This is a genomic window from uncultured Sphingomonas sp., assembly GCF_937871615.1.
Lineage (GTDB): Bacteria > Pseudomonadota > Alphaproteobacteria > Sphingomonadales > Sphingomonadaceae > Sphingomonas.
In genome coordinates, this window is the sequence record NZ_CALMPA010000070.1 from 1 (window position 1) to 115,343 (window position 115,343).

At 67.7% G+C, this 115,343-nt stretch carries 92 protein-coding genes and 2 tRNA genes (1 of these 94 running past the window's edge); 46 read left to right on the plus strand and 48 right to left on the minus strand.

Annotation, left to right across the window (positions count from 1 at the left end; translation table 11 throughout):
• Nucleotide 1: 1 nt before the first annotated feature.
• Nucleotides 2–88 (minus strand) — tRNA-Leu (locus Q0316_RS18090).
• Between the two features lie 104 nt (nt 89–192).
• On the opposite strand from Q0316_RS18090, the gene Q0316_RS18095 reads away from it, so the two are divergent.
• The 7 genes from Q0316_RS18095 to Q0316_RS18125 all read left to right on the plus strand — a co-directional run bounded on the left by Q0316_RS18095 (nt 193) and on the right by Q0316_RS18125 (nt 9,851).
• Nucleotides 193–1,128 carry a complex I NDUFA9 subunit family protein gene (locus Q0316_RS18095; protein ID WP_298674953.1) on the plus strand — a complete coding sequence of 312 codons (936 nt, stop codon included), beginning with the start codon at nt 193–195 and terminating at the stop codon, nt 1,126–1,128.
• A 38-nt stretch (nt 1,129–1,166) separates the two neighbouring features.
• Entirely contained in the window at nt 1,167–1,976 is an 810-nt protein-coding gene (locus tag Q0316_RS18100) for an undecaprenyl-diphosphate phosphatase (RefSeq protein WP_298674956.1), read from the plus strand.
• A gap of 133 nt (nt 1,977–2,109) precedes the next feature.
• The gene (locus Q0316_RS18105) at nt 2,110–3,552 is read left to right on the plus strand and encodes an NAD(P)-dependent oxidoreductase (protein ID WP_298674959.1); all 1,443 of its coding nucleotides are present in this window, start codon (nt 2,110–2,112) and stop codon (nt 3,550–3,552) included.
• Nucleotides 3,552–4,133: a DUF2059 domain-containing protein gene (locus Q0316_RS18110; protein ID WP_298674963.1), complete on the plus strand. Its 582-nt coding sequence runs from the start codon at nt 3,552–3,554 to the stop codon at nt 4,131–4,133. Before Q0316_RS18105 ends, Q0316_RS18110 begins: the two co-directional genes overlap by 1 nt.
• A complete protein-coding gene (gltB, locus tag Q0316_RS18115; protein WP_298674966.1) occupies nt 4,130–8,659 on the plus strand; it encodes a glutamate synthase large subunit in 4,530 nt (1,509 codons plus the stop codon). The genes Q0316_RS18110 and gltB overlap by 4 nt, the downstream gene beginning before the upstream one ends.
• 149 nt (nt 8,660–8,808) lie before the next feature.
• Nucleotides 8,809–9,480 (plus strand): glutathione S-transferase family protein, encoded by a 672-nt coding sequence (locus Q0316_RS18120; RefSeq protein WP_298674969.1) that lies wholly within the window; start codon nt 8,809–8,811, stop codon nt 9,478–9,480.
• The gene (locus Q0316_RS18125) at nt 9,480–9,851 is read left to right on the plus strand and encodes a tRNA-binding protein (protein WP_298674971.1); all 372 of its coding nucleotides are present in this window, start codon (nt 9,480–9,482) and stop codon (nt 9,849–9,851) included. The genes Q0316_RS18120 and Q0316_RS18125 overlap by 1 nt, the downstream gene beginning before the upstream one ends.
• Before the next feature lie 125 nt (nt 9,852–9,976).
• Here the strand turns inward: Q0316_RS18125 and pepN are convergent, their stop codons facing one another.
• Complete coding sequence (gene pepN, locus Q0316_RS18130) at nt 9,977–12,568, minus strand: aminopeptidase N (RefSeq protein WP_298674974.1); 2,592 nt, start codon at nt 12,566–12,568, stop codon at nt 9,977–9,979.
• 80 nt (nt 12,569–12,648) lie between these two features.
• Between pepN and Q0316_RS18135 the strand changes: the two genes are divergently transcribed.
• Together Q0316_RS18135 and Q0316_RS18140 are read left to right on the plus strand one after the other, a co-directional pair.
• Nucleotides 12,649–14,310, plus strand: a complete 1,662-nt coding sequence (locus tag Q0316_RS18135) for a M28 family peptidase (RefSeq protein WP_298674977.1) — start codon at nt 12,649–12,651, stop codon at nt 14,308–14,310.
• Between the two features lie 28 nt (nt 14,311–14,338).
• Nucleotides 14,339–15,163: an NAD(P)-dependent oxidoreductase gene (locus Q0316_RS18140; protein ID WP_298674979.1), complete on the plus strand. Its 825-nt coding sequence runs from the start codon at nt 14,339–14,341 to the stop codon at nt 15,161–15,163.
• Here the strand turns inward: Q0316_RS18140 and Q0316_RS18145 are convergent.
• Entirely contained in the window at nt 15,073–15,990 is a 918-nt protein-coding gene (locus Q0316_RS18145) for an EamA family transporter (protein WP_298674982.1), read from the minus strand. The two genes, Q0316_RS18140 and Q0316_RS18145, sit on opposite strands and share 91 nt — an antisense overlap.
• Before the next feature lie 111 nt (nt 15,991–16,101).
• Nucleotides 16,102–18,258: a transglycosylase domain-containing protein gene (locus tag Q0316_RS18150; RefSeq protein ID WP_298674985.1), complete on the minus strand. Its 2,157-nt coding sequence runs from the start codon at nt 18,256–18,258 to the stop codon at nt 16,102–16,104.
• Between the two features lie 63 nt (nt 18,259–18,321).
• Between Q0316_RS18150 and Q0316_RS18155 the strand changes: the two genes are divergently transcribed.
• The 12 genes from Q0316_RS18155 to Q0316_RS18210 all read left to right on the plus strand — a co-directional run bounded on the left by Q0316_RS18155 (nt 18,322) and on the right by Q0316_RS18210 (nt 31,415).
• Nucleotides 18,322–18,921 (plus strand): NADPH-dependent FMN reductase, encoded by a 600-nt coding sequence (locus tag Q0316_RS18155; RefSeq protein ID WP_298674988.1) that lies wholly within the window; start codon nt 18,322–18,324, stop codon nt 18,919–18,921.
• 70 nt (nt 18,922–18,991) lie between these two features.
• Entirely contained in the window at nt 18,992–20,755 is a 1,764-nt protein-coding gene (locus tag Q0316_RS18160; RefSeq protein ID WP_298674990.1) for an amidohydrolase family protein, read from the plus strand.
• 91 nt (nt 20,756–20,846) lie between these two features.
• Nucleotides 20,847–21,962: a hypothetical protein gene (locus tag Q0316_RS18165; protein WP_298674993.1), complete on the plus strand. Its 1,116-nt coding sequence runs from the start codon at nt 20,847–20,849 to the stop codon at nt 21,960–21,962.
• Nucleotides 21,959–23,356 (plus strand): phosphotransferase, encoded by a 1,398-nt coding sequence (locus Q0316_RS18170; protein WP_298674996.1) that lies wholly within the window; start codon nt 21,959–21,961, stop codon nt 23,354–23,356. The genes Q0316_RS18165 and Q0316_RS18170 overlap by 4 nt, the downstream gene beginning before the upstream one ends.
• Nucleotides 23,344–25,635, plus strand: coding sequence for a CoA transferase (locus tag Q0316_RS18175; RefSeq protein WP_298674999.1), 2,292 nt, complete (start codon nt 23,344–23,346; stop codon nt 25,633–25,635). The genes Q0316_RS18170 and Q0316_RS18175 overlap by 13 nt, the downstream gene beginning before the upstream one ends.
• 10 nt (nt 25,636–25,645) lie before the next feature.
• On the plus strand, nt 25,646–26,449 hold the full coding sequence (locus tag Q0316_RS18180) for a crotonase/enoyl-CoA hydratase family protein (protein ID WP_298675002.1): 804 nt from the start codon (nt 25,646–25,648) through the stop codon (nt 26,447–26,449).
• 7 nt (nt 26,450–26,456) lie between these two features.
• Complete coding sequence (locus Q0316_RS18185) at nt 26,457–27,956, plus strand: acetyl-CoA acetyltransferase (RefSeq protein ID WP_298675333.1); 1,500 nt, start codon at nt 26,457–26,459, stop codon at nt 27,954–27,956.
• 103 nt (nt 27,957–28,059) lie between these two features.
• Complete coding sequence (gene rpiB, locus Q0316_RS18190) at nt 28,060–28,530, plus strand: ribose 5-phosphate isomerase B (protein ID WP_298675004.1); 471 nt, start codon at nt 28,060–28,062, stop codon at nt 28,528–28,530.
• The gene (gene glyA / locus Q0316_RS18195) at nt 28,527–29,834 is read left to right on the plus strand and encodes a serine hydroxymethyltransferase (protein ID WP_298675007.1); all 1,308 of its coding nucleotides are present in this window, start codon (nt 28,527–28,529) and stop codon (nt 29,832–29,834) included. Before rpiB ends, glyA begins: the two co-directional genes overlap by 4 nt.
• 8 nt (nt 29,835–29,842) lie before the next feature.
• The gene (locus Q0316_RS18200) at nt 29,843–30,019 is read left to right on the plus strand and encodes a hypothetical protein (protein ID WP_298675011.1); all 177 of its coding nucleotides are present in this window, start codon (nt 29,843–29,845) and stop codon (nt 30,017–30,019) included.
• A 209-nt stretch (nt 30,020–30,228) separates the two neighbouring features.
• A complete protein-coding gene (gene nrdR, locus Q0316_RS18205) occupies nt 30,229–30,690 on the plus strand; it encodes a transcriptional regulator NrdR (RefSeq protein WP_298675014.1) in 462 nt (153 codons plus the stop codon).
• Between the two features lie 2 nt (nt 30,691–30,692).
• The gene (locus Q0316_RS18210; RefSeq protein ID WP_298675017.1) at nt 30,693–31,415 is read left to right on the plus strand and encodes an RNA methyltransferase; all 723 of its coding nucleotides are present in this window, start codon (nt 30,693–30,695) and stop codon (nt 31,413–31,415) included.
• Between the two features lie 205 nt (nt 31,416–31,620).
• Here the strand turns inward: Q0316_RS18210 and Q0316_RS18215 are convergent.
• From Q0316_RS18215 to thiL, 7 genes are all read right to left on the minus strand, one after another.
• Nucleotides 31,621–31,696 (minus strand) — tRNA-Phe (locus Q0316_RS18215).
• Nucleotides 31,697–31,725: 29 nt separating this feature from the next.
• Complete coding sequence (locus tag Q0316_RS18220) at nt 31,726–31,902, minus strand: DNA gyrase inhibitor YacG (RefSeq protein ID WP_298675020.1); 177 nt, start codon at nt 31,900–31,902, stop codon at nt 31,726–31,728.
• Entirely contained in the window at nt 31,899–32,816 is a 918-nt protein-coding gene (locus tag Q0316_RS18225) for a ribonuclease (RefSeq protein ID WP_298675023.1), read from the minus strand. Before Q0316_RS18225 ends, Q0316_RS18220 begins: the two co-directional genes overlap by 4 nt.
• Entirely contained in the window at nt 32,809–33,396 is a 588-nt protein-coding gene (locus Q0316_RS18230; protein WP_298675025.1) for a nucleoside triphosphate pyrophosphatase, read from the minus strand. The genes Q0316_RS18225 and Q0316_RS18230 overlap by 8 nt, the downstream gene beginning before the upstream one ends.
• 15 nt (nt 33,397–33,411) lie before the next feature.
• Nucleotides 33,412–33,657, minus strand: coding sequence for a translation initiation factor IF-1 (gene infA / locus Q0316_RS18235; RefSeq protein WP_026325702.1), 246 nt, complete (start codon nt 33,655–33,657; stop codon nt 33,412–33,414).
• Between the two features lie 188 nt (nt 33,658–33,845).
• Nucleotides 33,846–36,020 (minus strand): sodium-translocating pyrophosphatase, encoded by a 2,175-nt coding sequence (locus Q0316_RS18240; protein ID WP_298675029.1) that lies wholly within the window; start codon nt 36,018–36,020, stop codon nt 33,846–33,848.
• Nucleotides 36,021–36,131: 111 nt separating this feature from the next.
• Nucleotides 36,132–37,019, minus strand: coding sequence for a thiamine-phosphate kinase (gene thiL / locus Q0316_RS18245; RefSeq protein ID WP_298675031.1), 888 nt, complete (start codon nt 37,017–37,019; stop codon nt 36,132–36,134).
• 170 nt (nt 37,020–37,189) lie between these two features.
• Here thiL and nadB point away from each other — a divergent pair, with 170 nt between their 5' ends.
• The 4 genes from nadB (at nt 37,190) to Q0316_RS18265 (ending at nt 44,557) form a co-directional block, all read left to right on the plus strand.
• Complete coding sequence (nadB, locus tag Q0316_RS18250; protein WP_298675034.1) at nt 37,190–38,782, plus strand: L-aspartate oxidase; 1,593 nt, start codon at nt 37,190–37,192, stop codon at nt 38,780–38,782.
• 252 nt (nt 38,783–39,034) lie between these two features.
• Nucleotides 39,035–40,159, plus strand: coding sequence for a serine hydrolase (locus tag Q0316_RS18255; protein WP_298675038.1), 1,125 nt, complete (start codon nt 39,035–39,037; stop codon nt 40,157–40,159).
• Nucleotides 40,160–40,251: 92 nt separating this feature from the next.
• Nucleotides 40,252–43,011, plus strand: a complete 2,760-nt coding sequence (polA, locus tag Q0316_RS18260; protein WP_298675336.1) for a DNA polymerase I — start codon at nt 40,252–40,254, stop codon at nt 43,009–43,011.
• Nucleotides 43,012–43,039: 28 nt separating this feature from the next.
• Nucleotides 43,040–44,557 carry an oligosaccharide flippase family protein gene (locus tag Q0316_RS18265; protein ID WP_298675041.1) on the plus strand — a complete coding sequence of 506 codons (1,518 nt, stop codon included), beginning with the start codon at nt 43,040–43,042 and terminating at the stop codon, nt 44,555–44,557.
• A gap of 122 nt (nt 44,558–44,679) precedes the next feature.
• Here Q0316_RS18265 and purH read toward each other — a convergent pair whose 3' ends face one another.
• From purH to Q0316_RS18285, 4 genes are all read right to left on the minus strand, one after another.
• Nucleotides 44,680–46,251, minus strand: a complete 1,572-nt coding sequence (purH, locus tag Q0316_RS18270) for a bifunctional phosphoribosylaminoimidazolecarboxamide formyltransferase/IMP cyclohydrolase (protein ID WP_298675043.1) — start codon at nt 46,249–46,251, stop codon at nt 44,680–44,682.
• 78 nt (nt 46,252–46,329) lie between these two features.
• Nucleotides 46,330–48,063 carry a heparinase II/III family protein gene (locus tag Q0316_RS18275; RefSeq protein WP_298675046.1) on the minus strand — a complete coding sequence of 578 codons (1,734 nt, stop codon included), beginning with the start codon at nt 48,061–48,063 and terminating at the stop codon, nt 46,330–46,332.
• Entirely contained in the window at nt 48,060–48,722 is a 663-nt protein-coding gene (gene rpe / locus Q0316_RS18280) for a ribulose-phosphate 3-epimerase (protein ID WP_298675048.1), read from the minus strand. The genes Q0316_RS18275 and rpe overlap by 4 nt, the downstream gene beginning before the upstream one ends.
• Nucleotides 48,723–48,791: 69 nt before the next feature.
• The gene (locus Q0316_RS18285; protein WP_298675051.1) at nt 48,792–50,093 is read right to left on the minus strand and encodes a transcription antitermination factor NusB; all 1,302 of its coding nucleotides are present in this window, start codon (nt 50,091–50,093) and stop codon (nt 48,792–48,794) included.
• 31 nt (nt 50,094–50,124) lie between these two features.
• Here Q0316_RS18285 and Q0316_RS18290 point away from each other — a divergent pair, with 31 nt between their 5' ends.
• Entirely contained in the window at nt 50,125–50,277 is a 153-nt protein-coding gene (locus Q0316_RS18290) for a DUF1674 domain-containing protein (RefSeq protein WP_298675054.1), read from the plus strand.
• A gap of 11 nt (nt 50,278–50,288) precedes the next feature.
• On the opposite strand, the gene Q0316_RS18295 is transcribed toward Q0316_RS18290, so the two are convergent.
• The 3 genes from Q0316_RS18295 to tsaD are packed head-to-tail and all read right to left on the minus strand — an operon-like array spanning nt 50,289 to nt 52,815.
• Nucleotides 50,289–50,819, minus strand: coding sequence for a DUF1697 domain-containing protein (locus Q0316_RS18295; RefSeq protein WP_298675057.1), 531 nt, complete (start codon nt 50,817–50,819; stop codon nt 50,289–50,291).
• A 2-nt stretch (nt 50,820–50,821) separates the two neighbouring features.
• Nucleotides 50,822–51,793: an NAD(P)H-dependent glycerol-3-phosphate dehydrogenase gene (locus Q0316_RS18300; protein WP_298675059.1), complete on the minus strand. Its 972-nt coding sequence runs from the start codon at nt 51,791–51,793 to the stop codon at nt 50,822–50,824.
• Nucleotides 51,790–52,815 carry a tRNA (adenosine(37)-N6)-threonylcarbamoyltransferase complex transferase subunit TsaD gene (gene tsaD / locus Q0316_RS18305; RefSeq protein WP_298675061.1) on the minus strand — a complete coding sequence of 342 codons (1,026 nt, stop codon included), beginning with the start codon at nt 52,813–52,815 and terminating at the stop codon, nt 51,790–51,792. The genes Q0316_RS18300 and tsaD overlap by 4 nt, the downstream gene beginning before the upstream one ends.
• Nucleotides 52,816–52,880: 65 nt before the next feature.
• Between tsaD and hemC the strand changes: the two genes are divergently transcribed.
• The 3 genes from hemC to Q0316_RS18320 are packed head-to-tail and all read left to right on the plus strand — an operon-like array spanning nt 52,881 to nt 55,387.
• Nucleotides 52,881–53,780, plus strand: a complete 900-nt coding sequence (gene hemC, locus Q0316_RS18310; protein ID WP_298675063.1) for a hydroxymethylbilane synthase — start codon at nt 52,881–52,883, stop codon at nt 53,778–53,780.
• Nucleotides 53,777–54,445: a uroporphyrinogen-III synthase gene (locus Q0316_RS18315; RefSeq protein WP_298675066.1), complete on the plus strand. Its 669-nt coding sequence runs from the start codon at nt 53,777–53,779 to the stop codon at nt 54,443–54,445. Before hemC ends, Q0316_RS18315 begins: the two co-directional genes overlap by 4 nt.
• A 24-nt stretch (nt 54,446–54,469) precedes the next feature.
• The gene (locus Q0316_RS18320; RefSeq protein WP_298675069.1) at nt 54,470–55,387 is read left to right on the plus strand and encodes a hypothetical protein; all 918 of its coding nucleotides are present in this window, start codon (nt 54,470–54,472) and stop codon (nt 55,385–55,387) included.
• Here the strand turns inward: Q0316_RS18320 and Q0316_RS18325 are convergent.
• The 8 genes from Q0316_RS18325 to argH all read right to left on the minus strand — a co-directional run bounded on the left by Q0316_RS18325 (nt 55,380) and on the right by argH (nt 69,197).
• Nucleotides 55,380–56,177, minus strand: coding sequence for a DUF72 domain-containing protein (locus Q0316_RS18325; RefSeq protein ID WP_298675071.1), 798 nt, complete (start codon nt 56,175–56,177; stop codon nt 55,380–55,382). The two genes, Q0316_RS18320 and Q0316_RS18325, sit on opposite strands and share 8 nt — an antisense overlap.
• Before the next feature lie 429 nt (nt 56,178–56,606).
• Nucleotides 56,607–58,694, minus strand: coding sequence for a penicillin-binding protein 1C (gene pbpC, locus Q0316_RS18330; protein WP_298675339.1), 2,088 nt, complete (start codon nt 58,692–58,694; stop codon nt 56,607–56,609).
• Nucleotides 58,695–58,747: 53 nt separating this feature from the next.
• A complete protein-coding gene (locus Q0316_RS18335; protein WP_298675074.1) occupies nt 58,748–64,537 on the minus strand; it encodes an MG2 domain-containing protein in 5,790 nt (1,929 codons plus the stop codon).
• A gap of 89 nt (nt 64,538–64,626) precedes the next feature.
• Nucleotides 64,627–65,580, minus strand: coding sequence for a CorA family divalent cation transporter (locus Q0316_RS18340; RefSeq protein WP_298675077.1), 954 nt, complete (start codon nt 65,578–65,580; stop codon nt 64,627–64,629).
• Complete coding sequence (locus tag Q0316_RS18345) at nt 65,577–66,329, minus strand: NAD(P)-dependent oxidoreductase (protein WP_298675080.1); 753 nt, start codon at nt 66,327–66,329, stop codon at nt 65,577–65,579. The genes Q0316_RS18340 and Q0316_RS18345 overlap by 4 nt, the downstream gene beginning before the upstream one ends.
• Nucleotides 66,326–67,582 (minus strand): diaminopimelate decarboxylase, encoded by a 1,257-nt coding sequence (gene lysA, locus Q0316_RS18350; RefSeq protein WP_298675084.1) that lies wholly within the window; start codon nt 67,580–67,582, stop codon nt 66,326–66,328. Before lysA ends, Q0316_RS18345 begins: the two co-directional genes overlap by 4 nt.
• The gene (locus Q0316_RS18355; RefSeq protein WP_298675086.1) at nt 67,582–67,833 is read right to left on the minus strand and encodes a hypothetical protein; all 252 of its coding nucleotides are present in this window, start codon (nt 67,831–67,833) and stop codon (nt 67,582–67,584) included. The genes lysA and Q0316_RS18355 overlap by 1 nt, the downstream gene beginning before the upstream one ends.
• Nucleotides 67,834–67,835: 2 nt before the next feature.
• Nucleotides 67,836–69,197, minus strand: a complete 1,362-nt coding sequence (gene argH / locus Q0316_RS18360) for an argininosuccinate lyase (RefSeq protein WP_298675342.1) — start codon at nt 69,195–69,197, stop codon at nt 67,836–67,838.
• A 142-nt stretch (nt 69,198–69,339) separates the two neighbouring features.
• Between argH and Q0316_RS18365 the strand changes: the two genes are divergently transcribed.
• The 5 genes from Q0316_RS18365 (at nt 69,340) to Q0316_RS18385 (ending at nt 73,826) form a co-directional block, all read left to right on the plus strand.
• Nucleotides 69,340–69,807: a TlpA disulfide reductase family protein gene (locus Q0316_RS18365; RefSeq protein ID WP_298675089.1), complete on the plus strand. Its 468-nt coding sequence runs from the start codon at nt 69,340–69,342 to the stop codon at nt 69,805–69,807.
• Nucleotides 69,808–69,882: 75 nt separating this feature from the next.
• Complete coding sequence (locus Q0316_RS18370) at nt 69,883–70,368, plus strand: methylated-DNA--[protein]-cysteine S-methyltransferase (RefSeq protein WP_298675092.1); 486 nt, start codon at nt 69,883–69,885, stop codon at nt 70,366–70,368.
• Between the two features lie 445 nt (nt 70,369–70,813).
• Nucleotides 70,814–71,938, plus strand: coding sequence for an 8-amino-7-oxononanoate synthase (locus Q0316_RS18375; protein WP_298675095.1), 1,125 nt, complete (start codon nt 70,814–70,816; stop codon nt 71,936–71,938).
• Nucleotides 71,935–72,564 (plus strand): dethiobiotin synthase, encoded by a 630-nt coding sequence (gene bioD, locus Q0316_RS18380; RefSeq protein WP_298675098.1) that lies wholly within the window; start codon nt 71,935–71,937, stop codon nt 72,562–72,564. Before Q0316_RS18375 ends, bioD begins: the two co-directional genes overlap by 4 nt.
• A complete protein-coding gene (locus Q0316_RS18385) occupies nt 72,561–73,826 on the plus strand; it encodes an adenosylmethionine--8-amino-7-oxononanoate transaminase (protein WP_298675101.1) in 1,266 nt (421 codons plus the stop codon). Before bioD ends, Q0316_RS18385 begins: the two co-directional genes overlap by 4 nt.
• A 9-nt stretch (nt 73,827–73,835) precedes the next feature.
• Here the strand turns inward: Q0316_RS18385 and Q0316_RS18390 are convergent, their stop codons facing one another.
• The 4 genes from Q0316_RS18390 to Q0316_RS18405 form a co-directional block, all read right to left on the minus strand.
• Nucleotides 73,836–74,762 carry a formylglycine-generating enzyme family protein gene (locus tag Q0316_RS18390; protein ID WP_298675345.1) on the minus strand — a complete coding sequence of 309 codons (927 nt, stop codon included), beginning with the start codon at nt 74,760–74,762 and terminating at the stop codon, nt 73,836–73,838.
• A 78-nt stretch (nt 74,763–74,840) separates the two neighbouring features.
• Nucleotides 74,841–75,719, minus strand: a complete 879-nt coding sequence (locus tag Q0316_RS18395) for an SGNH/GDSL hydrolase family protein (RefSeq protein WP_298675103.1) — start codon at nt 75,717–75,719, stop codon at nt 74,841–74,843.
• The gene (locus tag Q0316_RS18400; RefSeq protein ID WP_298675347.1) at nt 75,716–76,630 is read right to left on the minus strand and encodes a sugar phosphate isomerase/epimerase; all 915 of its coding nucleotides are present in this window, start codon (nt 76,628–76,630) and stop codon (nt 75,716–75,718) included. Before Q0316_RS18400 ends, Q0316_RS18395 begins: the two co-directional genes overlap by 4 nt.
• A gap of 87 nt (nt 76,631–76,717) precedes the next feature.
• The gene (locus tag Q0316_RS18405; RefSeq protein ID WP_298675106.1) at nt 76,718–78,994 is read right to left on the minus strand and encodes a TonB-dependent receptor; all 2,277 of its coding nucleotides are present in this window, start codon (nt 78,992–78,994) and stop codon (nt 76,718–76,720) included.
• A 217-nt stretch (nt 78,995–79,211) separates the two neighbouring features.
• Between Q0316_RS18405 and Q0316_RS18410 the strand changes: the two genes are divergently transcribed.
• The 4 genes from Q0316_RS18410 (at nt 79,212) to Q0316_RS18425 (ending at nt 85,917) form a co-directional block, all read left to right on the plus strand.
• Entirely contained in the window at nt 79,212–79,886 is a 675-nt protein-coding gene (locus Q0316_RS18410) for a TetR/AcrR family transcriptional regulator (protein WP_298675109.1), read from the plus strand.
• A complete protein-coding gene (locus tag Q0316_RS18415; RefSeq protein WP_298675111.1) occupies nt 79,883–82,129 on the plus strand; it encodes a beta-glucosidase in 2,247 nt (748 codons plus the stop codon). Before Q0316_RS18410 ends, Q0316_RS18415 begins: the two co-directional genes overlap by 4 nt.
• A gap of 22 nt (nt 82,130–82,151) precedes the next feature.
• Nucleotides 82,152–83,711, plus strand: a complete 1,560-nt coding sequence (locus Q0316_RS18420; protein ID WP_298675114.1) for a carboxylesterase family protein — start codon at nt 82,152–82,154, stop codon at nt 83,709–83,711.
• Nucleotides 83,712–83,778: 67 nt separating this feature from the next.
• On the plus strand, nt 83,779–85,917 hold the full coding sequence (locus Q0316_RS18425) for a family 20 glycosylhydrolase (RefSeq protein ID WP_298675117.1): 2,139 nt from the start codon (nt 83,779–83,781) through the stop codon (nt 85,915–85,917).
• A gap of 24 nt (nt 85,918–85,941) precedes the next feature.
• On the opposite strand, the gene Q0316_RS18430 is transcribed toward Q0316_RS18425, so the two are convergent.
• The gene (locus Q0316_RS18430) at nt 85,942–87,243 is read right to left on the minus strand and encodes a glycoside hydrolase family 1 protein (RefSeq protein ID WP_298675119.1); all 1,302 of its coding nucleotides are present in this window, start codon (nt 87,241–87,243) and stop codon (nt 85,942–85,944) included.
• A 288-nt stretch (nt 87,244–87,531) separates the two neighbouring features.
• Between Q0316_RS18430 and Q0316_RS18435 the strand changes: the two genes are divergently transcribed.
• Both Q0316_RS18435 and Q0316_RS18440 read left to right on the plus strand, forming a co-directional pair.
• Nucleotides 87,532–89,943, plus strand: coding sequence for a TonB-dependent receptor (locus tag Q0316_RS18435; protein WP_298675122.1), 2,412 nt, complete (start codon nt 87,532–87,534; stop codon nt 89,941–89,943).
• Between the two features lie 88 nt (nt 89,944–90,031).
• Nucleotides 90,032–91,285, plus strand: a complete 1,254-nt coding sequence (locus Q0316_RS18440; protein WP_298675124.1) for an MFS transporter — start codon at nt 90,032–90,034, stop codon at nt 91,283–91,285.
• A 145-nt stretch (nt 91,286–91,430) separates the two neighbouring features.
• Here the strand turns inward: Q0316_RS18440 and Q0316_RS18445 are convergent, their stop codons facing one another.
• From Q0316_RS18445 to manD, 3 genes are read right to left on the minus strand one after another with little or no spacing between them, the layout of a single operon-like run.
• Entirely contained in the window at nt 91,431–92,315 is an 885-nt protein-coding gene (locus Q0316_RS18445) for a sugar kinase (RefSeq protein WP_298675126.1), read from the minus strand.
• 6 nt (nt 92,316–92,321) lie between these two features.
• The gene (locus Q0316_RS18450) at nt 92,322–93,839 is read right to left on the minus strand and encodes a hypothetical protein (RefSeq protein WP_298675128.1); all 1,518 of its coding nucleotides are present in this window, start codon (nt 93,837–93,839) and stop codon (nt 92,322–92,324) included.
• 13 nt (nt 93,840–93,852) lie between these two features.
• Nucleotides 93,853–95,061 carry a D-mannonate dehydratase ManD gene (gene manD, locus Q0316_RS18455; protein ID WP_298675131.1) on the minus strand — a complete coding sequence of 403 codons (1,209 nt, stop codon included), beginning with the start codon at nt 95,059–95,061 and terminating at the stop codon, nt 93,853–93,855.
• 99 nt (nt 95,062–95,160) lie between these two features.
• On the opposite strand from manD, the gene Q0316_RS18460 reads away from it, so the two are divergent.
• The 4 genes from Q0316_RS18460 to Q0316_RS18475 are packed head-to-tail and all read left to right on the plus strand — an operon-like array spanning nt 95,161 to nt 99,657.
• Nucleotides 95,161–95,916, plus strand: a complete 756-nt coding sequence (locus tag Q0316_RS18460) for a FadR/GntR family transcriptional regulator (RefSeq protein ID WP_298675134.1) — start codon at nt 95,161–95,163, stop codon at nt 95,914–95,916.
• Entirely contained in the window at nt 95,916–96,893 is a 978-nt protein-coding gene (locus Q0316_RS18465) for an alpha/beta hydrolase (RefSeq protein ID WP_298675350.1), read from the plus strand. The genes Q0316_RS18460 and Q0316_RS18465 overlap by 1 nt, the downstream gene beginning before the upstream one ends.
• Nucleotides 96,890–98,290 (plus strand): glucuronate isomerase, encoded by a 1,401-nt coding sequence (uxaC, locus tag Q0316_RS18470; protein ID WP_298675135.1) that lies wholly within the window; start codon nt 96,890–96,892, stop codon nt 98,288–98,290. The genes Q0316_RS18465 and uxaC overlap by 4 nt, the downstream gene beginning before the upstream one ends.
• Complete coding sequence (locus Q0316_RS18475; protein WP_298675138.1) at nt 98,287–99,657, plus strand: mannitol dehydrogenase family protein; 1,371 nt, start codon at nt 98,287–98,289, stop codon at nt 99,655–99,657. Before uxaC ends, Q0316_RS18475 begins: the two co-directional genes overlap by 4 nt.
• Nucleotides 99,658–99,760: 103 nt before the next feature.
• Here the strand turns inward: Q0316_RS18475 and Q0316_RS18480 are convergent, their stop codons facing one another.
• Nucleotides 99,761–100,651: a DUF1838 family protein gene (locus tag Q0316_RS18480; RefSeq protein WP_298675141.1), complete on the minus strand. Its 891-nt coding sequence runs from the start codon at nt 100,649–100,651 to the stop codon at nt 99,761–99,763.
• Between the two features lie 31 nt (nt 100,652–100,682).
• The gene (locus Q0316_RS18485; RefSeq protein ID WP_298675144.1) at nt 100,683–101,405 is read right to left on the minus strand and encodes a hypothetical protein; all 723 of its coding nucleotides are present in this window, start codon (nt 101,403–101,405) and stop codon (nt 100,683–100,685) included.
• 114 nt (nt 101,406–101,519) lie between these two features.
• On the opposite strand from Q0316_RS18485, the gene Q0316_RS18490 reads away from it, so the two are divergent.
• A complete protein-coding gene (locus Q0316_RS18490; protein WP_298675147.1) occupies nt 101,520–102,497 on the plus strand; it encodes a quinone oxidoreductase in 978 nt (325 codons plus the stop codon).
• Nucleotides 102,498–102,503: 6 nt separating this feature from the next.
• Here the strand turns inward: Q0316_RS18490 and Q0316_RS18495 are convergent, their stop codons facing one another.
• Genes Q0316_RS18495 through Q0316_RS18535 form a run of 9 tightly spaced genes read right to left on the minus strand, consistent with a single transcriptional unit; the run spans nt 102,504 to nt 111,380 of the window.
• Complete coding sequence (locus Q0316_RS18495; protein ID WP_298675149.1) at nt 102,504–103,403, minus strand: VOC family protein; 900 nt, start codon at nt 103,401–103,403, stop codon at nt 102,504–102,506.
• Between the two features lie 12 nt (nt 103,404–103,415).
• Nucleotides 103,416–104,192 (minus strand): enoyl-CoA hydratase-related protein, encoded by a 777-nt coding sequence (locus Q0316_RS18500; RefSeq protein ID WP_298675152.1) that lies wholly within the window; start codon nt 104,190–104,192, stop codon nt 103,416–103,418.
• The gene (locus Q0316_RS18505) at nt 104,189–105,055 is read right to left on the minus strand and encodes a polysaccharide deacetylase family protein (RefSeq protein WP_298675155.1); all 867 of its coding nucleotides are present in this window, start codon (nt 105,053–105,055) and stop codon (nt 104,189–104,191) included. The genes Q0316_RS18500 and Q0316_RS18505 overlap by 4 nt, the downstream gene beginning before the upstream one ends.
• A complete protein-coding gene (locus Q0316_RS18510; protein ID WP_298675158.1) occupies nt 105,055–105,888 on the minus strand; it encodes an SDR family NAD(P)-dependent oxidoreductase in 834 nt (277 codons plus the stop codon). The genes Q0316_RS18505 and Q0316_RS18510 overlap by 1 nt, the downstream gene beginning before the upstream one ends.
• Nucleotides 105,888–106,193, minus strand: coding sequence for an REDY-like protein HapK (locus Q0316_RS18515; RefSeq protein ID WP_298675161.1), 306 nt, complete (start codon nt 106,191–106,193; stop codon nt 105,888–105,890). The genes Q0316_RS18510 and Q0316_RS18515 overlap by 1 nt, the downstream gene beginning before the upstream one ends.
• A 12-nt stretch (nt 106,194–106,205) precedes the next feature.
• Entirely contained in the window at nt 106,206–107,459 is a 1,254-nt protein-coding gene (locus Q0316_RS18520; protein ID WP_298675164.1) for an amidase, read from the minus strand.
• Nucleotides 107,456–108,826, minus strand: coding sequence for a phenylacetate--CoA ligase family protein (locus tag Q0316_RS18525; RefSeq protein WP_298675167.1), 1,371 nt, complete (start codon nt 108,824–108,826; stop codon nt 107,456–107,458). The genes Q0316_RS18520 and Q0316_RS18525 overlap by 4 nt, the downstream gene beginning before the upstream one ends.
• Nucleotides 108,823–110,124 (minus strand): MmgE/PrpD family protein, encoded by a 1,302-nt coding sequence (locus Q0316_RS18530; protein ID WP_298675169.1) that lies wholly within the window; start codon nt 110,122–110,124, stop codon nt 108,823–108,825. The genes Q0316_RS18525 and Q0316_RS18530 overlap by 4 nt, the downstream gene beginning before the upstream one ends.
• A complete protein-coding gene (locus Q0316_RS18535; RefSeq protein WP_298675172.1) occupies nt 110,121–111,380 on the minus strand; it encodes an MmgE/PrpD family protein in 1,260 nt (419 codons plus the stop codon). The genes Q0316_RS18530 and Q0316_RS18535 overlap by 4 nt, the downstream gene beginning before the upstream one ends.
• A gap of 43 nt (nt 111,381–111,423) precedes the next feature.
• On the opposite strand from Q0316_RS18535, the gene Q0316_RS18540 reads away from it, so the two are divergent.
• Entirely contained in the window at nt 111,424–112,170 is a 747-nt protein-coding gene (locus tag Q0316_RS18540; RefSeq protein ID WP_298675175.1) for a GntR family transcriptional regulator, read from the plus strand.
• 6 nt (nt 112,171–112,176) lie between these two features.
• Here the strand turns inward: Q0316_RS18540 and Q0316_RS18545 are convergent, their stop codons facing one another.
• The 3 genes in view from Q0316_RS18545 to Q0316_RS18555 are tightly spaced (at most 5 nt apart) and all read right to left on the minus strand, a layout consistent with a single transcriptional unit that may run on beyond the window.
• Nucleotides 112,177–113,265: a CoA transferase gene (locus Q0316_RS18545; protein WP_298675178.1), complete on the minus strand. Its 1,089-nt coding sequence runs from the start codon at nt 113,263–113,265 to the stop codon at nt 112,177–112,179.
• Between the two features lie 5 nt (nt 113,266–113,270).
• Complete coding sequence (locus Q0316_RS18550) at nt 113,271–114,461, minus strand: CoA transferase (RefSeq protein ID WP_298675181.1); 1,191 nt, start codon at nt 114,459–114,461, stop codon at nt 113,271–113,273.
• Nucleotides 114,458–115,343, minus strand: the 3' portion of a protein-coding gene (locus Q0316_RS18555) for an acyl-CoA dehydrogenase family protein (RefSeq protein WP_298675184.1). It continues 293 nt past the right edge of the window; the window shows 886 of its 1,179 coding nt (coding positions 294–1,179); the start codon falls outside the window, past its right edge; the stop codon is at nt 114,458–114,460. Before Q0316_RS18555 ends, Q0316_RS18550 begins: the two co-directional genes overlap by 4 nt.

Consider the following 115,343-nt stretch of genomic DNA (forward strand, 5'->3'; position numbering starts at 1 on the left):
ATGGTGCCCAGAAGAGGACTCGAACCTCCACGCCCTTGCGAGCGCCAGCACCTGAAGCTGGTGCGTCTACCAATTCCGCCATCTGGGCACGGGGTAGGCCGGCGCCTCTAGTGGACGCGGCGTGGCCTTGTCAACAGGGCTGCGAGAGGGGTAGGCGCGCGGCATCGAACAATTCGGATGGACGGCTCGCGCATGAAGGACAGGTTGGTCACGCTCGTCGGCGGAGGCGGCTTTATTGGCCGCTACGTGGCGCAGGCGCTGTTGGCGGCGGGCGCGCGGGTGCGCGTGGCGGAGCGTGATCCGCGCGACGCGTGGTTCCTGAAGCCGCTTGGCGGGCTGGGGCAGACGCAATTCGTCGCCGCGGACGTGACGCGACCGGAGACGATCGCGCGTGCGGTGGCCGGCGCGGACATGGTGGTGAACCTGGCCGGCAGCTTCACCGGCGATCTGCGGCGCATCCATGTGGATGGCGCGCGATCGGTGGCCGAAGCGGCGGCGCGCAGCGGCGTCGAGGCGCTGGTGCATGTTTCGGCGATCGGCGCGGATGCCGATTCGCCGTCCGTTTATGCCAGCACGAAGGGGGCGGGCGAGGTCGCGGTGCGCGCCGCTTTCCCGAATGCGACGATCGTGCGCCCGGCAACGGTGTTCGGGCGGGAGGACCAGTTCATCAACCGTTTCGCGGGGATGATCGCGCGGTTCCCGGTCGTGCCGGTGTTGCGCGCGCGCGCGCGGTTTCAGCCGGTTTTCGTGGGCGACGTCGCGGCGGCGATCGTCGCGGCGCTCGGCGCGCCGGCCCGATCCGGCGGCCATGTCTATGAGCTTGGCGGGCCTGACGTGCTGACCATGGAGGAATTGCATCGCTGGATCGCGCAGGCGATCGGGCGCGATCCCGCAATGCCCGCGCTGCCCGATATCGCGGGGCGGGCGATCGCCGCGCTGGGCTTCCTGCCGGGCGCGCCGATCACCGCGGATCAATGGAAGCTGCTCCAGCGCGATACGGTCGTAGCGCCGGGCGCCGAGGGGCTGGCCGCGCTTGGCGTCACGCCGACGCCGCTCGCGGCGGTCGCGCCCGGCTGGCTGGTGCGCTATCGGCGCGCCGGTCGCTTCGCCGTTGCCGTCAAAGGCTGATCCCCGCGCGCCCGCATGGGCGCCAAACGAGGTATTTCATGACCGACCTGCTGATCGTGATCCTGCTTGGGATCGTCGAGGGTGTAACCGAGTTTCTGCCCGTCTCCTCTACCGGGCATCTGATCCTTGCCGGTGCGCTGCTCGGGCTGCCGGAGGCGGATGCGACGTTCGATATCGTGATCCAGCTTGGCGCGATTCTCGCGGTGGTGGTGCTGTTCTGGCGCCGCTTCGTCAACGTCGGGCATGGGTTGATGCGGCGCGATCCGGAGGCGATCGCCTTTACCCGCAACGTCCTGCTGGGGTTCCTGCCGGCGGCACTCGTCGGCGCGGTGGCCTATAAGGCGATCAAGGCGGTGCTGGAGGCGCCGGTGATCGCGCCGGTGGTGGTGGCGATCGCGCTGATCGTTGGCGGCATCGCGATCCTGTTCATCGAGCGCGTTGCGCCGCCCGAACATGCTGATCGGGTGGAGGGGATTTCATGGCGCACGGCGCTTGGCATCGGCGCGCTCCAGTGCCTTGCGATGATTCCGGGGGTCAGCCGCTCGGGCGCGACGATCATGGGCGCGCGCGCGATGGGCATCAGCCGCGAGACGGCGGCGGAATACAGCTTCTTCCTCGCGATCCCGACGATGCTGGGCGCGACGGTGCTGACCCTGTGGAAAGCGCGGCATGAATTGAGCGCCGCGCATCTCAATTCGATCGCGATCGGGTTCGTCATTTCCTTCGTCGTCGCGCTTGTCGTGGTCCGCTGGTTCCTGTCGTTCGTCACCAAACACGGGTTTCAGCCGTTCGCCTGGTATCGGATCATCGCCGGAATCGTCGCGCTGGTGGCGCTGTCGTTCAGATAAGTCCGAATCGGCCATTAAATATGAGTAATATACCGCCCGCGCCGACTGGATAAGCCCGAACCAAGCCATATAGGTCAGTATAGCTGACTTGTTGTTCCGCGCCGCCTGTGAGAACGCGGGCGGCGGAGGGCTTATGGCTGTGGAAAAGATGCTTCGATTCGTCGCGAAGGCGCAATCCTACCCGGACAAGCGCGACGCGGCGCAGCGCGCGCAGGACTTTCGCGAGATCGCCGATCGTTATGCGATGCCGGTGGCCGAGGAACAGTCCTCGCGCTGCTCGCAATGCGGCGTGCCCTATTGCTCGGTGCATTGCCCGCTCCACAATCACATCCCGGACTGGCTGCGGCTGACCGCCGAAGGCCGGCTCAAGGAAGCCTTTGAGCTGAGCAACAGCACCTCGACCATGCCCGAGATCTGCGGCCGCATCTGCCCGCAGGACCGGCTGTGCGAGGGCAATTGCGTGATCGAATTCTCCGGCCACGGCGCGGTGACGATCGGCTCGGTCGAGAAATTCATCACCGATACGGCGTGGGAGGAAGGCTGGGTCGAACCGCTCAAGCCCGGCCCGGCGCGTGGCCAGTCGATCGGCGTGATCGGCGCGGGGCCGGCGGGGCTGGCGGCGGCGGAATATCTGCGCGGCCACGGCTATGAGGTGCACGTCTACGACCGCCACGATCGTGCGGGCGGGCTGCTGACCTATGGCATCCCCGGTTTCAAGCTGGAGAAGCCGGTGGTGATGCGCCGCGTCGAGCGGCTGCGCGAGGGCGGCATCGTTTTCCACGAAGGGTTCGAGGTCGGTCGCGACGCCACGCTCGATGAGCTGCGCCGCCGGCATGATTCGATCCTGATTGCGACCGGCGTGTACCGCGCGCGCGCGATCGACGTGCCGGGCAATGCGGCAAGCGGCGTGATCGAGGCGCTGGATTATCTCACCGCATCGAACCGCAAGAGCTTCGGTGATGCGGTGCCGGCATTCGACGACGGCAGCCTGAACGCGGCTGGCAAGCACGTCGTGGTGGTCGGCGGCGGCGACACCGCGATGGATTGCGTGCGCACCGCGATCCGGCAGGGCGCGAAAAGCGTGAAGTGCCTCTATCGCCGGGATCGCGCCAATATGCCCGGCAGCCAGCGCGAAGTGGCCAATGCGGAAGAAGAAGGCGTCGAGTTCGTCTGGCTCTCCGCCCCGCTCGCGTTCGATGGCGAGAAGGTGTCGAGCGTCCGCGCAAGCCGGATGCGGCTCGGCGCGGCGGATGCCAGCGGACGGCGCGCGCCGGAGGTCGATCCGGGCAATGAGATGTCGTTCCCGGCGGATATGGTAATCAAGGCATTGGGCTTCGATGCGGAGGAACTGCCGCGCCTGTGGGGCGCGCCCGAGCTTGGCGTGACGCGCTGGGGCACATTGCTGGTCGATGGCAAGACGCTGATGACCAGCCTCGACGGGGTGTTCGCCGCCGGTGATATCGTGCGCGGCGCGAGCCTCGTCGTTTGGGCGATCCGCGATGGCACCGATGTCGCGGGGCATATGCACAAGTGGCTGAAGGCGAAGGCGAAGGTGCGCGAGAGGGAGGCGGCGTGATGCGGCGCGCTTTTCTCGCGCTGTTGCTGGCGGGAGCGCCATTTCCCGCACTCGCACAGGCCGCACAAACGCCCCCGGCGCAGCCCGTCGCCGATGCGGCGACTATCGCGGCGGCGGAGCGATTGATCGCGCAGATGAACGTGACGGCGACACTCGATCGCGTTTTCGTGCAGCTTTCCCCGGTGTTCGCGCAGGCGGTTCTCGGTCAATTGGGGAGCGAACCCAAGACCAAGGCGATGATCGACACGATCAACGCCAGGGCGCCCGAAAATCACGACCGGATGGTCGCGATCCTGTCGCAGGAATTCATGACCGCGATCAAGCGCCAGTATCCGGCTTATCTGAAGCAGGTGGCGGCCCAATATGCCGCTGCCTTCACCGCCGACGAACTCAATGCAATCGCGGGTTTCTATACGACCGGCCCCGGCGCCAAGGCGCTCAGGCTGCTGCCGGAGCTTCAGGCGAAGATGAGCGCCGACGGCCGCGAACTTGGCAGTGTCGCCGGCAGGGAAGCCGGCATCCGCGCCTTCGAGCGCATCATACAGGAAATGTTGCCCGAGAACGGGAGCAGGAAATCATGACCGATACCTTCGACGCTCAGCGCAACCATCTCGCCACCCACGGCATGTATCGCCCCGAATTCGAGGGCGACGCCTGTGGCGTCGGCCTTGTCGCGGCGACCGATGGCAAGCCGTCGCGCCGCGTCGTCCAGTGCGCGGTCGATGCGCTGAAGGCGGTGTGGCATCGCGGCGCGGTCGATGCCGATGGCAAGACCGGCGATGGCGCGGGCGTGCATGTCGATCTGCCGATCCGCTTCTTCGACGATGCGATCGCAGCCGGCGGGCATCGCGTGCAGCCGAACCGGCTGGCGGTGGGCATGATCTTCCTGCCGCGCACCGATCTTGGCGCGCAGGAAACGTGCCGCACGATCGTCGAAAGCGCGATCATCGAGGCGGGCTATACGATCTATGGCTGGCGGCAGGTGCCGGTCGATGTGTCGGTGATCGGCCAGAAGGCGCAGGCGACGCGCCCCGAGATCGAGCAGATCATGATCGCCGGCCCGATGCCGGATGAGGTGGACGCCGCCGAATTCGAGAAGAACCTCTATCTCGTCCGCCGCCGGATCGAGAAGCGCGTGATCGCGGCGCAGATCCAGGGCTTCTATATCTGCTCGCTGTCGTGCCGTTCGATCATCTACAAGGGCCTGTTTCTCGCCGAGAGCCTGTCGGTTTTCTATCCGGACCTCACCGATCAGCGGTTCGAGAGCCGGGTCGCGATCTTCCACCAGCGTTATTCCACCAACACCTTCCCGCAATGGTGGCTGGCGCAGCCGTTCCGCTGCCTTGCGCACAATGGCGAGATCAACACGATCCGCGGCAACAAGAACTGGATGCTCAGCCATGAGATCCGCATGGCCTCGATCGCGTTCGGCGAGCATTCGGAGGATATCAAGCCGGTGATCCCGGCGGGTGCGAGCGATACCGCCGCGCTCGATGCGACGTTCGAGGCGATCTGTCGCTCCGGGCGCGACGCGCCGACTGCCAAGTTGATGCTCGTGCCCGAGGCGTGGCGTGGCAGCGGCGATGAGGATGTGCCCGCCGCCCATGCCGCGATGTATCAATATCTCGCGAGCGTGATGGAGCCGTGGGACGGCCCCGCCGCGCTGGCGATGACCGATGGCCGCTGGGCGGTGGCGGGCATGGACCGCAACGCGCTGCGCCCGCTGCGCTATACGCAGACGGTCGACGGGTTGCTGATCGTCGGTTCGGAAAGCGGGATGGTGGTGGTTCCTGAATCCACCGTGGTCGCCAAGGGCCGGCTCGGGCCGGGGCAGATGATCGCGGTCGACCTGGCCGAGGGGCGCGTGTTCAACGATCGCGAGATCAAGGATCGCATCTCGGGCGAGCAGGATTATGCCGCGATGATCGGCAATTTCGCGACGCTTGACGATCTGCCGCCCGCGCCGGCGGATAGCGTGCCGCGTTATGATCGCGCCGAACTTGCGCGCCGCCAGATCGCCGCCGGGCAGACGCTGGAGGATATGGAACTGATCCTCGCGCCGATGGTGGAGACGGGGAAGGAAGCGATCGGCTCGATGGGCGATGATACGCCGCTCGCGGTGATCTCGGACAAGCCGCGCCTCATCAGTCATTTCTTCCGGCAGAATTTCTCGCAGGTGACGAACCCGCCGATCGACAGCTTGCGCGAACGCTATGTGATGTCGCTCAAGACGCGGTTCGGCAATCTCGCCAACATCCTCGATACCGAGGATCGGCGCGAGCGCGTGCTGGTGATGGATTCGCCGGTGTTGACCTCCGCCATGTGGGGCCGGCTCAAGGCCTATTTCGGCGGCGCGGCGGCGGAAATCGACTGCACGTTCGAGGCGAATGGCGGAACGGATCGGCTGCGCGCCGCGATCCAGCGCATCCGCAATCAGGCCGAGCAGGCGGTGCGCGAGGGGCGCAGCGAAATCTTCCTGACCGACGAGCATATCGGCCCCGATCATGTCGCCATCCCCGGCGTTCTGGCGGCGGCGGCGGTGCACACGCATCTCGTGCGGCGGGGCCTTCGCTCTTATGCGTCGATCAACATCCGTACCGCCGAATGCCTCGACACGCATTATTATGCGGTGCTGATCGGTGTCGGCGCGACGACGGTGAACGCCTATCTCGCGGAAGCGGCGATCGCCGATCGCCATGCGCGCGGGCTGTTCGGCGAAATGGCGCTGGAGCAATGCCTGGAGCGGCATCGCGTCGCGATCGAGGAGGGGTTGCTCAAGATCCTGTCGAAGATGGGGATCGCGGTGATCTCCAGCTATCGCGGCGGCTATAATTTCGAGGCGGTGGGCCTAAGCCGCGCGCTCGTCAACGATCTGTTTCCCGGTATGCCGGCGAAAATCTCGGGCGAAGGCTATGCCTCGCTACATGTGAACGCGACCGAGCGACACGAGGCGGCGTTCGACAGCGCGGTGGTCCATCTGCCGATCGGCGGCTTCTATCGTCACCGCAACACCGGCGAGCCGCATGCTTATTCGGCGCAACTCATGCACCTGTTGCAGACGGCGGTGGCGACCGACAGCTATTCGACCTATCTGCAATTCTCGCGCGGGGTTTCCGATCTGCCCGCGATCTACCTGCGCGATCTGTTGCAGTTCAACTTTCCGTCGGAAGGGCTGCCGGTCGATCAGGTCGAGCCGATCACCGAAATCCGCAAGCGTTTCGTAACGCCCGGCATGTCGCTCGGCGCGCTCAGCCCCGAAGCGCATGAGACGCTGGCGATCGCGATGAACCGCATCGGCGCCAAGGCGGTGTCGGGCGAGGGCGGCGAGGACAAGGCGCGTTACAAGCCATATGCCAATGGCGATAACGCGAACTCCACGATCAAGCAGATCGCGAGCGGGCGGTTCGGCGTGACGGCGGAGTATCTCAACGCCTGCGAGGAGATAGAGATCAAGGTGGCGCAGGGCGCCAAGCCCGGCGAGGGCGGCCAGCTTCCCGGTTTCAAGGTGACCGAGTTCATCGCGAAGTTGCGCCACGCAACTCCGGGCGTGACGCTGATCTCCCCGCCGCCGCACCACGATATCTATTCGATCGAGGATCTGGCGCAGCTCATCTACGATCTGAAGCAGATCAATCCGCGCGCGCGGGTGTGCGTGAAGCTCGTTTCCTCCGCCGGGATCGGCACGGTCGCGGCGGGCGTCGCCAAGGCGCACGCGGACGTGATCCTCGTCTCCGGCCATGTCGGCGGCACGGGCGCGTCCCCGCAGACCAGCATCAAATATGCCGGGACGCCGTGGGAGATGGGGCTTTCCGAGGTCAATCAGGTGCTTACCCTGAATGGCCTGCGCGGTCGCGTGAAGCTGCGCACCGATGGCGGGCTGAAGACCGGGCGCGATATCGTGATCGCCGCGATCCTCGGCGCGGAGGAGTTCGGGATCGGCACGCTCAGCCTCGTCGCGATGGGCTGCATCATGGTGCGGCAATGCCATTCGAACACCTGCCCGGTCGGCGTCTGCACGCAGGACGAGAAGCTGCGCGGCAAGTTCGTCGGCACGCCGGAAAAGGTCATCAACCTGATGACCTTCATCGCCGAGGAGGTGCGCGACATCCTCGCCCGCCTGGGCGTGCGCAGCCTCGACGAGGTGATCGGGCGCACCGAATTGCTGCGGCAGGTGAACCGGGGTGCCGAGCACCTCGACGATCTCGATCTCAATCCGATCCTCGCCAAGGTCGATGCGGCGGATGACGAGCGCCGCTTCAGCCTCAAGACCTTCCGCAACGAAGTGCCCGACAGCCTTGATGCGCAGATCATCAAGGATGCGGCGGCGGTGTTCTCGCGCGGCGAGAAGATGCAGCTCACCTATTCGGTGCGCAACACGCATCGCGCGGTCGGCACGCGGCTGTCGAGCGAGATCACCGCGCGTTTCGGGATGGATACGCTCAACGACAATCACGTCACGATCCGGCTGCGCGGCTCGGCGGGGCAGAGCCTCGGCGCGTTCCTCGTCAAGGGCGTGACGCTGGAAGTGTTCGGCGACGCCAATGATTATGTCGGCAAGGGGCTTTCGGGCGGGGTGATCGTGGTGCGCCCGGCGGTGTCGTCGCCGCTCGCCAGCCAGGACAATACGATCATCGGCAATACCGTGCTTTATGGCGCGACCGCCGGCCGCCTTTACGCTGCGGGCCAGGCGGGCGAGCGGTTCGCGGTGCGCAATTCGGGCGCGACCGTCGTGGTCGAGGGCTGTGGCGCGAACGGCTGCGAATATATGACCGGCGGCACCGCGGTGGTGCTGGGCGCGGTCGGCGCGAACTTCGGCGCGGGCATGACGGGCGGAATGGCGTTCGTCTACGATCCCGATGGCACGTTCGCGCGGCGCGCCAACCCGGAGAACATCATGTGGCAGCGGCTCGCCTCGCTCCACTGGACGAGCGTGCTCCACAATCTGATCCGCGAACATGCCGATGCGACCGACAGCAAATGGTCGCGCAGCATCCTTGAGGATTGGGATCGCGCCGCCGGCGATTTCTGGCAGGTGGTGCCGAGGGAAATGCTGACGCGGTTGTCGCACCCGCTCGATGACAGCGAGGTGCTCGAAGCGGCGGAGTGAATGGCCCCCGGCTGTTTGCGCCGGTGTCGATGGACACAGGCTAAATGGCCGGGCGCCGTTCGCCCGAGGGGAGCCGCCGAGGCCATCGGCTGAATTTCCGCGTCGAGCGGCGTTGCCGCGCCGCCGTCGCTCGGCTTATGGGTGGCGGCATGTGGCAGCTTTACCAATTCGCCTTGTGCCCCTTCACCCGCAAGGTTCGCGCGCTGCTCAATGAAAAGGACGTCGGCTATGAGCTGGTGTCCGAGGAGCCATGGGCGCGCCGCGACGAATTCGTCGATATGAACCCCGCCGGGCAGACCCCGGTGATGGCCGATCCGACGCGCAATATCCTGCTGCTCGATTCGGTGGCGATCTGCGAATATTTCGAGGAAACGGTCGACAAGGTGCAGATGATAAACGGCACCGCCGCGAACCGCGCCGAGATTCGCCGGCTGGTGACGTGGTTCGACGGCCATTTCTATCGGGATGTTACCGGCCCGCTGCTGCAGGAGCGGATGATAAAGCGGATCGTCCACCGCGCCTCGCCCGATGCCTCGCGGCTGCGCGAGGCGATGAAGTCCGCGATCGGCCATCTCGATTACATTGATTTCCTGCTCGATCACCGCAAATGGATGGCAGGCGCCACGATCAGCCTCGCCGATCTCGCCGCCGCCGCGCAGATATCGGTTGCGGATTATCTCGGCGGGATCGACTGGAGCGGGCACACCCATGCCAAGGCGTGGTATTCCGCGTTCAAGAGCCGCCGCAGCTTCCGCCCGCTGCTCGCCGAACGGATGCGCGGGATCGAGCCGCCATCCTATTACGAGAATCCGGATTTCTGATGCACATGAAGCATGATCCGGCGGCCCAGGCCGCCGATCCAATCGGTTTCGACGATTTCCTGAAGGTCGATATTCGTATCGGCACGATCACTGCCGTCGATCCCTTTCCCGAGGCGCGCAAGCCCGCGTTCAAGCTGACGATAGATTTCGGGCCGACGCTGGGCGTGAAGAAATCGTCGGCGCAGATCACCGAACATTATACCCCGGATCAGCTCGTCGGGCGGCAGGTGGCGGCGGTGGTCAACTTCCCGCCGCGCCAGATCGGGCCGATGATGAGCGAGGTGCTGACGCTCGGCTTCCCTGATGCGGATGGCAAGGTCGTGCTGATCGGGCCGAGCGCGCCGGTGCCGGACGGGGGACGATTGTTCTGACCCGGAAAAGCCCCTGCCCTTTAGGGGAGGGGTTGGGGTGGGGCAGTGAGAAGCGGCAGGCGGTCGGTCTCGGTGAGACATCCCCCACCCCCATCCCCTCCCCTGAAGGGGAGGGGTGAGCTTCTTTACCCCTCCAGGCTTTTCGATGCCTGTTCGAACAGATCCTTCGACAGCCCCGGCGTCGCGACGATCCGCTCAAGCTCGGCCTTCATCAGCGCGGCGCGGCCAGCATCGAAGCGGCGCCAGCGGCCAAGCGGCGGCAGCAGCTTGGCCGCTGTTTGCGGGTTGAGCCGGTCCAGCGCGATCAACTGATCGGCGACGAAGCGATACCCCCGCCCGTCGGCGGCGTTGAACGTGCGCTGGTTGACGCTGAACGCGCCGATCAGGCTGCGCGCGCGATTGGGGTTGGCGAGCGTGAAATCGGGGTGTTCGGCCAGTTGCGCCACCGCCGCCGGCGTGTCGGCACGGGTTGATAGCGCCTGCGTCTGAAACCATTTGTCCAGCACCAGCGGATTATCGGCATAACGATTGTAGAAGATGTCGAGCGCGGCCTCGCGCTCGTCCCAGTCGCCGTTGACCAAGGTGGTGAGCGCCGCCTGCCGATCGGTCATGTTGTCGGCCGCCTCGAACTGGCCGAACGCGATCTGCGCGACATCGCTCGCCCCGCTCGCCGCGATATAGCTGAGCGCCACATTGCGCAGCCGCCGCAACCCTTTGGCATGGGGATTATATTGATAGGGCGTGGTGCCGTTTGCATCATAGGCCGCGCGCCACTGCCCGGCGAGCGCCGTGCCGAGATCGCGGCGCAATGCCTCACGCGCGGCGAAGATCGCGTCGGGATCGACCGTCGCGAGCTGATCGCCGATAAAGCCTTCGGACGGCAGCAGCACCGCCTCCGCGATGAATGCCCGGTCGAGCGATCCGTTGGCGAGCGTATTGGCGACCGCGCGGATCACCGCCTGATGATCGGCGCGCCCCTCCACCGTGGCGGCGACGAGCGTATCGAGCATCAATTGCTGCATCGCCTCATATCGCGCGAAGGGATCGTCATCATGCGCCGAGAGGAAGGCGAGATCGGCCGCGCTGCGATCGCTTTCGATCACCACGGGGGCCGAGAAACCACGATTGATCGAGAGCGCGGGGCGTTCGGCGATGCCATCGAACACGATCGTCTCCACCGTCGAATCGAACAGCACGAGTTGTTCCTCGGTCAGCGGGCGCCCGGTTTCCGTGCCGAACAGACGCAGCTTGAGCGGGAGGACCATCGGCAGCTTTTCCGCCTGGCCCGGTGTCGGCTGGACATGCTGGGCGAGCCGCAAGGTCGCGCGGCCACCATCATGCGTGACGCTCGCCGAAACGCGCGGCGTGCCGGCCTGCGAATACCACAAGCGGAAGCGCGAGAGATCGACCTCGCTCGCTTCTTCCATGCACGCCACGAAATCCTCGCACGTCGCCGCGGTGCCGTCGAAACGATCGAAATACAGATCGGTCGCGACGCGGAACCGCGCCGGGCCGAGGATCGTCGCCATCATGCGGATCAGCTCGGCGCCCTTGTTGTAGATCGTCGCGGTGTAGAAGTTCGAAATCTCGATATAGCTTTCCGGGCGCACCGGATGCGCGAGCGGCCCGGCATCCTCCGGGAACTGGCTGGCGCGCAGCCCGCGCACATCCTCGATCCGCTTGACGGCGGCAGAGCCCTGATCGGCGGAGAAGCTTTGATCGCGATAGACGGTGAAGCCCTCTTTCAGCGAGAGCTGAAACCAGTCCCGGCAGGTGACGCGGTTGCCGGACCAGTTGTGGAAATATTCGTGCGCCACCACGGCGGCGATGGCATCATAATCATAATCGGTCGCGGTATCGGCATCGGCGAGGATGTAGCGGCTGTTGAAGATGTTCAGCCCCTTGTTCTCCATCGCGCCGAAATTGAAATCGTCCACCGCGACGATGTTGAACACATCGAGATCATATTCGCGGCCATAGACGCGCTCGTCCCAGGCCATCGCCGTCCTGAGCGCGTCGAGCGCATGATCGGTGCGCGGCAGATCGGCCGCGCGCACCCAGATGCCGAGCGTCACCTCGCGCCCCGATTGCGTGATGAAGGTATCGCGATTGACCGCGAGATCGCCCGCCACCAGCGCGAACAGATAGGTGGGTTTGGGGAAGGGATCGTGCCATTCCGCCCAGTGCCGCCCATCCGGCAGATCGCCCGAGGCGACGGGATCACCGTTCGCCAGCAGCACCGGGAAGCGCGCCTTCTCCGCGGTCATCCGCACGCGATAGGTGGCGAGCACGTCGGGCCGGTCGGGGAAATAGGTGATGCGGCGAAAGCCTTGCGCCTCGCACTGCGTGCACAGATTTCCGCCCGACGCGTAAAGCCCCATCAGTTGCGTGTTGCGATCGGGCGCGATCGCCACTTCGGTTTCGATTTCATGCGTGGCGCCGGCCAGCGGGATAATCAGATCGTCGCCGTCCTGCCGCCAGTTGTTCACCGCCACCCCGTCGACCAGCACGGCGAGCGGGGCCTGCCCCGCGCCATCGAGCCTGAGCGGCGCGGAATGCGCGCCATTGCGGGCAACGCGGAAGCGCGCCTTCACCGATGTGCGTTCGGGCGCGAGATCGAAATCGAGCGCCACCTCGGGCACCAGCCATGCGGGCGGGCGATAATCCTCGCGCCGGGTGATGGCGGGAAGCGCGGCGGCGGTCTGAACGTCGATCATGGGGGAAATATACTTCGCGCGCGCGGTGGTTCCATCGAAACCTTGCGCGCGGGGCGCGGGGTGATAGGCAATCGCCCGATATGAAAGCCATTCACCTGCTGGCCCGCGCGGGCCTGATCGCGCTTTTCCCGCTCGCCATGCCGCTTTTCGCGCAGGAAAAGACGCCTGCCGAGGTGAACGCGCTGGTCAACGCGCCGCTGCCTGCCGATCAGGCCGCGCTCAAGGCGCATGTCATGTTCCTCGCATCCGACGCGATGAAGGGGCGCGAGGCGGGGAGCGGCGAATATGACATCGCCGCGCAATATGTCGCGTCGCGCTTCTATGCTGCGGGGTTGCGGCCCGGTGGCGACGCGGGGGGCTATCTTCAGGCGGTGCCGCTGGTCAGCTATCGCCCCGATGGCGGCGGGCGCGTGGTGCGGACCATGGGCGGGAAAGCGGAAACGCTGGTGGCGGGAACGGATTATGCCGCGCTCGCCGATCCGCATCGCGCGAAAGTGTCGCTAAGCGGGGAAATCGTCTTCGTCGGCTTCGGCGTCTCCGCGCCCGATCGCGGGCGGGATGATTATGCGGGCGTGGATGTGAAAGGGAAGATCGTCGCGGTCCTCCCCGGCGCGCCACGCGATATGAACGCCGAGGAGCGCGCCTATCTCGGCGGCGGCGATGCCAAGGCGAAGGCGGCGGCGGCGCATGGCGCGATCGGCGTGATCCTGCTCGCGACGCCCGGCAGTGCTGAAAAGGCGCCGTTCGAGCGCACCGCCGAGCGCACCGCCAAACCGCGCATGACCTATGCCGAAGCGGACGGGACGGGGCATGGCGACGCGCCGATCCCGACGGTCGCGACGTTCAGCGAGGCGGGCGCGGCAAAGCTGTTCGCGGGCGCGCGCACGCCCTGGGCCGCGCTGGTGAAGGAAGCGAAGAAGAAACTGCCGCGCTATACCGCCGAGGCGCTGCCCGGCGTGGTGGAGCTTGAGAGCGCGAGCAGCTATGGCAAGGCGGCGTCATCCAATGTGATCGGCGTGATTCCGGGGCGCGATCCGGCGCTGGCGAAAGAGGTGCTGGTGCTCTCCGCGCACCTCGATCACATCGGCGTCACCGCGCCCGATGAGAATGGCGATGCGATCAACAACGGCGCGCTCGACGATGCGATCGGCATCGCCAGCCTGATCGAGGAGGCGAAACGCTTCAAGGCGCAGCCGCCGCGCCGCACGATCCTGTTCGTCGCCTTCACCGCCGAGGAAAAGGGGCTGATCGGCAGTGCCTGGTTCACCGCGCACCCGACCGTGCCGATTGGCGAAATCGTGGCGGATGTGAACCTCGACATGCCGATCCTCACCTACAGGTTTGAGGATATGGTGGCGTTCGGCGGGGACCGCTCGACGCTTGGGCCGGTGATCGCACGAGCCACCGCCGCGATCGGCGTTACCATGTCGCCCGATCCGATGCCGGACGAGGCGATCTTCGTGCGATCCGATCATTTCAACTTCGTGCGGCGCGGCATCCCCTCCGTCTTTCTGTGGCCGGGCGAGAAGGGGCCGGGGAAGGACGCGACCTCGACGTTCATGTCGAAACATTATCACCGCCCGTCGGACGATCTGACCCAGCCGATCATGTGGGATCAGGCGGTGCGCTTCGTCGATGCCAATTATCGTATCGCGCGCGAGATCGCCGATGCCGATGCGCGGCCGGTGTGGAACAAGGGCGATTATTTCGGCGCGCTGTTCGGTGGGCCGATGGCGCGGTGATACGTGTGACGGCGCCGCGGCACATACGATGACCCGGCTGTTCGTCTTCGGGCTGGGCTATGCCGCGCGCGCGATCGTCGCGGCGAGCGGCTGGCCCGCGCTGGGGACAACGCGAGACGGCCGCGACGGCACGATCCGTTTCGATGACGCGGATGCGGTGCGCGCCGGGCTGGCTGCTGCGACGCATGTGTTGTCGAGCGTGCCGCCGGATGCGGCGGGCGATCCGGTGCTGGCGCGTTATGGCGCGCTGCTCGGCGGGCGTAGGCTCGGCTATCTTTCGTCAACCGGCGTCTATGGCGATACGCGCGGCGCGTGGGTGGATGAGTGCACGCCGATCGGCGGCGGGCGGCGCGGCGCGCGCGCGGCGGCGGATGCCGCCTGGCTGGCGCATGGCGCGCGGGTGTTTCGCCTGCCGGGAATTTACGGGCCGGGGCGCTCCCCGCTCGATCGGGTCCGCGCCGGCACCGCGCACCGTGTCGATATCACAGGGCAGATATTCAGCCGCATCCATGTCGCCGATATCGCTAGCGGGGTGATCGCCGGGTTCAATGCGCCGGCGGGAGCGTACAATCTCGCCGACGATCTGCCCGCGAGCCAGAATGAGGTGGTGGCCTATGCCGCCGCATTGCTCGGGCTGCCGCCGCCGCCGCTGGTTGCGCTTGATACGCTCTCGCCCGCGGCGCGCGGCTTTTATGCGGAGAACCGCCGCGTCGCGACGGGCAAGGCGAAGCGCGTGCTCGGCTGGGCGCCGCTTTATCCCGATTATCGCGCCGGCCTGCGCGCGGTGAGCGCGATGACGAGGCCGGCCCCGGCCAGCGCCGCGCCGCCGATCGCCAGCGGCGACCAGCGATAGCCTTCGAACAATGTCGACAGCAGCATCGCGATCACCGGCACGATCACGCTGGAATAGGCCGCCTTGGCCGGGCCGATCACGCGAATCACGTTGAAATAGAGCGGGAAGCACAAGGCGGAGGCGGCCAGCCCGAGATAGAGGATGCCGGCGATATAGCCCGCGCGCCATTCGAACACCGGCGGGCCGACCGTCGACCACGCCCAGATCGCATCGAGCCCCGCGCCGATCAGCATCGCCACCGCGAGCGTCGGGATCATCGGATAGCGCCGCGCCGTTTCGGTCGCTTGCATCACATTGGCGCTGGAGGCGGAGAGGATCGCGCAACAGGTGAGCGCGATGCCGAGCAGCGCCGCATCCGATCCGTGCGGATCGCTGCGTGCCTCGTTGATGAACAGCAGCACCACGCCCGCCATCGCCACCGTCGAACCCGCGATCAATTGCCGCCCGAGCTTCTGGCCGAGGAAGATGCGCCCGAACAACGCATTGGGCACGAGCAGCAACGCGAATACCACCGCGACCAATCCGGAGGTGATGTGCTGTTCCGCGCGATAGACGAAGTTGAAATTGAACACGAACTGCGCCGCACCCAGCGCGCCCGCGAACGCCCAGCCGCGCGCATCCAGCCCGAATCGCTCGCGCCTGACCAGCGACCAGACCAGCATCGCCACGCCGGCGGTGAGGAAGCGATAGCTGACCGACCAGCTCGCCGGCACGACATGCAACTGATCGCGGATGACAAGCCAGGTCGAGCCCCAGATCAGCGTCACGATCGCGAACGGGATCAGAATCGCGGCGCGGGTGGAATTGGGGCGGGGCGCGTCGCTCATCGGCTTTGTTCCTCCCCGCGCACCGGACGGCGACAGGCGCCCCCGCTCTAGCCGCCCGCGCGACGCTGTCGACCTGAAAACCACGCCTGGATCACAAGCCTGGCTGATAGGTCAGTCGCGCGGCGGCGTTGCATCCGGCGGCGGCGCCCGATCCTCGCGGCGGGATGGCGGCGCTGACGGCGGTGGTGGCAGGCCGCCGGCCTCACGGGGGCGGTTGACCGAGATTGACCCATCCTGCCCGATCTTGAGATCAAGCCCGATTCCCTGAAGCTGGCTCTGGAGCTGCCCCTGCAACTGCCCGGTGACGGGGGCGAGCACATTATCCGCAATGTCCCCGATCGCCGCTTCGGGATCGAGTTCCTCCGGTTCGGGCGCTTTCACCACGGGCTTCAGATCAAGCGCGGAAACCATGAAGTTGCGCCAGATTTGCGCGGGCACGCCGCCGCCGTGCAGCCCCGGATTGGGCGTGTTGTCGTCATTGCCGACCCACACGCCGACCACCAGATCGCCCGCGAAGCCGATGAACCACGCATCGCGTCCGCTTTGCGACGTGCCGGTCTTGCCATAAGCGGGGACGGAGAGCGCGGCGGCGCGCCCGGTGCCGCGCATCGAGGCGGCGAGCAGCTCCAGCATCTCGTCATGGATCGTCGCGGGCATGGTCTTCTGGCCGCCGGTCAGCGCGCTATACCATGGCTTGTCGCCGGCATCCTTCAGCCCGCGCGGGTGGACCGGATAACGCCCGTCGGCCACCCCGGCGAAGGCGGCGGTGAGTTCGAGCAGCGACACTTCCGACGTGCCGAGCGAGATTGTCGCCTCGTTCGCGATCGGGGTGGAAATGCCCAGATCGCGCGCGGCGCGGATCACGTTCTTGACCCCCACTTCCTCGGTCACGCGCGCGGCGACGACGTTTGACGAGCGCTGGAAGGCGCGGCGCAGCGGGATCTTGCCGAGATAATCGTTGCCGTCGTTCTTCGGCTTCCACCCCGCGATTTCGACCGGCGAATCGTCGACGATCGTTTCCGGGGTCATCCCGGCGCGCATCGCCGCGAGATAGACGAACAGCTTGAAGGTCGAGCCGGGCTGGCGCCGTGCCTGCGTTGCGCGGTTGAACGAGCTTTGCGCATAATCGCGCCCGCCGACCATCGCGACGACCTCGCCGCTGCGCGTCATCGCCACCAGCGCGGCCTGCGCCTGTCGCAGCCCGGCCTGCCGGATCACGCGCTCCGCGGTGCGCTGGAGATCGCGGTCAAGCGTGGTGCGGACCACCGCCTCGTTGCGAATCTCGCCCGCCTGATCGCGCGCATCGGGCAGCACCCAATCCGCGAAATAGGTGCCATTGGGAAGCTGCTCGGCCTGTCTGGCGAGCACGCGTTGCGGCTGCACCGCGTCGCCCTCGGCCTTGGTGAGGAAGCCGGCATCGACCATCGCGCCGACCACCACCATCTCGCGCGCCTGCGCACCCTCCAGATTGCCGGTCGGCGCGAGCCGTGACGGCGCCTTCACTAGCCCGGCCAGCATCGCCGCCTGCCCGACGCTGAGCTTCTCCGGCGCGCGCCCGAAATAATGGTTCGCCGCGGCGCGCAGCCCATAGACATTGTCGCCGAAATAGACGTTCGACAGATAACGCGAGAGGATTTCGTCCTTTGTCAGCCACGCCTCCAGCCAGAAGGCGATCAGCATCTCGCGCAGCTTGCGCCCGGCGGTGCGATCCGAATCGAGAAAGGCGTTTTTCGCGAGCTGCTGCGTGATGGTGCTGCCGCCCTGGCGCACCCCGCCATGGCCGACATTGGCCCAGGCGGCGCGCAGGATGCCGCGCGGATCAATCCCCCAGTGCGAATAGAAGCGCCGGTCCTCGATCGCGATGAATGCCTCGCGCACATACGGCGGCAGTTTCGCGGCGTCGACCGGCGCGCCGATGATCGCGCCGCGCCGCGCGATCGGCGTGCCGTCCGACGCGGTGAGCGTGATCGACGGCGGCGTCGGCGGCTTCAGCGAGCGCGACAATGGCGCGGTGACGGCGAGCCACGCCACCGCGATGACGATGAGGACGATGAACGCCGCGGCCGCGCGCGCCGCCCAGCGCCAGATGCGCCGGGCGCGATTCGGGCGCGGATGATGCGGCGGCTCGGGCGGCGGGGGCGCGTCGCCCTCATGCCATGCGTTGAACCCCGACAGCGGCGCGCGCGCGTCCGCCGGGGCATGGTTGTAGCGCAAGCGGCCAGTTTCGTGGGGATCGGGGTGCATATCGTCGTGTGAGCGCTCGGCCATGGGTGCGTTACTTTAACAAGACAGTTGCCGCAAGGGGCCGGGCCATGCGAAGGGCTTAGCCCGATGACGAATGAAGCGAAAGCGGGAAGCGGCGAAAACAAGCCGCTGGTAGTGGGGATCGGCGGCACGACCGGGGGCGTGTCCTCGACCGAGCGCGCCTTGCGGATCGCGCTCGATGCGGCGTGCGAGGCGGGTTTTCGCACCCGGATGTTCGGCGGCGCCGATATGGCGAAGCTGCCGCTTTATGATCCGCGCGCGCCCGAACGCACGCCCGAGGAGCGCGAGTTCGTCGAAACGGTGCGGAGCGCCTCGGCGGTCATCATCGCCAGCCCCGGCTATCACGGTAGTATCTCCGGTCTCGTCAAGAACGCGCTCGATCTGCTCGAGGAAACCGCGCGCGATGCGAATCGCCCGTATCTCGCGGACATGCCCGTCGGACTGATCGCCACCGCTTACGGCTGGCAGGCGACCGGATCGACGATCGCCGCGCTGCGCTCGATCGTCCACGCGCTGCGCGGCTGGCCGACGCCGTTCGCCGCCGCGATCAACAGCCAGATCACCAAGTTCGACGATGCCGGCGGCGCGAGCGATCCGGCGGTGGTGGAGCAATTGCGCCTGATCGGGCGGCAAGTGGCGCGGTTCGCCCCGCTGACTCAACCCTAACCTTCTAATACATTTGACTTAGCAAATCGGACGACGCACCCTTCGGGAAAATTTCCGAGGAGAGGTGCGCGTGGCCGATGCAGCCTGGGATCTGGTGATTCGCGGCGGAACGATCGTCGACGGATCGGGCGGAGAGCCGTTCGAGGCGGATGTCGCGGTGGCCGATGGCACGATCGCGGCGATCGGCAGGATCGCCGGGCGCGGACGCGAGGAGATTGACGCGCGCGGGAAGATCATCACCCCCGGTTTCGTCGATGTCCACACCCATTATGACGGGCAGGCGACCTGGGACGAGCGGCTCCAGCCCTCATCATGGCATGGCGTTACCACCGTGGTGCAGGGCAATTGCGGCGTCGGCTTCGCGCCGTGCCGTCCGGACGATCGCGATCGGCTGGTCTATCTGATGGAGGGGGTGGAGGATCTGCCCTATCCGGTGCTAACCGCCGGGCTGCCGTGGAACTGGCGGAGTTTCCCCGATTATCTCGATGCGTTGGGGCAGCGCCGCTTCGATCTCGATGTCGCGACGCAACTGCCCCATGCGGCGGTGCGCGTGCATGTGATGCGTGAACGCGGCGTGGCGCGCGAGCCGGCGACGGCGGACGATATCGCGCAGATGGCGGCGATCGCGCGCGCGGGCGTGGAGGCCGGCGCGCTCGGCTTCTCCACCAGCCGCACGCTGAACCATCGCACCAAAGCGGGCGAGCCGACCCCGACGCTGACGGCGGAGGAGGATGAACTGACCGGCATCGCCATGGGGCTCGCCGCCGCCAATGGCGGGCGCGGCGCGGGGGTGTTGCAGCTCGTCAGCGATTTTCATCCCGATGCGGCGGGCGAATTCGCGATGTTTCGCCGCATCGTCGAGAAATCTGGCCGGCCATTGAGCTTCAGCCTCGCGCAGAGCCATCAGGCGCCCGATTCGTATCGCATGATCCTGGATTGGCTGGGGCAAGCGGTGGATGCCGGGCTGCCGATGAAGGCGCAGGTCAGCGCCCGCGCGGTGGGGGTGCTGTTCGGGCTCGATCTGACGGCCAATCCGTTCAGCGGGCACGAAGCCTATCGCGAGATTGCCGCCTTGCCGGTTGCCGCGCAGCTCGCCCGGCTCCGCGATCCCGCCTTCCGCGCACGGCTGCTCGCCGAAACGCCTGATCCGCGCGGGCCATTCGCGAGCGCCAATCTAACCGCCTGGGCAGGCATGTACCCGCTCGGGCCGGAAAGCCCCGATTATGAGCCGACGCCGGACCGCACGGTCGCCGCGATCGCCGCCGCGCAGGGGCGGGAGCCGCAGGAAGTGGCGCTCGATCACCTGCTGTCTAACGACGGGCGCGGCATCCTGTATCTGCCGTTCCTGAGCTATGGCTATGGCTCGCTCGACGCATCGCATGAGATGATGCTGCACCGTGATACCGTGCCCGGCCTGTCCGATGGCGGCGCGCATGTCGGGATGATCTGCGACGGCAGCTTTCCCACCTCGCTGCTCACCCATTGGACGCGCGATCGCACGCGCGGGCCGAAGTTGTCGCTGCCGTTCGTGGTTAAGCAGCAGGCCGCTGATACCGCCGCGCTGGTTGGGCTGGGCGACCGGGGCATGATCCTGCCGGGGCTGCGCGCCGATCTCAACGTGATCGACTATGACAATCTCACCCTGCTCGCGCCGGAGGTGATCCATGACCTGCCGGCGGGCGGGCGGCGGCTGATGCAGCGCGCGCGCGGCTATGTCGCGACGATCGTTGCCGGGCAGATCACCTATCGCGATGGCGAGCCGACCGGCGCCTTGCCGGGTCGGCTGGTGCGCGGCGCGCGCGGCACGCCGGCGGCGCGACGTTTCGCGGCATAACTTCTGTTATTGTAGCGTTGACAGGATCACCGCCGCTCGTCCACGCTGGGGCATCGCGGCGATAGAACGCGACCCCCGAAGGAGAGCTGGCATGGTGCTGACCAAGGGCGACGACTATCCGATCCACCAGACGGCGGAGCCGATCGCCTATGCGGGAACCGATCGCAATTTCTACGATCGCTATTTCTTCAACGGCTATCCGCAAGGCACCGATGACGACGGTTTCTTCGCCGCCGCGCTGGGCGTTTATCCGCATCTGAACGTGATCGACGCGGCGTTCTGCGTGCTGATCGGCGGGCGGCAGGTCAATCTTCATGCCAGCCGTGGCCTCGGGATGGAGCGGATGGACACCCATGTCGGGCCGATCGCGATCGAGGTGGTGGAGCCGCTTCAGGTGCTGCGCCTCAAGGTCGACGCGCCGGACGAGAAGATCCGCGCCGACATCACCTTCACCGGCCGCTCCTTCCCGCTGGAGGAGCCGCGTTTCACGCGCCGCAACGGCCCGCGCGTGATGATGGACGTGACGCGGCTGACGCAGAACGGGCGCTATGCCGGCTGGATCGAGGTGGACGGAGAACGCATCGACGTGAACGGCTGGGTCGGCACGCGCGATCGCTCATGGGGTGTGCGACCGATCGGCGCGCCCGATGCGCAGCCCGCCAGTCCGCCGATCGCGCCGCAATTCTTCTGGCTGTGGAGCCCGTGCGTGATCGAGGGCGGTGATCTTTACTGCCACACCAACGACGACGCGCATGGCCGCTTCTGGAACCGGCGCGCGACATGGCGCCCCGAAGGCGGCGGCGCGGCGGACGAGCGCCATTATGAAGCGGCGGATTATGCGATCGCGTGGCGCAAGGGCACGCGCCACGCCGAGCGCGCATCCGTATCGCTGCACGATGCAGCCGGCGAGACGAAGGTGGCGTTCGATATCGGCGCGACCTTCCAGATGATCGGGCTGGGCTATGGCCACCCGAAATGGGCGCATGGCCGCAATCATGGCGAGGCGGTGACGGTGGAGCGCGAGGATTTCGTGCCCGCGGAACTTGATCCGATGATGCCGCACCATCTGCATATTCAGGCGCTGATCGGCGTGACGATGACCGCGCCCGATGGCTCGGTGCGCAGGGGCAGGGGCGTGCTGGAGCAATTGGTGATGGGGCCGCACCTCCCGTCCGGTTTCCGCAATGTGCTGGATCCGGCGCAATGATCGGCGCGGCGATCGAAGCCTATCTGACGCGCATCTGGAACACGCCGGTGGTGATCCGCGATCTGGCGCGCATCCCCGGTGGCGCGAGCCGCGAAACCTATCGCTTCGACGCGTTCGTCGACGGGGAGCGGCGGCGGCTGATCCTGCGGCGCGAACCGGAGGCCGGGCTGATCGACACCGAAAGCGAGACCGAGTTTCGCGCCTATCAGAGCGCGGCGGGCATCGTCCCCGTTCCCGGCGCTATCGTGCTGGAGCCGGGCGGGGCGGAGCTTGAGCGCCCGTTCTTCCTGATGGAGCGGATCGACGACGGGCTGGTCGCCAGCCCGTTCGATCGCGCGGGCTTTGGCGATCATGCGGAGGCGCTGGGCGAGCAATTCTTCGCAAGCCTTGGCCGGCTGGCCGCGCATGATCCGGCCGGTTCTCCGCTCGCTCGCCATGTCGAGACGCCCGCGCCCGATCAATGCTGGCGCATCGCGCTCGATTATTGGGAAAGCGTGATCGAGGCGGATGCCTTCGCGCCGCAGCCGATCGCGCGCGCCGCGATCCGGCGGCTGCGCGCCGATCCGCCGCCACCGGCGCAGCGCATCTCGATCGTTCATGGCGATTATCGTTCGGGCAACATGATGCACGACGGCGCGGGGCGGATGCTCGCGATGTTCGATTGGGAGATGGCGCACCTCGGCGATCCGTTGGAGGATCTCGGCTGGGCGCTCAATCCGATCTGGGATCATTTCCAGCCGGGCCGCGCGTGCGGCATGACGTCACGCGAACGCGCGCTGGCGATATGGCGCGAGGCGAGCGGGCTGGCGGTCGATCCGGCGGCGCTCGACTGGTGGCTGCTGTTCAACGCGGTGAAGGGCGCGGCGATCTGGATTTCCGCCTTCCGCGAATTCGTCGATGGCGGGCGCACCGATCCGATCCTCGGGCTGTCGGGCTGGTATGTCGGGCGGCGGCAGGATGCGGTGATCGCGGCGATGCTGGCGGGCCGCCCCACCGCGCCCGAGCCGCCGGGTGCGACGCAGAGCCAGCTCGGCCATATCCTGACCGGCGCCGGGATGATCGCAAGCGGCGCGGGGCAGGCCGCAGCCGCCGTCGACGCTTTCGGCGGCGCGATGCTCGCGGGCACCGGGCTGATGGCGCTGCTCGCCGCGCAGGAAGCGGAGAAGGCCGCGGCATGGCGCATCACCGATATCGCGGAGATGCGCGCGTTGCTCGGCGACACGTCGGCGGGCGGGGAGATGACTCTGCCGGCGCTCGACGCGCGTTGGGCGGGGCTGGCGCGTGCGCTGATCGCCGAACATGATCGTGTCGCGGCGGCGGGGGGCGATGAGCGCGCGTTCGTCGACTTCTATCTCGCGAGCGCGGCGCGGCGAGAACTGGCATGGCCGGCGTGAACACGGCGGACCTGCCGCTCGCCGGGGTGCGTGTGCTCGATGCGGTGCCCGGTGCATTGGGCGCGATCGCGCGCTTCCTTGGCGAGCTTGGCGCGGAGGTGATCCGGGTCGAGCCAAGCGGCGGCGGGGCGGATCGCGCCGCGGGTGATAAGGCGGCGGGGATCGGGCTGGGCTTCGTCGCGGCCAATCTCGGCAAGCGCGTCGCGGCGATTGATCTGCCGCATGATGCCGCGCGGTTCATGGAACTGGCGCGGACAGCGGATATCCTGCTTGAGGCGCGGCTGCCGGGGCTGGATCTGGGCGCGGTGCGCGCCGCCAATCCGGCGCTGGTCATCGTCTCGATCAGCGATTTCGGCGAATCCGGGCCGTGGCAGGGCTGGCGCGCGAGCGATGCGGTGCTCCATGCGCTAACCGGCGGCCTCTCGCGATCGGGGTTGCCGGGGCGGCCGCCGCTACTGCCGCCGGGCGAACTGACCTTGCAGACCGCCGCGCCCCAGATCGCCTGCCTCGCGCTCGCCGCGTTCATCGGACGATTGCGGACCGGGAAAGGCGACCGGCTCGACGTGGCGCTGCTGGAGGCCGCGATGCAGGCGCTCGATCCGGGATATGGGTTGTCGGGGAGTGCGCAATCGGGGGTGCCTTTGTGGAAAATGCCGCGGGGGCGGAGCGACGAACGGCATCGTTATCCGATCTTTCGTTGCGCCGATGGGTTCGTTCGCTTGTGCGTGCTCGCGCCACGGCAATGGCACGGCATGTTCAAATGGATGGGCGAGCCGGCCGACTTCGCCGGGCGGGAATGGGAGAAGCTGACGACGCGCTATCGCTCGGTGCCGCTGCGCGATGCCTTTACCCGCTTCCTCGCGCCGCAGACCCGCGCCGAGATCGAGGCCGGCGCGCAGGCGCATGGCGTGCCCGCCGCCGCGCTGCTCGATATAGGCGAGGCGATCGCGACGCCGCAGATGATCGCGCGCAACGCCTTCGCGCCGGTGGAGATCGCGCCGGGCGTGCGCCTGCCCTTCCCCAATGGCGCGGTGGAGATAGACGGCGCGCGTGCGGGCATCCGTGGCTCCGCCCCGGCGCCGGGCGGCGATGCGACCTTCACCGGCGCGCGCGCGGCGTTCGACGCAGCGCCCGCCGGTGCCAGCGCCACGGGTCCGCTTGACGGCATCAAGGTGCTCGACATGGGCGTGATCGTCGTCGGCGGGGAAACCGGGCGGCTGCTCGCCGATCTCGGCGCGGAGGTGGTCAAGGTGGAGAATGCCGCCTTCCCCGACGGGCAGCGCCAATCCCGCGACGATGCCGCCGTTTCGCTGACCTTCGCCGCCGGGCATCGCAACAAGCGCGGGCTGGCGATCGACCTGCGCTCGGCGCGCGGCAAGGCGCTGTTCCTCGATCTGGTGCGGCAGGCCGATGTGCTGTGCTCGAACTTCAAGCCCGGCACGCTCGCGGCACTCGGCTTCGACCGGGAGACATTGGAGCGCGCCAACCCGCGGCTGGTGATGATCGACAGCTCGGCATTCGGGCCGACGGGGCCGTGGTCCGGGCGGCTCGGCTATGGCCCGCTCGTGCGCGCATCGGCGGGGCTGGCGCGGCAATGGGTCTATCCCGGTGAGCCGGAGAGCTTTTCGGACGCGATCACCGTCTATCCCGATCATGTCGCGGCGCGGATCGGGGCGGGTGCGGCGCTTGCCCTGCTGATCCGGCGGATGCGCACCGGGCGCGGCGGCAGCGCCAGCATCGCCCAGGCGGAAGTGATGCTGGGGCACAAGGGCGCGGAGATCGCGGCGCTCGCAAGCGGCCCGGCGCTCACGCGCGGCGCGGCGGCGGAGAACTGGCTGCTCCCTTGCGCGGGGGACGACGAATGGTGCGTGGCGACGATCCGCGACGATGCCGATCGCGCCGCGTTAGCAAGGGTGACCGGCGGCGCCGATCGCGCGACGGCGGCGCGATGGGCGGCGACGCGCCCGCCCGACGAGGCGATGGCGTTGTTGCAGGCGGCGGGAATCGCGGCGGGCGCGATGGTGCGTGTCGCCGATCTGCCCGCCAGCCCGCAATATCAGGCGCTCGGCACGTTCCGCGAGGCGCGGCATCCGCTGATCGACGCCCCGTTCGTGGTGGAAGGCCGACCGACACGTTCGGCGCATCTGCCCGATCCCGATCAGCGCCCGGCCCCGCGCATCGGCGAGGACAGCGCGGCGGTGGTGGCCGACTGGCTGGGGCTGGACACGGCGGCGATCGCCGCGCTCATCACCGATACAATCATCGAACAGGCAGCTTGAAGGAGAAGATATGAGCGCTCTTGGGAATGACGCGGTAGCAGTCGAAACGCGCGGCAATGTGATGCTGGTCACGATCAACCGGCCGGAGGCGCGCAACGCGGTCAACGCGCAGGTGCACGAAGGCGTTGGCGATGCGCTGGCGGCGGCGGATCGCGATCCCGAAATCCGCTGCGTGATCGTCACCGGCGCCGGCGACAAATCCTTTTGCGCGGGGGCGGATTTGGTGGCGCTGTCGCGCGGCGAAAGCCTGGTGCCCGCCGACAAGGCCAAGCAATCATGGGGCTTTGGCGGGATCGTGAGCCATGCGATTTCCAAGCCGGTGATCGCCTGCGTCAATGGCACCGCGCTGGGCGGCGGGCTGGAGATCACGCTCGCCTGCGATCTGGCGGTGGCGGTGGACAGCGCGCAATTCGGGTTGCCCGAGCCGAAGCGCGGGCTGTTCGCGGCGGCGGGCGGCGTGTTTCGCCTGCCCGAACAACTGCCCAAGAAGATCGCGATGGAAATGATCCTGACCGGCGAGCCGATTTCCGCCCAGCGCGCGCTTGAGCTTGGCCTGGTCAACGCGATCGCCCCGCGCGAGGCGTTGCTCGATACCGCCTTTGCGCTGGCGGAGCGGATCGCGGTCAACGCGCCGCTTTCGGTGCAGGCATCGAAGCGGATGGCGCAGGGCATCGTCGAGGGCAAGGTGGCGCGCGAGGAGGGCGCCTGGGCGCAGAACCGCAAGGAGACGATGGTGGTGTTCACCAGCGAGGATTCGCGTGAGGGGCCAAAGGCGTTCGCCGAGAAGCGCGCGCCGGTGTGGAAGGCGCGCTGAGGTGGCGATGGATCCCGAGCGCGTCGCGGTGATCGTGGGCGTCGGGCAGGTCAACGACCGCCCGGCGGACCCGATGCAGGGGCTCGATTCGCTCGGCCTGATGGTCGCCGCGCTGGAGGCGGCGGATCGCGACGCGGGCGGGGGCTGGCTGGCGGATGTCGAATCGGTCGCGGTGGTGATGCAGATCAGCTTCGCCCGCGATAATCCACTGGCGCAAAAGGTCGCCGACCGGATCGGATCGCGCGCGGGCATCGTCTATGAATCGGCTGGCCCCAACGGCGACAGCCCGATCCTGTTGCTGAACGAGGCGGCGAACCGGATCGCGCGGGGCGAAATCAGGATCGCCGCGGTGACGGGCGGGGAGGCATTGCGCACCGCCAGTCAGCGCGCCGCGCTGGCGGCGAAGACGGCGGTGGCGGATCAGAACCCGATCCGCAATCTCGCCAAGGGCCGCGCGCCGGGATATCGCCAGCTCCACGGCCTGTCCGCGCCGGTCGACGTCTATCCGCTTTATGAAAATGCCGGTCGCGCGGCTTACGGGCAGACGCTGGCGCAGGGGCAGCACGAATCCGGGGAAATCTGGTCGCGCTTCAGCCAGATCGCGGCGGCCACCCCGGCGGCGTGGATTCACGCGCCGAAAACCCCGGACGAGGTGATCGAGCCGACCGCCGACAACCGGCGGATCGCCTTCCCCTACACCAAGCTGATGGTCGCCAATTCCAGCGTCAATCAGGGTGCGGGGTTTCTCGTCACCAGCCTTGCCGAGGCGCGGCGGCGCGGGGTGCCCGAGGCGCGGATCATCTATGTCGGGCGGGGTGCGGCGGCGCATGAGGCGGAGGATTTCATGGCGCGTGATCGCTATGACAAATCGCCGAGCATGGAAGTGTGCCTCAGGCGCACGCTGGAATGGAACGGGGTGGCGGGCGCCGATCTCGATCTCGCCGAGCTATATTCCTGTTTCCCGTGCGTACCCAAAATGGCGCGGCGCGTGATCGGCTGGCCGCTGGGCAGGCCCGCCACGGTGTTCGGCGGGCTGACCTTCGGCGGCGGCCCGATCGGCAATTATATGAGCCATGCGGTGGCGGCGATGGTCGATGCGCTGCGTGGGCGCGCGGGGGGCAAGGGCCTGCTGTTCGCCAATGGCGGCTATGCCACGCACAATCACGCGATCGTGCTCGGCACCGCGCCACTGCCCGGCGCGGGCGAGGCGCATGATTTCGATTGTCAGGCCGAAGCCGATGCGGCGCGCGGGCGCGTGCCCGAACTGATGAAGGACTATGCCGGGCCGGCGCAGATCGAGACCTATACCGTGTTCTATGCGCGCGACGGGCAGCCGAAATCGGGCGTCGTGGTGGCGCGGCTGCCCGATGGGAATCGCACGCTGGCGCATGTGCCGGGCGAAGATGCCGCGACGATCGCCTTCCTCACCGATGGCGCGATCGAGCCGGTCGGCGCGAGCGGCGCGGTGGTCGCCGGGGGCGAATTGATGGCGTGGCGGCGGGGGTGATCGGGCAGCGCGCGCGGTTTCCTTTCTTCAACGGTGGCAATCGCGCGGCGGCGCGGCTAAAGGCGCGGGCATTCGTCCATCGCCTTTGAAGGAAGCGCCCACGATGCGCATCGCCATCGCGTCCGATCACGCCGCCGTCGAGTTGAAGACCGCGCTCGCGGCGTGGCTGCGCGAGGGCGGGCACGACGTGCTCGATCTCGGCACCGATGGCGGCGCGAGCGTCGATTATCCCGATTATGGCTATGCCATCGGCGCCGCGCTGGCGGATGGGCGCGCGGATCGCGGCGTCGCGCTGTGCGGATCGGGCATCGGCATCGCGATCGCGGCGAACCGCAATCCGGCGTGCCGCTGCGCGCTCGTCAGCGAGCCGCTTTCCGCGAGCCTCGCGCGTACCCATAATGATGCCAATGCGATCGCGATGGGCGCGCGGCTGGTGGGGCCGGAAATGGCCAAGGCCTGCCTCGATGCGTTTCTCTCGACCGAATTCGCCGGTGGGCGCCACCAGCACCGCGTCGATATGCTTAGTGTTACTGGCGGTGCCGGTGCCGCCCCCAACCCGAAGGAGCCAGCATGAGCACGAACCCCGCCTCTCTCCACGACGTGCAGCCCGATGGCTTCTTCACCCGCAATCTTGCGGACGCTGATCCGGCGGTGTTCGCCGGCGTCACGCACGAACTCACCCGCGAGCAGACCCAGATCGAACTGATCGCCAGCGAGAATATCGTCTCGCGCGCGGTGCTGGAGGCGCAGGGCAGCGTCTTCACCAACAAATATGCCGAAGGCTATCCGGGCAAGCGTTATTATCAGGGCTGCCACCCGTCCGACGAGGTGGAGCAGCTCGCGATCGACCGCGCGAAGGAATTGTTCGGCTGCGCGTTCGCCAACGTCCAGCCGCATTCGGGCGCGCAGGCCAATGGCGCGGTGATGCTCGCGCTCGCCAAGCCCGGCGACACGATCATGGGCCTGTCGCTCGATGCGGGCGGCCACCTGACGCACGGCGCGCGCGCCGCGATGTCGGGCAAATGGTTCAACGCGGTGCATTACGGCGTCGATGCCAAAACGCATCTGATCGACTTCGACGAGGTTGCCGCCAAGGCGCGCGAGCACAAGCCCAAGCTCATCATCGCCGGCGGATCGGCCTATCCGCGCCAGATCGACTTCGCGAAATTCCGCGCGATCGCCGATGAGGTCGGCGCGTTCTTCATGGTCGATATGGCGCATTTCGCCGGGCTGGTGGCGGGCGGGGTTCACCCGAGCCCCTTCGCCCATGCGCATGTCGTCACCACCACCACCCACAAGACGTTGCGCGGCCCGCGTGGCGGCGCGGTGTTCACCAATGACGAGGGCATCGCGAAGAAGATCAATTCGGCGGTGTTCCCAGGGCTTCAGGGCGGCCCGCTGATGCATGTGATCGCGGCCAAGGCGGTGGCGTTCGGCGAGGCGCTGCGCCCCGAATTCCGCACCTATGCCGCCGCGATCATCGAGAATGCCAAGGTGCTGGCGGCGACGCTGGCGGAGCGCGGCGCCGCGGTGGTTTCCGGCGGCACCGACACGCATCTCGCGCTGATCGACCTCACCCCGCTCGGCGTGACCGGCAAGGATGCCGACGAGGCGCTGGAGCGCGCCGGCATCACCTGCAACAAGAACGGCATCCCCAACGATCCGCTGCCCCCGGTGAAGACCAGCGGCATCCGCGTCGGCTCCCCCGCGGGCACGACGCGCGGCTTCGGCACGGCGGAATTCCGCGAGATCGGCAACATGGTGGCCGACGTGCTCGATGGCCTCGCGAAGAACGGCGAAGCGGGCGATGCACAGGTGGAGGCGCATGTCAGGGAACGAGTTCGCGCGCTATGCGCTCGTTTCCCCATCTATCAGTGAGGGATGACATGTCGAAGATCGACGAAGTGCAGGCCAATGTGAAGAACACGCCGGGTCTGGGCAAGAAGATGGCGAAATACGGCGCGGTCGGCGCGGTGCTGGCGATCCCCCTGCCTTTCGTCGGCCCGGTGCTTGGCGCGATCGTCGGCGCGGGCGTCGCTTATGCGAGGCGCGACAAGAAATAGTTTCCGGATTCTGTCGTCGCTGAATCCGCAGCCGGTGCCGGCCTGCTTCCCTGCCCCGCCTCCCACGTCAGTATCTTGAATGGGAGGCGGGGTGGGGGAACGGGCCGGCGCCGCATCCAGCTCCTGCCTGACTTCCCATTCGGCGCAAGCTGTGGGAAAGCCGGCGGGAGAGCGGGCCGTTCCCGTTTCATCGTGAGGAATCAAGCCCGATGCGCTGCCCGTTCTGCGGCCATGACGCGAGCCAGGTGAAGGACAGCCGCCCCACCGATGACGGCGCGGCGATCCGCCGGCGGCGCCAGTGCGAGGGGTGCGCCGCGCGCTTCACCACGTTCGAACGCATCCAGTTGCGCGAGCTTGTCGTCATCAAGAGCCAGGATCGCCGCGAGCCGTTCGAGCGCGAGAAGCTGGTCCGCTCGATCGGCGTCGCCGCGCGCAAGCGCCCGGTGGATAGTGTCGCGATCGAGCGGCTCGTTTCGGGCATCCAGCGCCAGCTTGAAACCAGCGGCGACGGCGAAGTCACCTCGAAGCGGATCGGCGAAATGGTGATGGAGGGGCTGAAGGTGCTCGATTCGGTCGCCTATATCCGCTTCGCCTCGGTCTATCGCGATTTCAACGAAGCACGCGATTTCGAGGAGTTCGCCGGCAACGTCGAGGAAGCGGGGCGCGAGTGACCATGTCGCAGCCGCCGGTGATCGTTCTGGTTCGCCCGCAACTTGCCCAGAATATCGGCAAGGCGGCGCGCGCGATGCTCAATTTCGGGCTGGCCGAGATGCGGCTCGTCTCCCCGCGCGACGGCTGGCCCAATCCGCTGGCCGGTCCCGCCGCTTCGGGCGCGGATATCGTGCTGGAGCGCGCGCAATTGTTCGACAGCGTGGCCGATGCGGTGGCGGATTGCGCGCATGTCTATGCCACCACGGTGCGCAAGCGCGGCGTGACCAAGCCGGTGGTGACGCCCGAGATCGCCGCGCGGGAAATGCACGGCGCGCGCGAGCGTTCCGCCATCCTGTTCGGGCCGGAGCGTTCGGGCCTTGAAACCGATGACGTGGCGCTGGCGCGCAAGATTGTGACCGTGCCGATCAATCCCGAATTCGGCAGCCTCAACCTCGCGCAGGCGGTGATTCTCGTCGCCTATGAATGGTCGAAGGGAGAGGCGCTGGCGAGCCCGCCGACCACCGATCTGGCGCCGCCCGCGCCGCACGAGGAACTGGAAGGGATGATCGGCCAGCTCGATCGGATGCTGGAGGACGCGAATTTCTATTTCCCGCCCGATCGCACGCCTGCGACCCGGCGGACGCTGCGCACCCTGCTGACCAAGCCCGGCTGGTCGAGCCAGGAAGTGCGCACGCTGCGCGGCGTGCTGTCTGCGCTGGCGGGGGCGAAAGCGAAGCGCGGCTGAGCGCCTGGGGCCGGCGCGACATTCAGCCCATGCCGGCCTGCAAATGGCGGTTTCCCGCGCTTTGCCGGTGCTCACGTACCTTTGGTACGCTGCGCTTGCGGGTCATGAGAAACCACCATTTTCGGCTCGACCTGACCGGAATGCGTCAGCCCCAGGCGTGCAATTCGCTGCGCGCCGATGGGGAGGCATCATCCGGGAAAAGGGGTGGTGCCCAGGGACGGGATCGAACCGCCGACACTGCGATTTTCAGTCGCATGCTCTACCAACTGAGCTACCTGGGCATAACCGACGAACGCCGGAGCCGCGCTCTCTAGTCGGGGTCTTTGCCGCTGTCCAGCCCGTTCGGCGCGATCGTCGAACCGGGCAGGCGATATCCTTCACCCAGCCATTGCAGCAGATCGCGATCCTTGCAGCCACGGCTGCAAAACGGGGCATATCCGGGCGCGGTGGGGCGGCGGCAGATGGGGCAGGTGGCTTTCGTCATCATTGCAATATGGGGGTGCGCCCGGTGCGGCGCACCAGTTCGGCGAGCCAATCCGCGCGTGATTCGATTCGCGCGGTGACGGCGGGCGGGAGGCGGTGGCTGTTGGGCGCGCCGGGCGGCGTCCGCTCGATCTGGCGCAGCGCGGCGCGCGCGGCGCTGCCGATCGGATCGGCGCGGAGCAGTTCGGGGAGTGACGCGCGCGGGCGCGGGCGCACGATCTGCAGGAAGCCGAAGCCGTTCATCGCGGTGCGCTCGAACGGCTGGGGCAGCCCCGCGTCGATCGCGGCGGCGACCCGTTGGCGTGCCTCCTTGCCCTGGATGGTGGGGAAGTCGATGCCGATCGAGCCGCCCACCCCGTGGCGCACGATCGCCGACGCCACCGCAGCCGCCGCGCGTTCGGCGAGCGCGTCGAGCGGGCCATCGCCGTCAACGTCGAACAGGGTCATCGCCGGGGTTGGCGACATGCGCAGCGCGCCGCCGGGGAAGGCGATGTCGCCGGTCAGTGCCTCATCGAGCAGTTCGGACCAGCCCGCCGCCTCCAGCGCGTCCGGCTCGTGCGCGCGGAGCACCCGCACGGGGCCTTCGAGGGTGTCGCGCAGCGCGGGGGCTTCGCGCGGGGCGGCATCGGTGGCGATGACGCGGGGAGGCTTGAGGCGGCCCGTCTCGGGCAGCGCCTCACGCGTTACCTCGACATTCAGCCGCGCGCCGAGCGTCAGGCCGGGCGGCGTGCGCGTGAGCGTCGCGGTGGTGCCGTCGGGGAAGCGCACGAGGCCCGGCTCGAACAGTTGCGCGGTATAGACCGCGCCCAGCCGTGGGCCGGTATCGTCGCGCTCGATCCGGGCGCGCAGGATGCGATCATCCGCGATCAGCGCGGCGCGCGCCTCGCCAATGCCGTCTTCAAACAGCCATTCAGCCAAGGCGGATGCCCGCCGTGCGCAGCAGCGCGGCGGTTTCGTAAAGCGGCAGGCCGACGACGCCGGAATGCGAGCCGTCGAGGCGGCGCACCCAGGTTTCGGCATGGCCCTGGATGGCATAGCCGCCCGCCTTGCCCATCCCCTCGCCGCCGGCGACATAAGCGTCGATCTCGGCGGTGGAGAGCGGCTTGAACACCACCAACGTATCGGAAAGCTGCTCGCGCAGCCGGCCCGCGGCGTCGATCACCGCGACCGACGACAGGCAATGGTGGCGGCGCCCCGCCAGCAGCCCGAGCATCCAGCGCAGTTCGCCCGCATCGGCGGGCTTGCCGAGTATCCGCCGCCCGACCGCGATCGTCGTGTCGGCGGCGAGGATCACCTCGCCCGGCGTTCGCTCGACCGCATTGGCCTTGGCGGCGGCGACGCGGCGGACATAATCGCGCGGGCGCTCGCCCTTGAGCGGCGTCTCGTCGACATCGGGCGCGACGATGCGCGCCGGCACCACGCCGATGCGCGCCAGCAGATCGCGCCGCCGGGGCGACGCGGATGCGAGAACGAGGACCGGAGCCTGATCGGAGGGCATAGGCCCGTCCGCGCCTTATTGCGGGCCGGGGCCGCCGCGACCGGGCATGAAGCGATAGGTGATGCGCCCCTTGGTCAGGTCATAAGGGGTCAGCTCGACCAGCACTTCATCGCCCACCAGCACGCGGATGCGGTTCTTGCGCATCTTGCCGGCGGTGTGGCCGAGGATTTCGTGATCGTTCTCAAGCCGGACGCGGAACATCGCGTTGGGCAGCAGCTCGACCACCTGGCCGCGCATTTCGAGGAGTTCTTCTTTGGCCAAACAACTGTCTTTCGGGAATGGAGGGCGCGCGCGCCCTTAGCGGAAAGGCGCTGCTATGGGAAGTGTGGCGCCAGCCGCTCCCCCGCCCGGCCTCCCGAACATGATGCTGATGGGAGGCCGGGCGGGGCAGTGGGCTGGTGCCGCATCCGGAGATATCCCGCAAGGGACATCTCCGGACAAAGCCGGATTCAGCCCGCGACGTGACCAGCCAGCGCGGCGAGCAGCAGCAGCGCCACGATATTGGTGATCTTAATCATCGGGTTCACCGCCGGGCCGGCGGTGTCCTTGTACGGATCGCCCACGGTATCGCCGGTGACGGCGGCCTTGTGCGCTTCCGATCCCTTGCCGCCGTAATGCCCGTCTTCGATATATTTCTTGGCATTATCCCATGCGCCGCCGCCGCTCGTCATCGAAAGCGCGACGAACAGCCCGGAGACGATCACGCCGAGCAGCATCGCGCCCAGCGCCGCGAAGCCCGCCGCCTGATTCTCCACGCCGGTGACGACGAAATAGAGCACGATCGGCGACAGCACCGGCAGCAGCGACGGCACGATCATCTCACGGATCGCCGCACGGGTGACGAGATCGACGGTGCGGCCGTAATTGGGCCGGCTTGTCCCTTCCATGATGCCGGGATTGTCGCGGAACTGACCGCGCACTTCCTCCACCACGCTGCCCGCCGCGCGGCCCACCGCCGTCATCCCGAACGCGCCGAACAGATAGGGCAGCAGCGCGCCGAGCAACAGCCCGACGATGACATAGGGGTTGGACAGATCGAAATCGACCTGCGTATCCGGGAAATAGGTTTGCAGATCGGTGGTATAGGCGCCGAACAGCACCAAGGCGGCAAGCCCCGCCGAGCCGATCGCATAACCCTTGGTGACGGCCTTGGTGGTGTTGCCCACCGCATCGAGCGCGTCGGTCTTGCGGCGCACATCATCGGGCAGGCCGGCCATTTCCGCGATGCCGCCGGCATTGTCGGTGACCGGGCCGTAAGCGTCGAGCGCCACGACCATCCCGGCGAGCGCCAGCATCGAGGTGGCGCCAAAGGCGATGCCGATGATCCCGGCGAACTTATAGGCCGCGATAACCGCGATCACGATCACCAGCGTGGGCAGCGCGGTCGCCTCAAGGCTGACGGCGAGGCCCTGGATCACGTTGGTGCCGTGCCCCGTCTCCGATGCCCTGGCGATCGCCTTCACCGGGCGATAATTGGTGCCGGTGTAATATTCGGTGATCCACACGATCAGCGCGGTCACCGTAAGGCCGATCATCATGCACCAGAACAGGTCCATGCCGGTGAAGCCGGCACCCGCCGCCACCGGGGCGACCGGCGCGGTGAGATCGCCGCCCAGCGCGTCGCCCGAGCGATCGAGGAAGGCCGAGGCGCCGATCGGCGCGTTCATGTCGCCCAACGTGTATTTGGTGGCGAACCAGATTGCCGGGATCGACAAGAGCGCCGAGGTGCCGAAGCCCTTGTACAGCGCGCCCATGATCGAGCCGCCGCTGCCGAGCCGCACCATATAGGTGCCGATGATCGAGGTGATGATGCACACGCCGCCTACCATCAGCGGCAGCGTCATCAGCTGCGTCAGTTCAGCCGTGTCGGCATGGATCAGCAGCGCGATCGACACCATCGTCACGCCCAGCGTCACGACATAGGTTTCGAACAGATCGGCGGCCATCCCTGCGCAATCGCCGACATTGTCGCCGACGTTATCGGCGATCACCGCCGGGTTGCGGGGATCGTCTTCCGGGATGCCGGCTTCCACCTTGCCGACGAGATCGGCGCCAACATCCGCCGCCTTGGTGAAGATGCCGCCGCCCAGGCGCGCGAAGATCGAGATCAGCGAGGCGCCAAAGGCGAGCGCGGTGAGCGATTCGACGAGCACGCGATCGTTCGGCGCATGGCCCGCCGGGCCGGTGAGATACCAGAAGAAGGATGCGATCGCGAGCAGCCCCAGCCCCGCGACGAGCAGCCCGGTGACGGCGCCGGAGCGGAACGCGAGCGTGAGCGCGCCCTGCAACGAGCCGCGCGCGGCCTCCGCCGTGCGGACGTTGGCGCGCACCGAGATGTTCATGCCGACGAAGCCCGCCACGCCCGACAGGATCGCACCGATGACGAATCCGGTGGTGGAGGTGAGGCCAAGCGTTGCCGCGAGGATCACCGCGACGATCACGCCGACGATGGCGATGGTGGTATATTGCCGCGCCAGATAGGCTTTCGCGCCTTCCTGAATGGCGGCCGCGATATCCTGCATTCGTTCGTTGCCCGGCGAGGCGCTGAGCACCTGCCTGCTGGTGACGAAGCCATAGACTACGGCCAGAACGCCGCAGAGGATGGCGATAGTGACGGTCGTCATCGCATTCCTTCCCCTATTCTGTTCTCCCGCGCCGAAGGCTTTTGCCCTTGAAAAAGCGCGGTTAGGGCGAAGGCGTATAGAGCGCCCGGCGCGCGCGCAAGCCGCCCCGCGTCAGGCGCGGTGTTCGAAGCCGAGACGCGGGGGAAGCGGCACCGCGCGATCGCCGTCGGTGAGCGCGAGGCCGGCCCCTTCCGCGAACCGCCCGATGCGCGTCGCGGGCGCGGGGATCGGCGCGCCGGGCGCCGCGGCGAACAGCAATTGATAATCGTCGCCCGCAGTCGCGGCGGCGAGGGCGTCGCCCCCGAACACGCGATAATCGGGCGATAGCGGCACTTGCGCGAGGTCGATCGTCACCGCGCAGCCGCTTGCCGCCGCCATCCGCCACGCGTCGATCAGAAGGCCGTCGGACACGTCCATCATCGCATGGACATGGGGCGCGAGCAGCCGCCCTTCGCTGAGGTGCGGGCGCGGGCGGCGATAGGCGGCGAGCAGCGCGGCGGGGCCGTCCGCGCCGCGCGCGATGGCAAGCCCGGCGCCCGCATCGCCGATCGTGCCGGTGACCCACAGATCGTCGCCCGGCCGCGCGCCGCTTCGCGCCGGCGCAATGGCGTCAGCGCCGATCGCGGTGAGCGTCAGCACGCGCGGCGCGCCGGGCGGCAGCGATACCGTGTCGCCGCCGAGCAGCGCGCAATCGAATGCCGCGAGCGCCGCCCCCAGCCCGGCGAGGAACGCGCGATCCCAGCGATCGTCGCCGAGCGGATGGTTGAGCAGCACGGCTTCGGGGCGCGCGCCCTTGGCGGCCAAATCGGAGAGGTTGGTCGCGAGCAGCTTCCACGCGACATCCTCCGCCGGATCGCCGGGGAGGAAATGCACGCCCTCCACCAATGTATCGGTGGTGAGGATGAACCCGCCGAGCCGCGCGGTATCATCGGCCAGCCCGAGCGCGCCGGGGTGGAGCGGCAGGCGGCGCAGCGCGGCGATGAATTCGGCTTCGATCATGCGGGGGCAGGGGTATCGGGTTTGCGCGGCGACGTCACCTGCCTCCCCCGTCGTCATTCCCGCGAAGGCGGGAATCCATAACCCGTGTCGGCGCGAATGGATTCCCGCCTTCGCGGGAATGACGGGGTGGCTCTTGTCGCGCGGCGCAACTTTCGTGCAACAGGGCGCGCATGACCCAGCCTGTTCACGCAACCAGCGACATCCTCATCGTCGGTTCCGGCGCCGCGGGGCTTACCGCCGCGCTCAACCTCGCCGATCGCTTCAGGGTGACGGTGCTGGCGAAGGGCGCGCTCAACGAAGGCTCTACCGCCTGGGCGCAGGGCGGGATCGCGGCGGTGCTGGAGCCGGGCGACACGTTCGAAAGCCATATCGAGGACACGATGATCGCGGGCGCCGGCCTCAACGATCGCGCCACCGTCGAGTTTGTGGTGGAGAATGCTCCCGCCGCGATCCAGCGCTTGCAGGCATTGGGCGTCCCCTTCGCGACCGAGGGCGATGCGCTGCACCTGACGCGCGAGGGCGGCCATTCGCACCGCCGCATCGTCCATGTCGACGACGCGACCGGCTGGGCGGTGCAGGAAGCGTTGCAGCGCGCGGCGGAAAAGCATCCCAATATCACGCTCGTTCCCGATCAGGTGGCGATTGATCTCGCCACCAGCCGGCATGAGGAGCGTTATTCCGGCGCGGGCAATGTGTGGGGCGTCTATGCCGCCGATCGCGGCACGGGCCGCGTCAACCTCTATACCGCGCGCGCGACGATCCTCGCCACCGGCGGCGCGGGGCGCACCTATCTGTTCTCCACCGCGCCGCGCGGCGCGACCGGCGACGGGATCGCGATGGCGTGGCGCGCGGGGTGCCGCATATCGAACATGGAATTCATGCAATTCCACCCGACCTGCCTCTACAATCTGGAGGTCAAGAACTTCCTCATCACCGAGGCAGTGCGCGGCGAGGGCGGGCAACTGCGGATTCCCGAGACGGGTTATCGCTTCATGCCCGATTTCGATTCCCGCGCGGAGCTTGCCCCGCGCGACGTGGTGGCGCGCGCGATCGACCATGAGATCAAGCGGCTGGGGCTCGATTACGTCCATCTCGATATCAGCCACCAGCCCGCTGATTTCGTGCGCGGGCATTTCCCCAATATCTACGAAAAGCTGCTTGGCCTCGGCATCGACATGACGACGCAGCCGATCCCGGTGGTGCCCGCGCAGCATTACACCTGCGGCGGGATCGTGATCGACCGTGACGGGCGCACCGATCTGCCCGGCCTTTACGCGGCGGGCGAGTGCACCCAATCCGGCCTGCACGGCGCGAACCGGCTCGCGTCCAATTCACTGCTCGAATGCTTCGTGTTCGGCGAAGCGGCGGCGAAGCATATCGCGGCCAATTGGGATGGCTTCGCGCCTGTGCCCGCGATCCGCCCATGGGATGAAAGCCGCGTCACCGATTCCGACGAGGAAGTCGTCATCAAGCAGAACTGGACCGAGATCCGCCGCTTCATGTGGAATTACGTCGGCATCGTGCGCAGCACCAAGCGGCTGGAGCGCGCCGCGCACCGCATCAAGCTGCTGACCGACGAGGTGGGCGATTATTACGGGCATTTCCGCGTCACGCCCGATCTGATCGAGCTGCGCAACCTGCTCCAGACCGCCGATCTGATCGTGCGTTCCGCGTTGCAGCGGCGCGAAAGCCGCGGGCTGCATTATACGATCGACTGGCCCGAAACCTTGCCCGCGGCGCGCGACACGATTCTCGTGCCATGATGGCGCCCGCGGCACGGGGCGGTTGATCCGGTTTACTCGCCCCGCCGCCCGTCAGGGATGGACCGAAGGGAAAGGTGCGTGGGCCAGCGCCGGGATTTCAGCGGGAATGCGGGAATCCGTCGCGCATCAGGCGCGGTTCATCGCGATTGTGGCAAGCCCATGTTTTCTTTCGATGCCGGGATCGGGTTTAACCTGATCTTCGGGTCGGGTGGGCATATTTTCGGCATGACGGGTTCGTCGGTACGGTGGTTGATGGCAGGGCTGGGGACGCTGGCGCTGGCGCTGGCCGCCTGCGGCTCGGGCACGCGGCCCGGCGCGAGCGGCGTCGCGATGGCGCCATCCTATGTCGCCGCCCCCGCCTATGTCGTGTCGCTCCCCGTGCCGCGCGTGATGACGCCGCGCCGCAACGATCCGCCGCGCGCGCTGGTCGAGCGCGTCGATGCGCTGGTGCGGGGCTTCCCCGGCATTGCCGGCGTCGCGATCCGCGCGGTGGATGAAGGATGGACGGTGGAGGCGGGTGGCCGCCGCCGGATGCCGCAGCAGAGCGTGAGCAAATTGTGGGTCGCGATGACCGTGCTCGATCAGCGCGATTCCGGGCGGTTGAAGCTCGATGATCCGGTGACGCTCTACCCGGCTGATCTCACGCTGTTCCATCAGCCGATCGCCTCGCTGGTGAAGCCGTCTGGCTATCAGACCACGGTTGGCGCCTTGCTGGCCCGCGCGCTGACGCAGAGCGACAATACCGCCAACGATCGCCTGCTGTCGCTGGTCGGCGGCCCGAGCGCGGTGCGCGCCTTCGTCGAGCGCAAGCAGCTTGGCGATATCCGTTTCGGCCCTGGCGAGCGGCTGCTCCAGTCGAAAACGGCGGGGCTGACCTGGCAGCAGAGTTATTCGCTCGGCAACAGTTTCGAAATCGCCCGTTCGCGGCTTTCGCCCGATGTGCGCGCGGCGGCGCTTGAAGCCTATATCGCCGATCCGCCCGATGGCGCGGCGCCGCTCGCCATCGCCGATGCGCTGGCCCGGCTGGCGCGCGGCGAACTGCTGTCCGAAACATCGACGCGCTATCTGCTGAGCACGATGGGGGCATCCGTCACCGGGCGGGCGCGGCTTCGCGCGGCGCTGCCGCCGGGCTGGTCGATCCAGCACAAGACGGGGACGGGGCAGGAGCTTGGCCGCCGCAACGCCGGCTTCAACGATGTCGGCCTGCTCACCGCGCCCGATGGCCGGCGCTACGCGATCGCGGTGATGATCGGTGACACGACGCGCCCGATGCACGAACGGCAATTGCTGATCCAGGCGGCGGCGAGCGCGCTGACCGGCTATCGCACCGATAATCGCGCGCTCGCCTCGACCGACGACGACGCGCCGGGAAGCTGAGGGTTAGCCAGCCCGAACTTTTTGTCGCCGCCCAACCCGCCGATGTGACATGCGGGATTGGTCCGCCGCGCGATCCGGGCTATCCCGCGCCGATGCCGCACCTCTATCTCGTCGATGGCTCGGGCTATATCTTCCGCGCTTATCACGTCCTGCCAAAGCTCACCAACCGGCATGGCGAACCTGCCGGCGCGGTCTATGGCTATACGACGATGCTGTGGAAGCTCGCCAACGAGCTGCATCAGGCCGATGGCCCGACCCATCTGGCGGTGATCCTCGACAAATCGGGGCACACTTTCCGCAACGAGATGTACGATAAATACAAGGCGCAGCGCCCGCCCGCGCCGGAAGACCTTGTGCCGCAATTCCCGATGATCCGCGATGCGACGCGCGCCTTCTCGCTGCCGTGCATCGAGGAGCAGGGGTGGGAGGCGGACGATCTGATCGCCTCTTATGCCAAGGCCGCGCTGGCGCAGGGCTGGCAGGTGACGGTAATCAGCTCCGACAAGGATCTGATGCAATTGCTGACCGAACCGGGCATCGACATGCTCGATACGATGAAGGATCGCCGGATCGGGCCGGAGGCGGTGATCGAGAAATTCGGCGTCGGCCCGGACAAGCTCGGCGAGGTGCTGGCGCTGATGGGCGACAGCGTGGATAACGTGCCGGGGGTTCCCGGTGTCGGCCCCAAGACCGCCGCCAAGCTCATCAACGAATATGGCGATGTCGAAGCCGTGCTCGCTGCCGCGCCGGGGATGAAGCCGGGCAAGCTGCGCGACAATCTGATCGAACATGCCGATATGGCGCGGCTGAGCCGCCAATTGGTCGAGCTGGCGAGCGATGTGCCGCTGCCCGAGCCGCTCGACGATCTGGCGCTGAACGGCATCCCCGAAGCGCCGCTGCGCGCGTTTCTCGAACATCACGGGTTCAAGACGCTGCTCGGCAAGCTCGGCCAGAAGGCCGATGCGCCCGCGCCCGCGACGCCTGCCGCGATCCCGCTCGAAGCCGAGCCGCCATGCGATCACGACGCCTATGAAACGGTGACGGACGAAGCGGTTCTCGATCGCTGGATCGCCGAGGCGCGGCATCAGGGCTATGTCGCGATCGACACCGAGACGACCGCGAAAGACCCGATGCTCGCCGAACTGGTCGGCATCAGCATGGCGCTAGCCCCCAATCGCGCCTGTTATATCCCGCTCGCGCATGGCGGCAGCGACATGTTCGCCGAAAAGCCGGTGCAGATCGCGCGCGCGGCGGCACTGGCGAAGCTGGGGCCGTTGTTCGAGGATGCCGGCGTGCTCAAGATCGGGCACAATCTGAAATATGATCTGACCGTGCTGGCGCGGCTGGGCATTTATGTTGCGCCTTATGACGATTCGATCGTGATGAGCTTCGATCTCGATGCCGGGCTGCACGGGCACGGCATGGACGAACTGGCGGTGACGCATCTGTCGCACACCTGCATCGCGTACAAGGATGTGGTCGGCACGGGGAAAAAGCAGCTCGGCTTCAACGAGATCGACCTCAAGACCGCCACGCGCTACGCGGCGGAGGATGCCGATGTGACGTTAAGGCTGTGGCGGCGATTCCGCGCCCGGCTGCCCATGGAAGGCGCGACGCGCATCTATGAGATGGTCGATCGCCCGCTCATTCCGGTGATCGCGCGGATGGAGCGGCATGGCATCAAGGTCGATCGCGAGCGGCTGGCGCAATTGAGCCGTGGCTTCGATACCGGGATCGCGGAGCTTGAAACGACGATCCATGGCCTCGCCGGCGGGAGCTTTACGATCGGCAGCCCCAAGCAGCTTGGCGATGTGCTGTTCGAGCGGATGGGGATCAAGGGCGGGCGCAAGGGCAAGTCCGGCGTTTATTCCACCGATGTGAACGAGATGGAGCGGATCGCCGCCGACAAGGAATCGCCCGGCGCCGAGATCGCGGCGCGCGTGCTCGACTGGCGGCAGCTCACCAAGCTCAAGAACACCTATACCGATACGTTGCAGGAGCAGATTCACGCCGGGACGGGCCGTGTCCACACCAGCTACAGCCTGACCGGCGCGCAGACCGGGCGGCTCTCGTCCACCGATCCCAACCTTCAGAATATCCCGATCCGCACCGAAACGGGGCGCCAGATCCGCGACGCCTTTGTCGCCGAACCGGGCAATGTCATCCTCGCGGCGGACTATTCGCAGATCGAATTGCGCCTCGCCGCGCACATGGCCGATGTGCCCGCGCTCAAGGCGGCGTTCGCGCGCGGTGACGACATTCACGCGATGACCGCGCAGGAATTGTTCGGCGAGCTGAACCGCGACACCCGCGCGCGCGCCAAGACGATCAACTTCGCGATCCTCTATGGCATCAGCCGCTGGGGCCTTGCCGGGCGGCTCGATGTGACGCCGGATGAAGCGCAGGCGATGATTGATCGCTATTTCGAGCGCTTTCCCGGCATCAACCGTTATATCGCCGAAACGCTGACCCATGTGCGCGAACGCGGCTTCACCGAAACGCTGTTTGGCCGCAAGACGCATTTCCCGCGCATCAAATCCAAGGTGCAGCACGAACGACAGGGCGCCGAGCGCGCGGCGATCAACGCGCCGATTCAAGGAACGTCGGCGGACATCATCAAGCGCGCGATGGCGCGGATGGAGCCGGCGCTGGCGGCGGCGGGGCTGACCGGCACGCGGATGCTGCTTCAGGTGCATGACGAACTGGTGTTCGAGCTTCCCGCGGGCGAGGTGGATGCCGCGCGCCCGGTGATCGAGCGCGTGATGGCGACCGCCGCCGAGCCGGTGGTGACGCTCGACGTGCCGCTCGCGGTGGAGATCGGTGTCGGTGAAAGCTGGGGGACTGCGCATTGACCGATCGCAGGCGCCGGGAGCGCCGGCAATGAGTGAATCGTCGGAAGACCTCGCCACGCTTGCCAAGGGCGGGCGAACCAATGTCGCGGGCTTCATCCTGCGGCTGCTGGCGCGCATTCCCTTCCTGTTCATCGCCGGGCGGCTCTATGGCCCCGATCTCGTCGGGCGTTTCGCCATTGCCGTCGTGGTGGTGGAACTGGCGGCGCTGGTTTCTACGCTGGGGCTGAAACGCGGGCTGGCGCAGGCGCTGGCGACGACCGATCGCCCGCATGTCCATGTCGTATGGGATGCGATGGTGCTTGGCGGCATCCTCAGCCTCGCGGCGAGCGCGGTGCTGTGGGTGTTTCCCGAGGTGATGTATCCCAACAGCTTCGTCACCGGGCTCGATCGCTATCTGCCGCTTATCATCCTGGCGATCGCTTGGTCGGATATCAGCCTTGCCGCGCTCGCCTATCGGCTGAACGTGCGCGCGACCGTGACGGCGCGCGCGGTGGTGGAGCCGTGGACGATCTCGATCGCGGCATGGGTTTTCTCGTTCTTCACGACGCGCGACGGGCTGGTGCTCGCCTATGTCTCGTCGATGATCGCGGCGCTGACCGCGAGCCTCGTTCCGTTCATCCGCAGCTACGGGCTGCCGCGCGGCTGGTCCCCGCATCTCAGCGAATTGTTCGCGCTGGCGCGGCGCAACGTGCCGCTCGCCGGCGCCGACGCGCTGGAATGGGGGACGCGCAACGTCGATCGTTTCATCCTCGGCGTGATGTTCGAGCCGAAGATCGTCGGCATCTATTATATGGCGCAGCAGGTCGCCTCGCTGCCGCAGAAGCTGAAAACCTCGTTCGATCCGATCCTCGGGCCGGTAATCACCCGCAATCTCGCGAGCGGCAATCGCGCGGCGATCGCGGCGCAGGTGCGGCAGGTGGCGTTCTGGATCATCGCCGCGCAGGTGGGCCTTGCGCTGATGGGGTCGATCCCCGGCGAGGCGGTGATGGGGATCGTGGGGCCGCAATTCGTCGCGGGGACGGCGGCGCTCGCCTTCCTGCTCACCGCGGAGGTGCTCGCGTCGACCGGGGCGGTATGCGAATCCGCGCTCGTCTATCTGGCGCGGCATCGCAATCTGATGATTTCCGCCGCGATGCTGACTTTTCAGGTGGTGTTGAGCTTCGCGCTGATCCTCGCGATGCGCGCGCTTGGCTGGCCGATCGCGTTTCAGGCGGCGGGGCCGGCGGTGGCGCTGATGCTGAGCGTCGCGCTGACCTCTGTGGTGAAAGCGCGGGTGCTTGGTCGGTTGCTGCACGCGCCGGTATCGCCATTGCGCTGGGCGTTATTGTGGGCGGCGCTGGCGGCGGTCGTCGTTGGGGGATGCTTCGCGATGCTGCCGCACAGCCTCGAATGGGCCGAGGTGATCCTCGGCATCCCGGCGATCGCGGCGGTCTATCTGTTCGTGCTGTGGCGCTGGGCATTCGGCCCGGCTGACCGCGCGCTGTTCGGCAAGATGCCGCGCGCCGATGAGGCGACACTGCCCAATGTCGGCGCGATCACGCGGTAAGCACGCCCGGTTTCCCGTTCGCCCTGAGCTTGTCGAAGGGTTGCCCTTCTTCCCTGGAAGAAAGTGCAGGGCTTCGACAAGCTCAGCCCGAACGGGGATGGGAATCCTCTCCCGATATGAAATCAATGCCGGAAGTGGCGCATCCCGGTGAAGATCATCGCCAGCCCCGCCTCGTCGGCGGCGGCGATCACTTCGGCGTCGCGGATCGAGCCGCCCGGCTGGATCACCGCCGTCGCCCCGGCCTCGACCGCGGCGAGCAAGCCGTCGGCGAACGGGAAGAACGCATCCGACGCCACCGCCGAACCGATTGTGCGCGGCGTGGCCCAGCCCGCCTTGTCCGCCGCGTCCTTCGCCTTCCACGCGGCGATCCGCGCGCTTTCGAGCCGGTTCATCTGCCCCGCGCCGACGCCCGCCGTGCCGCCGTCCTTGGCATAGACGATCGCGTTCGACTTGACGTGCTTGGCGACCGTCCAGGCGAAGCGGCAATCGGCCAGTTCCTGCGCGGTCGGCTGACGCTTCGTCACCACCTTGAGCATGTCGTCGGTGAGGCGGCCGTTATCGCGGGACTGGACGAGCCAGCCGCCGGTGATCGCCTTCGCCGCCATGCCGGTGCGTGCCGGATCGGGAAGCTGGCCGGTGAGCAGCAGCCGCAGGTTCTTCTTCGCCGCGAACAAGGCGATCGCCTCCTCATCGGCATCGGGGGCGACCACCACTTCGGTGAAGATGCCGGTGATCGCCTTCGCCGTCACCGCATCGAGCGTGCGGTTCAAGGCGATTATCCCGCCGAACGCGGACACGGTGTCGCACGCGAATGCCGCCTCATAAGCCTCGGCCAGCGTCGCCGCGCTCGCCACGCCGCATGGATTGGCGTGCTTGACGATCACGCAGGTCGGCGCGGCATCGCGGAATTCGCTCACCAGCTCCAGCGCGGCATCGGCATCGTTCAAATTGTTGTAGCTCAGTTCCTTGCCCTGCACCTGTCGCGCCTGGCCGATGCCGGGGGTGGAGGGGCCGGCGTGGCTGTAGAACGCGGCCTGCTGATGCGGATTCTCGCCGTAACGCAGCACCGTCGGCGATTCGAGCACGAAGGGCAGGGTCGCGGGGAATTGCTGCTGCTGATCGGCGAAGCCGAACCAGCTTGCGATCATGGCGTCATAGGTCGCGGTCGCGGCGAAGGCCTTGGCCGCCAGCCGCTTGCGTTCGGCGAGATCGGTCTCGCCCTTCGCCACGATGGCATAATCCGCCGGATCGGTGACGATCGCGACATAGGCGTGGTTCTTCGCGGCGGAGCGCACCATCGAGGGGCCGCCGATATCAATATTTTCGATGATCTCGTCGCGATCCGCGCCGCGCGCCACCGTCTGGGCGAAGGGATAGAGGTTCACCACCACCAGGTCGATCGCGCCGATCGCGTGTTCGGCCATCGCGGCGGCGTGTGCCGGATCGTCCCGCACCGCGAGCAGCCCGCCATGCACCATCGGGTGCAGCGTCTTGACCCGGCCATCCATCATTTCCGGAAAGCCGGTGAGATCGGACACATCGCGCACCGCAAGCCCCGCGTCGCGCAACGCTTTGGCGGTGCCGCCGGTCGATACCAGCTCCACGCCGCGCCCGGCGAGCGTGCGCGCCAGATCGACCACCCCCGTCTTGTCGGAAACGGAAAGGAGCGCGCGCTTGATCGGGATCGTGGTCATGTCGGCCTTGCGAAGCTGGGGAAGGTTCGCCGCGCCTCTTAGAACCGCTTTCCGGGGGGCGCTACCCCGCGGCCTACCTCAACGCGCGCGTTTCAGCGCCCAGCTCACGCTCGCGCCGCCCGCTTCGGCCATGCCGGTGACGACGAGCTGCTGCGCCGCGACCGGGCGACCGTCCGCGTCGATCCACAGGCTATCCTCGATCGAAAGCGAATCGCCGCGCACGCGAAATTGCCACAGCGCGCCGCCGGGCACGCGCAGCACGGCGGCAAGGCCGTCGGCGGTGGGCGATGCCTCCACCCCGCGCCCGAGATGGAAGCGGATCGCGAATGGCGTTGGGCCGGAACGCCGCCGCCGCCCCTTGGGCAGGAGCGAATCCTCGCCACGCAGTTCGCGCCCGTCGCCGGTGAGGACGAGCTGGCGGCGGTGGGCGAAACCGAAACGGCGGACATAGCCGTCGTGGCTGGCCTCGATCCGGTTGGCGCCATCGGATTCCTGGCGCGACAGCTCCACCTCCGCCACGCCCTTGCCGAGCGTGCCATCGGCGAGGATCGCGGTGGAATTGGAATCCGCCAGCGTCAGCGTGGAATGGGCGGCGGTGGTGCGCAACGCCTCGACCAGCTCGCGCGGGAGGCGAGAGGAGGCAGCGCGCGCGCCACCGCAATTGACGATCAGCCGCGTCGCGCCATCGGAAAATTCGAACGCCAGCGTCGAGGCGCTGCCACCCTCGACCACCCGCGCGACCGGGGGAGGTGCTGCATCCATGATGAGCACGGCATTGCCCCCGGTGAGCCGCTGATAGCCCCATTCGCGGGCCTGTTTGAGCGGGCGCGCGCGCACCCCGGTCGCCTCGATGATCTGCGCGACGCGCTCGGCGGAGACGGGGCCGCCGCCCTGCCAGCTCGCCAGCCCGCGATCGGCGTGGCAGGTGCCGAGCAGCGCCGGGATCAGCCGCGCCAGCGCCGCTTCCGCCGGCTCGGGCAGCTCCAGCCGGCGCGCGGCATAGCATTCGCGCAGGCTCGCCAGCAGCATCGCGATATCGAGCAACGCGTCGGGCGCGCGGCTCACCGCGCCGCCATCCTCGAACAAGGCGGTGGAAAGCGCGCGCGCCAGCCCCGCTTCACCGAACACGCGGCGCGGATCGCCGCCGGGAATGAGCAGCCCCGCTGCGACGAGGCCGCACCAGGCGGCGATACGCTTCGGCCCAGGCGGCGTCTTGTCCGCGCCGCGATCGAGATGCCGCGCGCCACGCGCCAGCGTGTTCAGCACTTTCGAGCGATAGACGAGATCGGTCGAGGAGAGGATCAGCGGGGCGTGCGCGGTCCAGAACAGCATCCGCCGGCCCCAGATATCCGGGCGCCATGCGATGCCGGAAACCTTGTCGGCATGGGCGAGCAACCAGCGCGCCATGAGCCCCTCGGCGATCGGCGCGCCCTGCGCACGGGTCGCGACCGAGGAGAGATCGCGTAGCCAGGCGAAGGACTGGAGATATTCGGCGAAGCCCGGCGCGACATCGAGCGCGCGGAAATCGAGACCGGCGATTTCCCGCACGTCGCCACGCCATTCGGCGCGCCCGTCAAGCAGCGCCTGCCCGCGCTTCGCATCGCCGAACAACGGATCTTCGGGCACGGCGATCAGCTTCAGCGGATAGCGCCCCTTGAGGCGGAAGCTGTGGATCGGGGTACGCCAGGTGAGCCGATCGAGGGTTTGCGAGAGGCGTTCGGTGAGCGACAGGCCGCGATCGCCGCCCGATCTTACCAGCCGCTTGCCCTGCTCGATCCCGTCGGCGCCGGGATCGCCGCCCGGCGCGTTCATTCGCCCCGCAGCGCCCGGATATTGGCGGCATAGGCATCCGGCCCGCCGCGGAAGGTGGCGGTGCCGGCGACCAAGGCGTCGGCGCCGGCATCCACCGCCAGCCGCGCGGTACGCTGGTCGATCCCGCCATCGACCTCCAAATCAATATCGCGCCCGGACGCGTCGATCATCGCGCGGATCGCGGCGATCTTGCGCAACTGGCTGTCGATGAAGGACTGCCCGCCGAAGCCGGGATTGACGCTCATCACCAGCACCAGATCGACCATGTCGAGCAGATAATCGAGGGTTTCCACCGGGGTCGCGGGGTTGAGCACCACGCCGGCGCGCTTGCCGAGGCCCTTGATGTGCTGGAGCGAGCGATGGATATGCGGGCCGGCTTCCGGGTGAACGGTGATCGTGTCCGCGCCAGCCGCCGCGAAGGCATCGAGATAGGCGTCGACCGGCGAGATCATCAGATGAACGTCGAACGGCTTGGCGGTGTGGGCGCGCAATGCCTTCACCACCGCCGGGCCGATCGAGATGTTGGGCACGAAATGCCCGTCCATCACATCGACATGAATCCAGTCCGCCCCCGCCGCGTCGATCGCGCGCACCTCCTCGCCGAGCTTCGCGAAATCGGCGGACAATATGGATGGCGCGATACGGACTGGCTTGGTCATGGTGCTCCGCTGCTGCAACTGAGGCCCGCCGGGCTGGTGGGCGCGAAGATGCCTTAACGCGCGATTCGCTCAGGCGGAAGCGCGTCGCAGCCGTGCGATGAAAAAGCCGTCGCAGCCACCCTTCACCTCAACCGTTCCGGGCAAGGTGCGGACATGGCCGTCGGCGTGCGCGGTGATGCCTTCCGGCAATTCGCCCGCGATCGGCGGCGCGATCGCATAATCGCCGCGCGTGCCGAGAAACCGCGCCAGTTGCGCCTCGCCCTCCGCCGGTTCGAGCGAGCAGGTGGCATAGACGAGCGCGCCGCCCGGCTTCACCCAATCCGCCGCGCGGGAAAGGATGCGCTGTTGCAGATCGGCCATCTCGGCGATCACGCCGGGATGCGCGCGATGCAGCACGTCCGGGTGGCGGCGGAAAATGCCGGTGGCGCTGCACGGCGCATCGACCAGCACGGCGTCCGCGGGCGCGCTCGGGGACCATTGCAGGACGTTCGCCACCACCGTTTCCGCCGCAAGCCCGATGCGCGCGAGATTTTCGTCAAGTCGCGCGGCGCGACTTTTCGAGGCGTCCACCGCCGTCACCCGCCAACCGGCCGCGGCGAGCTGGAGCGTCTTGCCGCCCGGCGCCGCGCACAGATCGAGCGCGTGGCCATTGCCCGCGCCGATCAGCCGCGCGGGGATCGAGGCGGCGAGATCCTGCACCCACCATGCGCCTTCGCCATAGCCGGGGAGTTCGGGCACAGGTGCTGCATCGGCAAGGCGCAGATGGCCGGGGGCGAGGCTCTCCCCCTCAAGCCCGGCCCATGACGGATCGCGCAGCGAGAGATCGAGCGCGGGCGGGGCGGCGATCGCGCGCGCGGCGGCGGCCACCACCGCATCGCCCCACGCATCGCGCCAGCGCGTGGCGACTTCCTCGGGCAGCGTCGGCGTCTCGGGCAGCGTCGCGTTGCGGCGGGAGAGCGTGCCGAACACGCCATGGACCAGCCGGCGCGGGCCGCCATCGACGAGTGGCAGAACCGTGGCGATCGCGGCGTGCGGTGGGGTGCCCAGCCCCAATGTCTGGGCGAGCGCGATGCGCAGCGCCATCCGCGCCTTGGCATCATCGGGCAGGCGCTGGCTGGTCGCCGAATCGATCAGCGCATCGAGATCGGGCAGGCGGCGCAGCGTTTCCGCCGCGATCGCATGGGCAAGCCCGCGATCGGGCGGCGAGATCAGATCGCGCGTTGCCGCCGGCAACGCCTGCTCCAGCGCCTCGCCGCGCCGCAATACCGCATCGAGCAGGCGCAGCGCGGCGCGCCTCGTTTTCGTGCCGAGCGGCTCGACGGGGCGGGCGCGCGAATTGCGGGGCTTGGCGTGGGTCGTCATCGCGCCCATGTGGCGGTTAACCAGCAAGATCGGAAGAGCAATGTCGAAACGCCCCCCGCACGTGAAAGCGCCGGCCTATCTTTCGCCGAACCCGCCGGTGCCGAAACCGGCGCCCGCGAAGCCGGGGCCTGCCGATCGCGATCCGACCCGCTATGGGGATTGGGAGCTGAAGGGGATCGCGGTCGATTTCTAGGGCAATCCTCCTTAGGCGATCTGTTCGGCCAGCTTGACCAGTGTGTTCCAGTTGCGCGCGGTGGCGGCTTTCGGGAATTTCGCGCGCGCCATCGCCGGGGTCAGCTTCGATCGGCCGATGCCGTCGGGATAGTCGATGAACAATTCGCGCCCGATCGCGCGCACCTGTTCCGGCCCGTGATAATTGTCCGCGAGCGCGGCAAGCGCCGCCGGGGCGACGGGCGCATGGAGGAAGAACACCACCACATGGCTGGGCCGGATTTCCGCCTCACGCGGGAAGGGATTGGCGGCGATGATCGCGGCCAGCGCGCGATGATCGCGCAGGAACCAGTCTGTATCCAGCCCGAGCCTGTCGCGAGCCGCCGCCTGCAAGTGCCGCTCCAGCGCGGCGGCATCGGTTTCGTCGGCGTCGAACAGGGCGTTGCCCGAGGCGAGCAGGGTGGAGACATCGCGCATCCCCTCCGCCGCCAGAAACGCGCGCAGATCGGCCATCGCGAGGCTCTTGCCGGCGTTGATGCTTCTGAGCAGCGCCGCCCAGCGCATCGTCAGCTTTCGTCGCGCAGCGGGCGGGCGAGCAGGTCGCGCGTCACCGCGCGCACGTCCGCGCCATCGAGCAACCGGCACACCGCATCGACGATCGGCATATCGACCCCCGCCTCGCGCGCCGCTTCGGCCAGCACCGGGGCGGTGAACGCGCCTTCGGCCACGGTGCGGCGATCGGCGAGCAGCGCCGTGGCCTGCTCACCGCGCCCGAGGCCAAGGCCGAGCGAGAAGTTGCGCGAACTGGTCGAGGAACAGGTGAGGACGAGATCGCCCAGCCCCGAAAGCCCCGCCAACGTCTCCGCCCGCGCGCCGCGCGCAAGGCCGAAGCGCGTCATTTCCGCGAAACCGCGCGCGATCAGCGCGGCGCGGGCGTTCTGGCCGAGGCCGGCGCCCTCAACCACGCCACAGGCGATCGCCAGCACGTTCTTCACCGCGCCGCCGATCTCCGCCCCCACCACGTCTGTCGAGGCATAGGGGCGGAAGGCAGGGCCGGCGAGTCGCGCCGCGAGCCGCGCCTGAAGCGCATGATCCTCGCACGCGAGCGTGACGGCGGTGGGCAGGCCGGCGGCGACCTCATGCGCGAAGGTGGGGCCGGAAAGCACCGCGATCGGCGCCTCAGGGTGCGCGGCGTGCGCCACCTCGCCGACCAGCCGGCGCGATCCCGCCTCGATCCCCTTGGCGCACATCACCAGCGGCGTCGCGCCGACCGGCGTATCAGCGAGCACGCGCCCGACATGCTGGGCGGGGGCGACGACCAGCAGCGCGTCCACGCCCGAAAGATCGCCAAGCGCGCCGGTCGCGCGGATCGCGGGCGAGAGCGGGACGCCGGGCAGGAACAAGGGATTCGTGTGATCGGCGTTGACCGAGGCCACCACCTCCGGCTCGCGCGCCCATAGCAGCACCTCGCCGCCACGCGCCGCCACCTGCGCCAGCGCGGTGCCCCAGGCCCCGCCGCCGATCACCCCGATCCTCATGCCTTCACCCCCGCGCCACGCACCGCCTCCGCCAGGGGATCGAGCGGCCAGCGCGCGCGCGCCGGCACGTCGAGCGCGTCGGTGAGGCCGGCGGTGAACCGCTCCACCCCCGCCCAGGCGATCATCGCGGCGTTATCGGTGCACAGCCACAAGGGCGGCGCGACGAAGCGCAGCCCGCTTTCGATCGCCAGCCGCTGAAGCGCGCCGCGCACGGCGGTGTTGGCGGCGACCCCGCCCGCCACGACCAGCGCGGTGGCGCTATCGGCGCGGGTAAGCGCGCGGCGGGTGCGGTCGATCAGGCAATCGACCACCGCCTGCTGGAACGACGCGGCGATATCCTCCGGCGCGTGATGCCCCACCGCGCGCGCGACCGCGCTCTTGAGCCCCGCGAAGGAGAAATGCGGTTCGCCCGATCCGAGCAGCGGGCGCGGCAACGGCACGGCCCGCGCATCGCCAAGCGTCGCCGCGCGCTCCACCGCCGGGCCGCCGGGAAAGCCGAGGCCAAGCAGCTTCGCGGTCTTGTCGAATGCTTCGCCCGCGGCATCGTCTATCGTGGTGGCGAGCCGGCGATATCGGTCGACACCCTCTACCCGCAGCAACTGGCAATGCCCGCCCGAGACGAGCAGCAGCAGATAGGGAAATTCGAGATCGGGATCGGACAGGCGCGGGCTGAGCGCATGGCCCTCCAGATGATTGACCGCGATCAGCGGCTTGCCCACCGCGTGGGCGATCGCCTTGCCGGTGACCAGCCCGACCATCACGCCGCCGATCAGCCCCGGCCCGGCGGTGGCGGCGATGGCATCCACATCCGCCAGCGACACGCCCGCATCGGCGAGCGCGGCCTCGATCAGCGGCTCCAGCGCCTCGACATGCGCGCGCGCGGCGATTTCCGGCACCACCCCGCCATAAGGGCGATGCGCGGCTTCCTGCCCGGCAAGGCGATGCGCCAGCACGCGCCGTTCGCCATCGACCAGCGCGGCGGCGGTCTCGTCACAGGAGGATTCCAGCCCAAGGATCAGCATGGCTCGTTCCTTATCCGCTCGCTGCGAACTTGTCGAAGGGCGCGGCTTGGGCCATCGGGGGCGGCATGACCTTTCGCCTCGGCACCCGTGCTTCGCCCCTTGCGCTCACCCAGGCGGAGATGGTGCGCGACGCGCTTGTCGCCGCGCATCCCGGCATCGCGGTTGAGCTGGTGCCGATGCGCACCACCGGCGACAGGGTGCAGGATCGCGCGCTGGCCGAGATCGGCGGCAAGGGGCTGTGGACCAAGGAGCTGGATCGCGCGCTGCTCGCGGGCGAGGTCGATGCCTGCGTCCATTCGGGCAAGGATGTCGAGACGATCCGCCCGGCGGAGATCGCCATCGCGGCGATGCTGCCGCGCGCCGATGTGCGCGATCGGCTGATCGGGGCGCCGTCGATCGCCGCGCTGGCGGCGGGCGCGGTGGTCGGCACCAGCTCGCCGCGTCGGCGCGCGCAATTGCTCCATCTGCGCCCCGATCTCAGGACCGTGCTGTTCCGGGGTAATGTCGCCACCCGGCTCGCCAGACTGGAGGCGGGGGAGGCGGATGCGACATTGCTCGCCGCCGCCGGGCTCGATCGGCTCGGGCGGCACGATCTGGGAAGCGCGATTTCGATCGACGAGATGCTGCCCGCGCCATCGCAGGCGGCGGTGGCGATCGAAGTGCGCGCCGGCTCCCCGGCGGCGGGGATCGTCGCGGTGATCGACGATGCGCCGACCAGCATGGCGGTGCGGGCCGAACGCGCCCTGCTCGCCGCGTTCCACGCGGGGTGCCATTCGCCGGTCGGTGCGTTGGCGCGGATCGTGGACGGACGCGTCGTGCTGCGCGCGCAATTGCTGTCCGAGGATGGCGCGGAGACGATCGCGGGTGAACTGTCCGGCGCGCCCGGCGAGGATATCGCCGGGGCGCTCGCGCGCGATCTGCTGGCGCGCGCGCCGGCGGCGGTGAAGCGGCTGTTCGGCGGATGACGCGCACCGCGATCGTGCTGCGCCCCGCGCCCGGCGATGCGCAGACGATCGCCCGGCTCGCGGCGCGCGGCATTCCCGCCCGCGCGCTGCCGCTGTTCGCGATCGAGCCGGTCGCATGGTCGTTGCCGGACGGGGATTTCGACGCGCTGCTCGTCACCAGCGCCAATGCGATGCGCCATGCAGGCGCCGGGCTGGCGGCGGTGCGCGCGCTGCCGGTTATCGCGGTGGGCGAGGCGAGCGCCGCCGCCGCGCGGGAAGCGGGTTTGCGCGTCGCGATAACCGGGGCGAGCGATGGCGCAGCGGCGATCGCGGCGGCGCGCGCGGCGGGCTTCACGCGGCTGCTCCATCTTGTCGGGCATGATCGGATCGGCTTGACGGGGGTGACGGCGATCACCGTCTATCGCAGCCGCGCGCTCGACCCCGCGCCCGGTGCGCTTGCGGCGGCAAGCGGGCAGGTCGTGTTGCTCCATTCGCCGCGCGCCGCGCGCCGTTTCGCGGCGCTGGTCGATCGCGATGGCGTGGCACGCGACACGATCCGCCTCGCCGCGCTGAGCGAGGCGGTGGCGTGCGCCGCGGGGCGGGGCTGGGGCGAAACGCTGATCGCGCCGCGCCCCGACGACGCGCTGCTTGTCGCGCTCGCCGCAAAGCTCGCGATTGACCCGTGAGCCCGGCGCGGGGATAGTGCGCGCATGAACGATCCTATGCCGAGCGAAACCGCCGCGCGCCGGCCGCGGGTCGGGCTGGTGACGATTTTTATCGTGCTGGCCTTTGCCATCGGCATCGCGCTGATGTTTTTCGCGATGCGCAATTCGGGGGGATGGTTCATCCACACCCCCGCAGCCAACCCGCCGGCCCCTGCCGCCGCCCCTGCCGAGCCACAGCCGGTCGCGGCGCCATCCCCATCCTCACCCGCCCCGCCGCCCGATCTCGACGGGCTGGCGACGCGCGAAACTGCGCTTGCCGCGCAACTCGCCGCGCTGGAGGCGCGCGCGGCGGAGATCGGCAGCACCTCCGCCGCCGCCGCCACGCAAGCCAGCCGCGCGGAGGCGATGATGGTCGCCTTCGCCACGCGCCGCGCGATAGATCGCGGGCTGCCGCTTGGTTACCTTGAGGTGCAGTTGCGCGAACGCTTCGGCAAGATCGCGCCCGGCCCGGTGGCCACCGTCATCCAGGCGGCGCGCCAGCCGGTGACGATCGCGGCGCTACGCCAGGCGCTGGACAATAGCGCCGATGTGCTCATCAACGGCGATGACGGCTGGCTGGAGGGGCTGAGGCTTCAGCTTGGCAAGCTCGTCATCCTGCACGATGCCAACACCCCGTCGCAGCTTCCCGGCGAGCGGCTGGCGCGTGCGCGGCGGCTGCTCGAATCCGGGCAGGTGCAGGCGGCGCTGGGGGAGGTGTCGCGGCTGCCCGGCGCGGCGGATTCGGGCAATTGGGCGGTCGCCGCGCGGCGCTATGTCGATGCGCATCGCGCGCTCGATGTGATCGAGGCGGCGGCGCTGATGCTGCCGCCGCCTGTGCCGGTGAAGCAGGATGAGGCTGATGCCGCCCCGGCGCCTGTGCCTGCGCTCGCGCAGATCGCGCCACCGCCGCCGGACGTTATCTGACGCGCTCGATCAGCGCCATCGCGCCATGCGGAGCACGGATCTTGGCGCCGTTGATGAAGAATATGAACGCATCGCGTGGCGCGCGCGTCATTTTCGATGGATCGACATAAGGCAGGTTTTTAGGCGCGTCGCCCGCCGCCCATTGGTGCGCCGCGCCAGCCCAGCGATCGAGCGCGGCGGGGGTATAGCCCGCCGGCTCCTCCTCCACGGCATTTTCCAGCCGGGCATAAGTGAAATCGCCCGTCACATCGGCGATCGCGGGATAACCGGCTGAATCGGCATAGACGATCGCCACGCCCGCCGCGCGGCACATCGCGATAAAGGCGGGATCGGCAAAGGATTCGTGCCGCACCTGCACCGCATGGCGCAGCGAGACGCCGGCATGATCTGGCGGCAGCAATTTCAGGAATGCCGCGAAATCATCGGCGTCGAACTTCTTGGTCGCCATGAATTGCCACAGGATCGGCCCGAGCTTGGCCCCCAGCTCCACGATCCCCTGCCCGACGAAGCGGGCGACCGATTCGCCGGCCTCCGCCAGCACCTTGCGATTGGTGCAGAAGCGCGATGCCTTGAGCGTGAAGACGAAGCCGTCGGGCACCGCGTTTGCCCAGTTGGCGAAGGTCGCGGGTTTGAAGCCGCTGTAATAGGTGCCGTTGATCTCGATCGCGGTCAGCTTGCCGGCGGCATATTCCAACTCGCGCTTCGCGGGCCATTTCGCCGGATAGAAGCTGTCACGCCATGGCTCATAGGTCCAGCCGCCGATGCCGATGCGAATCCTGCCTGTGCTCATTGCCTAGGGTCCAAACTCGATCAGCGCAGCGTCGTGATCGCCCGGAGAAGTCCGCTGGCAAGGAGCGTAGCGCAGCCGCGTAGCTGATGCTACGCGCAAGCAAGCGACGCCGTCCAGCGGACTTCTCCGGGCGACCCCTTCGGGGCGGGCGGATTTTGGTGTCATGCGGCGTCGCGCGTCGGTCACGATGGAACCCCATCGCTCCCTCCTTGCTCCTTGCCTGACGCCAAAATCCGCTCCGTCACGGCGCTGTGCTGATCGAGTTTTGACCCTAGCATAGCAGGAAAATGCGGCGCGGGCGTTGGCCGCGTCGCGTGATACGCATCGACGCGGCCGGTGCCGTTTGCGCAACACCGGCCCCCAAAGGGATAGGGGCCGGGTCGTCAACGCGCGATTCCCGCTGGGGTTCGCGGGCGACGAGAAATCCGTTCAGCGTACCGTAAAAGTCACACGGTCGACGATGCGCCCGGCAAGATCGACCAGCGCCAGTTGATGCTTGCCCGGTGCGGGGAAGATCGGGGCGATCGTGTCGGCGGCGCCCAGATCGCGCGCATCGAGCCGCAGCCGGTGCGCCGCCGCCGCCCCTGTCACCGCCACGGACAGCCGTTGCCGATCGCGCGGGATATCGGGATCGAGCGCATAGACGCTGCCCGAAACGGGCGTGGCGATGCGCGGGCGGCGCGCTTCCGCTGGCGCCGCATCGGCGCGCGCGAAGGAGGTGCCGGCGAGGAACCATTCGCGGCGGGGCTGCTCACGCGTGCCCGCGAACGTCACCTGTCGCGCCTCGATTCCGGCGGGCGGGGGCGGGGGCGGGGCGTGGCCGGCGCGCGCGCCGTTCAGCGCGAGCATCACATCGCGCCATACCGGCGCCGCGCCGCTCGTCCCCGAAACGGCGCGCATCGCATCACCCTCGACATTGCCGACCCACACCGCCACCGTGAAGCGATCGGAAAAGCCGACGCACCAATTGTCGCGCATCGCCTTTGACGTGCCGGTCTTCACCGCCGCCCAGAACGGCAGCCTGAGCGCCGAATCGAGCCCGAACGTGCCCGCGCGCGCCACCGGGTCCGACAGCATGTCGCCGACGATCCACGCCGCCGCCGGGGTGGTGATCGCGCGCGCGGGCTGATGCGGGTCCGCCGCCGTCAGCCGCAGTGGGGACCAGCGCCCGCCCCGCGCGAGGCTGCGATACGCCGCCGCCTGCTCCGCCAGCGTCACCTCCGCCGAACCGAGCGCGAGGCTGAAGCCGTAATAAGCGCCATCCTCCACCAGCCCGCGATAGCCCGTGTCCCACAGCCGGTCGCGGAATGGCTCGACGCCGACCAGCAGCAGCGTGCGCACCGCCGGCACGTTGAGCGATCCCGCCAGCGCCGCGCGCGCGGAAACCGGCCCCTTGAACGCGCGATCGTAATTCTGCGGCACGTACAGCCCGGACGCGGTGTCGAGCTGCACCGGCGAATCGTCGAGGATCGAGGCAGGCGTGAGATAGCCCTTCTCGATCGCCTCGGCATAAAGGAACGGCTTCAGCGTCGATCCCGCCTGGCGATAGGCGTTGGCCGCGTCCACCGCCGGGGCGGTGGAATTGCCGCCGATCCCGCCGACATAGGCGAGCACGTCGCCGCTCGCATTGTCGACCACGATCACCGCGCCATCGCGCGCGCGGGTCGCGCCAAGCCCCAGAAGCTGGCGGCGCAACGCGGCGATCGCGATGCGCTGGACATTGATATCGAGCGTGGTGGCAACGCGCATCCCAGGCTTCTGGAGCAGCCGGTCGGCAAGATGCGGCGCCAGCCCCGGATCGAGCGCGAGGCTGCGCGCCGGGCCGAGCATCGAGGCGGCTAGCGCGGAATAGCGCGCGCAATTCTTGTCCCGCGCCAGCGCGCAGGCGCGGCGTGCGACGCGATTCGCTGGCGCCTGCGGATTGGGGAGCAACGCCGCCAGCAGCAGCGCGTCGTCGCGGGTCAGCGCGGCGGGCGTCTTCCCGAACAGCCCGAGCGCGGCGGCGCCGATCCCCTGCGCCTCCCCGCGAAAGCCCGCGAGATTGAGATAGGCTTCGAGGATCTGGTCGCGGCTCCATGTCTCGCCGATCGTTCGCGCCGCCCTGATCTGGCGCAACTTGTCGCGCCAGCCGCGCGCGCCGGGCCGGGCGAGATCGGGCGCGAGGAAACCGGCGAGTTGCATCGCGAGCGTACTCGCGCCGCGCGGGCGCTTGCCGGTGATCCGATCGCGCAGCGCGCCGCCCAGCGCGAGCCAGTCGACCCCGGCATGATCGGCGAAGCGCCGGTCCTCCGCCGTGACGATCGTGGTGCGGGCGATCGGCGCGATCCGGTCGAGCGGGGTCCATGCCAGCCGCCGCGTGGCGAAATCGACGCGCGAGGAATCGAGCAGCACGCCGTTACGGTCGTAAAGCCACGCCTCCGATGGCCGCCACGCCGCACGCACCTGCGCATAGCCCGGCAACGGGGGCGGGCGGGTGAACCAGTCGGCGAGGGCGAACAGCGCCGCCGCCAGCAGGATCGCCGCGACCGGCCACGCGCGCCGCGCCGGGCGGGCAGGCGCGCGCCCGTCGCTCACCGTTGCACGACCACCACCGGCGCATTGGGCACCGCCGCGTGGATCGCGGGCGAATACATCGCCTCAACGCGCGTCGGCGGAAGCTGGAAGCGGCCCGCGCCGTTCAGCCGCAACATATAAGACGCCTGGAAGCGCCCGCGCGGCACCCATGCGTAGAAGCCGCGCCACGCGGTATTGCCGCGCTCGACATAGGCGGGGACGACGCCCGCCTGCACCTCCCACAATTTGCCGCCGCCATCCACCGCGCCGAATTTCACGCCGTCGCCGGCGCTGGCCTGATCGGCGAGCATTTTCGATTGCCCGCCGAGATCGCCGATGATCGTCGCCCCCGCCGGGATCGGATCGTCGATCACCACCCAGTTGCGCTCGGCGGTCGCGTCGACGGTCAGCGTGATCCGCAGCACGTCGCCGCGCGTCAATTGCCCCGCGACGCGGCGCTGCACCACCTCCACCTTCCGCGTCAGCCGATAACCGGCGGAGAGCGGCTGGGCGAGCGGCACGGCGGCCTTCACCGAAACACTCGCCCACGGCCCCTCGCCGCCCGACTGGCGCAGCACCAGCGGCGCCGGCCCGGCGGGCAGCGGCAGCGACGCCTGCCGCCGGTCCGCCGCCAGCGGCCAGGCGAAGCTGGCGCTACGCCCGCCCAATGTCGCGGTGGTCGTGCCCGCGATCGCGCTCGCGGGGTAAAGCCCGGCGAAACGCCGCACGGCGAGCGCCCCCCAGGCGTTGGCGGTGGTGGTGTCCCAGCGCCCGCGCTGCTGGCGCGCGGCGATGCCGACCATCATCTTCGGCCCTTCATCCTGCCAGCCGGGGCGCCCGAGCATCGCCAGCAATGCCTTGATCGAGCCTTCGTCGGCGGACGACATCAGCCACCACGGCGCGTTCGACGCATCGGAAAGATCGAGCCGCGTTCCCTCATACACCAGCCGGCTGCGCAGCGCATTCTCGCCCGCCCCGCGCATAGCCCGCGCATTGGCGAGGCCAGGCACGCGATCGAGCGCGAGCAGATAATCGGCGAGGCTCCCGGTTGGCATTTCCGCCGGGGTCAGCCCGATCTGGCCGAGCATGGCGGGTGTCGCGGCGCCCGCCCGCGCCAGCGCGGCGAAGGCGGCGAGCCGCTGGAGCCGCACGTCGCCATATTCCTCATTGCGCAAGCGCCCGTCGAGCACGGCGCGCAGCCCCTCGATCATCCTGGCCTTGCTCGCCTCGGGGATCGGCAGCCCGGCCTCGCCCGCCATCGACAGGACATAGGCGGTCAGCGCCTCCGAGCCCTTGAGGCTATCGCTCGGCCAGTAACGCAACAGCCCGTCTGGCGCCTGATAGGCTGGGATGTCCGCCGCCAGCCGTGCCCAGCCCGGTGTGTCGCCGAGTGCGACGATGCGGCTCATCTGTTGTTCGAAGCAGGTATAGGGATAAGCCGCCATGAACGCGCGCACCCCGGCCATCGGCGGCGCGAGCGTATCGTCGAGCCGGATATCGACCGAACCCATCCCGCGGATCGCGCCGGCGGGCGCCCGGATCGGGATCACCGTATCCGCGCCCACCCGCGCCAGCGTCGATGCCCAAACCTCGACCGGCACCGCGGGCAGCACCTCCTGCGTCACCGTCACCTTGTCCGCCGCGCGCCCGTCGCTCGTCTTCGCGCTGACCTGCCAGCGCAGATTGCCCGCCTGCGCTGGCGCGGTGAGGTTCCACGCGATCGGCGCGGCGCCGCCGGCGGGGATCGTCACGGTAAGCGGCCTGCCCGTCGCGATGCGCGGGGTGAGCGACACCTCCGCCGTTACGGTCATCGGCTTGTCCGAACCGTTCCTGAGCGTGAAGCCGGCGGCATAAAAATCGCCGGTGCGCACCGCCGGGGGCAGCCCGGCGTAAACCGACAGATCCTGTGCGGTGCGGATGCTGATCGCGCCGGTGCCGAAGCGATCCGCCCCGTCGGTGGCAATCGCGACCAGCCGGAACGAGGTCAATGCGTCATTGAGCGGCACCGGGACCACCGCGCGGCCATTGGTATCGAGCGCGACGCGGCCCGTCCACAGCAGCACCGGCTGGAAATTCTCGCGGTTGAGCGCGGTTGCATCGCCGCCGCCGCCGCCGCCCGCCTCCACCGCTTTGCGCCCATAATGCCGCTTGCCCACCACCTGCATCTGCGCGGTGGCGGTGAGGACGGAGAGCGGGCGTTCGCCCATCATCGCGCTCAGCACGTCCCATGATTCATTGGGGGCAAGCTGGAGCAACGCCTGATCGACCGCCGCGAAGGCGACATCGGCGGTGCGCACCGGCCTGCCATCCGGCCCGCGCACCTGAATGGCGACCTGCGCCGTATCGCGCGCGGCATAACGCTCGCGATCGGCCTTCACCGTCACGCCCAGCCTATGCGCTTCCCACCCGACCTTCACCTTCGCGATGCCCAGGCGATAGGCCGGCTTGGATAGATCGACGAGCGCGGTAGGGGCGGGCGCTTCGTTGCGCGCGCCGAACAGGCTCTTGAACCAGCCCCACCAGCTTTGCGTCACGCGCCCGCGCACCGCCAGCACCGAGACATAGACATCGGGCGCATAGCTGCCCGGCATCTTCACCTCGACCACCGGGTCTTTCCCGGACAATTGCGTGACGAAGCTGGAAAGCACGCCCTCGCGCTCCACCGTCACCAGCGCGGTCGCCTCGCGGAACGGCATCCGCACCTGGAAGCGCGCGGTTTCGCCCGCCTTATAGGCGGGCTGTTCGGGCACCACGTCCATGCGATCGCCATTGTCGCCGCCGAACCACCAATCGTCGTCGCCCGCCAGCCACACCGAGCGCACCGCGCGCGCGACATTGCCGTCCGCGTCGGTGGTAGTCGCCACCGCATAGACTTCGCCCGAAACACCGGGGCTGGCCGCGCATTGCGCCAGCCCCTGCGCGTCGGTGGTGGCGGAACAGGAGGCGGAGAGCTTCGTCGTCCGCATCTGATTGTCATAAGCGTAGAAGCCGCCGATCAGCCGGCGCCGCGCGGTGAGTATCTGGCGGCTGTAGAGGGCGACCGCGATCTTCTGGCCCTTGATCGGCTTGCCATCGGAATCGAGCGCGACGAAGCGCAGGCGCAGATCGTCCTGCTTCATCAGCCAGCCGTCGGTCTTGACGCCGAGTTGCACGCGCGACGCGAACACCGGGATGGTGCGCGACGCGGTCAGCGTCTGGCCGTTGGCATCCTGATAATCCATCTCGACCGTCATGTCGGTCGTGCCGTCAAGGCCCTGCGGCACGTCGATCGTCTGGCGCCCGGTGCCGTCCGCGCCCAGCCTGGCGGGGAGCGTCTGCGTCGGCGGCAGGCTGGGCGTATCCTCCTCGCCATCACCGTTCAGCGGCTTTACGCCCTCCTGCACGGCGCGACCGCCGAAGGTATAGGCGTCATAACCATCCGGGTTGGCCCGGCGCGCGAACCAGCCGACGCGCAGATCGACCGGCAGGTTCGATGCGCCCCCGCCCGAGAGATAGCCGACGAACAGATCGAGCGGCACCGCCTTGGGGCGCACCAGCGCGCCCTTCGGCCCGCCCACCGTCGCGCGCATCGTCGGCAGGCGATATTCGTCGAGCCGGAACGACTGGCTGGTGTAGATCGTGCGCTCGTTCTTGCCGGCGCCTGCGATCACGCGCAGATCATAGTCGCCCATCGGCGCGCCCTTTGGCGCGGTCCAACTCGTCTCGCCCGTGCCGTTCGCGTCGATCGTCAGCGGCAGATCGAATTCGGTATCCGATCCGCGATGCGACAGCCGCAACGTGCCCGTGAAACCGGCGGGAATGGTGAAGCCCGCGCCGACGGGGTGGCGCACGATATGCTTCATGTGGATCGTTTCGCCGGCACGGACCAGCGCGCGATCGAAGACGGTGTGGAAAATGTCGTCGGGCTTCGAATAGCCATAGGGCAGATCGAAATCATACGGGCGGATGCCGTCGCCCCATTCGGTGAGGGTGAAGCTGAAATCGCCGCCCGCGCGGGCGGAGATCATCAGCGGATGCGCGGAGGAATTCTCGCCGCAGCCGCCATAGGTCTCCGGTTCGGGCAGCCCGCCGGCCACCATCAGCGCGCCGGAACGGTCGGTCGCGCCGCGCGCCAGCGATTTGCCCGTGCAACTGTCGGTGATCGCGATCGCGGCGTTGGCGACGGGCTTGCCGCTGTCGAGCGCGGTTACCCAGGCAAGGCTGCGCTCGCGGCCCCATTTGAAATGCACCGCCATGTTGGTGACGAGCGCGGACGCGGCGACATAGCGCGTGGCATCGCGGCCCAGCAGCGCGCGCCCCAGCACGGGGCTGGCAAGTTCGACGACATAGAAGCCGGGCTTGCCGAGCGGCACGCCGATTACCTCGAAATCGCGCCCCTTGCCGGGGAGCGCGACCGTGAGCGGTGCGCCCTTGCCGCCGAGAATCGCGGTGTCGCCGGTGTGGTTGACCTCCACCGTTTCCTTGCCGTGCGTAACGGTTTCATACCTGTTGTCGCCGGCTGATCCGACGCGGCGCAGCCATTCGGCGACATCGCGATCGCTGTTCGCGACGCGCAGCGCCTGTCCGCCGACCGAAAGGTTGCGGCCCTGAAGCGCGGGCTCGACGTTTCGCACCGTGACCGGCAGCACGCCGCCTTCCTTCGCCTCAAGGATGCCGAATGGCGCGGCGAATTTCACCAGCGGCGGGGCACGATCGAAGCGGATATCGAGCGGGAAACGCTCCGCATTGGAAAGCGCGCGGCCGCTTTCGTCCTTCACGCCCGGCGGCAATACCAGCTTCGCGGCGGTGTCGAACGGCAGCGGCGTGGGGAAGGAGATGTCGGCGATCGTCGCCTTTTTCCGATCGTCATCGCTGAACGTCGGCGCGATCGTCTTGCCGTCAGCGAGCGTGATGCGGATCGCCTGCGCGACCGACATCGGCACCGGGGCGGAGAAGCGCACCCACGCCTTTTCGACCGGGCTGCATCCGGCCTGAGGATTGACGCGCGAACATTCGAAACGCGCGGCGAACGGCTTGCGCACGGTGTAATCGAAACGCTGGTCGCTGCCGGCGCGCTTGCCGCCGGTGGCGGCGATGTTCGCACCCCACACCAGCGCCATGTCGCGCCCCGGCGGCAGGTTTCGGCGGCATTTCAGCGCGACGACGCTGCTGAGCGCGCGCTGCCGATCGGCCGCGGCGGCGGGCAGATCCTGCGCGATGCCGGCACTTTCGAGAAAATGCCTGACCTCCCAGCGATCCGTTCCCATCGCGCCGAGCAACTTGCCGGGCAGATCGGCGGGAAGCACGTCGACCGGAATCTTCTCGCCGATGCCATCGACCGCGCAATAGGCGTTGGCCGCGACCGAGCGTGGGTCCGGCGCCATATTCGCCGCGACGAGGAAGGCCTGATCCTCCTCGATCTCGTCGCCGCCGCCCGACGGCAGCACCGCGCGCGCGACGGGGCCGCCGGCATCGACGGTGAAGCTCTGCGATCCGGCGAGCGCATAGCCCGCGACGCTTTTCAGCCCCTCGACCGTTTTGAACGCGCAACTCGTGCCGCCGGGAAGCGGGCGGGCGAATTCATAAACCCAGGTCTGCTGATCGACCCAGCGGCCTTGCCCCGCGACCGGGCACTGCGTTGTCGCGGGCGCGGCGGCGCGCGGATCGCCCAGCGGCGCCATCGGCTGGCTGAAGCGCATCGTGAAACGCTCGATCGCGCCATCGCCGATGCCGGGCTGGGCGAGGATCACGCGCGGCGCATTGTCGCTGAGCGCCGCGACGGGGGTGATCGCCAGCGCGAGCAGGGCGAGCTTTGCCGCGAGCTTCATGAATATCCTCCCGAGACGGTCATGACGCTATCGGCAGGAGGGGGCTCAAGTCCAGTACGAAAAACGTTAGTTTGTCATATGGTTGGAGCCTAGCGACGGAGCCAGTGCTTGCGCAGGAAATAGATCACGATCCCCGTCGAGATCGCCACGCAGGCGATTATGATCGCATCGAACGCCCATGGTTTTTGCGCATAGGGCAGCCCCTCCACGTTCATCCCATAGAGCCCGGTGATGAAGGTGAGCGGCAGGAACACCATCGCGGCGATCGCGATGATGAGGCTGCGCGTGTCGATCAGTTCGGCGCGCAGGTCGGTCAGCGTTTCGTGGATCAGGCTCGATCGTTCGCGGATCGCCTCCAGTTCCTCGGCCATGCGCGCGGCGCGATCGGCGGCTGCGGCGACATGCGCGCGATCATCCGTGGCGAGCCAGTCGCCCGGCAATTGGGCCATCTTTTCCAGCGCGGCGCGTTGCGGATTGAGGAAACGGCGATAGCCGATCGCCGCGATCCGGACATGCGTGACGCGGCGGCGCAGCTCGAACACGCGATCGGCATCGAGCTGCTGCTCGCAATCGTCGATCTGGTCGCCGAGATCCGCGACGACGGGATCGAGATCATTGGTGATGGCGGTGGCGAAAGCGGTGATGAGATCGCCGGGATCGCTGACCGTTCCGTCCCGCACCGCCTGTTCGACGGTATCGGTCGCGATCAGATGCTTGCGCGTGACCGATATCACACGCCCCCTGGTTGCCCAGATCCGCACCGAGGCGAGGAGATCGGATGAATCGATATCCTCCTGCGTCCGCCCGCGCAGGTTGAGAAAGGCCCCCGCCGCGAAGCCATCGCAGCGCGGGCGCGTTTCCTGCGCGATCAGCGCCTCGACGAGATATTCCGGCAGTTGCGCCTGATCGCGCAGCCATGCCGCGGCCTCGGCATTGGTGGCGGACAGGTGAATCCACGCCAGCCGGGCGGAGCCGTCGAGCGCGTCCTTCACGGAGACGCGCTCAGCCTTGCCGTCGGCGATGCGATAGCCGAATCCGCTCACAGCATCTCCACGTCCACGGTCAATCCAGGCGCGGCGCCGGGCGGCGCGGCGGCGCATTCGATCCGTATCGCGTCGGCGCGGGCGCGGTCGAGGATGGCGCGCGGCACGTTCGCGCGATGCGTGACGCGATCGGCATTGGCGAGCGCGCGCGCCTCGCGCAGCGTGAGATCGTCGGGGTCGGCGGAGCGCAGGCGGAGCGTGACGGATGCGCTGCCGGTCGCCGCTGGTTCTGGCGGTCGCGCATCGGGCGCATCGCCCTGGTCGCGCAGCGGATCGAGCGCGCCACCCGCCGCCAGCGCGTCGCCGATCGCGCGGCGCCGTTCGCCCGCCTGCGGATAAACCGCGCGCCACGCCGGGCGCGCGGCACGGAGCGCGTTCGCCAGCGCGCCGAGTCGCGCCGGCAATAGCGCCTCCAGCCGCTGCCGCAGCGCCGCAGCCAGCCCCGCCGAGGCGCCGCCGGTGCCGATCGCGACGATCACGGGTGCGCGATCGACGATCGCCGGCAGCGTGAAATCGCACAGATCGGGCCGGTCGACCGCATTGACCAGCACGCCGCGCGCGCGGAGCCGCGCCACCGCCGCCTCGTCATCGACGACGATGGCGAGCGCGGCATCATCCGCCTCGCCCACCACGATCGCGCCCGCGCGCTCCAGCAGCCGGCGCTTCGCGTCGGCGGCGTCGCCTTTCCCCACCAGAATCACCGGCCGCCCCTCCAGCCGGACGAACAGGGGAAAAGCCGGGAGCGTCACAGCCAGTCGGGCACCCGTTCCGCATCGAGGATCGTCTCGGCGGCGATGCGATCGGCGACCACGACATAGCGATCGCCATCCACCAGAACCTCGGGCACCAGCGGGCGGCTGTTATAGGTGGAGGCCATGGTCGCGCCATAAGCGCCCGCGGTGCGGAAAATGCCGAGATCGCCGCGCTTCACCTGGTCGATCTCGCGCCCCATCGCGAAGGTGTCGCCGGTTTCGCACACCGGGCCGGCGATATTGGCGATCATCGTCTCCCCGTTCGGGCGCACGGCGGAGAAATCATGCCATGCGTCATACATCGCCGGGCGCGCGAGATCGTTCATCGCCGCATCGACGATGACATAGGGATGCACCACGCCGGGCTTCACCCAGATCACCTCGGTGAGCAGCACGCCGGCATTGCCCGCGATGACGCGCCCCGGCTCGAACATCAGCTCGACATCCCAGCCCGCCGTCGCCCGAGCGACCATCGCGCCGTAATCCGCCGGCGAGGGCGGCAGATCGAGCGGCTTGTACGGCACGCCCAGCCCGCCGCCGAGATCGACATGGGTGATCGCGTGGCCGCGCGCGCGCAGCGCCGCGACCAGTTCGCCGACGCGGCGATAGGCCGCTTCAAGCGGGGCGAGATCGAACAACTGGCTGCCGATATGAATCGCCACGCCGCGCAGATTCAGCCCGTCAAGCGGCGCGAGCCGGTCGAAGATCGCGGGCGCGAGGTCGATCGGCACGCCGAACTTGTTGTCCTTCTTGCCGGTGGAGATCTTGGCATGGGTGCCGGCATCGACATCGGGGTTGACCCGCAGCACGGCGGGCGCGGAAAGCCCACGCGCGGCGGCCAGCGCGGCCAGCACCACGCCTTCTTCCTCCAGCTCAAGATTGAACTGGCCGATCCCGGCCTCAAGCCCGCGGATCAGTTCGCGATCGGTCTTGCCGACGCCGGAGAACACGATGTCTTGCGCCGGCATCCCGGCGGCCAGCGCACGCGCCATCTCGCCGCCGGACACCACGTCCGCGCCATAGCCTTCGTCGGCCAGCACGCGCAGCACGCCGATATTGGGATTGGCCTTGATCGCATAAGCGAGGTGCACCCGCCCGGCGGGCTTCAGGCCGTCACGAAACACCTGCGCGTGGCGCCTGAGCGTCGCGGCGGAATAGACATAGACCGGCGTGCCCACCTCGGCAGCGATCTTCGCCAGCGGCACGCCCTCGCAATGAAGCGCGCCGTCGATCTGCGTGAAATGGTCCATCAGCGCGGCGGCAGGTCGAATTGATCCGACCGGCGATCCATGGAGTTGGTGAGCAATTCGTCGCCGCGCCCCGGACGGGCCTGAACCGACGGGCGGATGAGCTGGTTGGCGGTGGGCCGCGCATCCGCGCCATAAGACGCTGGCGGCAGGCTATCCCCCTTTGCCGGCTGCAATCCGTGCGCGCGGCCACAGGCGGCGAGCAGCAGGAGCGAGGCGAGCATCGCCCCTTGCTTCACTGATAGGCGCTTCATCGTCATTCTCCCCGCGCGGCGCGGATCGCCGCGCGCACATTATCGGGCGCGGTGCCGCCGAAGCTCGTCCGGCTAGCGACCGAGGCATCGACCGAGAGCACCGAATAGACGCGATCATCGATCCGCGCGTCGATCGCCTGCAGATCGGCGAGCGGCACCTTGTCCAGCGTCACGGCCAGCGCCTCGGCCCGCGCCACCGCACGCCCGGTGATATGATGCGCCTCGCGGAACGGCACATTCGCCTCGCGTACCAGCCAGTCGGCAAGGTCGGTGGCGGTGGCATAGCCGCTTTCCGCCAGCCCGCGCATCCGATCGGTGCGGAAGGTGGCGCTTGCGATCATCCCGGTCATCGCCGCGATGCTCAGGCCCAGCAGATCGTGGCATTCGAACACCGGGGGCTTATCGTCCTGCATGTCCTTGGAATAAGCCAGCGGCAGCCCCTTCATCGTCACCATCAGGCTGACGAGGCAGCCGGTGATCCGCCCGGCATGGCCGCGCACCAGCTCGGCGGCGTCGGGGTTGCGCTTCTGCGGCATGATCGAGCTGCCGGTGGACCATTGGTCGCTCAAGCTGACGAAGCCGAACGGCTGCGAGGCCCACAACACGAATTCCTCGGCGAGCCGCGACAGATGCAGGGAGCATTGCGCGGCTGAGGTAAGATATTCGATCGCGAAATCACGATCGGAAACCGCGTCGAGCGAATTGCGCGTCGGCCCGTCGAAGCCGAGCGCCGCGGCGGTCGCCTGGCGATCGAGCGGGAAGCCGGTGCCCGCGAGCGCGGCCGAACCAAGCGGGCACAGGTTCATCCGCGCCCGCGCGTCGCGGAAGCGCGCCGCGTCGCGCGCGATCATCTCGTGATAGGCCATCAGGTGATGGCCAAGCGTCACCGGCTGGGCGGACTGGAGGTGGGTGAAGCCGGGCATCACGTCACCGGCGTGCTGCTCCGCGCGCGCCAGCAGCGCGGCGTCGAGCGCATCGAGCGCGGCGAGCGTCTGGTCGATCGCGTCGCGCACCCACAGGCGAAAATCGGTCGCCACCTGATCGTTGCGGCTGCGCGCGGTATGCAGCCGCCCCGCGACCGGGCCGATCGCCTCGGCGAGCTTCGCCTCGGTCAGCATGTGAATGTCTTCGAGCGTCAGATCATCCGGCACGCCGTTTGCGGCATAATCGGCGGCGACCGTGTCCAGCCCCGCGCTGATCGTCGCCGCATCGTCCGCGCTGACCACGCCTTGTGCAGCCAGCATCGCGACATGCGCTTTCGACGCGGTGACATCCTGCCGCCACATCCGCTTGTCGAACGGAATCGAGGCGTTAATCTCACGCATGACGGCGGCGGGGCCTTCGGCGAAGCGCCCGCCCCACATCTGATTGGAACTGCTCATGGCATCGCGTTCGGCTATTGTCTGTCTCCTCGGGCTGGCGCTGGCAGCCAGCGGCTGCGATAGGCAAAGGGCCGCCGGCGGGCAAGCGACCGTGGCGGCGGACAATGCGATTGCGCCGGATGAAATGATCGCATCGAAGCCAGCGCCGGGCGAAAGCGGCAAGGTCGATCGCACGCAGCGCGGCGAACGGGCGATTGATGCCGCATTCTACACCCCCGCTGGCGAACGCGTGAAGCTGGAGGATTTTCGCGGCAAGCCGGTGCTGCTGAACCTGTGGGCGACGTGGTGCGCGCCATGCGTGAAGGAGCTTCCCAGCCTCGACGCGCTGGCAACGCAACTCGGCGATCGCGTGCAGGTGCTGGCGGTGAGCCAGGATATGCAGCCGGAGAAGGTGGCGCCCTTCGTCGCCGCGCGCCGCCTTCACCGGATCGCGCCTTATACCGATGCCGATATGCGGCTGAGCCTTGGCTATCGGGTCAATCTCCCCACGACGATCCTGTTCGACGCGAAGGGGCGCGAGGTCTGGCGCGTTTCCGGGGCGATGGACTGGACCGCGCCCGCGACGCGCAAATTGCTCGACGAGGCGAGCTGAGCGGCCGGCATTGATCGCAAGCATCGGGAAGCGGGCGCCCCGCGAATCCGGCAGGAAAAGGGCATGGAGACGAACATGACCCAGCCTTTGCCAATGATGAAGATCGCGTCCCCGGTCGGCGTGCTCACTTTGGTCGCCGATGGCGATTCGCTCGTCGCGATCCTGTGGGAGAATGACGATCCCGCCCGCGTGCCGTTGCCGCCGACAGTGACGGCGGCAGCGCATCCGGTGCTGGTGGAGGCCGGCCGGCAGCTTGGCGAATATTTCGTCGGGCGCCGCCGCGCATTCGATCTGCCGCTGCGCTTTCGCGGCACCGAGTTTCAGCGCGCGGTATGGGCCAAGCTGCTAGCGATCCCGTTCGGGGAGACATCGAGCTATGGCGCGATCGCCCGTGCGCTTGGCCGCCCCGGCGCGGCGCGCGCGGTGGGGGCGGCGAACGGGCGCAACCCGATCTCGATCGTCGCGCCATGCCATCGCGTCATCGGCGCGAACGGCGCGATCACCGGGTTCGCGGGCGGGCTGGCGGCGAAAGAGACGCTGCTTGCGCTGGAGCGACGGTAAGCGCCACAGGCGCGGCGAACGGAAGGAGCGGGACGGAGCCGCTGGCCGCCCGGCGCGTTGATCTGCAGAACCCGGTTTCGATTACGAGTTTTCGCGATGCGCCAGGACGTTGGCTATATTTTGCTGGTTTTGCTTCTGCTCGCGGCGATCGCGGGGGCTGTGTTGTTCCTCCGCCATCGCGAGCGCGAACATGCCCGGATATGGGGGCGCAACCGCCGTCGCCGCTAGGGCCGACCGCCATTCAGGCCATGCCGGCCTGCAAATGGCGGTTTCCCGCGCTTTCCGGTGCTCACGTACCTTTAGTACGCTGCGTTTGCGGGTCGCGGGAAACCGCCATTTTCGGCTCGACCTGACCCGAATGTCGATCAGCCCTACGGTCGGCGTGACGTGATCCGAATGGCGCACATCCCTCGCGCCGCGCGCGCTATTCGTTATAGCGGCGCGCATGAGCCTGCTGACCGCCCAGATCCGCGACCTGAACGATCTCGCCGCGCGCGCGCGGCTGCGTCATCTGCAACCGCGCATCGGGATGGATTTTTCCTCCAACGATTATCTCGGCCTGGCGTCTTCGCCCCGGCTGCGCGCGGCGGTGGCGGCGGCGCTGGCGCGGGACGTGCCGGTCGGCTCGGGCGGCTCGCGGCTGTTGCGCGGCAACGATGCCGAGCATGAGGCGCTGGAGACGGAGGCGGCGGCCTTCTTCGGCAGCGAAACGGCGCTGTTCTTCTCCAGCGGCTATACCGCCAATGCCGCGTTGCTTTCCACGCTGCCGCAGCGCGGCGATCTGGTGGTGTATGACGACCTGATCCACGCCAGCGCGCATGAGGGAATGCGGCTGGGCCGCGCGGCCTGCGTCGGCGCGACGCATAACGACGCCGATGCGTTCGACGACGCGATCACGCGCTGGCGCCGTGACGGGGGCACCGGGCGCCCATGGATCGCGGTGGAGAGCCTCTACAGCATGGATGGCGATGCCGCGCCGCTCAACGCGCTGCTCGCGGTGGCTGACCGGCATGAGGCGATGCTGCTGATCGACGAGGCGCACGCAACCGGCGTGTTCGGCGATAACGGGCGTGGTTTCGCCGCCGCGCTGGAGGGGCGCGAGAATGTCGTCAGCCTGCATACCTGCGGCAAGGCGATGGGGTGCGAGGGCGCGCTGGTGTGCGGCCCGCGCATCGTGCGCGATTTCCTGGTCAATCGCGGGCGCGGGTTCATCTTTTCGACCGCGCCGTCGCCGCTGATGGCGAGCGCGGTGCGCGAAAGCCTGCGCATTCTTGCCGACGAGCCTGAGCGGCGCGCGCGGCTGATGGCGCTCATCGCCTTCGCCGAACGCGCGCTCGCGCCGTGCGGCATTTCGCCCGCGGGTTCGCAGATCCTGCCGCTGGTGATCGGGGAGGATGCGGCCGCGATGGCGCTTGCCGCCGGGGTGCAAGCCGCCGGCTTCGACGTGCGCGGCATTCGCCCACCCACCGTGCCGGCGGGCACGGCGCGGCTGCGCATCTCGATCACGCTCAACGTGGACGAGGCGGGTATCGCCGCGCTCGCCGATACGATCGAAAGGCTGCGGGGATGAATGGACCACGGATCGTCGTTACCGGCACCGACACCGATGTCGGCAAAACCGTCTTTTCCGCGGCTTTGACCGGGGCGCTGGGCGCGCATTACTGGAAGCCGGTGCAGGCCGGGGTCGAGCCGCGCGGGGATCGTGAGAGCGTGGCCGCGCTGGCCGGCGTTCCGGCGGCGAACATCCTCCCCGAAGCCTATCGCCTGACCACGCCATGCTCGCCGCATCGCGCAGCGGAGATCGACGGCGTTGTGATCGACCCCGCGCGGCTGGCGCTTCCCGACGTGGCGGGGCCGCTGGTGGTGGAGGGCGCGGGCGGCGTGCTGGTGCCGCTTTCACCCGATCTGCTGTTCGCCGATCTGTTCGCGCGCTGGGGTTGCCCGGTGGTGCTGGTCGCGCGCACCGCGCTGGGCACGATCAACCACAGCCTGTTGTCTGTCGAGGCGCTGCGCCATCGCGGGGTGCCGATCCTCGGCATCGCCTTCATCGGCGATCCCCAGCCGGATAGCGAGGCGGTGATCGCCGCGATCGGCGGCGTGAAGCGGCTCGGGCGGTTGCCGCGCGTCGATCCGCTCGATCGGCACATGCTGGCGCGCGCCTTTACGGACAATTTCGACGTGGAGGATTTCCGGTGAGCGGCTCTCCGATCTGGCACCCCTTCACGCAGCACGGGTTGCGCGAGCCGATACCGCTCGTCACCCATGGGGAAGGCGCGGCGCTATATACCGCCGACGGGCGCCGGATCATCGACGGCATCTCATCCTGGTGGGTGACGACGCACGGCCATTGCCATCCGCGCATCATGGCGGCGATCGCGGCGCAGACGGCGAAGCTCGATCAGATCATCTTCGCGGGCTGGACGCATGAGCCGGCGGAAACGCTCGCGCGCGGGCTGACCGCGATCATGCCGCGCGAACTCACCCGCGTCTTCTATTCCGATTCCGGATCGACCAGCGTTGAGGTGGCGCTCAAGATGGCGCTCGGCTTTTGGGCCAGCCGTGGCGAACCGCGCCATCGCATCCTCGTGATGCAGCACAGCTATCACGGCGACACGATCGGCGCGATGTCGGTCGGTGAGCGCGGGGTGTATAACGCGGCCTATTCGCCGCTGCTGTTCGATGTCGGCACCGTGCCCTTTCCCCTGGCCGGCGCGGAACAGGCGACGCTCGATACGCTGGAGGCGGCCTGCCGCGACGGTGCCGCGGCGTTCATTGTCGAGCCGCTGCTGCTCGGCGCGGGCGGGATGCTGATCTATCCGCCATGGGTGCTCGCCGAGATGCGCGCGATCTGCGCCCGGCACGACGTGCTGTTCATCGCCGATGAGGTGATGACCGGCTGGGGCCGCACCGGCACCTTGCTGGCGTGCGAGCAGGCCGATGTCGTGCCGGATATATTGTGCCTGTCCAAGGGGCTGACCGGCGGAGCGATCCCGCTTGCGGTGACGATGGCGCGCGAGGCGATCTTCGACGCGCACTATTCCGACGATCGCGCGAAGATGTTCTTCCACTCATCAAGCTATACCGCGAACCCGATCGCCTGTGCCGCGGCGAACGCCAATCTGACGATCTGGCGCGAGGAGCCGGTCGGCGCGCGGATCGCGGATCTCACCGCGCGACAGGCGGCGCTGCTGGCGTTGCTGCGCGCGCGCAAGGGGGTGGCGAACGCGCGCGCGATCGGCACGGTCACCGCGATCGAGGTGATGGATGCGGGCGGCACCGGCTATCTTTCGCAGCTCGGCCCGCGCCTGCTCGCGGCGTTCCGCGCGCGCGATCTGCTGCTCCGTCCGCTCGGCAATACGATATATGTCATGCCGCCCTATTGCATCGACGAGGCGGACCTCGACCGGCTCTATGCCGGGATCGCCGAGGCGGTGGAGGATATCGCGCGCGGCGGGTGAGCGGCGGCGTCAGGCGGCGCGAGAGACGCAGCGAAAGCCGATATGGCTCGTGGCGGAATCGATCGGCTGGGGATGGCGCGCCGCCGGGCGATAGCGCTGGCAATAATTTGCCGCGCACAAATGCGATCCGCCTTTCAATACCTTGCGCCCGATCCTGCTTTCGGGGGAGGCGGGATCATAGCTTTCGCGTTCGCGCGCGCCGCGCGGATTGCGCGGCAGATCGCAGCAGCCGGGCTTCCCGCGCGCCTTGCCCTTGAGCGCGGGCGCGGCATACCAGTCTGCGGTCCATTCCCAGACATTGCCGATCATATCCCACAGGCCATGGCCGTTGGCGGGAAAAGCGCGGACCGGCGAGGTGCGCTCGTAACCGTCGAGCAACTGATTGGCGAAGGGGAACAGCCCTTGCCAGTAATTCGCCATCATCGCCCCGCCCGGCGCCAGTTCGTCGCCCCACGCATAATCCGCGCCATCAAGGCCGCCACGCGCGGCATATTCCCATTCCGCCTCGGTCGGCAGCGCCTTTCCCGCCCAATCGGCATAAGCAAGTGCATCGGCGTAAGCGACGTGGACGACGGGGTGATCCTCCAGCCCCTCGATCGAGCTTTCCGGCCCCAGTGGCCGCCGCCAGTTCGCATCGAAACGGAAATCCCACCATGCGCTGGGATCGCCGAGGTCGACCGGCCCGGCGGTGCGCGCGAAAACCAGTGATCCCGCGCGCGCCATCGCCGGGTCCATGCCGGGATAGTCGCGCGGATCGGGGGGAAGCTCGGCCAGCGTGACGTGGCCGGTTTCCGCCACGAAGCGCGCGAATTGCGCATTGGTGACGGGTGTTTCGTCGATCCAGAACGGGTCGATGCGCACCGCGCGCGCCGGTGCTTCTTCCGGATAGTGCCGGGCCGAGCCCATGGTGAACTCACCGCCTGCCAGCCGGCGCATGTCGGTGTGATTCGGCTTCACGATGCACCGCTAGCATCGCCGCTCGGGATGCTCCATCATCAATGGCCGGATATCGCGCTATCGCCGCGGCGGCGACACGCTGTCCGCGTTGCGGGCGACGCCCAATGCCTTTTCGGCGATGCCGCTCATTATCGCATAGCCCGCCTTGTTGGGGTGGACGCCATCTTCGGACCATTCGGCACGGAAAGCGCGATTCCGGTCTTTCAGGATCGCATTATAGTCCACAAAGGTCAGCTTTTCGCGGCGGGCATAATCGGCCAGCCAGCAATTGAGCGTGTCGATGCTCTCCACCGGATCGATGCTGGGGCGCCAGCCAAACCGCGCCGCCGGCGGCACCGCGCCCAGCACGACGCGGATATTGTGCGCCCGCGCCAGCTCGACCATCGAACGGATATTGTCCTCGATCGCCGCCAAGGAGGTGGGGCCGGTATTGCCCGCGATGTCGTTGGTGCCCGCGATGATGTGTACCATCGCCGGCTTCAGATTGATGACATCGGCGCGGAAGCGCGCGCTCATCTGGAGCGTGGTCTGCCCGCTGATCCCGCGATTGATGCGATCGGCGGTGAAGAAGCCCGGAGCTTCGCGCAGCCACAATTCGGTGATCGAATCGCCGAAGAACACGATGCGGTTCTTGCCGGCAGGCGGCAGCGCGGCATTCGCCGCGCGATAGCGGCACAGGCCGGCGAAGTCGTTCGCGCGCAATTCATCCTGCCAGTGTTGATAGATCGCCATGCCCTCTGCGCTGACCGGTGGCGGTGGTTGGTTCGCGGCCTTCGCGCTGGCGTAGCGCGCCATATAGGCCGCGACGACCGCCGGCATGGGCGGCAGCGCGGCGCATGGATCGGCGAGCACGCCCACCACGGGCCGCGGCGGAGCGGGCGCGACCGGCGCCTCCTGCGCGCCAAGCGCCAGCGCCGCGATCAACGTGCCGATCATTTCATTTCCCTCTGCAGATAGCGATAGTTGCGCGCGAGGAGATTCAGCGCGTTCGCCGGATCTATGCCCTCCTGCTCGATAAAAACGTAAGGCACGCGCGCGCGTTCGAGCGCGGCGAGGATCGGGCGCCACGCGATTGATCCCTCGCCAGCCGGAGCGGACGCCGGCATGTCGTCGAGCGACGGCGTGTAGGGTGCGTGCCAGTCCTTCACATGCGCCAGCCGCGTCCGTCCGCCCGGCGCGAGATAGGGCGCGGGATCAATGCCCGCCGCGATCGTATTGCCGATATCAAGCTCCAGCGCGACCAGCGCGGGATCGGTCCGGTCGAGAATGATATCCAGTCCATAGCGGCCATCGTACCGGCGGAAATCGAAGCCGTGGCTATGATAGGCGAAGCGTATTCCCGCCGCCTTCACGCGCTCGCCGATCCGGTTGAAGCGCTCCGCCGTTGCCTTGAGATCATCGGCGGTGATGCGGTGGGTCGCGGCGCGGAAGCTTTCCTCGGTGACGGGCAAGGTCAGCCCCGGTAGGCGCGGCACCGCCGCGACGAGCCATTCCAGCCCGATCGCCGCGCCGAAATCAATCGCGGCGGCGATCTGCTCGTCGCGCATGTCGGGATATAGGCCGTGCGCGCCGATCGCGGTGAGATCGTTCGCCTTGAGCAGCGCGCGCCACTGCGCCGGCGTGCGATCGTGATAGCCGGCGAATTCTACATGCCGGATACCGATCCGGGCGATCGCGGCGAGCGTGGCTTCGACATCCTTCGCCAGAAGCTCGCGCAGCATATAGAGCTGGACGCCGATCGCCGGGCGCGCGGTGCGGTGCGCGGCAATCACGCCTCCCGCTGATCCTGCTGCCCCTGCAACAGCCGCCGCGCCCGCGATCCGCAGGATATCGCGCCGTTCGATCATCACGCGTCTCTCCCTCGCGCTGTTTCGGGAATGCCGCTGCCCCCAAAAGAACGGGCCGGATTTTCATCCGGCCCGGCAAAAGGAGGTTCAGAAGCGGAAGCTGACCGTTCCGCCGATCGTGCGGAACGCATCCGGGCCGACGATCTTCGAATAGCCGCCGGGGTTGATGACCGCGGGCGCCGCATAAGCCGCGTAGAAATGCTTGTTGAGCAGATTGCGGGCATAGATGCCGACGCGCCACGCCCCGTCGCTTGCGCCAAGGCCGATCGTGCCGTTGAGCAGGCCATAAGCGGCGATTTCGGATTTCGGATCGCCGAGCACCGCCTGCGTCTTGTCGCGCCAGGCCCAATTGGCGTTGGCATCGAGCGCCAGATCGTTGGCAAGCGGCTGATTGAAATCGGCGCGCAAGGTGTAGGACCATTTGGGCGCGTTGGGCAGGCGATAGCCGGCATAATTCGCCACCTTCGCGCTGGTCACCGGATCGACGTAGCAGCCGGTGCCAACGACGGCGGATGCGGGCTGGCCGGGATAGCAGGCGCCGAGATATTCGCGGAACGTGGCATCGCTATACGAGCCGTTCGCCGACAGCCGCAGGCGCGGGGACACGCGCAGGCTGGTTTCCACTTCCACGCCGCGCGCGCGCATTCCCCCGGCGTTAGACAGGTAGAATGCCGGCGGGGTGACGCTGGTATCGAACGTCTGCGCCTGGAAATTGGTGAAATCGGACCAGTAGAGCGAGGTGTTGAAGGTCAGCGTGCCGCCAAGCAGCGTCGATTTCAGGCCGATCTCATAGCTTTTGACCGTTTCCGGCTTCACTTCGTGGATCTTGCCGGTGGTGCCGTCGATCGCGGGGCCCTTATAGCCGGTCGACCAGGTGGCGTAGAGCATCACGTCGCGGGTCGGCTGCACTTGCAGGCCGAGCTTGCCAGAGACGTTGTCGGCGCGGACCGTGCCCGAATAATTGGGGAGCAGGCCTGAGACGATCGCGGGGAAGGGCAGCTTGTGCACGGTCATTTCGCCGTGGTTGCGATCGTTGGTGTAGCGCAGGCCACCGATCAGCTTGACGCCTTCGACCAGCTTGTAGGTCGCCTGGCCGTAGGCGGCGAGGCTGCGGACATTATTAACCGCGTCGCGACGCCCGCCGCCGAGCACCACCGGCACGCCATAGACGCCGTAGAAATTGCCGTATTGCGCGGCCCAGCCGCCGTTCGAGGTGTGATAATAATAGAGGCCAGCGGTATATTCGAGCGGCTTGCCCGCTGGCGAGGTGAGGCGCAGTTCCTGGGTGAACTGATTGCTGTCGATGCCGCCGTCGCTGTGGTTGAAGATATCGGCCGGCGATCCGTCGATATCGGTGAGTTGCGTCGTCTTCACCGCGCGATAGGCTGTGATCGAAGTCAGCGTGAAATCGCCGAGCCGGTAATCGGCCTGGAGCGAACTGCCCCACAGGCGCGTGTTCGCCTTCCAGTCGCCATCGTTATACGCGATATAGACGTTGTGGCCCGGCTTCACCGGGAAGCGGTTGAAGGTCGAATTGTAGAGCGCGCTGGTGCCGAGCGATTCGATCAACTGGCTATCGCGGGCGAAGCCGGTCTGATATTCGCCGGTCAGCAGCAGCGAGAGGTTCTCGGTCGGCTCCCACAGCAATTTGCCGCGGATGCCGTAATTGTCGCGATCGCCGACATGGGTGCCGTTGACGACATTGGGGATCGCGCCGTCCTGCCCGTTGTGGAACGCGGAGACGCGCAGTGCGACATTGCTGCCGAGCGGAAGATTGGCGGTGGCGCGCTGGAGCTGATCGTTGCGCTCGCCGAACGAGAGATCGAGATCGAGCGAACGGACGCCGAGCTGCGGCTTTCTGGTGATGATCTGGATCACGCCAGCGGAGGAATTCTTGCCGAACAAGGTTCCCTGCGGGCCGCGCAGCACCTCGACGCGCTCGATATCGGCAAAGCCCGTGGCGCCCGGATCGCGCGACAGCCCGATCACCACGCCATCGACGACCAGGCCGACGGTCTGCTCGACGCCGCTGTCATAGGTCTGCGTGCCGATGCCGCGGATCTGATAGCCGCCGCCATTCGAAACCGGATTGGTCGACGAGAAGGTGATGTTGGGCGCGAGATACTGGATGTCGGATACTTCGCGATATGCCGATTTGGCGAGTTCCTGCCCGGACACCGCCGAAACCGCGACCGGCACATCCTGAAGGCGCTCCTCGCGGCGGGTCGCGGTGACGATGATGTCGTCGGGGTTCTGCGCTGTGCCGGCCTCAGGCTGATCGGCGGCGATCGCCGGGTTGGCCAGAGCCGGCGAGGCCGTCGTCACCAACGCCGCCGCCGTGGCGAGCAAGGCGATCCTCATCATGCGCATTTCCATTTTTCCCCTTTATCCTCCGCGTCGAAAAGCGGGCGGCCACAGGCCGCTATCCCAACGGGAGGCAATAGGGCTACAATTTACAGTCAGTCAAGCCCGTTTGTTTAATTGACCGCGTGCGATCAATCGCGCTAGCTGGGCCTGCGCGATGCGCTATGCGCTATGCGGGCTAGCTGGTGGCCATGCTGGCGCTGACTCGGAGGGTGGGATGACGGAAGTTCGAGCGCGGCGGACGCAGGCGGAGCGCAGTGCCGGCACGCGATCGGCGTTGCTTGCCGCGGCGATCCGCGTGCTGCATGAGCACGGCTATGGCGCGACCACCACGATGCTGGTCGCCGAGCAGGCCGGCGTCAGCCGTGGCGCGATGCTGCATCAATTCCGAACCAAGGCGGACCTGATGACCTTCGTGGTCGAGGCGGTCTATGCCGAGGAGCTGGAGCGTTATGCCGAGCGGCTCCGCGCGATGAGCGGCCCGCGCGAGATCATCCTCGCCTATCCCGAAGTGGTGTGGGAAGTGCTGAGCCGCCCGTCGGGCGTCGCGGTGCTCGAAATCCTGCAAGGCTCGCGCAGCGATCCGGTGCTGGCCGAAAAGCTCGGGCCGATCCAGGCGCGGATCGAGAATGACGCGCTGGCTTACGTGCGCAACACAACCGGCGTTTCCAGCACGTCGTTGGCGTTCATGCGGCTGATCGTATGGTCGGTGCGCGGGCTGTCGATCGCCAGCGTGCTCACCCCCGAGCCGGGCCAGATTCAGGAATCCGTCCGCATGTTGCGCGGGCTTATCAAGGCCGGGATCAAGACCGGGATGCTGCCAATCGGTGATGAGGACGCTCCGCCTGCCGCGAGCGACCGCGCCGCCCAATCAAAAGGAACGAAGCCGTGATCCGTTTGTCGTCCGTCGCGCTGGCGGCGCTCGTCATTGCCACGCCCGGCCTCGCAAGCGCCAAGGAGCGAGCCATCAACATTACGCCTGCCGCCGCCACCGCCCGCGCGGAAAAGCTTGTCGACGCGATGACGCTGGAGGAACAGCTTTCGCTGCTCAAATCGAAATCGGGCGGCAGCCTGCTCGATCTCGGCGTGCCGCTGCCGCCGTTCATTCCAGCGGCGATGCGGACGGAAAAGCCAAAGGGCGCGATCGGCACCGCCGGGTTCGTTGCCGGCATCGAACGGCTCGGCTTCCCCGCGCTGCAACTGGCGGACGCCAGCCTGGGTATCGCGGATATCGGCTATCTGCGCCCCGGCGATCATGCCACCGCGCTCCCGTCCACGCTGTCGCTCGCGGCGAGCTTCGATCCGGCGATGGCGCGCGCGGGGGGTGATATCATCGGGGCGGAGGCGTTCGCCAAGGGCATCAACGTCCAGCTTGCCGGGGGCGTGAATCTGGCGCGCGAGCCGCGTAATGGGCGCAATTTCGAATATCTCGGCGAAGATCCGTTGCTCGCCGGCACGCTGGTGGCGGAGCAGATCGCAGGGATTCAGGCGCACAACGTCGCCTCCACGATCAAGCATTTCGCGGCGAACAGCCAGGAAAGCGGGCGCTTCGTCTATGACGTTGAAGCCTCCGACGCGGCCTTGCGCGAATCCGATCTGCTGGCGTTCGAGATCGGCATCAAGCGCGGCAAGCCGGCATCGGTGATGTGCGCCTATAACCGCGTGCGCGGCAAATACGCCTGCGAGAGCGATTATCTGCTGAAGGACGTGCTGCGCGGCGACTGGAATTATCAGGGCTGGGTAATGTCCGATTGGGGCGCGGTGATGAGTCTCAAGCCGTCGATCGACGCGGGGCTGGATCAGCAATCGCCGCAGGACGAGGATTATTTCGGCCGCATCCCCGCCGCGATCGAAAAGGGCGAGATCACGCGCGGCGAGGTGCGTCAGATGGCGCTGCGCATCGTGCGCTCGATGATCGCGGTCGGCGCGCTCGACAATATCGCGCGGCCCGGCGGCGCGATCGACCAGGCCGGCCATGCGGCGCGCGCGCAGGCGATGGCCGAGGCCGGCATGGTGCTGCTCAAGAACGATGGCCTGCTGCCGATCGCCGCCACCGCGAAGACGATCGCGGTGATCGGCCGCCATGCGGACAAGGGTGTGCTCGCGGGCGGCGGATCGTCGCAGGTGATCCCCTATGGCGGCGTCTATCGCGACGCGCCCGAAGGCACCCATGCGCTGCTCGCGCTGATGGCGCCGTCCTACGGCCTGTCCTCGCCGCTCAGGGCGTTGCAGGCGGCGTTGCCGAACGCGACGATCGTGTTCGATGACGGCGCCGATCCGGCGCGCGCCGCCGCCGTCGCCGCCAAAGCGGATATGGCCTTCGTCTTCGCGGTGAAGCCGGAGATGGAGGGGATCGACAGCGCGGATCTGTCGCTGCCTTACGGGCAGGATGCGATGATCGCGGCGGTGGCGGCGGCCAATCCGCGCACCGGCGTGGTGCTCGAAACCGGCAATCCGGTGACGATGCCGTGGCTGGGCAAGGTGGGCGCGGTGCTCGCGGCATGGTTCCCCGGCCAGCGCGGTGGCGAGGCGATCGCGGCGATCCTTTCGGGCGCCTCCGCGCCGTCGGGCCGGCTGCCGCTCACTTTCCCGGCGTCCACCGCGCAGCTCCCGCACCCGCAGGAGGTGGGATATGATCCCGCGAAACAGCGTGCGCTGGGGATCGGGGTGAAATATGATCCGTTCACGATCGACTATAAGGAAGGCAGCGATATCGGCTATCGCTGGTTCGAGCGGACTGGCGCGAAGCCGTTGTTCCCGTTCGGCTATGGCCTGACCTATACCAGCTTTGGCTATGACGGATTGCAGCAGGCCGCCGGAAGGGCGCTGACCGTCACCGCGCGGATCACCAACACCGGCAAGCGCGCGGGCACCGAAGTCGCGCAACTCTATGTCGCGCCGCCGGGGCGCACGCATCGGCTCGCCGGCTGGGCGAAGGTATCGCTCAAGCCCGGCGAAACGCGCGAGGTGACGATCACCGCCGATCCGTGGCTGCTGCTTTCCTATGACGAGAAGGCCGGGCAATGGACGCGCCCGGCGGGCGATTACCGTTTCTTCGTCGGCAAATCCGCCGGCGAACCGGAACTGACCGGCATCGCGCGACTCACCGCCGCAACCGAAAGCAAACGTCGCTGAGGCGCTGCGCGGGGGAACCGGCATGAAAGCTTATTGGCTGCTCCCCGCCGCGCTCGCGCTTGTCGCTGCCGCGGCACCCGACGGCCCCGGCCCGGTCGTGGCGACCGACACCGGGCGGGTGCGTGGCATCGCATCCGAGCGAACCGAGGCATTCCTTGCTATTCCCTATGCCGCCCCGCCGGTCGGCGCCTTGCGTTGGCGTCCGCCGCAGCGCGCCGCGCGCTGGAGTGGGGTGCGTGACGCGGGGGCGATCGGCCCCGATTGCGTGCAGGCGCGCGACGCGGGCAACCCGCACGCGATGGCCGAGGACTGCCTGAGCATCAACGTGTGGCGCCCGGCATCGCGTCGCGCTGGGGCGTTGGCGGTGGTGGTGTGGATCCATGGCGGCGGCTATGTCGCGGGCGGCAGTTCTGACCCGCAGACGGATGGCGCGGCATTCGCGCGCGACGGCATTATCGCCGTGACGTTCAACTATCGGCTGGGGCGGCTGGGGTTCTTCGGCTTTCCCGCGCTGTCGGCGGAATATCCGCGCGAAGCCAAGGGCAATTACGGCCTGCTCGATCAGATCGCCGCGCTGCAATGGGTGAAGCGCAACATCGCATCGTTCGGCGGCGATCCCCGCCGCGTGACGGTGATGGGCGAATCCGCCGGTGGCGAATCCGTGCTGATGCTCGCGGGATCGCCGATGGCGCACGGGCTGTTCGCGCGCGCGATCGTGCAATCGGGCGGCGGCGCGGCGCCATTGCTCGGGCGGCGCCTGTTGCGCGAGGATGCGGCGGGTGGCGTCTCCGCCGAGAAAGCCGGGCTGGCCTTCGCCCGGTCGACGGGGATCGAGGGCGAGGATGCGGCGGCGCTGGCGCGGTTGCGGGCGCTGCCGGCGGCGCGGATCAATGACGGGCTGAGCATGGTGTCGCTGGTGTTCGGCGGCCTCGCGCGCTTTACCGGCCCTGTCGAGGATGGCCGGCTGGTCACGGCGCAACCCGATCGCGCCCTGCGCGCGCGGCGCGGCGCGATCCCGCTGCTGATCGGCACGACGGATGCCGATCTCGGCCTGGGCCGGGCGCGCACGAAGGACGAGGCCTTCGCCGCCTTCGGCGATCCCGCCGCCGCGCGCGGCGCTTATGATCCCGAGGCCCAAGCGCAACTGGCGGCGGTCAACACGCTGATCGGCGCGGATCGGACGATGACCGAGCCCGCGCGGCGCATCGCGCGGATTACCGCCGGGCGTGGTGTGCCGGCGTGGCGTTTCCGCTTCGGCTATGTCGCGACGCCGATCCGGGGCAAGCCGGTGCCGGGCGCGGAACATGCGAGCGACGTGGCCTATGCGTTCGGCACGATCGACCGGGCTTACCCTTCCGGCCTGACACCACAGGATGCCGAGGCGCAACGGCTGTTTCATGGCTATTTCGCGCAATTCGTGAAAACCGGCGATCCCAATGGCGCTGGCTTGCCGCACTGGCCGCGCGCTGGCGGCGCTGGCGATCCGCTGATGGTGTTTCGCAAGGATGCCACCGCCAGCGCGGGCGCCGACCCGTGGAAGACGCGGCTCGACCTGACGGCGGGCGCCGCGCCGGGACGATGACCCCGCGCGTGCGCGCGCCCGTCAATATTTATTGCGATGTGAAGTGGAGCGAGCGGTGGGGCGAGCGATGAAATGGCGGATTTCCGGTGCGCTGGCGGGCGCGCTGCTGGCGTCTGGCGCGATCGCCAGCCCGGCGCTGATGCCGCTCCCCACATCAGTCACGCGCGGGGAGGGCGTCTTGCCGCTCGACGGACCGTTGGCGCCGGTCTGGTCCGGGTGCGGCGATGCGCGGCGGCTGCGCGATGCGGCGGGGCGGCTGCGGGCCGATATCGACCGTCAGACCGGACGGACGTTCGCGGGCAAGGCGGTGCCCGTCACCATCGCCTGCGCCACCACATCCGACGCGGCGGACAAGGGCGAGGGCTATCGCCTGACGGTGGCGACCGATGGCATTCGCATTGATGCGCAAGGGCAAAGCGGCGTGTTGCGCGCATTCGCCACCTTGCGTCAGTTGGTCGGCCTGTCGCCGGGCGGCGCCACGCTGGCGGCGATGACGATCGACGATGCGCCGCGTTTCGCGTGGCGCGGCGTGATGCTCGATACCGTGCGGCATTTCCTGACCGTCGACACCATCAAACGCCAGATCGACGCGATGGAGCGGGTGAAGCTCAACGTCCTCCATCTTCATCTGAGCGACGATCAGGGATTTCGCGTGGAGAGCCGCCGCTTTCCGCTGCTCACCGCCGCGAATGGGGGCGAATTCTATACGCAGGCGCAGATCCGCGAGATTGTCGCCTACGCCGCCGATCGCGGCATCCGCGTCGTCCCCGAAATCGACATCCCCGCGCATACCCGCGCGATCGTCAACGCCTATCCGGCCATCGGCGTGCGCGGAAAGCCCGGCGCACTCGGCATTGCGGATACCGCGCTCAATCCCGCGTCTCCGGAGACCTATCGCTTCCTCACCGCGCTGATCGGCGAGATGGCGGCGCTGTTTCCCGATCCCGTGTTCCACGCCGGTGGGGATGAAGTGCCCAGGGGTGTGTGGGACGGCGACGAAAGCGTGAAGGCGCTGATGGCGCGCGAGGGGCTGAAGGATACGCGCGCGGTGGAGCATTATTTTCATCGCCGCGTGCAACAGATCCTGCGTCGAGCGGGCAAGACGATGCTTGGCTGGGAGGAGATCGCGACCGGCCTAGGTGTCGAAAGCGATGCGATCGTGCAATCGTGGCAGACCTCAAATGCGACGGCGGATGTCACCGCCAGGGGATATCGCACCGTCGTATCGGCTGGATACTATCTCGATCTGCTGATGCCGGCGGAATTTCACTATGCGATCGACCCGGCAGACAGCGCATCCGCCGGGATGACGCCCGAATTCGCCAATGGCCTGCGCAAGCTCAGCCCGTTTCTCGAAGGCTTCGTCTCCGATGCGCTGATCGCTTTCCCGCGCCCGCCGCTGACGGCGGCGCAGGAGAAACTCATCCTTGGCGGGGAGGCGCCGCTATGGGGTGAAATCGTGACCGACGAACTGGTCGATCAGCGGCTGTGGCCGCGCGCGGCGGCGCTCGCCGAACGCTTCTGGTCCGCGCGGAGCGTGCGCGATCCCGCCGATATGTATCGACGGCTGGGCGAGGTCGGCGCGCTGCTGAGCGTCTCCGGCACGAACGATCAGGCGAGCATGGCGCGGATGGCGACGCGATTGTCGCCGACCGCGCCGGAGCCGGTGCTCACCCTGCTCTCGATCGTCGGGCCGGTGCGCAACATGGCGCACGATCATCGCATCAAGGCAATGCTCGCCGGCAAGATGATCGAGCAGCCGCTCAACGCGCTGGCGGACGCCGCGCCGGTCGACAGCATGGCGGCGCGTCGCTTCGCCGCGGCGGCAAAGCGTTACGCCGAGGGCGATCGCACGCTTGCGCCGCTGCTCACCGCCGAACTGACGCGGTGGCGTGACAATGACGCGGGCTTCGTCGCGATCTCCGCCGGGCGACCCATGCTGGAGGCGGCGCGCCCGGCCTCGGCGCAGATCGCGGCGCTGGCGGCGTGCGGGCTGGAGGCGGTTGCCGCGATCGAAGCCGGGAAGTCGCTCGATCCGGCGGCGGTGGCGCGCGCGCGCGGGCTGCTCGATACGCTCGATCAGCAGGAGAAAGCCTCCTGGCGCCCGATCGAATCGCTGCTGAAGCCGCAGCCGCCCGCTGATATGATCGTCAAGATCGGGCCGGGCATTCGCACGCTGATCGAGGCGGCCGGCGAGCGGCGGTAAAGCCCACCCGCCGACCGCCCCGGATCAGGCCAGCCCGCCGCGCCGCGCGATCTCGCCAAGCAGGTGCGCCGATGGCTTGGGCGTGCGGCGGAAGGTCTTGCGATCGACTGACACCAGCCCGAATTTCGGGCGGTATCCGGACATCCATTCCCAATTGTCGAGCAGCGACCAGTGGAAATAGCCGCGCAGGTCGATCCCGTCGGCCACGCACCGCTGCACCCCGGCGATCGCGCCCCGGATATAGGCGATGCGCCGCGTATCGTCCTCGGTCGCGACGCCGTTTTCGGTGATGTAGATCGCCTTTTTCGTCCGCGCGGCGACGAGCCGGACGGTCTGTTCGACCGCATCGGGCATGAACGCATAATCCATCTGCGTCAGTTCGATGCCCGGCGGCGGCGGCAAATCCGCGTCCTTTCCCACGGCGGCGCCCGAATAGGTCTGCACCCCGATGAAATCGCCCGGCGCGGCGAGCCAGCGATCGATCATCTCGCTTTGCTTGCGCTTCAATCCGCTATCGTCGCCATTGGCGGCGTGATCGGCGGTTATCGCGAGCGTCAGCCCGACGGGGAACTTGCCGCCGCCAGCGCGGATCGCCTCGATCGCGGCGGCATGGGCGGCGAGTATCCCGTCGAATTGCGCCTCGCCGGCCAGCATCGGGCTTGCCCAGTTCGGCGATCCCGTCGCGGCGCCCGCGCCCTTTTGCATCGCCGCGATGAACGGGCGGTATTTCTCCGCCAGGCCGCCCCAGCGCACGACGGTCGACAGGTTCGGTTCGTTGAACGTCGCGGCGAGATGGATCATCTCGCCCATAGCCTCGGTCACGCGGCGGCAGTGCGCGGCAAAGGCCGCCACGTTCGCCGGATCGTTGAAGCCGCCGCTCGCCGCCACCCAGCGCGGCACGGTGAAATGGCTGAAGGTGACGACGGGCGCCAGCCCGTGTTTGCGGCACGTCTCCAGCACGCGACGATAATAATCGAGCCCGGCGTTCGATATCTGCCCGCGCTCCGGCTCGATCCGGGACCATTCGATCGAGAAGCGGTGACTGTTGAAGCCGAGTGAGGCGGCGAGCGCGATATCGTCCGCGACATAATGATAGGTGTTGCACGCATCGCCCGACGGCTCGGTGAAGATGCTCGGCTTCAGATGCTCCACCACCCACAGGTCGCTGGCGTAATTGCCGCCTTCGATCTGATAGGCCGCGCCGGCGGTTCCCCACAGAAAACCTTTGGGGGGGCGGGCCGCGGCGCGCGGGGCCGCGATCGCCTGCTCGGCGCGCACGGCCACGCCGACGGCCGCGGCCGACAGCAGAAATTCACGGCGCTTCATGGATCCTCCTTTGTGTGCATTCCCGGCATGATATGTGCGGCGGCATAAACATGCGGTCAATACTGCTTGTATAATGCACCGGTTGCCTGAACCTGCATCGCGCCACTGTCTTTTTCCAGAGCATCGAGCTTTCCACGCCCGGCGACGCGCGCGGCCTCACCATCGGTTGCGTGGCCGGGCACCGATGACGCTTGACGGTTATGACCATATGGCGGTAATTGGTAAGACCACAATGGCTAGGCCGACACGCGCGAACGAACAGGCCAGCGATAATAGGGGAGGGTGGAAATGATCCGCACATTTTTCCTGCTGGCGAGCGCCGCCGTTGTCGCCGCACCCGCGATGGCGCAAAATTCATCCAGTCAGAACGCAAGCCGCGATGACGGCCAGGGGCTGGAGGATATCGTCGTCACCGCGCAGAAGCGCGAACAGAATCTCCAGACCGTCCCCGTCTCCGTCACCGCGCTGTCGAGCGAGGCGATCGCCAACAATCGCCTCGCCGATTTCTCGGATCTGACGCGCGCCGCCCCGTCGATGACGATCACGCAGACCACCTCGTCTCCCAACAACTCGATCATCCTGCGCGGCATCGGCACATTCGCCTTCTCGATCGGCGTCGAGCCGAGCGTCGCTGTCATCATCGACGACATGCCGGTGGTGCAGCAGGCGCAGGCATTCGACAATATGTCCGATCTTGAGCGGATCGAGGTGCTGAAGGGGCCGCAGGGCACGCTGTTTGGCAAGAATTCCTCCGCCGGCGTGGTCAATATCGTCACCAAGGATCCGGGGCCGGATTTCGAGGCCAATGCGAGCGTTACCGCCGCGACCGATGGCGACGTGCGGACCGAGGCGATGATCTCGACGCCGCTCGCCGAAGGTGTCGGATTGCGCGTAACCGGCTTTTATCACAATTATCCCGGCAATATCCGCAACCTGACCAGCGGCACCAAATTGAACGATCAGGAAAACTACGGGATTCGCGCAAAGCTGAAGGCGCAGATCGGAAGCGCGGTCAGCTTCACGCTGACCGGGGCCTATTCCAAGGCGACACAGGATGGCACCGCCACCTCGATCCGTCAGATCACCGGCACCGGCACGCCGCGCGTCTTCGGCAGCCCGGCATTGCCGCTGATCCCCAGCCTGACCGGAATCACGCCGGGCGAGGGCAATTATGTAGCGCGCGTCGATGCGCTGGGCGGAACGCGGAACGAAACCGCAAGCGTTGCCGGAAAGTTCGATGTCGATCTCGGCTTCGCCAATCTGATTTCGGTCACCGCCTATCAGGATTGGAAATACCGCTTCCAGAATGACGTGGATGGCACGGATATCGATCTGCTGGGCGCGTTCACCGGCGGCGCGGCGCATGGCGGCTTGGCGCAGGGCGGCCCATATCATTCACGCAATTTCACGCAGGAACTGCGCCTTGTTTCGGGGGGGCATAGCGCGCTCAAATATGTGGCGGGGGCGTTCTATTCGAATGCGCGCACCGATCGCGCCTTCCTGCGCGGGCCGGTGCTGCTGGTCGCGCAATGGTCCGCCCGCAATACGAGCGAAAGCCTGGGGTTGTTCGCGCAGGTCGATTATACGCTGCCGACCAACACCACGCTGAGCGGCGGCGTGCGCTACAATCATGAGAAGATCGATGTCGCGTTCGACAATCAGGTCGCCGGCGCGACCGCCAACCAATGCGCCACAGGCAACCCGTTGTGTCGCGGCTCGAACAGCGACGGGGTGGTGACGTGGAAAGGCTCGATCGCGCAGGAACTGGCGCCGCAGGTGATGGTCTATGGCAGCGTGGCGCGCGGCTACAAAGGCTATGCTTACGATATCTCCAGCAATTTCAATCCGGCGCGGATCAATGCCGCATTGAGCGGCACCGGGCCGGGATTGCTGGGGGTAGGGCCGGTCAAGCCGGAGACATCAACCGCCTGGGAAATCGGCATCAAGAGCCGCTTCCTCGACAATCACGTTCAGTTGAACGTCACCGGCTTCCTTACCGATTATAACAATTTCCAGGCGCAATCCGCGATCCTCGTCGGCTCGCCCCCGGCGCCGCAATTCGTGCTCAACAATGTCGGCAAGTTGCGGACCAAGGGCATTGAGGTCGAATTGTCGGCCAAGCCGGCCGACTGGCTGCGCTTCGACGGCGGCGCATCCTATACCGATGCGATCATGCGCAGTTTCCCCGGCGCGCAAGGCTATAACGGGCAGACCGGCCAGCTCTGGAACGGCAGCGCCTCCAGCCTTGTCGGGCCGTGCACTTCGGCGCCCGCGGCAACCGCCGCGAACCCGCGAACGACCTGCACCTTGCAGGATCGTTCCGGCGCCCGCCTGCCGAACTCGCCCAAGTTCAAGTGGAATATCGGCGCCACCGCGCAATTCCCGCTCGGCGCGGAGGCCAAGGGCACGGCCATTCTGGCCTATCAGCATCAGAGCGCGGTCAACTTCGATCTGCTCGGCAATCCGCTGGATACCCAGAAAGCCTATGGCATCCTCAACGCCAGCCTGGGCGCGGAACTGGGCCGGTTCAAGCTCACCGCCTTCGTCAACAATATCTTCGATCAGCATTATGCCGCCAGCCTTGGCGATGGCTTTGGCGTCCTTGGCGGAAGCGCTGCGAACGACACGCATGTGATCTATCAGTTCCTGCCACGGGATTCGCAGCGTTATGGCGGGGTGAAGCTGAGTGTCACATTCTGATTTGCCGCCCGCCCTGCCCGGATCGTCGCGGCGATCCGGGCAAGGCGGGAGGATGAGGGCTGGTCCGCCACGGGGGAGCGATAGTCATATGCGGCATTCCAGGCCGTTTCTGCCGCTCAGATGGTGGATCATCAGCCTGCTCACGCTGGGGACCGTGCTCAACTATCTCGCGCGTTCCACGCTGTCGGTCGCGGCGCCGACGCTGACGGCCGAGTTCGGTATGACGACCGAGCAATATAGCTGGGTCGTGCTTGCCTTTCAGGCGAGCTACACGGTGATGCAGACGGTGGCCGGCGCGGTGCTCGATGCGCTTGGCACGCGGCTCGGCTTCTTCCTGTTCGCGCTGGGCTGGGCACTGGCGAACATGGCCCATGCCTTCGCCACCGGCACGTTCAGCCTCGCTTTCTTTCGCGGCCTGCTGGGGGCGAGCGAGGCGGCGGCGATTCCGGCGGGCAGCAAGACGGTGGCGGAATGGTTCCCGCCGCGCGAGCGCCCGTTGGCGAGCAGCCTGTTCCAGATGGGCACCAGCGCCGGCAACATGATAGCGCCGCCGCTCGTCGCGTGGTGCATCCTGTTCTGGGGCTGGCAATCGGCGTTCGTCGTCACCGGCGCGCTCAGCCTGTGCTGGGCGATATTATGGTGGTTCGGCTATCGCAGGCCACAGGATCACCCGAGGCTCTCCGATGCCGAACGCGCCGAAATCGCCGCCGGGCAATCGGCGGATGAAATCACGGTAAAGCCCGCGACGCGCGCCGAGGTGTTGAAAAGCCGTGGTTTCTGGGCGATCGCGATTCCGCGCTTCCTCGCCGAGCCGGCGTGGCAGACCTTCAACTTTTTCATCCCGCTTTATCTCGTCGCGGTGTGGAAGCTCGATCTCAAGAACATCGCCTTGTGGGCGTGGTTGCCGTTCCTCGCGGCTGATTTCGGCTCGCTGGCGGCGGGGTTGTTGCCATCATGGCTCATCCGTCGCGGCGCGGGATTGATCGCTTCGCGCAAGATCACGATGACGCTCGGCGCATTGTGCATGATCGGCCCCGCGTGCATCGGTCTTGCCGGCTCGCCGGGGCTGGCGATCGCGCTGTTCTGCATCGGCGGCTTCGCGCATCAGATGCTGAATGGTGCGCTCATCACCCTGTGCGCGGACATATTCGACAGCAGGGCGGTCGGCACGGCGAGCGGCCTTGCCGGCACGATCGCCTGGACCGGGGGGATGGCCTTCACCTTCCTGATCGGCAAGAGCGCGGATGCTTATGGCTACAATCCGCTGTTCGTCGCGCTCGCCGCGCTGGATATCGTTGGCGCGATTGTGCTGTGGTGGCTGCTGCGCGCGCGGCGCGGTTAGGGCCGACGCGACATTCAACCCATGCCGGCCTGCAAATGGCGGTTTCCCGCGCTTTTCGGTGCTCACGTACCTTTAGTACGCTGCGCTTGCGGGTCACGAGAAACCACCATTTTCGGCTCGACCTGACCTGAATGTCGCGTTGGCCCTAGGCGCGGCGCGCGGGGATCGCGCCGGGGCGCATGATCGTCCACCCCGCGAGCCTGTGCCCGGCGGTCGCGGCGGCGTGGAGGCTTGCGCCGCGCAATCGCGCCGCGAGATAGCCCGCGTTGAACGCGTCCCCCGCGCCGCTGGTATCGACCGGGCGGAGCCGCTCGGTCGGCGCGATCAGCCGGCCATCGGGAAGCAGGCAGCCGCCTGCGCCAAGCTTGACGACGGTTTCGGCGCAGCCGAGCGCCCGCCAGCGCGCGGCGACCTCCGCCGCGCCCTCGGCGTGCCCCATCGCGATCTCGTCATCGAGCGTCGGCAGCCCGATGTCGCAGCACGCGATCGCCGCTTCGGCGGCGCGGCGGGCTTCGTGGGCATCGTGCCACAGGCGCGCGCGATAATTGCCGTCGAACGCCACCTTGCCGCCACGCGCGCGCACCTGCCGCGCGAGCGCCAGCAGCGCATCGCGCGAGGCGGGGGGCAGGATCGCAAGCGTGATGAGCGAGAAGGCGAGCAGATCGGCGCGCGCGGCGACGCTCAACGCTTCCCCGATCCCGTCGCAGGACATGAGCTGGCGCGCGGCGCTGTCGTCGCGCCAATAGGTGAAGGCGCGCTCCCCGGCGGTGTCTGTCGTGATCGCGTAAAGGCCGGGCGCGCGCCTGTGGTCGGTGAGGATCAGCGAGCAGTCCAGCCCTTCATCCGCCCATTGGCGGCGCAGATCGGCGCTGAACGGATCGTCGCCCAGCGCGGTGAGATAGGCGGTCGGCACGCCCGCGCGGGCGAGGTGAATCGCCGTATTGAGCGTGTCGCCGCCATAACCCAGTTTCCACTGCCCGTTGCCGCCCGACAGTTCGAGCATTCCCTCGCCGACGAGGACCGCGCGCATCTCCGCTCAGCGGCAGGCGGCGTTGCCGGCGCCGGGCACCGCGACAAAGGCGATCGCTTTCGCGGGGATCGAAAGCTCGCCCCCGATCGCGCGACCGTCAAGCCCGGCGATCGCGCCCTGCGGATCGACGCGCGGCTCCACGCCGTTGACGCGGATCGCGCGCGTGTCGATCGGCTGCCCGGTCATCACCCATGCGGTGCCCTTCGCGCCCGGTTGCAGCTTTTGCGGCGTATCGCCAGTATTGAGCGCGAGGAGCGCGACGCCGCCGGGCGATCCGCGCAGACATTGCGCATAGAGCCGAAGCGCGGGAGAGGGCGACGCGGGCGAGGCGAGCACCACCTGGCCCATCAGCTTGCGCCACAGCACCGCCGCCCAGTAATTCGGGCGCGGCGTCATCGTATCACGGTCGATCAGCGCGTAATCGGATGTGGCGAGCGTGTTGTGCATCACCACCTGAACGCCCTTTTGCGCCAGAACGCCGAGCTGGTTCAGGTAACGGAAGGTATCGAGGAAGGTGGAGGCCCAGGGGCTGCCGCCGCAGGCCGCCTGCGCCGTTTCGGTGTTCCAGATCGGCTTGCCCGGTTCGTATTTGTCGCGCAGCGACGCGTAGAAATCATAATCCTCGACAGTGCGATCGAGCCAACCGGGGCTGAGCGCCTCGTCCTTGATCGCCGTGCCGATGCCAAGGGCTGCGCAACGCTGCGAAACCGAGCCGTAGAAGTGATAGGAAACCGCGTCGAGGCTGCCGGGATTCTCCGCCATCATGTCCGCGCTGCGCACCGGGCGACCCAGTGCGTTGACCGGCGCGCTCTTCATGAGATGGCCTTCGCCGACGCCACCTGGCCCGAGGATCTTCATGTCGGGCGCCGCCTTGCGCGCCCAATCCCGGAAGATGCGGAAATCGGCGCCGTAATCCGCGGCGGTATAGCTTTTCGGCATCGCCGGGGCCGCGGTTGGCATGTTCGGTTCGTTGAAGAATTCCGCCGCCGCGATCGTTCCGCCATCCGCACGGACCTGATCGACAAAACGCTGGGCCTGGGCGGTCGTCCACCGGCCATCCGGCCCGCGCGTTCCAATGCTCACCGCGAAACTGGTCACGATCGGGGCATCCGCCGCCTTGGAGAAGGCGATGACGCTGCGCAGTTGCGCGGGGGTGAGCACCTGCACGAAGCCGGGCGGCGGGGCGGTGAGATGCTCATCTTCGGCGGCGAGATAGGTATTGTTCGACCAGGTGCCGCTGACCCGCATATAGGCCGGGCCGAGATGCCGCGCGAGATTGCGCAATCGCGCATCGTTCAGATCGAGCGGCGGGCGCTGGCGATAGACCTCGCCCGCCGGGCCGCCATAAGGCGCCCAGAAGCGCCCGCCCGTCACCTCGACCATCTCGATATTGTAGGACTGGTAACGATCGCTCACCTCGGCGACCTTCGGCAGCGCCTTCAGGTTCAATCCGCCATGGGGAAGATTTGCCGCGCCCATCAGCGCGAACCCGGCGACAGTGGCCGACAACAGCTTGGTCCGCATGGAATTCGTCTCCTCACCAGTTCCACATGGTGCCGTCCTCCAGCCGGGCGACCGGGAGATAGGCGGGTTTGTATGGATATTTGGCGGCCAGCCGCTCATCTATGTCGACGCCGTGGCCGGGGGTGTCGCCCACGAAAAGTTCGCCATTCTCGAAACGATAGTCATGCGGGAATACCGCATCCGTCTCCTCGGTGTGGCGCATATATTCCTGGATGCCGAAATTGGGCACCCAGGTGTCGAAATGCAGCGCACAGCCCATCGTTACCGGCGACAGGTCGGTCGCGCCGTGGCAGCCGGTGCGCACCTGATAGAGGCTGGCGAAATCGGCGATGCGGCGCAGATGGGTGATCCCGCCCGCGCCGACGACGGTGCAGCGGATATAGTCGATCAACTGGTTCTGGATCAGATCCTTGGCATCCCAGATCGTGTTGAAGACCTCACCCACGGCAAGCGGCGTGATCGTATGCTGGCGCACCAGGCGGAACGCCTCCTGATTTTCCGCCGGGGTGCAATCCTCCAGCCAGAAAAGCTGATACGGCTCCAGCATCCGGCCAAGGTTCGCGGCCTCCTGCGGTGTGTAGCGATGATGGCCGTCGTGCAGCAGGTGGTGATCGAAGCCGTAGGTCTTGCGCAATTCCTCGAACAATTTCGGCACATGGTTCAGCGCCTTGCGCGTATCCCAGCCGGTGACCGAGGGGAGCGCGGCGTCGGCGGGTTCGTAATAGAGCTTGCCGCGCCCGACCCCATAGGCGTCCTTGATGCCGGGCACCCCCGTCTGCGCGCGGATCGCCTTATAGCCCATGTCGATATAATGGCCCACCGCCGCGACCGTTTCGGCGATGTCCGCGCCGTTCGCGTGACCATAGACCATCACCCCGTCACGGCTCCTGCCGCCGAGCAACTGGTAGAGCGGCATTCCCGCCATCTTCGCCTTGATATCCCACAGCGCCATATCGACGGCGGCGATCGCGCGCATGGTCACCGGGCCGCGCCGCCAATATGCGCCGCGATAGAGATATTGCCAGATATCCTCGATGCGCCGCGGGTCCATCCCGATCAGGCAGGGGATGAGGTGATCCTCAAGATAGGCGACCGCCGCCTTCTCGCGACCGTTCAGCGTCGCGTCGCCGATGCCGTGGACGCCCTGGTCGGTTTCGATCCTGAGCGTCACGAAATTGCGGCCGGGGCAGGTCACGATAACTTTGGCGGCGGTGATCTTCATTCGAATCCCTGTGCGTTAGCCGGGCGTCCGGTATATTACACAGCTTGACCGGATCGGTTCGGCCTGTCAATTTAATTGGTAAGACCAAAAGGACGTGCAATGACTGACGCGGAGAAGGGGCGGGATCGCCTCTATCAGGATCTGGCCCGCGATCTGCTGGATGAGCTGGCCGCCGGCATTCATCCGATCGGTGCGCGGCTGCCGGCGGAGCGCGAGCTTGCGATAAAATATGGCGTCAGCCGGCCAACGGTGCGCGAGGCGATCATCGCGCTGGAGGTGCAGGGGCTGGTCGAAGTGCGGATCGGTTCGGGCGCGTTCGTTCGCCGCCTGCCGGGGCAGGAGGATTTGCCGGGGTTCAACGTCAGCGCGTTCGAATTGACCGAGGCGCGGCTGATGTTCGAAGGCGAGGCCGCGGCGCTGGCGGCGACGCAGATAACCGACGAGGAAGTGGCCGAGATCGAGCGGCTGGTGGACGAGATCGCGCAGGAGAACAATGATCCGCGCGGCACGGAGAAGGCCGATCGCGCCTTTCATCTGGCAATCGCCAAAGCGACGCGAAACGGCGCGATCCGCGACGCGATCGAGCGATTGTGGGAATTGCGCGCGGCATCACCCGAAGCCGCGCTGCTGCATGAAAAAGCGCGCACCGCGAATGTGAAGCCGGTGGTGGAGGAGCATACCGCCATTCTGAACGGGCTGCGCGCGCGCGATCCTGCAGCCGCGCGCGCCGCGATGCGCAACCATCTGACGCATGTGATCGAAAGCCTGCTCTTTGCCACCGAGGAGCGCCAGATCGAGGAGGCCCGGCAGGCAGCGCGCGCGAAGCGCGAACGCTATACGCGGGCGACCGCGTGATGCTCACGCGCCGCACGCTCATCGGCCATGGCGCCGCCGTGGGATTGCTCGCCGTGAGCGGCGAGGCGCTGGCGGCGGGTGAGGGCGCCGTGGATGGCGGGGGCGAAAGGCTCCTGCTCTGGCCCGGCGGCCCAGCGGAATCCACGCCGCGCGGGTTGAGTGAAACGATAAGCGAGCGCGCGCCGGCGGGCGCGGCACCCGATCGGGCGATCAAGGGGGTTGTCGCGCCATGGCTCGATCTGTTCCGCCCTTCACAGCCGAACGGCGCGGCGATCATCGCGGTTCCGGGCGGCGGCTATGAACATCTGGCGTGGGACAAGGAAGGGCTGGAGATCGCCCGGCGGTTTGCCGGGCTTGGCGTTACCGCGCTGGCGCTCGGCTATCGTCTCCCGCGCGATGGATGGGCGGGCGGGCTCGATACGCCGCTCGCCGACGCGCAGCGCGCGGTGCGGATGGTGCGCGCGATGGCGCCCGGCCTTGGCGTCGATCCGGCGCGAATCGCCGTCGTCGGCTTTTCCGCCGGCGGGCATCTGGTCACCAAGCTCGGCGCGGCGTTCGCGCGGGAAGTCTATCCCGCGCGGGATGCGGCGGACAGATTGTCGGCACGCCCCGATCTCGTCGCGGCAGCCTATCCCGCGATCATGATGGATCGCCTCGCGGGCATGGCGCCGGCGGGGCAGGCGCTGTTCGGCAAGGCGATGTCTCCCGCCGAACTGGCGTCGCAATCGCCGTATCGCAACGTATCCGACAACACGCCGCCGCATTTCCTGCTTCATGCCGAGGATGATCCACTGGTCAGCCCGGAGCACACGCTTGCGATGCGCGCGGCGCTGGTGGCGAAGAAGCGCACGGTCGAAACGCATCTGCTGCCGACGGGGGGGCACGGCTTCGGCCTGCGGCTGAAAGCGGGAACGCCGGGCGCGGACTGGCCCGATCAACTTTTAGCCTTCGGCCGCCTCACCGGCTGGATGCGATGACCCGCCCGCTCGCTTTGCATCCCGATCGCCTGTTGCCGGCCGATCCCGCGATCCGCGCGATCGCGCGCACGCTCTATGCGGACGTGAAGGGCTTGCCGATCGTCAGCCCGCACGGGCACACCGATCCGCGCTGGTTCGCCGATAACGAAAGCTTCGGCAACGCGACCGATCTGTTGCTGACGCCCGATCATTACGTCTTCCGGATGCTCTATTCGCAAGGGGTGCGGCTGGAGGATCTGGGGGTGGGGAACCCCGGCGCCGATCCGCGCGCGGCATGGCGCCTGTTCGCGCAACATTATCATCTGTTTCGCGGCACGCCTTCGCGCATCTGGCTCGACTGGGTTTTCGCGGAGGCGTTCGGCATCGCTGTGCGGCTTGGCGCGGACACCGCCGATTTCTATTTCGACACCATCACCGATGCGCTGGCGACCGATGCGTTCCGCCCGCGCGCGCTGTTCGAGCGGTATAATATCGAGGTGCTCGCCACCACCGAAAGCCCGCTCGACACGCTGGAGCACCATGCCGCGATCCGCGCGTCGGGCTGGCGGGGCAGGGTCATCACGGCCTACCGTCCCGATCCGGTCGTCGATCCCGAGTTCGACGGATTTCACGGCAATCTCGCGCGTTTTTCGGCGCTGACCGGCGAGGATTGCTTCTCGTGGCCGGGCTATCTCGCGGCGCATCGCAAGCGCCGCGCCTTCTTCGCTGGCATGGGGGCGACCAGCACCGATCACGGCCACCCAAGCGCGCTGACCGCTGATCTCGCGCCGGGCGAGGCGGCGGCGCTGTTCGGGAAGATCGCGAGCGGTCGCTTCACGCCGGACGAGGCCGAGTTGTTCCGCGCGCAGATGCTCACCGAAATGGCGGCGATGAGCATCGAGGATGGCCTTGTCATGCAGATTCATCCCGGCGCCTTCCGCAACCACAATGCCGCCGTGTTCGCCCGTTTCGGGCGCGACAAGGGCGCGGATATTCCCGCGCGCACCGAATATGCCCGCGCGCTCAAGCCGCTGCTCGATCGTTTCGGCAACGAACCGCGCCTGTCGATCATCCTTTTCACGCTCGACGAAAGCACCTATGCCCGCGAACTGGCGCCGCTTGCCGGGCATTATCCGTGCCTTCGCCTCGGCCCGGCCTGGTGGTTTCATGACAGCCCGGAAGGGATGCGCCGCTTCCGCCGCGCGGCCACCGAGACGGCGGGATTCTACAACACCGTCGGCTTCAACGACGATACACGCGCCTTCCTGTCGATTCCCGCGCGCCACGATCTTGCGCGCCGGATTGACTGCGGCGTGCTGGCGGAGCTGGTCGCCGAGCATCAGATCGAGGATTGGGAAGCGGCGGAACTCGCCCGGCTGCTCGCGGGCGATCTCGCCAGGCAGGCTTATCGCCTGTGAGGCTGTCGGCGGCGACGCTCGACCGGCTGCCCGGCGGGATAGCGCGTTTCGCTTATGATCGCGCGGCGCAGGCGGTGGGCATCGTTCATTTCGGGATCGGCGCTTTCCATCGCGCGCATCAGGCGTGGTACACCGATCGCGCGATGGACGCGGGCGATCGCGACTGGGGGATCGCCGGCGTCTCGCTGCGCTCGCCCGATGTGGCCGAGCAGCTCAATCCGCAGGACGGTCTCTATTCGGTGGTCGAGCGTTCGGCGGATGAGGAGCACCTTCGCGTGATCGGCGCGGTGCGCTCGGTGATCGTGGCGAATACGGCATCGGAACGGGTGGTTGCCGCTTTTGCCGCGCCGGCCACACGGATCGCGAGCCTGACGGTGACAGAGAAGGGCTATTGCCGGGCCGCCGACGGCTCGCTTGACGCGCAACTGGCTGGGCGGGGGACGATCTATCCCCTGATCGCCGAAGGGCTGCGCCGGCGCCGCGACGCGGGGCTGCCCGGCGTGACGCTGCTGTGCTGCGACAATCTTTCGGGCAACGGGCGCCAGCTCGATCGGTTGCTGCGTGACTATCTCGATCGGCATGATCCTGCGCTCGTTTCATGGTTCGCGGCGGAATGCGCGTGCCCGTCGACGATGGTGGATCGGATCGCCCCGGCGGTGGACGATGCGGATCGCGCCGCTGTCGCCGCCCGGCTGGGGATGGAAGACCGCGGGGCGGTGGTGACCGAGCCGTTCAGTCAATGGGTGATCGAGGATCGCTTCGCCGGCCCGCGCCCGCGCTGGGAGGCGGTGGGCGCGACGCTGGTTGATAGCGTGGAGCCATATGAAACGGCTAAGCTCCGGATGCTCAACGGCGCGCATTCCGCGCTTGCCTATATCGGGCTTGGGCGCGGCCACGCGTTCGTGCATCAAGCGGTGGCTGATCCCGCGATCCGCCCGATCATCGAACGGCTGATGCGCGCCGAGGCGGCTCCCACGATCGCGGCGGCACCGGGGCAGGATCTCGATCGTTATGCCGATGATCTGCTGGCGCGGTTCGCGAACCCTTCGCTCAATCATCGGCTGGCGCAGATCGCGATGGACGGCAGCCAGAAAATCCCGCCGCGCTGGCTCGAAACACTTGCGTGGCATCAGGCGCGCGGTGCGTATTGCCCGGCGATCCTGAACGGGCTGGCGGCGTGGATCCGGCACATCGGCGGTGATGCGGGGGAAGTCAGCGATCCCTGGGCCGCGCGGCTCGCGGAGGTCGCGACGCGGTGCGATCGCCATTCGGTGCTGAATGCGTTGTTCGGCCCGGCGGGCCTGCTGGCCTCGCGGTGGCGGCCCGATCCTGTCGATAGTGCGCTCGTGGCGGAGAAACTGGGGTGATCCGGGGCGGTGCGGCAAATCGCCCGATCGGGTTTGGACGCTCGAACGGGCTTGCGTGAAAGGAACGGGGCCGGCGCGTTTGTCGCCCGGCCCCCGTCACCTGTTATCGCTTGGCGGCGGCGCGTTCCGCGTCGACCTGCTTCTTGAAGACCGTCCAACTCGTTTCGTTGGGGCGGCTATCGTCGCCGGGCGGCGCGGTCATGTACGCGGGGAAATCGGCCCGGATGCGCTGCTTCATCGCATCGGGCAGCGAATCGAAACCGGGCAGCATGTTGCCCGTCGCGTTGATGACCATCGTGCCCGCGCGTCCGCCCATTTTCATCCACGGCAGCCAGTCCGCGATCCGCACCCAGCCGACCACGGCGTCAGCGGTATCGGTGCGGCTGTCGAGCACGGTCGAGCGGCGTGCGGCGAAATCGAAAATCTCCATCGCGTGATATTTGCCGCCGACATAATCCTGATATGCGCCGCCCAGCGGGTCCGGATAGAATAGCGGCACCTCAAGCGGCATCATGAACCATTCGCCCGATACGCGGGCATTGGCGATGCGGAAAGGTTCGCCCTTCAGATCGCGCTCGAACACCGGGCGCTGGTTCACCGGATCGTTGGCGACCGCCAGCACCGGCACCGCCTCGCCCGTCCACGGATTTGTCCACCGATCGAGCACCGCGCCGGTTTTCGGATCGAGGTAGAACATCAGTTCGCGGCTGACGAGCCGGTAGCCCGCGCCCTGCTTCGGATCGTTCACCGTCACGCATTGGCGGATGTTCATGCCCTCGACATCGAAGATGTGCCGATCCGCCTCGCCGGGCACGCGGGAATAGGCGCGGCCGGTCCAGTGGAATACGACGGGCGCGTTATCGCGCACGCTGCACGCCATCTTGCGCGATATGGTGAGCGCGTCCGCCGGCGTGGCGAGGTCCAGTGTGCGGGCCTCGGCGGTGGTGGCGGCCATCATCGCCGCCCCCGCAAGGGCGATAGTGGATAGGTGCATCCGGAGTCCTTTTCTGGAAGGGGAAATTTGGTCATCGGTCGAGCGCCACCAGCTCGTACCAGGTCTGCATATAGCCGCCGACGCCGCCCTGAATGAACAGCGCGGCATCGTCGGCGGTGGTCCAAACGTCATATGGCGGGTGTGCGCCGTCCTTGCTCACCATCCCGCCTTCCTCGTCGGTGAAGCGAAAATGGCGACAGGCGAAGGTGCCGGCGGCGACGGTGATTTCTTCTTCGCCGACATATGCGAGGAACAGGCGCCCCTCGGCAATCTGCGGTGGCGTCGCGCCGCGATGATCGAGCGAGGGGAGGAAAACGCGCAACGGCCGCCTTGTCCCCGGCGCGGCATCGGCCATGCAGCGTGTCAGATAAGCGTCGCAGATGATCGGATGGGTGCCGAAACCGTCATAGGCGCCGTTGGTCGGCACCGTCTGGGATAGTCGACCGATCGACGGGCCATGGCTTTCACATTCGATCGCGTCGGGGGTCATGCGAAACCAGCCCGATCCCATGAAGGCATCGCCAACCGTCAGCCGCACGAAGCAATCTGCCGGGCGCCCGGCGGGATCGAGCGAATAAACGATATCGCGCAATACGGCGGGATCCGGTTCCTCGATCTCGCAATGCGCCCGGATCGTGACGGCGCCGTCGTGATGGCGCGTGATCCGGAATTGCTCGCGCCCCCGCGCGGCGCCCTCGCGGCCGGGCTTGTTCGATGTGTAGGCGATCGTTCCGCTGATCGTCTCGTGCCGCATCGCGGTCTCCTGATTGATCGCCGTATCGCGACTCTTGCATGAGTTGTCCGGACAAATTATCTCGTTCCTCGCGGAATGCAACAGCGTTCGGCATGATCGGGAAAGGTAAGCGGTATGAAGGCGCGCACCGCGATCGTGCGGCGGCACGGCGGGCCGGCGGCGATCGAATGGATTGATCGCGATCTTCCCGCGCCCGGCGCGGGAGAGGTACTGATCCGGCATGGCGCGATCGGCGTGAATTTCATCGACTGTTATTATCGCGCGGGCATCTATCCGATGGCGTTGCCGGGCGGGCTTGGGATCGAGGCCGCGGGAATTGTAGAGGCGGTGGGCGAGGGCGTTTCGGCGCTGGTGCCGGGGGATCGCGTCGGCGCGATGAAGCCGCCGCTCGGCGCTTATGCCACCGCAAGGCTGATGCGCGCGGTCGATCTGGTGCGCCTGCCCGATGATGTCGATGACGAGACGGCGGCGGCGATGCTGGTCAAGGGCTGTACCGCGGAATTCCTGATCGAGCGCTGTGCGAAGGTCGAGCCGGGCTGGGTGGTGCTGGTCCATGCGGCGGCGGGGGCGACCGGGTTGCTGCTCGTTCAGTGGTTGAAGGCGATCGGCGCAAGCGTGATCGGAACGGTCGGCACGGCGGCCAAGGCCGAAGTGGCGCGCGCGGCTGGGGCGGATCATGTCATTCTCTATCGCGAGGAAGACACCGCCGCCCGCGTTCGCGCGCTCACCGGCAGGGCGGGCGTGCACGTGGTGTTCGATGGCGTGGGGATGGCGACCTGGGATGCCTCGCTCGATTCGTGCGCGCGGCGCGGGCTGATCGTCAGTTTCGGCAATGCCGATGCGCCCGTGACCGGGATCAACCCCGGCGTGCTCGCGCTCAAGGGTTCGCTCACCAACAGCCGGCCCACCCTGTGGGACTATTATGCCGATCCGGGCGAGGCGGCGGCGGGCGCCGCGCGCATGTTCGCGATGCTCCGGACGGGCGCGATCCGCCCTTATATCGGCCAGCGGTTCTCGCTGGAGGACGCGGCGGCGGCGCACGCCGCGCTGGAGACGCGCGAGACCGTGGGGGCGACGATCCTGCTGCCCTGAGCGGCCTCAGCCGATTTCGATCAGTTCGATTAACTCGCCGGCGGTGCCGATATGCGTCGCGGTGCGGCGATCGGCGTAGAGCGGCCCCGCGCGGCGGGCCGGCGGGGTGATGAAATCAATGCCCGGCGCATCGAGATCGTCGATCGCGAGCGTCACCATCGCATTGCCCGGCGGCAGCATGCCGGCGTGGCGCGCGCGCGGCGTCGCGATCGCGGGATAATCATCCACCTCGACGATCGGCATCCGTTTGGCCTGCACCATAGAAATCGTGGTCTGGTGACCGTCGGGTAGCGAAAAGGCCTTGTTAATCATCGTATAGGGAATGGTGTAGGTGCCGCCCTCGTCAAATCCGAACTGCGCTTCGAGCGCGGCCATCGTCGCCGCGCGATCCGGCGTGGCGAGGATGGTGATGAAGATATGATCGACATCGGATCCCGCGCGCGGCAGATCGGATGTCGGCATGTCGCTCAGCACCTGATTGAAATAGAGCATCTCGCGCCCGCGCCCGAGCGCCTGCATCGGCACGAACTGCGGCATTCCTGGGATTTCCTTCGGCGGCCCGATCGTTTCGAAGCCGCTGCCCTTCACGCGCTCGGCGAGGGCGTACACGTCCTTCACCGTGATTTCGAACGCCGCCCAGCCGAAGGTGCGCGTCGGCGCGAAATCGGGATGCGACGGCGCTTCGACGAGGCGGATGAACCCGGCGGCGCCGCTTCGCGGCTGGAGCAGGGCATAACGCTGCCCGGCGGCGTTCGGCGCGGCCCAGCTTGCCGCGAGATCGGCGGGCAGCGTGCCCTGCTCGACCAGGCGAAGGCCGAGCAGATCGCGGTAATCGCCAAGCGCCGCGTCTAGATCCGGGGTGGAGACCGTGCCGCATTTGATGCGGCCGTGAATGTCGAAGCTCATGGGGAATTTCCTTCAGCGCGCGCGGAAACTGGGTTTGCGCTTGGCGAGGAAGGCGCTGACGCCCTCGTCGAAATCCTCGCCGGTGAACGCCGCGTCGAATTGCGCAAGCGTATCGGCGTCGTCCTCTGCCTGGCCGTCGAGGATGCGGCGGATGATCCGCTTGGTCGCGCCGATGCTGTGCGGCGATGACGCGATGATCGTCGCGGCGATCTCGCCCGCCGCCGCCGCCGCGTCGTCGGCAAGGATGTCGACAAGGCCGATCCGCACCGCTTCCGCCGCTTCGATCAATGCGCCGGTGAACAGGATGCGCTTCGCCTGCGCCGGGCCGACCAGATCGACCAGCAGCTTGGTATCGTGCAGCGAATAGACGAGGCCGAGCTTGGCGGGCGTTATCCCCAATCGCGCGGCGGGCGTGGCGACACGCAGATCGCACGCGATGGCAAGGCCACAACCGCCGCCGACGCACACGCCTTCGATCAGCGCGATCGTCGGCTTGGGGGCGCGGGCCAGATCGTGCTGCGCGCGGCGGATCGCGGTCTGATTCTTCGCGCGCCAGTCGGCATCGCGCGCGCCGGCGGAAAATTCGGCGATATCCGCGCCAGCCGAGAAGGCGCCGGGCGCGGCGGACTGAAGCACCAGCACGCGCACCGACGGATCGGCCATCGCCTCGGCCAGCAGATCGGGAAATGCCTCCCACATCCCCTGATCGAAGGCGTTGCGCTTGTCCGCGCGGTCGATCAGCAGGCGCGCGATGGCGCCATCGCGCTGAAGGCGTAGCGCCGCGCTCATGCCCGCGACCCGGTGGCGAAATGCTGCGCGATCTGGCGGCGGCTGGCGATCCACACGCCCGGTTTCGCGGTGACGTGGCGCAGAAACTCCTCGAACGCCCAGATCCGCCCCGGTCGCCCGATGATGCGCAGATGCAGCCCCAGCGACATCATCTTCGGATTGCCCTCCTCGCCTTCGCGATAAAGCTGATCGAAGCAGTTTTTGGCATATTCGAGCCACTGCACCGGGGTCATCGCCGGGTCGGTCCACATCTTCATGTCGTTCGAATCGAGCTGATAGGGCACGATGACGATCGGCTTGCCGGGCACCGTCTCGCGATCCCAGAAGGGCACGTCGCCCGAATAATCGTCCATATGATATTCGAAACCCTGCTCGATCAGCAGCCGGCGGGTGTTGCCGGTATGGAAATAGCGGCTGAGCCAGCCATAAGGGCGCACGCCGACGGTCCGCTCGATCGACTCGACCGCCTTGCGGATGAACTCGGTCTCCTCAGCCTCATCCATCTTGAACTGATGGACCCAGCGCCAGCCATGGCTGACCGGCTCGTGCCCCAGATCGGCGATCGCGCGCGCGATTTCGGGATGGTTCTCAAGGCTGAGCGCGGCGACCGTCCAGCTTGCCATCGCGCCATAGCGTTCAAGCAGCTTCACGACGCGCGGTGCGCCCGCCTTGATGCCGTAGAGATAATTGGATTCGTTGCTGTAATTGCGGATCGGCGATTTGATGTGGATGCCAAGCTCGTCGACCGGCTCCATCCCCCGGTCGCCGCGCGCGACCGTCATCTCCGATCCTTCCTCGACATTGACCACGATCGACAGCGCGATCTTCGCGCCGTTCGGCCAGTCGATCCGTTCTTCCTTCATCAATGCATTTCCTCCCCGCCCGAGACGTTCAATGCCTCGCCGGTAACGTAAAAGGCGTCGTCGGACGCGAGCCAGGCGCAGGCGGCGGCGGTATCGCTGCCGAGGCCGGGGCGCCCCATCGGGTTCTTGCGCTTCATATTGTCGAGATACGCCTCGACGCTGTCGAACCCGAGCAGCTTCGAGAAATAATCGTTCTGCTTCGCGCCCAATCCGGTGGTGACATGATTGGGGCATACCGCGTTGACGGTGATGCCGTGCGCGCCCAGTTCGATCGCGTTCGATCGGGTGAGGCCGATCATGCCGTGTTTCGAGCTGGTGTAAGGCGCCATGTGCGGGAAGCCCGATTTGGCGGCCTGGCTGGCGATATTGATGATCCGCCCGCCCTTGCCGCGTTCGATCATCGCCCGCGCGGCGGCGCGGGTACAGTGGAACGCGCCGGTCAGGTTGACGCCGATCACCGCGTCCCATTCGGAATCACTGGTGTCGAGCAGCGGCTTCATGATGTAGCCGATGCCCGCGTTGTTGACGAGGATGTCGACCCCGCCGAACGCGCCGGTGGCTTCCGCGATCAGCCGGTCGCACGCCGCGCCATCGCGCACGTCGCACGCGATCGTGGCGACCTTCGCGCCGCGCCCGCGCAGTTCCTCGGCGATCGCCTCCATCTCGTCGGTCGTGCCGATGTCGCTCGCGCCCATATGCTCGGCGGGCTTGCCGAGATCGGAGACGACGCAATTCGCGCCCTCGTCCGCGAAGCGCTGGAGGATCGCCTGGCCCAGCCCCTTCGCCCGGCCCGATCCGGTGACGATAATGGTTTTGCCCTCGAACCGCCGCATCACAGCGCCTCGGTGGTGACGAACAGCGGATTATCCGCGAATTGCTGGAATTCGGCGGCGACCTTCTGCACTGCCTCGCTGGACACGTCGGCGACGAACGCGTCGGTGTCGTTGGTGTCGATCACCTCGAAATAGGCATAAGGCGGCTTGGCATCGGAGCCGAAAAGGCCGGTTGCGCGCAGCACCTGGAAATCATCGACCGATTTCAGCTTGCGGACGCCGGGAATATCGGTCGCGCGCGCCCATGCCTCATAGACTGCCGGGTCGACGCCCGGTTTCAGATTGAACAAGACGATGATCCGCATCGTGCCTCTCCTTCAGTTGGTGGGCGGGGCGATGGCGCCGCCGAGATGGGGTTCGAGCCGGTGGGCAAGCGCGATCAGCCCGGCTTCATTGCCCGCCGCGCCGATCAACTGGACGCCGACGGGCATTCCGTCGCCGTCGGTTCCGGCGGGGATGGCGAGCGCGGGCAATCCGGCGACGCTGGCGAGAGAGGTGAAGTCAGCCTGGTTCGACGGCGCCCGGCCGCCTTGCGTGAAGGCGGCCTGCGGCGCGGTCGGCAGCAGCAGCGCGCCATCGCCGACCGCCGCGATCACCGCGGTACGTGTCTCGGCAAGCACTACCTCGCTGCGGGCGACCTCGTCGGGCGAGCATTTCCGCCCATAATCGAGCAGGAATTTGAGGCTGTCCGAAAAGCCCTCCGGACACGCCGCGAGCAGCGAGGCGAGGCGGTCGCCAAGTTCGCGGGAGACGTGGACGAAGCCGGCATGGCGCACCGCCTTTGCCTCCAGCGTCAGCCGGTCTTCCGGCGCGAAGCCTTCGGCGCGAAGGGCGGCAAGCGTGCGCTGATACCCCGCCAGCACGCCCGGTTCGCACGTAACGCCGCCCAATCCGGCGAGCAGGCCGATGCCGCTGATCGGCTGCGCCGGCGCGGGGGAGGCCATCGCGTGGAACAGCGCGGCGATGGTATCAAGATCGCGTGCGAGCGGGCCGATCGTGTCCAGCCCGGCGGCGGCGAGTTCAAGCCCGTGCTGCGGGATCGCGCCATGCGTCGGCTTGAGGCCGTAAACCCCGCAATAGGCCGCCGGGATGCGGACCGAGCCGAGCGTGTCGGTGCCAAGTGCCGCGTCGCACAATCCCGCCGCAACCGCCGCGCCGCTGCCGCCGGATGAGCCGCCGGGGGTGCGGCCCGCGCCATGCGGGTTGAAGGCACGCCCGAACCATGGATTGTCCGTATCGGCGCCGAGTGCCGCTTCCTGCATGTTGAGCGTGCCGAGGATCACGGCGCCCGCCGCGCGCAACCGCGCCACAGCATCGGCATCGGCGGACGCGATCATCCCGCGCCGCGCCGCCATGCCCGCGCTGGTTTCCAGCCCGGCCACGTCGATATTGGCCTTGATCGCCACGCCCATGGCTTCGAGCGGGCGAGCGGCGCCCGCGGCGATGCGGCGCGCGGATTCCGCCGCCGCATCGCGTGCGCGCTGCGCATCCACCTCGATGAAGGCGCATAGGCCGGGATCGCGGGCACGGATGCGGGCAAGCAGTTCGTCGATATGGTCGCTCGCCGTCACGATTTCCGCTCGTCGATCAGCCGGATCGGCTTTTGCCGCACGTCGATCTGGGTGTCGGCGGCGGTTCCGCCCGGCGGCACGAGCCGCGTCGTCACCTCGACGCCCAGCCCCTGTTTGAGCAGCGCGCCGAGTTGCGCTTCGTCGGTGCCGCCACGGCTTTCGAGCACCACCAGCAGATCGTCGCGCCCGCCGCCGTCGCGCGAGACGCGGCAGACATATTCGCCCGTAAGATCGGGGCGATTTTCGATCAGCGCGCCGATCGCGTGTGGGAAGACGTTGATCCCGCGCAGCTTTATCATATTGTCGCTGCGCCCCTTGAATCCGGCGATGCGGCGGAACACCATCCCTGTCTGATTGGCGCCGGTCAGTTCATGCGTGATATCATGCGTGTTGAAACGGATGCACGGCGCGATATCGTCCTTGAACAGGCAGGTGACGACCATGTCGCCGGTGTCGCCAGGCGCGACCGCCGCGCCGCTATCCACGTCGAGCAGCTCCAGATATTGCGCGTCTTCCCACACATAGAGGCCGTCGCGTTCCGGCCCTTCGCCCGCGATCGTGCCGGTGTCGCCAACGCCATACCAGTCATAGGCTTTCGCCCCGCCCCACGCTTTTTCGACGCTGGCGCGATCCTCGGTGCCGAGATGCCCGCAGATCATCCGGATATTGATCCTGTCGAGCAGCCCTTCGGCCGCCGCCACATTGGCGAGCTTGCGGAGATAATCGACGAAGCCGACCAGCACCGACACGCCGAAATCGGCCATCAGATTGACCTGGTTGATCGAGCGCGTCTCGATCCCCGTGCCTGCGGAAAGGAAGATCGAGTTGGTGAAATGCGTCACCGCCTCGCGGATATAATGCCCGCCGTTTATCATGCCGTGGCCATAGACCGACTGCACCACGTCCGACGGCTTCAGCCCCTGCCAGCGATACATCCGCCCGACCATCAGGTTGCACACCTCGCGCCCCTTCGGCCCGAACAGCAGCGCCTGTGGCCGCCCGGTCGTGCCCGAGGTGGTGTGGAAGATCGCGGGCGCGCGATCGTTGCCGCCGAGGCCGGCATAATCGCCATAGGGCGGATGATCGGCGATCGACGCCATCAGATCGGCCTTGTCGTACACCGGCAGCTTGGTGATGTCGTCAAGCCCGCGAATGTCGCCGGGTTCGATCCCCTTGGCGCCCCACAGCCGCTGATAGAAAGGGATTTCCCAGCCGCGCTTCATCAATTTGATGAACTGACGCTCCTGAACCGCGCGCAATTCGTCGCGGCTCATCGCCGTATAGCGGCTGACGAACGCATCGCCGACCGGATAATCCTCCAGCATCTGGCGATGGTCGAGGGCTTCGAAATAGGTGGGAAAGCTCATTTCGGTTCCGTGAAATAGCCGAGGGGATCATCGAACAGGCGCGCATCCGCGTCTGGCGGGGCAAGCTCACGCGCGAGCGCGCGCTTGGCGCGGGTCTGCGCCTCGCTCATCGGCGCGTCGGCGCCGCCCAATGTATGCGCGACGTGGCGCTCGATCCGGCGCCCGTCGGTCAGCGTCACCACGAGACGTTGCGGCTCGAGCGCATTGGGATCGCCATTGTCGTCGAGCACCATGGAGAATCTGTCTGCAAGCGCGCGGATCGCCGGATCGGCGAATGTCGCCGCCCCGAACCGGCGCGGGTCGATGCGGCCGTCGGTCAGCATCAGCGCGGTGAGGAAGGGCAGGCACAGCCGCGCATAGGATGCGGTCATCCCGTCATGCACCGGGCGCGTCATCAATCGGTGGATCAACGGCGGCACAAAGGCTTCGATCCGCGCGACCGATCCGGCGTCGATCTCGCTGGCGCGCAGCATTTCATCCAGCGTGCCGAGCACTGCGTGGCTCGCGCGGCCCGAGGGAAACGGCTTGATCGCGACTTCGGCGATCCGCCACTTCTCTCCGATCGTGTCGGTGTAGCGGCGGGGATCGCCCTCCTCGACGATCTTGTAGAAGCCGAACGGCCCTTCGAGCGGATCGTGCGGGCCGCCGATTCCCGCGGCGGCAAGATCGACCGAGCAGACCGCCGCGCGCGCCGCCACCGCGATCTGGACGGGCAGCGTCACCGATCCCTCGACATGCGCCTGCATCGTGCCCGCGGCCTGGCTGTAGGCAAGCCCGAGCGCGTCATCGAAATTCCCGATCCCCTCGATCCGCGCCACCGCCATCGTCGCACCAAGCAGCCCGGCGGTGGCGGGGCGGAAAAAGCGCATCGCGCCGGTGGAGCCGATCCCGATCCCGGCGGCGATATCGACGCCGACCGCGAGCGCGGTGAGCGCGGCTTCGCGATCGCACCCGCCGCGCCTGTCGATCACCGCGCCGAGCGCGGCGGTGATCGTCGACAGCGCGTGGACCACGCCCTCGACATGCACCGAATCCCATTCAAGGCAGTGAATGCGAAAGCCGTTGAGAAAGGCGGCGGAGGAAGCGGGCAGGCGCTCCGCCGATCCGATTGCCCGCGCGTCGGTTCCGCTGCCCCAGCGGCGGACGGCGGGCGCAAGGCCGGTTGTCTCGGAAAAGGAAACGCCCGCCGCGCCGACGGCAAGCGTATCGCCCAGCAGATGCTCGGTCGCGGCGCGCGCCTCGGGCGTCAGCCGATGGTCGGCGCGCGCGAAATCCAGCAATTTTCGGGTTGGGGTCATATCCAGTCCTCGATCAGCGCGACAATGCCGGCGGGCGACGCGTCACCATCCAGCGCCAGTGCAACCGCGCGATCTGCCTCGGCTTCTGGCAGCCCGCCCCAGGCGATCAGCGTGCGCGCCTTGGCGATTATCCCTTCGGGCGCGAGTGGGCGCTCGGGATCGCCCAATGTGTCGATCAGTTCGATCGAAGCCCCTCCGCTCATCAGCCGTGCGCCGAAATGGTGCGGATAGCGCGCGGTCATGTCGGTCGCTTCGATGACATGGACCGCCGCGCGCAGTTCGGCGATCTTCGGATCGGCGATCGCGGTTGGCTCGAAATCCTCGGGCCGCGGCGCGCCGCGCGCGGCGACCACAGCGATCGCATGCTGGAGCGAGAATTTCGCCTGCGCCGGCGTCTCGGGCTCTGGCCGGTCGCAAAAGGCGATGGCGTCGGCATAGGTTTCCAGCCGGAAGGGCGGGATGAGCGCGCCTTCGGCTTTCAGCGCCAGCGCCGCGTCGATCGCGGGGTGGCTGTGGCGGCACGCGGCCCATGGCTTGAAGCTCACCTCGCCGATTCGCCAGCCTTCGCCGAGCAGCATCGGATTTGGCGCGTCGGTGGTGGCTTCATAAAGCCCCTGCGGTCCTTCGAGCACCGCGTCGGGGCCGGTCAACCCGCCGTCCGCCAGTTGCGTCGCCCACAGCCCGGTGCGCACGGCATGGCCGACATGGAACTGCTTCGTCATCGCCGGCGCGTGGCGCATGTGCCACAATCCGCCCGCGACCGATCCGGCATTGCCCAATGCCCAGGCGGTGCGCGTGGCATCAAGGCCGCGGAGACGCGCCGCCGCCCCGGCTGCGGCGAAACCGCCGGCGGTCGCCGTATTGTGCCAATGCGCATAATGGCGCGCATCGAACGTGCTGCCGATCGCGATCGCCGCTTCATATCCGGCGACCGCCGCGTCGAGCAGTGCATCCATTGTCGCGCCGGTTTCGCGCGCCACGATCAGCGCGGCGGGCCACACCGTCGGGCCGGGGTGCAGGATCGCTGAGCGGTGGACATCGTCCATCTCAAGCACGTTGCCGAGCAGCGCGGCGCGAAGCAGCCTGTCCGGCTCCCCGGCGCGCGCGGCGTCGGCCACCGCCGTGCGCCGCGCCCCCGCGACGCAGCCGAGCCAGTCGAGCAGATGCAGCCGCGCGCGGATACGAACATTTGTCTGGACTAAACGACAAAGATGCTTTGCAAGTTCGTTCGTCAGGCTAGGATTTGGTTCACCCATCGCGCTTACTCGCGCTGCTGGCCGAAAGGGAGAATGCCGCTTCATGGCCGCCGCCGAAAAGACCGAACGCAAGCCGCGTTACCTCGAACTCGCGGATCAGCTTCGCGCGGACATTCTGGCTGGCCGCTACAATGGCGATACGAGCTTTCCGACCGAGGCCGTGCTGTGCGAGCTGCATGGGGTAAGCCGGTTCACCGTCCGCGAGGCGCTGCGCAAGCTTCAGTCCGAAGGCTTTATCCAGCGGCGGCGCGGATCGGGCACGGTGATCCAGCCGGCGGCGGCACGCGCGGGCGCGCTCCATCAGCCGCTGTCGAACGTCGGCGAGATTCTGCAATATGCGCGCGACACGCGCTATATGTTCACGCCCGCCGGGCGCACCCGCCTGCCGCGCCGTTATGCCGAGCAGATCGGGATCGACCCGAGCGGAACCTGGATCCATTTCACCGGCGTTCGCTATCAGATCGACGATGGCACGCCGATCGCCGTTACCGACGCTTATGTTCACCGCGATCTCGCCGATGTCGCGCGCAAGATCGAAAACGCGAAGACCACGATCTTCCAGCAGATCGAGGAACATGCCGGGATTTCGATCGCGCGGGTGACGCAGGATATCCAGGCGGTAGCGGCGGGGGGCACGCTTGCCGATCAGTTGCTGATCCCGCGCCGTAGCCCGTGCCTGCGCATCCTGCGCTGCTATATCGACGGCAACGGTCGCGTGTTCGAGATTTCGGTGAGCCACCATCCCGGCACCCGCTTCGCCTATTCGATGCATATCGACGTGGAGGGCTGACATCGCTCAGCCCCCGGCGCCCAGATCGGGGGCGGGGCGGGGCGCCCACTCCGGCTCGCCGGCGAAGCGGATCGCGGGGGCGATCTGGTGCGCGCCATCGGCTTCGACCAGCAGCCCGCGTTCGGCGATGTGCGGCTGATCGAGCGCCTCGCGGAAATCGAGCACGGGGGCGAAGGCCACATCCTTGTCCGCGAACCACGCGATCCATTCGTCGCGCGTGCGCTGTGCGAAAGCTGCTGAGAGGAAGTCGCCGAGCGGCGCCTGCGCGGGGCCGGCGGGCGCGTCGCCCAACGGGATCAGGTGGGCGGCGTCCAGCGCGGTCAGCAGGTTGGCGACGAACTTCGCCTCCCGCCCGCCCAGCGCGATGTGGCGCGCGTCGCGGGTGCGATAGACGTTGTAAAATGCCGCGCCGCCAAGCGAACGCTGTTCCGCCGATCGCGTCCCCGCGCCGCCCGCGATCGCATCGCCCGCGATATGGGCACACCATGGCAGCAGCGCGTCGAACATCGCGCAGTCGATATGATCGCCGCGCCCGGTTTTCTCGCGCCCGATCAGCGCCATCAGCACGGCTGAAAGCGCGGTCAGCCCGGCCGCCATATCGGCCGATGGCGCGCCGGGAACCACGGGGCCGCCCGTCACGCCATCGTTGACCGACAGAAAGCCGCTCAACGCCTGCACCGCCAGATCATGCGCGGGGTGATGCGCCAGTTCGCCGCTTTGCCCGAACGCCGAGATCGAGCAGTAGATCAGTCGCGGGTTGCGCGCGGAAACCGCGACATAGCCAAAGCCAAGCCGCTCGATCGCGCCGGGGCGGAAGCCCTCGACGAACACATCGGCCTCGTCGATCAACCGCCACAACGCCGCCCGCCCGGCTTCCTGCTTCAGATCGAGCGCGAGGCTCGCCTTGCCGCGGTTGAGGTTGCGGAACCATACCGATTGCCCCGCCTCCACCGGCGCCATCGCGCGGGCCGGATCGCCCGCGGGCGGCTCGATCTTGATGACCTCGGCGCCCTGATCCGCCATCATCATCGTCATCATCGGCCCCGGCAGGAACAGGGACAGATCGACAACCTTGATTCCGGAAAGCTTGCCCATGGTGTTCAGACGATCCCGTCGCGCTTCATCCCGGCGATCGCATCCTCGTCATAGCCGAGGTCGCCGAGAATCGCGTCGGTATCGGCACCGAGCAGCGGCGCCGCGCGGAGCGGCGGGCGCTCGCCATCGAGCTTGATCGGGCTGGCGAGCACGCGCAGATCGTCGCGATCGGGGTGTTCCACCTCGGCGATCATGCCGATGCGGCGCACATAATCGCTGTCGAGCGCGGCGGGCAGATCGTTGACCGCGGCGACCGGCATATGCCCTTCGAGCAGGCCGAGCCAATGCGCGGTCGGCTGGGTTGAAAAGATCGCGTCGAGTTCGATCGTCAGCGCCGCGCGGTTGGCGAGCCGGTTCGCGGGCGTCGCGAAGCGCGCGTCCTGCGCCAGATCGCCCCGCCCGATCCGATCGGTCAGCACGCCCCAGAATTTCGGGAGCTGCGCCATCACGAACACCCAGCCATCGGCGGTGCGGAACATCTGGCTCGGCGTGACGGAGGGGTGCGCCGAACGCGGCGTGCGCCCGGTGACATCGCCTTCGTTCAGATACCACAGGGCCGGATAGCTCATTTGATGCAGCGCGGCGGCGAGCAGATCGACATCAACGTCGCGCCCCGTGCCGGTCCGTTCGGCATCGACCAGCGCGGAAAGCAGCCCGATCGCCATGATCGTGCCGGTGATGAAATCGACCATCGACAACCCGAAGCGCGTCGGCAGCCCATCCGGTTCGCCGGTCAGGTGCATGAACCCCGCTTCGGCCTGCATCAGATAATCATAGCCCGGCCACCGCGCGCGTTCGTTGTCGCGCCCATAAGCTGACAGATGCGCGCAGACGATCGCCGGATTGATATCCTTGAGCGCGTCATAGGTCAGCCCGAGCTTCGCGGGCAGATCGCCGCGCAGATTGTTGGCGACGACGTGAACGTCGCGCGCCAGCCGGCGCAGGATTTCCTGGCCGCGCTCGGTGCGCAGATCGAGGGTCAGCGAACGCTTGTTGAGATTGAACGCCTGGAAATAGACGCTTTCGCCCTCGCGCAGGAAATGCGGCCCCACCGCGCGCGCCGTATCGCCGGCACCGGGCGGCTCGATCTTGATAACCTCCGCCCCCATCTGCGCGAGGAACATCGTGCTATAGGGGCCGGCGCCATATTGTTCCGACGATAGAACGCGATAGCCGGAAAGCGGAAGCCTGTTCATGCCGGGTTCCGCTTCACCCATTGCCGCGAAATGATGATCCGCTGCATTTCGTTGGTGCCCTCGCCGATGCACATCAGCATCGCGTCGCGATAGAAGCGTTCGATCTCATATTCCTTCGAATAGCTGTAGCCGCCGTGGATTCGCATCCCTTCATCGGCGTTCTTCACCGCGGCTTCGGAAGCGAAATACTTCGCGATTCCCGCCTGCAGATCGCAGCGCTCGCCACGATCATAGGCGCGGGCCGCATCCTCCACCAGCAGCCGCGCGGCGCGCGCGCGCGTCACCATTTCGCCGAGCTTCAGCTGGATCGCCTGATGCTCGCAAATCGGCTTGCCCATCGTCTTGCGGGTCTGGGCGTAGGCGGTCGACAGCCGCAGCGCGCCCTCCGCCAGCCCGACCCCGCGCGCCGCGACGTTGATCCGCCCCAGTTCGAGGCCGCCGGTCGCCTGGAAAAATCCCTCGCCCTCGACGCCGCCGATCAGATTTTCCTTCGGGATACGATAATTGTCGAACACCAGTTCGGCGGAATCGATGCATTTGTAGCCGAGCTTGTCGAACTTCTTGCCGACCGAGAAGCCTTCGAGCTTTGGCGCGATGAAGAAGCTCATCCCCTTGTAGCGCGGTTCGGCCTTCGGATCGGTCTTGACGAGCAGCGCGAAGCAACTCCCGTTCACGCCGTTCGAGATCCACGTCTTGGTGCCGTTGATGACGTAATCGTCCCCGTCGCGCACCGCGGTGGTGCGGATTCCCTGAAGATCGGTCCCGGCGTCAGGCTCGGTCAGCGCGAGGCCGCCGCGAATCTCGCCACTGGCGAATTTGGGCAGCCACAGCGCCTTTTGTTCCGGCGTGCCGAACCGTTCGACCGCCGCCGCCATGATAAGG

Excerpts from the sequence above, each read along its gene's own strand:
- argH (WP_298675342.1), bottom strand. The coding sequence starts at position 69,197 with ATGTGGGGCGGGCGCTTCGCCGAAGGCCCCGCCGCCGTCATGCGTGAG.
- Q0316_RS18240 (WP_298675029.1), bottom strand. The coding sequence starts at position 36,020 with ATGACGACCGTCACTATCGCCATCCTCTGCGGCGTTCTGGCCGTAGTC.
- Q0316_RS18440 (WP_298675124.1), top strand. The coding sequence starts at position 90,032 with ATGCGGCATTCCAGGCCGTTTCTGCCGCTCAGATGGTGGATCATCAGC.
- Q0316_RS18320 (WP_298675069.1), top strand. The coding sequence starts at position 54,470 with ATGAACGATCCTATGCCGAGCGAAACCGCCGCGCGCCGGCCGCGGGTC.
- lysA (WP_298675084.1), bottom strand. The coding sequence starts at position 67,582 with ATGGACCATTTCACGCAGATCGACGGCGCGCTTCATTGCGAGGGCGTG.
- Q0316_RS18295 (WP_298675057.1), bottom strand. The coding sequence starts at position 50,819 with ATGCGCTGGGCGGCGCTGCTCAGAAGCATCAACGCCGGCAAGAGCCTC.
- Q0316_RS18300 (WP_298675059.1), bottom strand. The coding sequence starts at position 51,793 with ATGAGGATCGGGGTGATCGGCGGCGGGGCCTGGGGCACCGCGCTGGCG.
- Q0316_RS18410 (WP_298675109.1), top strand. The coding sequence starts at position 79,212 with ATGACGGAAGTTCGAGCGCGGCGGACGCAGGCGGAGCGCAGTGCCGGC.
- Q0316_RS18110 (WP_298674963.1), top strand. The coding sequence starts at position 3,552 with ATGCGGCGCGCTTTTCTCGCGCTGTTGCTGGCGGGAGCGCCATTTCCC.
- Q0316_RS18095 (WP_298674953.1), top strand. The coding sequence starts at position 193 with ATGAAGGACAGGTTGGTCACGCTCGTCGGCGGAGGCGGCTTTATTGGC.
- Q0316_RS18545 (WP_298675178.1), bottom strand. The coding sequence starts at position 113,265 with ATGGGCAAGCTTTCCGGAATCAAGGTTGTCGATCTGTCCCTGTTCCTG.
- Q0316_RS18175 (WP_298674999.1), top strand. The coding sequence starts at position 23,344 with ATGGCCGGCGTGAACACGGCGGACCTGCCGCTCGCCGGGGTGCGTGTG.
- Q0316_RS18435 (WP_298675122.1), top strand. The coding sequence starts at position 87,532 with ATGATCCGCACATTTTTCCTGCTGGCGAGCGCCGCCGTTGTCGCCGCA.
- thiL (WP_298675031.1), bottom strand. The coding sequence starts at position 37,019 with ATGATCGAAGCCGAATTCATCGCCGCGCTGCGCCGCCTGCCGCTCCAC.
- Q0316_RS18510 (WP_298675158.1), bottom strand. The coding sequence starts at position 105,888 with ATGCGGCGGTTCGAGGGCAAAACCATTATCGTCACCGGATCGGGCCGG.
- nadB (WP_298675034.1), top strand. The coding sequence starts at position 37,190 with ATGACCCAGCCTGTTCACGCAACCAGCGACATCCTCATCGTCGGTTCC.
- Q0316_RS18445 (WP_298675126.1), bottom strand. The coding sequence starts at position 92,315 with ATGCGCGCGGTCCTCGTCGGCGAGGGAATGCTCGAACTGTCGGGCGGC.
- Q0316_RS18375 (WP_298675095.1), top strand. The coding sequence starts at position 70,814 with ATGAGCCTGCTGACCGCCCAGATCCGCGACCTGAACGATCTCGCCGCG.
- Q0316_RS18480 (WP_298675141.1), bottom strand. The coding sequence starts at position 100,651 with ATGCACCTATCCACTATCGCCCTTGCGGGGGCGGCGATGATGGCCGCC.
- Q0316_RS18285 (WP_298675051.1), bottom strand. The coding sequence starts at position 50,093 with ATGGGCGCGATGACGACCCACGCCAAGCCCCGCAATTCGCGCGCCCGC.
- Q0316_RS18430 (WP_298675119.1), bottom strand. The coding sequence starts at position 87,243 with ATGAAGCGCCGTGAATTTCTGCTGTCGGCCGCGGCCGTCGGCGTGGCC.
- Q0316_RS18265 (WP_298675041.1), top strand. The coding sequence starts at position 43,040 with ATGAGTGAATCGTCGGAAGACCTCGCCACGCTTGCCAAGGGCGGGCGA.
- bioD (WP_298675098.1), top strand. The coding sequence starts at position 71,935 with ATGAATGGACCACGGATCGTCGTTACCGGCACCGACACCGATGTCGGC.
- manD (WP_298675131.1), bottom strand. The coding sequence starts at position 95,061 with ATGAAGATCACCGCCGCCAAAGTTATCGTGACCTGCCCCGGCCGCAAT.
- Q0316_RS18185 (WP_298675333.1), top strand. The coding sequence starts at position 26,457 with ATGGATCCCGAGCGCGTCGCGGTGATCGTGGGCGTCGGGCAGGTCAAC.
- Q0316_RS18180 (WP_298675002.1), top strand. The coding sequence starts at position 25,646 with ATGAGCGCTCTTGGGAATGACGCGGTAGCAGTCGAAACGCGCGGCAAT.
- Q0316_RS18485 (WP_298675144.1), bottom strand. The coding sequence starts at position 101,405 with ATGCGGCACGAGACGATCAGCGGAACGATCGCCTACACATCGAACAAG.
- Q0316_RS18135 (WP_298674977.1), top strand. The coding sequence starts at position 12,649 with ATGAAAGCCATTCACCTGCTGGCCCGCGCGGGCCTGATCGCGCTTTTC.
- Q0316_RS18230 (WP_298675025.1), bottom strand. The coding sequence starts at position 33,396 with ATGCCCTCCGATCAGGCTCCGGTCCTCGTTCTCGCATCCGCGTCGCCC.
- Q0316_RS18535 (WP_298675172.1), bottom strand. The coding sequence starts at position 111,380 with ATGGGTGAACCAAATCCTAGCCTGACGAACGAACTTGCAAAGCATCTT.
- Q0316_RS18400 (WP_298675347.1), bottom strand. The coding sequence starts at position 76,630 with ATGATCGAACGGCGCGATATCCTGCGGATCGCGGGCGCGGCGGCTGTT.
- Q0316_RS18550 (WP_298675181.1), bottom strand. The coding sequence starts at position 114,461 with ATGAACAGGCTTCCGCTTTCCGGCTATCGCGTTCTATCGTCGGAACAA.
- Q0316_RS18150 (WP_298674985.1), bottom strand. The coding sequence starts at position 18,258 with ATGGCCGAGCGCTCACACGACGATATGCACCCCGATCCCCACGAAACT.
- Q0316_RS18515 (WP_298675161.1), bottom strand. The coding sequence starts at position 106,193 with ATGCGGATCATCGTCTTGTTCAATCTGAAACCGGGCGTCGACCCGGCA.
- rpe (WP_298675048.1), bottom strand. The coding sequence starts at position 48,722 with ATGACCAAGCCAGTCCGTATCGCGCCATCCATATTGTCCGCCGATTTC.
- nrdR (WP_298675014.1), top strand. The coding sequence starts at position 30,229 with ATGCGCTGCCCGTTCTGCGGCCATGACGCGAGCCAGGTGAAGGACAGC.
- Q0316_RS18500 (WP_298675152.1), bottom strand. The coding sequence starts at position 104,192 with ATGAGCGCGGCGCTACGCCTTCAGCGCGATGGCGCCATCGCGCGCCTG.
- Q0316_RS18335 (WP_298675074.1), bottom strand. The coding sequence starts at position 64,537 with ATGAAGCTCGCGGCAAAGCTCGCCCTGCTCGCGCTGGCGATCACCCCC.
- Q0316_RS18390 (WP_298675345.1), bottom strand. The coding sequence starts at position 74,762 with ATGCGCCGGCTGGCAGGCGGTGAGTTCACCATGGGCTCGGCCCGGCAC.
- Q0316_RS18155 (WP_298674988.1), top strand. The coding sequence starts at position 18,322 with ATGACGAATGAAGCGAAAGCGGGAAGCGGCGAAAACAAGCCGCTGGTA.
- Q0316_RS18355 (WP_298675086.1), bottom strand. The coding sequence starts at position 67,833 with ATGAAGCGCCTATCAGTGAAGCAAGGGGCGATGCTCGCCTCGCTCCTG.
- Q0316_RS18370 (WP_298675092.1), top strand. The coding sequence starts at position 69,883 with ATGACCCAGCCTTTGCCAATGATGAAGATCGCGTCCCCGGTCGGCGTG.
- rpiB (WP_298675004.1), top strand. The coding sequence starts at position 28,060 with ATGCGCATCGCCATCGCGTCCGATCACGCCGCCGTCGAGTTGAAGACC.
- Q0316_RS18255 (WP_298675038.1), top strand. The coding sequence starts at position 39,035 with ATGGCAGGGCTGGGGACGCTGGCGCTGGCGCTGGCCGCCTGCGGCTCG.
- purH (WP_298675043.1), bottom strand. The coding sequence starts at position 46,251 with ATGACCACGATCCCGATCAAGCGCGCGCTCCTTTCCGTTTCCGACAAG.
- Q0316_RS18505 (WP_298675155.1), bottom strand. The coding sequence starts at position 105,055 with ATGAAGGAAGAACGGATCGACTGGCCGAACGGCGCGAAGATCGCGCTG.
- Q0316_RS18465 (WP_298675350.1), top strand. The coding sequence starts at position 95,916 with ATGCTCACGCGCCGCACGCTCATCGGCCATGGCGCCGCCGTGGGATTG.
- Q0316_RS18460 (WP_298675134.1), top strand. The coding sequence starts at position 95,161 with ATGACTGACGCGGAGAAGGGGCGGGATCGCCTCTATCAGGATCTGGCC.
- Q0316_RS18220 (WP_298675020.1), bottom strand. The coding sequence starts at position 31,902 with ATGATGACGAAAGCCACCTGCCCCATCTGCCGCCGCCCCACCGCGCCC.
- polA (WP_298675336.1), top strand. The coding sequence starts at position 40,252 with ATGCCGCACCTCTATCTCGTCGATGGCTCGGGCTATATCTTCCGCGCT.
- Q0316_RS18495 (WP_298675149.1), bottom strand. The coding sequence starts at position 103,403 with ATGAGCTTCGACATTCACGGCCGCATCAAATGCGGCACGGTCTCCACC.
- tsaD (WP_298675061.1), bottom strand. The coding sequence starts at position 52,815 with ATGCTGATCCTTGGGCTGGAATCCTCCTGTGACGAGACCGCCGCCGCG.
- Q0316_RS18325 (WP_298675071.1), bottom strand. The coding sequence starts at position 56,177 with ATGAGCACAGGCAGGATTCGCATCGGCATCGGCGGCTGGACCTATGAG.
- Q0316_RS18140 (WP_298674979.1), top strand. The coding sequence starts at position 14,339 with ATGACCCGGCTGTTCGTCTTCGGGCTGGGCTATGCCGCGCGCGCGATC.
- Q0316_RS18125 (WP_298674971.1), top strand. The coding sequence starts at position 9,480 with ATGCACATGAAGCATGATCCGGCGGCCCAGGCCGCCGATCCAATCGGT.
- Q0316_RS18145 (WP_298674982.1), bottom strand. The coding sequence starts at position 15,990 with ATGAGCGACGCGCCCCGCCCCAATTCCACCCGCGCCGCGATTCTGATC.
- Q0316_RS18120 (WP_298674969.1), top strand. The coding sequence starts at position 8,809 with ATGTGGCAGCTTTACCAATTCGCCTTGTGCCCCTTCACCCGCAAGGTT.
- Q0316_RS18275 (WP_298675046.1), bottom strand. The coding sequence starts at position 48,063 with ATGAACGCGCCGGGCGGCGATCCCGGCGCCGACGGGATCGAGCAGGGC.
- Q0316_RS18365 (WP_298675089.1), top strand. The coding sequence starts at position 69,340 with ATGATCGCATCGAAGCCAGCGCCGGGCGAAAGCGGCAAGGTCGATCGC.
- Q0316_RS18450 (WP_298675128.1), bottom strand. The coding sequence starts at position 93,839 with ATGCGGACCAAGCTGTTGTCGGCCACTGTCGCCGGGTTCGCGCTGATG.
- Q0316_RS18405 (WP_298675106.1), bottom strand. The coding sequence starts at position 78,994 with ATGATGAGGATCGCCTTGCTCGCCACGGCGGCGGCGTTGGTGACGACG.
- Q0316_RS18170 (WP_298674996.1), top strand. The coding sequence starts at position 21,959 with ATGATCGGCGCGGCGATCGAAGCCTATCTGACGCGCATCTGGAACACG.
- Q0316_RS18530 (WP_298675169.1), bottom strand. The coding sequence starts at position 110,124 with ATGACCCCAACCCGAAAATTGCTGGATTTCGCGCGCGCCGACCATCGG.
- Q0316_RS18165 (WP_298674993.1), top strand. The coding sequence starts at position 20,847 with ATGGTGCTGACCAAGGGCGACGACTATCCGATCCACCAGACGGCGGAG.
- Q0316_RS18315 (WP_298675066.1), top strand. The coding sequence starts at position 53,777 with ATGACGCGCACCGCGATCGTGCTGCGCCCCGCGCCCGGCGATGCGCAG.
- hemC (WP_298675063.1), top strand. The coding sequence starts at position 52,881 with ATGACCTTTCGCCTCGGCACCCGTGCTTCGCCCCTTGCGCTCACCCAG.
- Q0316_RS18420 (WP_298675114.1), top strand. The coding sequence starts at position 82,152 with ATGAAAGCTTATTGGCTGCTCCCCGCCGCGCTCGCGCTTGTCGCTGCC.
- Q0316_RS18105 (WP_298674959.1), top strand. The coding sequence starts at position 2,110 with ATGGCTGTGGAAAAGATGCTTCGATTCGTCGCGAAGGCGCAATCCTAC.
- Q0316_RS18425 (WP_298675117.1), top strand. The coding sequence starts at position 83,779 with ATGAAATGGCGGATTTCCGGTGCGCTGGCGGGCGCGCTGCTGGCGTCT.
- Q0316_RS18210 (WP_298675017.1), top strand. The coding sequence starts at position 30,693 with ATGTCGCAGCCGCCGGTGATCGTTCTGGTTCGCCCGCAACTTGCCCAG.
- Q0316_RS18395 (WP_298675103.1), bottom strand. The coding sequence starts at position 75,719 with ATGATCGGCACGTTGATCGCGGCGCTGGCGCTTGGCGCGCAGGAGGCG.
- Q0316_RS18100 (WP_298674956.1), top strand. The coding sequence starts at position 1,167 with ATGACCGACCTGCTGATCGTGATCCTGCTTGGGATCGTCGAGGGTGTA.
- uxaC (WP_298675135.1), top strand. The coding sequence starts at position 96,890 with ATGACCCGCCCGCTCGCTTTGCATCCCGATCGCCTGTTGCCGGCCGAT.
- Q0316_RS18525 (WP_298675167.1), bottom strand. The coding sequence starts at position 108,826 with ATGAGCTTTCCCACCTATTTCGAAGCCCTCGACCATCGCCAGATGCTG.
- Q0316_RS18490 (WP_298675147.1), top strand. The coding sequence starts at position 101,520 with ATGAAGGCGCGCACCGCGATCGTGCGGCGGCACGGCGGGCCGGCGGCG.
- glyA (WP_298675007.1), top strand. The coding sequence starts at position 28,527 with ATGAGCACGAACCCCGCCTCTCTCCACGACGTGCAGCCCGATGGCTTC.
- pepN (WP_298674974.1), bottom strand. The coding sequence starts at position 12,568 with ATGATCGACGTTCAGACCGCCGCCGCGCTTCCCGCCATCACCCGGCGC.
- Q0316_RS18540 (WP_298675175.1), top strand. The coding sequence starts at position 111,424 with ATGGCCGCCGCCGAAAAGACCGAACGCAAGCCGCGTTACCTCGAACTC.
- Q0316_RS18200 (WP_298675011.1), top strand. The coding sequence starts at position 29,843 with ATGTCGAAGATCGACGAAGTGCAGGCCAATGTGAAGAACACGCCGGGT.
- gltB (WP_298674966.1), top strand. The coding sequence starts at position 4,130 with ATGACCGATACCTTCGACGCTCAGCGCAACCATCTCGCCACCCACGGC.
- Q0316_RS18290 (WP_298675054.1), top strand. The coding sequence starts at position 50,125 with ATGTCGAAACGCCCCCCGCACGTGAAAGCGCCGGCCTATCTTTCGCCG.